The sequence below is a fragment of the Dactylosporangium sp. NPDC049742 genome (assembly GCF_040674675.1).
GTDB lineage: Bacteria > Actinomycetota > Actinomycetes > Mycobacteriales > Micromonosporaceae > Dactylosporangium > Dactylosporangium maewongense.
In genome coordinates, this window is the sequence record NZ_JBFANF010000010.1 from 36,674 (window position 1) to 151,229 (window position 114,556).

Here is a 114,556-nt window from a genome sequence, read left to right on the forward strand (position 1 = left end):
CGCTCATGCCGCCACCTTCCGCTGCGCTCCAGGCGTCGGCCTGAGCCGAACCTGCCATGCTGATGAGCGGCCCGAGCCGCTCCGCTGCCCGCTCATTCAGGCCCCCTAGACGAACGCGTTCACGCCGGTGAGGGCGCGACCGATGATGAGTTTCTGGATCTGGCTCGTCCCCTCGTACACGGTAGTGACCCGTGCGTCGCGCAGGTACTTGCCGACGGGGTATTCGTCGATGTACCCGTAACCGCCGAAGACCTGCAGCGCCGCGTTCGCCGAGCGGACGGCGGCCTCGGAGGCGTACAGCTTCGCGGTGGACGACTCGGTGGCGAAGGGCAGCCCCCGGTCGATCAGGTCGGCGACCCGCCAGGTCAGCAGCCGCGCCGCGTCGGCCTCGACGGAGATGTCGGCGATGAGCTGCTGCACCAGTTGGAACGAGGCGATCGGCCGCCCGAACTGCGAACGCTGCTTCGCGTAGGCGACGGCGGCGTCGAGGCAGCCCTGGATGATGCCGACGCAGCCGGCCGCCAGGGACATCCGGCCTTTCGCCAGGGCCGACATCGCGATCTTGAAGCCCTGGCCCAGCTCGCCGAGCAGCGCGTCCTCGCCGACCGTGACGCCCTCGAAGGTCAGCGCCGCGGTCGCCTGCCCGCGCAGGCCCAGCTTGCCGTGGATCTCGTCGATCCGCAGGCCCGGCGTGTCCGTCGGCACCAGGAAGGCGGACACCCCTTTCGGGCCCGGTCCGCCGGTACGGGCGAAGACCAGCGCGACCTGCGCCCAGGTGCCGTTGGTGATGAACATCTTCGCGCCGTCCAGCCGCCAGCCCCCGTCGACCCGGGTCGCCCGGGTGGACAGCGCGCCCGCGTCGGAGCCCGTGTCGGGCTCGGTCAGCGCGAAGCAGCCCAGGGCGTCGCCGGCGCACAGTCGCGGCAACCAGGCGGCCTTCTGTGCGGGCGTGCCGTAGCCGTTGATGCTCTTGGCGACCAGGCCGAGGGACACCGACACGATGCCGCGCACCGACGAGTCGCCCTTGCCGAGCTCCTCCAGGACCAGGCAGTACGTGGTGTGGTCGCCGCCGCTGCCGCCGTGCTCCTCGGGGATCGTGATGCCGAAGATCCCCAGGTCGGCGAGCTTCTTGACGATCGCGAGGTCGACGTGCTCGGCGCGGTCCCAGGCGGCGGCGTGCGGGGTGATCTCGCGGCTGACGAAGTCGGCGGTGACCTGGCGGATCGCGCGCTGATCGTCGTTGAGCGTGAAGTCCATGCAAGCTCCAAGAAACCCGGTCCGTTAACTAACGCCGTTAGTTTCTAAGATCGTAGCCATGGTCCGCCCCAGAACGCCACTCCTCAGCCGTGACCGCATCGTCGAGGTCGCCACCGCGATCGTCGACGCCGACGGGCTCGACGCGCTGTCCACCCGGCGGCTGGCCCGCGAGCTGGGCGTCCAGGCGCCGTCGCTGTACAACCACTTCGCCACGAAGGAGCAGATCGTCGACGCGATCGGCGACGCCATCGTCGCCGGCGTCGACCTGTCCATGCTCGGCCGCGACCCGTGGCCGGAGGCGCTGAAGGCGTGGGCGCGGGCCTACCGGGCGGCGTTCCGCGCGCACCCCAACGTGGTGCCGTTCCTGGCGCGCGGCCCGGCCCGCCGGCCCGCGTCGCTGCGCCTGGCGGACGCGGTCTACGGCGCGCTCGTGGACGCCGGGTGGTCGCCGGGGCACGCGACCCGGATCGGCGCGACCATGCGGTTCTTCGTCGCCGGTTCGGCGCTGGGCTCGTTCGCGCTCGGCTTCGTCGACGACCCGGACCTGTACGCGCGGGACTACCCGCACCTGCGCGACGCCCACCGCCTGGCGGAGCGGCACACCCACGTCGACGACAGCGCGTTCGAGCTGGGCCTGGAGGCGCTGGTGGACGGCCTGGAGCGCAAGTTCGAACGGCTCCAGGAGCGAGGTTAGGACAGCGGCAAGGCCGCGCCTCCTGCGGCATGACGACCCGTGGCGCGACCCGCAGTGGCGCGATAAACAGTGGCGCGGCAGGCGATGGCGCGACAGGCGGTGGCTCGACAGGCGGTGGCTCGACAGGCGGTGGCGGCGCCGTGCGAGCGCGGCTAGGCCGCGACCTCCTGCGGCATGACCAGCAGCAGCTGGCCGCCGGGGCGGGTGCTCATGCGGACCGGCAGGCTCATCATCCGGCCGGCGCGGATCAGGACCGTGGCGGTCTCCAGGTCGGGGACCCGCAGGCCGGGGGAGCCGGACCGGGACGGCCCCGACACCATCAGCACGCCCCGCCACGCCGACTCGGCGAGCTGGCGGGCGTGGCGGATCTGGCGGGCCGACCGGGGCAGCTCGGGCGTGCCGCACAGGTCCGCGTACCCCTGCTGCCAGGCGCGGTCGAGGAAGCCGGCGGTGCCGGAGGCGGCGGCGCAGAACACGCGGAAGATCTCGTAGCGGTGGCGGGTGCCGGCGGTGTAGCGGTGCACGCTCGCCGAGTGGCCGGCCGCACCCAGCAGCTCGACCAGCCGGTCCGCGGCGACGGAGCGGTTGAACTCGGCGAGCACCCCCGCTGGCACGTGTGTGAACGCGGAACGGACCCGGGCACCCCCCAGCGCCCGGGCTCGTCCTCCTCCGCCACACACCCCTGCACATCGCACCAGCACGGCCGCCTCGAACGCGGCGACGGTCGAGGCCCGATAGCGCTCGCCGGTTGACACGATGTCCACCCGTTCACCGTGGCGGTTCGGACCGTACCGACGGAATCGCGCACGTCGTTCCTTGAGCGAAACTTGACGCTGCGAAACCGGGCGAAAAGGTCAGACCGCCATGAGGACCTGCGTGCAGCGGCTGGCCGCCAGGGTGGTGCCGCCGGCGTCGTACAGCTCCGCGGCGCAGAACACGACCTTCCTGGTCCGGCGCAGGACGGTGCCCACGGCGCGCAGCGTCCCGGGCCGGGTCGGCCGGAAGAACTCGACCCGCAGGTCCGCGGTCAGGAACAGCTCGTCGCGGTCCAGCGTCGTGAAGCAGGCGCCGCCCATCGCCGAGTCCAGGATCGCGGTCACCAGGCCGCCCTGGATCACCGGGCCGCCGGGGGTGGTGAAGCCGTAGTCGGTGGTCGCGTCCCACTCCACCGTCGAGCCGCCGGGCTCCCAGCCGGTGCGCCGGAAGCCCAGCGTCCGCCACAGGTTGGGGCCCGCGCTTCCGTTGACGCCCCGGCTGGAGCCCCAGTCGCCGACGTCGGCGAACCGCTCGCCGGCGGTGATCGGACGGTCCGTCATGATGCGTTCCTTTCGAGGACTTGACAGTACCCAGGTATCGGCATAGTCAGTGTAGAAACATTGCGACTGGAGGTCGTCGATGCCCAACCTCGCCCGCCTCGCGGAGGCGTCCCTCGACCGGCACGGCGACTACCCGGCACTCTGCTTCGAGGGCGCCTGGCACACGTCGGGGGAGGGGCACGAGCGCGCGACCCGCATCGCCGGGGGGCTGCGCGCGGCCGGGGTGCGCCCCGGCGACCGGGTCGCGGTCGTCATGGCCAACTGTCCCGAGGTTTCGCAGGTGTACGAGGCGGTGTGGCGCGCCGGTGCGGTGGTCACGCCGGTGGTCTTCCTCGTCACCGCCGACGAGCTCCGCCACGTCCTGCGCGACTCGGGCGCCGTCGCCGTCGTCACCTCGCCGGAGCTGGTGCCGAAGTTCGGCGACCTGTGCCGCGAGCTCGGCGTGCCCGCCGTCGTCGTCGGCACCCCGTCCTTCGACGCGCTGCTGGCGGCCGACCCGATCCCGGTCGTGGACCGGGACCCCGGTGAGCTCGCGGCACTGCTGTACACCGGCGGCACCACCGGACGGAGCAAGGGTGTCGCGCTCAGTCACGCCAACCTGGCACACGCGGGGCGGGTCTCCCGGGAGGCGGCCCACACGCCCGGTCTCAACACCGGCATCACCGCGCTGCCGCTGTCGCACTCCTACGGCCTGATGGTCACCGTCGGCGCGCTGCAGGCCGCGGAGCCGCCGGTCGCCGTGCTGCAACGGTGGTTCGAGCCGGCCGGCTGGCTGCGGCTCGCCGCGGAGCAGCGGGTGCAGACCGCCGCCGTCGTCCCGTCGATGATCGTCATGCTGCTCGGCCAGCCCCTGGCGGAGCACGACCTGAGCGCGCTGCGGTTCGTGTTCTCCGGCGCCGCCCCGCTGCCGCCCGCCGCGGCCGAGGCGTTCGAGCGGCTGGTGCCGTCCGCGCGGGTCCTCGAAGGGTACGGCTGCACCGAGACCGGCGGGATCGTCAGCGGCAGCCCCCTGGACGCGCCCCGCCGCGGCACGGTCGGCAAGCCCCTCGAAGGCATCGAGGTCCGGCTCGGCGACGACGGCGAGATCCTCGTCCGCGGCCCGAACGTGATGCGTGGCTACTGGGGCGCGCGGGACAGCGGCGTGGCGGGCGGGTGGTTCGCGACCGGCGACATCGGCGCGATCGACGGCGACGGGTACCTCAGCGTCATCGACCGCAAGAAGGACCTCATCATCCGGGGCGGGTTCAACGTGTACCCGCGTGACGTCGAGGACGCGCTGACCGCCCACCCCGCCGTCGCGATGGCCGCCGTGGTCGGCCGGCCCGACGAGCGGCTCGGCGAGGAGGTGGTCGCGTTCGTGTCGCTGACGGCCCCCGGCGCGGCGACCGCCGACGAGCTCGACGCCTACGCCCGCGAGCACCTCGCCCCGACGAAACGGCCGCGGGAGATCCGCGTCCTGGACCAGATCCCGCTGACCAGCGTCGGCAAACTCAACCGGAAGGCGCTGCGGACCCTCATCTGAGCACACGCGCTGTTGCCCTTGCGAATACCATGGCGCACGATGCGAGTGATGCTGGTCGAAGATGACGCCCGGGTGGCGGCCGCGCTGGCCACCGCCCTGCGCAGGCGCGGGCACGACGTCGCGCACTGCCCGACCGCGCAGACGGCCCTCGACACGTTCGCGGGCGAGCCGTTCGACCTGGTGCTGCTCGACCTCAACCTGCCCGACGGCGACGGCATCGAGGTGTGTCGCACCCTGCGCCGCAAGGACGAATCGGTCGCGATCATCGCCGTCACCGCCCGCGGCGAGGAGCGCGACCGGGTCATCGGGCTGCAGACCGGCGCCGACGACTACGTCGTGAAGCCCTACTCGATGGCGGAGCTCAACGCGCGCATCGAGGCCGTGCTGCGCCGCGCGACGCGGGCGCAGCAGAGCGCCGTCGAGGTCCTCGCGGCCGGCCCGGTCCGGGTCGACGTCGCCGCCCGCCAGGTCTCCGTCGCCGGCCGGGACGTCGCGCTCACCCGCAAGGAGTTCGAGATCCTCGCCGTGCTCGTCCGCACGCCGGGCGTCGTCGTCACGTACGACCGGCTGATCCTCGCCGTGTGGCAGACCAGCTTCGTCGGCCGGCACACCCTGGACGTGCACGTCGGCTCGCTGCGGGCGAAGCTCGACGTGCCGGGCCTGGTGCAGACCGTCCGCGGCGTCGGCTACCGCCTCGTGCCGGGACTCTGACCGTGCGGGTCCGCCTCGTCGCCACGTACGTGCTGCTGCTCCTGCTGGTGCTCATCGCGCTCGAGGTGCCGTTCGCGCTCAGCATCGCGAGCCGCGACACCCAGCAGGTCGTCGCCGACCGGCTCGCCGACGCCAGCCGCTTCGCCACGATCGCCGAGCCGGCGCTGCGGGCCCCCCGCGAGACCGACGAGCTCGCCGCCGAGCTGGCCCGCTACGACGCGGTCTACGGCATCGCCGCGATCGTGCTCAACCAGGACGCGGTCAACATCGTGTCGTCCCGCCCCGGTGCCAACCTGGTCGACCTCGCCGACAAGGCGGTGCTGCGGCAGGCCCACCGCGCCCTCGAAGGCCGCGAGGCCAGCGACGACGGCACGATCTGGCCGTGGCGGACCGCACCCTTCGTGGTCGCGGTCCCGGTCGGCCGCGGCGGCGAGGTCATCGGGGCCGTCGTCACCGTCTCGCCCGTCGGCGGGCGCGTCACCGGCGTCCGCACCACCTGGAGCATCCTGGCCGGCGGCGGGCTCGTCGTGCTGTTCGTCGGCATCGTCGCGGCCTGGTCCCTGGCCCGCTGGACGCTGCGCCCGGTCGCCGAGCTCGACGCCGCCGCCCACGAGCTCGCCGCCGGTGACTACGCCGCCCGCGTGCCCGCCGCCGACGGCCCGCCGGAGCTGCGCCGCCTCGGCACCGCGTTCAACGAGATGGCCGCGACCGTCGCCGACTCCCTGGAGCGGCAGCGGGCGTTCGTCTCCCACGCCAGCCACCAGCTGCGCAACCCGCTGACCGCGGTGCGGCTGCGGGTCGAGGACCTCGGCGCCGACCTCACCGACCCGCAGGCCGTCGAGGGCCACCGGCTCGCCGTCGAGGAGGTCGAACGCCTCGGCGAGGTGCTCGACAGCCTCCTCGCGCTCGCCCGCGCCGAGCGGGGCCGGTTCGAGCTCGCCGACATCGACGCCGGCGAGGTCGCGTGGGCGCGGGTCGTCGCGTGGCAGCCGGTCGCCGCGAAGAAGCAGATCACGCTGCGCTACGTCCGGCCGCCGCACGCCCTGAAGGCCCGCGCGCTGACGACCGCGCTGGACCAGGCCCTGGATGCCCTGATCGACAACGCCGTCAAGTTCTCGGCCGAGGGCAGCACCGTCACGGTCCGCCCCACCGCCGACAAGGGCGGCGTCGCCGTGCACGTGATCGACACCGGGCCGGGCCTCACCGAGCAGCAGCGCGAGCTGGCCACCGAACGGTTCTGGCGGGCGCCCGGCACGCAGAACGTCGACGGCAGCGGCCTCGGCCTGCCGATCGTCGCGGTCCTCGTCGAGGCGTCGTCGGGCCGCCTGGACCTGCTCGCCAACGAGCCGAGCGGCCTGCACGCGCGCCTGTGGTTCCCGAGCCCCTGACCCGAGCCCTGACCCGAGCCCCTGACCCGGCGGCGGTGCCGGCCGGGCGGCGGCAACCGCCGGGCGGTGCGGAAGAACTGGCGGATCGGCGGACCGGCGCGGACCGCCGACGCATCGAGCGCTGTGACATCGTTGCTCCGTGAACCCTGAGACACGCATCGTGGTCGGCGACAGCACGGCGGACACCGAGGAGCTGTGGCGGTGGCTGCGGGAGGAGCCCGAGCTGCGCGGCCGGCTGCGGCTCGCCCAGGAGCCGCCGCCCGAGGGCACCATGGGCGGCACGACCGCGCTGGTGGTGCAGGCCGCCGCGACCGTCGCCGGGGCGGGCGCGCTGTGGGTGGCGCTCGCGAAGTCCGTCGGCGTGTGGCTGACCCAGCGGCGCGCCGACATCGCGGTCACGGTGAAGACCCCCGACGGCCGGGAGATCACCCTCGACGCGAAGCGGGTCGCCGACCCGCAGGCGTTCCTCCGCGAGGTCCTGAACCAGCCCGGAGCCCAGCCCGGAGCCCAGCCCGCAGTCCAGCCCGGAGCCCAGGCCGGCGGCCAGCCCGCAGTCCAGCCCGCAGTCCAGGCCGGCGGCCAGCCCGCAGTCGAGCCCGCAGTCGAGCCCGCAGTCGAGGCCGCCGGCCCGCCGGCCGGTCAGGGCTGACGGGGGTGCGGCTCCCCGACCCGGCGCGGTCCCGGGCGGTGCTGATCGGCACCGGCACGTACGCCTCCGCGGCGCTGCCCGACCTGCCCGCCGTCGCCAACAACCTCGACGCGATGCGCCGCGTCCTCACCGACCCCGACCTCGGCGGGCTGCCGCCGGAGCACTGCGTGGTCATCCAGGACCCCGCCGACGACACGTCCGTCCTCGACCAGCTGTGGAACAGCGCCGTCGAGGCCGAGGACACCCTCATCGTCTACGTCGCCGGGCACGGCCTGCCGGGCCCACGGACCGGGGAGCTGTACCTGGCCATCGGCACCACCGACGTCGACCGGCTGCCGTTCCGCACGCTGCGCTACGACGACCTGCGCACCGTCGTCATGGACCGGGGCCGGTTCCCGGCCGCGAACCGGGTCGTCGTGCTGGACTGCTGCTTCTCCGGCCGGGCGATCCCGGCGATGTCGGGGGAGAGCATCGTCGGCCTGACCGGCATCGAGGGCGTCTACATCCTCACCGCCACCGCGGCGAACCATCTCGCGCTCGCCCCGCCCGACGCGGAGCACACCGCGTTCACCGGGGAGCTCGTGTCGCTGCTGCGCTCCGGCGTGCCGGACGGCCCGGAGCTGCTGACCCTCGGCCTCATCTACGAGCGGGTCCTGCACACGATGGTGTCGCGCGGGCTGCCCCGCCCGGAGCAGATCAACCGGGACACCGCGGCCCGGCTCGCGCTGAGCCGCAACGCCGCGTTCGCGGCCGTCCTGCCGGCACCGCGGCCGGCGCCCACCGCCGCCGTCCCGGCGTCGCCGCCCGACATCCGGGTCGTCGGCATCGGCGGCGGCGGGGTCAACGCGGTGAACCGGATGATCGAGGAGCGGATCGACGGCGTCCGGTACATCAGCGTCAACACCGACGCGCAGGCGCTGCTGATGTCCGACAGCGACGTGAAGGTCGACATCGGCGAGGCGGTCCGCGGCCTCGGCTCGCGCGGCAACCCGGAGACCGGCCGGTTCGCGGCCGAGGCGCACGAGGCCGACCTCAAGGCCGTCCTCACCGGGGCGGACCTGGTCTTCGTGGCCTGTGGGGAGGGCGGCGGCACCGGCTCCGGCGGCGCGCCCGTGGTCGCCCGCGTCGCCCGCTCCCTCGGCGCGCTGACGGTCGGCGTGGTGACCCGGCCGTTCGCGTTCGAGGGCCGCAAGCGGCAGGCCGTCGCCGACGAGGGCATCACCGAGCTCCGGAAGCACTGCGACACGCTGATCGTCATCGCCAACGACCGCCTGCTGGGCCTCGGCGACCGGAGCGTCAGCATGATGGACGTGTTCCGGGAGGCCGACCGGGTCCTCGACACCGCGGTCCGCGGCATCGCCGGCCTGCTCACCACGCCCGGCATCATCCGCATCGGCTTCGACACGGTCCGGGCCGCCCTGACCGGCGGCGGCACGGCCCTGATCGGGGTCGGCCAGGCCGGCGGCGCCCAGCGGGTCATGTCCGCGGCCCGGGCGGCGGCCGGCGGGCTGGAGCACCTCCTCGACGACCGCGTCGACGGCGCCCGCACCGTGCTGGTGTCGGTGTCCGGCGACGCCGGCGTCACCTACGACGAGGTCGCCACCGCGATGGAGGAGATCGCCGGCCGCGCCCACCCGGACGCGGAGATCGTGTTCGGCGCCGCGCTCGACGGCGCCCTCGGCCCGCAGGTGCAGGTGGTGGTGGTCGCCGTTCAGGCCTTCTGAGCGCGGTAGTAGCGGACGGCGCCGGGGTGCAGCGGCAGCGGCGGGGTGCTGATCGCGGAGCGGATGTTGAGCCGGGCCGCCGCCTGGTGCGCCTTGGCGAGCTCGTCGCGGCCCTCGAAGAGCAGCCGCGTCACGCCGTAGGCGAGGGGCTCGGGCATCGACCCCCGCACGACCAGATAGTTGGCGATGCCGATCGCGACCGTCGGGTTGATGCCGTGGTACGCCGAGGCGGGCACGACCCGCTCCGCGTAGTAGTTGCCGAACGCCTTGCGCAGCGGCTGGACGAACGTGTCGAGGGCGAGGAGCCGGATCGGGAACTTCTCCGCCAGCTGCTGGATCAGGCCGACGGCCAGCCCGCCGGAGAAGAAGAACGCGTCGATCTGGCGGGCCTGCAGCGCCTTGACCGAGTCGTCGAGGTTGAGCGGGCGCTGGATGAGGCTCGCCTTGAGGCCGGCCCCGGCGACGTCGAGGATGTGGTCCGCGGTGCCGGCGGTGCCGGAGCCGGCGGCGCCGACCGACACCTGCCTGCCGCGCAGGTCCGCGACGGTCTCGATCGGGCTGTCCCGGGCGACGACGAGGTGCACGTAGTCGTCGTAGATGCGGGCGAGCGCGGCGAGCTGCCCCGGCGCGGCCCGGTCGCCCTCGCCGGCGGTGTCGGCCTGGGTGAAGCCGAGCTCGGCCTGGCCGGCGAGGATCGCGCCGACGTTCTCCTTCGACGCGTTCGTGGTGAGGACGCTGGCGTGGACGTCCGGCAGGTACCGCTTCGCGAGGTCCGCGATCGCCTTGCCGTACTGGTAGTAGACGGCGCCCGTGCTGCCGGTCGCGATCCGCAGGTTTCCGGTCGCCCCGGCGCCGTCCGACTCGCACGCCGAGAGCAGCACGGCACCGGCACCGCCGAGCAGGAGCGCCCGGCGGTTCACGCGAGTCTGCCCGCTCATGCCGGGGCGTCGTGCAGGCACGCCGCCAGGATCTCCAGGGTCTCCTCCGGGGTGCGGTGCCGGACCGTCGTCATCCCCAGCGCCCGCGCCGGCTTGAGGTTGCCGGGCAGGTCGTCGACGTAGACGCACTCCTGCGGCGGCACCCCGATCGCCGCCGCGCCCAGCACGTAGATCTGCGGGTCCGGCTTGCGCACCCCGACGTCGCCGGAGATCACGATCCCGTCGAACAGCTCGTCCAGCAGGATCCGGTCGTACCGCTGAGAACCCCACGAGTTGGAGATCAGGCCCGTGCGGATGCCGCGGCCGCGGGCGGCCCGGACGAAGTCGAGCATCGCCACGTCGGCGGTGGTGGCGCCGAGGAGCCGCTCGATGAGGCCCTCCGGCGCAACGCCGAGCAGCGCCGCGAACCCGGCCTCGAACTCGGCGTCGGGCAGCGTGCCGTCCTCCAGGCCGCCGAGCAGCGACCGGGCGGCCGGGTCGTCGCGGAAGAGGTCGCGGACCGTGCCGGGCGGCAGGCCCTCCCGCGCGCAGAACGCGTCGAAGGAGGCGAACACGTCGGTGGTGAGGACCCCGCCGTAGTCGACCAGCAGCCCGCGCAGCGTCATCCGGATCCTGTCCCTTCGGCCGTCTCCTTTGCGAGCGACTGTACGACCTCGCGGTGGTCCTTGAGCGCCCGCTGCCGGGTCGCCGACGTGCCGCGCCCGCGGAGGTCCTCGAGGAGGTCGACGGCGATCTCCCACTCGCCGCGGGCCTCGAGGGCCGGGCGGACGTGCTCCATCAGCGCGTCGACGCGGGCGATCGCCGGCAGCGCGGACCGGGTCGACGGGTCGACGAGGTGGCCGCTGAGCCCGGACCGGGCGGCCCGCCACGTCGCGGCCCGCAGCAGCACCTGCGGCGCCTCCGGCAGGGGCCGGCCGGCGGCGTCGTCCTCGGCGGCGACCGTGACGAGACCGCGGGCGAGCGAGGCGAGCAGCACCGCGTCGTCGACGTTCGGGCACGAGTCGGCGACCCGCACCTCGACCGTCGGGTACCGCGCGGACGGGCGGGCGTCGAAGTAGACCATGCCCGCGTCGCTGATCACGCCGCTCTCCACGAGCGTGTCGACGACCCGCTGGTACTCCGCGGCGGAGCCCAGGTCCGGCGGCGGGCCGACGGTCGGCCAGCGCGACGTGACGACCGTGCGGTAGGACGCGTAGCCGGTGTCGTTGCCGGCGAAGTACGGCGAGCTGACGCTGAGCGCGAGCAGCGCCGGCAGCCACTCCCGGATCCGCCGGGTGATCCGCACCGCGAGGTCCTTGTCGGGCACGCCGACCTGCACCTGGCACGCGGCGACCTGCTGCTCGTCGACGAGCTGCCGGTACTCCTGGGCCATCCGCTCGTAACGCTCGTCCGGGTAGACCCGGCTCGGGGCCGCGCCCGAGCCGGGGACCGTGCCGGCGGCGACGATCGCCAGGCCGTGCCGCCCGGCGGACCCCACCAGGGAGCGGCGCTTCTCGATCAGGTCGGCGCGCAGCGCGGTGAGGTCGGTGTGCACGCCGGTGGCCGTCTCGACCATCGACCGGTGCAGCTCCGGCTCGGCGTCGGCGCCGCGCAGGACCCGCCGGGCGGACGGCGACAGCTCGCCGGTCTCCGCGTCGACGACGTGGAACTCCTCCTCGACACCGATGGTGTCGCCGGTCGCTACCATCTGCTGTGGACCGACTGACGGATGAGGTCGTCGTACACCTCGCGGACCGCCTCATGGGTGGCGGCGGGCAGCGGGTCGGCGCTCGCTACGGCCGCGTTGGCGCGGGCCTGCTCGCCGTTGCGGGCGCCCGGGATGACCACCGACACGGCGGGGTGGTCGACGATCCAGCGCAGCGCGAACTGCGCCATCGTCAGCCCTTCGGGCCTGAGCGGCGCGAGCCGGCGCACGGCGGCGAGGCCGGTGTCGTAGTCGACGCCGGAGAACGTCTCGCCCTGGTCGAACGCCTCGCCGTGCCGGTTGTAGGTGCGGTGGTCGTCGGCGCCGAACGTGGTGTGCTCGTCGTAGCGCCCGGACAGCAGGCCGCTGGCGAGCGGGACCCGGGCGATGATGCCGACGCCCATCTTCTCCGCCGCGGGCAGCACGTCGTCCAGGGGCTTGAGCCGCAGCATGTTGAAGATGATCTGCACGGTGGCGACGCCGGGCCGGGCGATCGCGGTCAGCGCCTCGGCGACCGTCTCGACGCTCACTCCGTAGGCCTTCATACGGCCTTCCTGCACCATCAGGTCCAGGCCGTCGAACACCTCGTCGGTGGAGTACACCTCCGACGGCGGGCAGTGCAGCTGGACCAGGTCGATGGTGTCGACGCCGAGGTTCTCCCGGGACCGGTCGTTCCACGCGCGGAAGTTGTCGAGGTTGTACCGGTCGGCCTCCTGCGGCACCCGGCGGCCCATCTTCGTGGCGACCGTGATGCCGGGCTGGTCCTTGATGAAGGCCCCGACCAGGCGCTCGCTGCGGCCGTCGCCGTACACGTCGGCGGTGTCGATGAACGTCACACCAGCCTCGTGCGCGGCGGCGAGGGTCGCGAGCGCCTGGTCCTCGTCGACCTCGCCCCAGTCGGCGCCGAGCTGCCATGCGCCGAGCCCTACCACGCCGACCGGGGCACCGGTCCGTCCTAAGATCCGTTCCTGCATGCCGCCCAGAGTATGGCGTTACGCGAAGACCGGCACGTTCTCCCGCACGAGCCGCCAGTTCGGGGCGAAGAAGTCGGCCGGATCGATCGAGCCCTTCGCCTGCGCCCAGTCGATCAGCAGCTGCCGGATCTCCTGCTGCGCGTTGTACACCTGCGACTTCACGATGCCGGGGAAGTTGCCGCCGCCGGAGCGCCGGTAGTTGTTCACCGCGACCACGAACTGCTCGGTGTCGCCGACGGGCGTGGTGGTGCCCGGGTGCACGAGCCGCGTGATGCGCTGCCCGACCGGCTTGCTGATGTCGATGTCGTACTCGACGCCGGAGATCACGTCGTAGTTGTAGTCCGGCACGGACGGGTCGTTGATCGTCGCCGGGTCGACGGGCGCGCCGACCGGCAGCGTCACGAAGTACTTCGCCGAGTACTCCAGGTAGGCGCGCACCTCGGCGCCGGTCAGGACGACGGCCTCCAGGGTGTTGTCGTAGATGTACAGCCCCGCCACGTCCTTGATCTTGACGTCGCCGGCGGGGAACACCGCGGTCCGCGAGAACGGGGCGGCGATCGACAGCACCGGCAGCGCCGTGCCGAGCGCGGCGGTGACCGTGTCGGTCTGGACCTTGTTGATGTAGTCCAGGATCGCGGTGTCCTTGTAGCGGGACTCGGCCGCCGACAGCGTCTCGGTGGAGGTCGCGACGACCTGGTTGACGTAGGCGACGGTCTTGTTGTGCTGCGCCCGCACGGCGGCGACGACCTTCGGGTCGGCCTCGACCGTGTTGGTGTTCAGCGACGTCGACGCCTTCGACGTGATCACCCAGCGGCCGCGGTCGCGGCTGAGCTGGAAGTCCATCCGGGTCAGCCGCTGGCCCCACCGCGACGGCTCCGACAGCAGCACCTGCGCGCCGGTCGCCGTGTTGGTCACGAAGCGCTGCGGGATGTCGCTGTGCGCGTGGCCGAAGAGGATCGCGTCGATGCCGGGGACCTGCTCGGCGATGAGCGCCGACGGGTTCTCGTTCGGCAGCTCCGGGCCGTAGCTGGACTTGCCGCTGTCGCCGCCGTGCGCGGAGATGAGCACGATGTCGGCGCCGCGGCGGCGCATCTCGGGCACGTACTTCGCGGCGGTGGCGACGCAGTCGTCGAAGCGGAGCGTGCCCTCGACGTTGGCGCGGTCCCAGATGGCGACACCGGGGTTGGTGAGGCCGAGGATGCCGACCCGGAGGTTCGGCGCGCCGTGGCCCAGGTCGACCTTCTTGATGACGTACGGCACGAACGCGGGCCGGCCGGTCTTCACGTTGACCGCGTTCGCGGCCAGGGCCGGGAAGCCCAGCTGGCGGATCCACAGGGCGAGCAGCGGCAGCCCGTAGTTGAACTCGTGGTTGCCCAGGGTGACGGCGTCGTAGTCGATGACGTTCATCGCCCGCGCCATCGGGTGCTTCTCGCCGGTCGTGGTGATCGGCTCCTGCTTGGCGTAGTACGTCGCCAGGGGCGTGCCCTGGATCGTGTCGCCGGCGTCGAGGACGAGGGTGGCCTTGCCCCGCCGCTCGGCCCGGATCTGGTTGACGAGCGTGGCGACCTTCGCCAGGCCGATGTCGTTGTGGGCGCTGTCGTCGTACTCGGCGTCCTTGTAGTAGTCCCAGTTGTAGACGTTGCCGTGGGTGTCCGAGGTGCCGAGCAGCGTGAGGTCCCAGGTTGTGGGTTTCGCCGCGGGTGCCGCGCCCGCCTCGCCGCCGGCGACGAAGGGTGCCGCCGCCGTTGCCGCCGCGGCGGCCAGGACGGTCCGCCGGGAGGTGCCTGAAGGGTTGCTCATGTCCGGCACCTTATGCGTGTATCAATGCGATGAGCGAATCGAAAGCTTGACGTATTTCGATGTCTCTCGGGACCATGGCAGACGGCCAGGCGGCTGACGGCTGACCCCTCGCGCCGGGCCGTGACCCCCTCGACCCCCGGGAGCTGTCCACGTGAAGAAGGTCCGCACCGTCGCGCTGGCGGTGGCTCTGGCGGCCGCCGCGCTGCCGGCGCCCGCCTCGGCGGCGCCGGCGAAGATCCTGCTCGCCGCCGCGCCCAACATCTCCGTCGCCAACGTCAAGGCGCACCTGAGCCAGCTGCAGAGCATCGCGACCGCCAACGGCGGCAACCGGGCCCACGGCCGGCCCGGCTACCTGGCCTCGGTCAACTACGTGAAGGGGCAGCTCGACGCCGCCGGGTACACCACGGTCGTGCAGTCGTTCACGTACAACGGCGCCACCGGCTACAACCTGATCGCGGACTGGCCGGGCGGCGACCCCGACGACGTGCTGATGGTCGGCGCGCACCTGGACAGCGTCACCGCCGGACCCGGCATCAACGACAACGGCTCCGGCTCCTCGGCCAACCTGGAGGTCGCGCTCGAGGTGTCCCGGCAGGCGCTGAGCACCACCAAGCACCTGCGCTTCGGCTGGTGGGGCGCGGAGGAGCTCGGGCTGCGCGGCTCGACCGCCTACGTCAACAGCCTGTCCGCGGCCGAGAAGGCGAAGATCAAGGCGTACCTGAACTTCGACATGGTCGGCTCGCCGAACGCCGGCTACTTCCTCTACGACGGCGACAACTCCGACGGCGTCGGCTCCGGCCCCGGCCCGGCCGGGTCGGCCGCCCTCGAGCAGACGCTGAAGGACTACTTCACGTCGATCGGCGTGCCGACGGAGGGCACCGACTTCGACGGCCGCTCCGACTACGGCCCGTTCATCGCCAACGGCATCCCCGCCGGCGGCATCTTCACCGGGGCGGATGGCACCAAGACCGCGGCCCAGGCCACGAAGTGGGGCGGCACGTCCGGCACCGCGTTCGACGTCTGCTACCACCGCGCCTGCGACACCACGAGCAACATCAACGACACGGCCCTGGACCGCAACAGCGACGCCATCGCGTACGCGGTGTGGACCATCGCGACCAGCACCCCGGTCCCGCCGGGCACCACCGTCTACAGCGACACGTTCGAGACGGCCACCGGCTGGACCGCCAACCCGTCCGGCACCGACACGGCCACGGCCGGCGCGTTCGAGCGGGGCGACCCGGCCGCCACCAGCTCCGGCGTCGCGCTGCAGCTCGGCACCACCGTCAGCGGCAGCTTCGACCTGGTCACGGGCGCGGCGGCGGGCAGCAGCGCCGGGACCTACGACGTGGACGGTGGAGTGACCAGCATCCGCTCGCCCGCGATCACGCTGCCGTCGAGCGGCACGTTGACGCTGTCCTTCTCCTGGTACCTCGCCCACCTCAACAACGCGACCAGCGCCGACTATCTGTGGGTGCGGATCGTGGGCAGCACCACCACGACGGTGTTCACGCAGGCGGGCGCGGCCTCGAACCGGGCCGGCGCGTGGGCCACCGCCTCGGTGAGCCTGAACGCCTACGCCGGGCAGTCGATCCGGATCCTGATCGAGGCGAACGACTCCGGCACGGCCAGCCTGGTCGAGGCCGGCGTCGACGACGTCAAGATCACTCAGTCGTGACCGTGCGGGGCCGGTCCTCGTGGCCGGCCCCCATCAGGGCCGCGATGCCGCTCATGTACGACTCGCGGTCGACCTCGCCGATGAGCACCCGCTGCAGGATGTACCCCTGGATGAGGCCGAACAGCGCCGAGCCGATCGCGACCGGGTCGGCGCCGGCGGGCAGCTGACCGCTCTCCTGGGCGCGCCGGGCCAGGGCGACCGCGTTGCCCCGGATCCGGCCGTAGATCTCGGTGATCAGCCCGGCGAACTCGGGGTCGTGCACCGCCTCGCCCCACACCTGCACGGCGATGCGGACCGTGCCGTCGTCGGTGAGGTTGATGTCGATCTGGCGCAGCAGGTCGTCGATCACCGCCAGCACGGGCGGCGGCGGGTCCTCCCGCAGCAGGAGGTCGGCGGTCGCCTGCACCACACCGATCTTCTCGCCGGCGATCGCCTTGATCAGCGCGGCCTTGCTGTCGAAGTACCGGTAGAACGCACCGACGGACAGCTCCGCCTCCTTGATGACATCCTGCATGGACGTCTGGTGGAACCCGTTGCGCAGGAAGCAGCGCGTCGCCGCGTCGATGATCTGTTCCCGGCGGGCGGCGAGGTGGGCTTCGGAGACGCGCGGCATCCTCCGATTATAGAGCGAACGCTCGCTTTCCAAATTAGGGGCGTGCGTTTTCCCCGCTCAGGTGCCATGATCCACCGCTGCCCCACGTCGGTGATGCTCACGCTGGGCGGACGCGGGTTGCGCCTCGGACGCGGGTCTCGCCTCGGACGCGGGTGGCGCCTCGGGCGCGGGTGGCGCCTCAGACGCGGGTGGCGCTGAAGATCATGGCGGTCATGACGACGCCGCCGGCGCCGGCGTTGGCCAGCATCAGCCTGGGGGAGAGGCGGGTCACCGGGTTCGTCTTGTCGACCGCGGTCGCCTTGCGGTTGCCGGTCGAGAAGGCGGTCAGCTCGATCCCGCCGTCCGCGGTCGGCTTGCAGGTGACCTGCAGCGGCGTCGAGGCGGTCGGCGGCGGGCCGGCGTTCTTCGGCTTCGCCGACGCGGCGAGCCTCGCCGGCTGCCCGCCGGTCAGCTTGAAGATCTCGATGATGCCCTCGGGGCCGACCTCGAAGGTGTAGCCGTTGCCCAGGTCGGCGCCGTCGAGGCAGGCCGCGCCGATCTTGGCGCCACCGGCCGCCTTGCCGATCGCGGCGAACTCCAGGTCCATCGTGAAGCCGGCGCCCTGCACCGCGAGCCGCTGCTCCGGGCCGGGCGCGACGCAGCGGATGTTGGGCTGCTCCGCGGTGACCCGCAGCGCGTCCGGCACCTCGACCTTGCAGCCGCCCGCGGCGCCCCACGGCACCTTCTGCTGCAGCGCGGCGACCGTCTTCGTGCCCTTGAGCGTCCACGGCCCGACCGACGTGACGGAGCACGCGATGACGGGCCGCTGCGTCCAGCCCGCCGGGAGCATCGGCTTGTCCAGGGGCAGGAACGACTGGCCGTACGGGACGCCGAGGTACGCGCCGTAGGACTGCTCGCAGACCGCCTTCGCGGCCGCGTCGACGGCCTCGCGGCCCGGGTCCTCCAGGAACGGCAGGTGCCCGACGTACGTGACCTCGCCGATGTGCGCGGCGTTGCACGGCGTCACGTAGCGCAGCTGCGACGACCCGCCGATCCAGTCGAAGCACTCGCCGGCCTTGAGCTCGAACTGGTCGCCGACGAACAGCTCGGCGGCCGCCTTCGACGGGTCCGCCAGGGCCCGCGCGATCCGGTCGCCGTCGTCGTTGCCGGTGACCTGCAGCCCCTTGTCGAGCAGCGCCACCAGCGACGGCGCCAGGCCGTCCACGGGCACGGCGGTGTCGTGGACCGCCTGCCGGTGCGACGGGGACAGGCCCGCGACGACGACCACCTTGCCCTGCTCGGTGCGCAGGTAGTACTCGAAGCCGAGCCAGTGCCCGGCGCCCGCGCCGACCAGCGGCACCAGGACCGCGACGGCGAGCACCGAGTAGCCGGCGACGGTGCCCCACGCGCGGCCGACGGACGCGGCGATGACCGCCGCGGCGCCGACGAGGACCCCGCCGAGCAGGCCGATCGCGCCGCCGGTGGACAGGACCAGGCGCAGCGGCTCGGCGAGCAGCCAGCCGGCGAGCCCGCCGGCGCGGGAGGTGCCGCCGTCCAGGAGGCTCGGGTTGCCGCGGACCAGGTGCAGCAGCCCGAGCGTGGCCAGGGCGATGCCGGTGGTGCGGGTGAGGACCCGTTCGCGCAGGTAGTGCCCGGTGGCGACGGCCAGGTCGCGCAGCTCGGCGCCGGTCCACAGCCGCCGGTCGACGATCGGCACCAGGGGCAGCTGCCACGGCCAGGTGGCCCGGGGCAGGCGCGGCAGCGGCCAGAGCAGCAGCAGCGGCAGGACCGGCAGCACGTACGCCGCGTAGCCGAACCCGAACGTGAGGATCGCCGCGGCGACGCCGTGGACCGGCACCTGCGGCACCCACAGCAGCGCGGCGAGCACGACGACGACCGCCGCGATGACCCCGATCCGCGGCCACGACGGCCGCTTCGGCCTCGGTCGCGTGGGCTTCTCCAGCGGCGTTTCCGGATTTTGTACGGGGGCGGGGCCGCGACGTCCCCGGCGGTGCGACCCGGCCTCGGCGGTGGCCGCGCCCTGCCAGTCGGTGAGGGCGGCGCGGACCTGGTCGGTGGCGGCGACGCCCAGCAGCAGGCCCGCGATCAGGGTCAGCACGGCCTGCCAGGCGGGCGGCGCGGGGGCGATGCCGATCAGCGTGGACAGGCCGAGGACGGCCGCGGTTGCCAGGGTCAGCAGCGCGACCGCGGGTAACGCCGCGCGGACGCGCGCACCGACCTCGGACATGGCTCTGGAGCATGGCACCCGCCGTACCCCATCGCAACTGGCCTAAGTCTGGCTTAAAACTCTGGGTCACATCTCGGTGCGGCTGGCGGCGCAGGCGTCGATGACCGGCTTGAACGCGTCACGCTCCGCATCGGTGATCCTCAGCTCTGTGTACAGCGGCGGCCCGCCGTCGAGGCTGAGCCAGGCGGGGAACACGTACGGCTTCTTGATCTCGGCGAGGGCGTGCGGGGTGCAGCGCTCGCCGTCGACCACGATCGGGACCGTGACCTCGGTCTGCCCGGGCTGCAGCACGGCGTACGGCTTCGGCGTCTGCTCCCGCGCCGGCAGCGGCAGCACCTCCAGGAGGATGCTGCCGACGAACTCCTGCAGCGTGACCGTGCCGGTGTACCCCGCCCGCTTCAGCACCACGGTGCCGTTGAGCCAGCCGCTCGGCAGGTGCGTCCACGGGCCGAACGTGAGCGAGACCTGCCGGTCCAGGTACGCCTGCTGGCAGTCGATCGCGAGCAGCTTGTCGAGCATCGGGTCCGGGTCGGGCAGCGGCAGCCGCAGGTCGTGGAGCTTGCCGTCCTCGGTACGGACGGCGAAACCGACATGCGAGGCGGCGCTGCGCGGCTTGAGCTCGTCGCCCTGGCAGATCCCCGTGCCGTAGGAGACGGGCACGTCGACGCGCAGGCCGCCGACGGGCAGCGGGGCGTCGACCGCGACCGGCCCGACCCCCTTGAACGAGGGTGCCTGCAGCTCGACCCGCTCGACGGTGACCTTCGCGGGACCTTCGTTGTGCATCGAGATCTGCACCGTGTGCCGGACCTCGTCGACCCGGCCCTGGGTCAGCTCGATCCGCATCTTGACCGGGCTCTCCTTCTTGCCGGTGCCGCCGTTGCCGCAGCCGGCCAGAAGGGCGAGCACCACCACCAGCGCCACCCGTTTCATAACCGCCTATGTTGGCACGATCCAGTGCAGCAGCGCACGGGCCGCTTCGAGCACGAGGTCGCGGTCGTACGTGAGGGCGTAGGTGAACCGCCGGTCGTCGTCGGGCCCGTCGTCGGCGAGGTCCCGCGCGACGAGGGCGCCGGCGAAGTGCGGTCCGACGACCACCACGTTCCACTCGCCGCGCAGCGGGTCGTCGCCGGCGATCGCGGCGCCACGGACGCCCGGCACCGGCGCGCTCGGGATCTCGGTGCCGAGGGCGCCGACCAGGGCGGCGGTCCGCGCGACGGTCGCGTACCGGCGGGCCGTGGACGGGGTCAGGAACCGGGCCTCCTGGAAGCAGCCGAGCAGGATCGGCGGCTCCGCCGCGTCGAGCGCCTTCTCCTCCAGGTACCGGCTCAGCGGCATGAGCATCCGCTTCGTCGCCTCGGCGGTCGGGCGGCGGCCGGCGACGATCTCGTATGGCGTCCTCGTCCCCGTCCCGGCGGGCGGCGCGACGAACGGCACCGGCAGGGTCGCGCTGCGCTCGGCGACGTCGGCCGGCAGCGGCCCCGGCCGGCCGAACAGCCAGCCCTGGCCGAGCGTCGCGCCCATGCCCAGGGCGGCGGCGACGTGCTCGCGGGTCTCGACCCCCTCGGCGAGGACCGCGGCGCCGGTGCGTTCGGCGTAGGCGACGACCGCGTTGACGACGCGGGCGGCGTAGGCCCCCTCGGGCTGCTGGGTGAGGTGCCGGTCGACCTTGACGACGTCCGGGTGCACGAACGGCATGACCGCCAGCGACGCGGGCTCGGCGCCGACGTCGTCCAGCGCCACGCCCCAGCCGGAGCCGCGGCACGCCTCGGCGGCGGTGAGCAGGGCCGCCGGGTCGTCGGCGATCGCCCGCTCGGTCATCTCGACGACCACCCGCAGCCGCAGCTGGGCGTCGAGGATCGCCGGGGCGAGGTCCGGCGGGCACGGCACGCCGAGCGCGGCGGGCTCGGCGTTGACGAACAGGGTGAGGCCGAGCGGCAGGCCGGCGTCGATCGCGGCACGGTACGCGGCGGCGCGGCAGACCCAGTCCAGCTCGGCGAGGCGCCCGGCCCTGCCGGCGGCGTCGAACAGCTCCATCGGCGCCTCCCACGGCGTGCCGGCCGGGCCGCGGGTCAGCGCCTCGTAGCCGACGACCTCGGGCCGGTGGCGGCGCCACGAGTCGAGCCGCACGATCGGCTGGAACACGGTGGTGACGGCACGGGCATCGATGACGTCGTCGATGCTCTTGATCAGGGTGGTGCCGTCCATGTCTTTCGGTTCGGTCCGGAAGCTCCAGAACTGAGACAAATCGCCGGTTTGGCTCGCGATGGGGCCGCTCCGGTAGGTTGGTTGTGATGCGACGTGTACTGGTGGTGGCGCTGCTGCTCGGTGCCTTGGCGGGATGCACCTCGGCCGCTCCCGGGCAACCGGGGGCGTCATCCGCGTCGGATGCCGTGGTCAAGACCGCCGGGTGCGGCGCGTCGCCGTCCGGGGACCCGGTGGCGGTCGTCTCGGCGATCGACGCGAAGGGCGAGGCCGACTTCGCGGCCATGTTCGCCGGCGCCCGGGTCGGGGACGACGGCGTCGAGGTGTACCGCAAGCCGTCCGCCGACCTGGACAAGTGGATCACAAGCACGTTCGCGGCGTCGTGCGTGCTCGTGCACGACGCGAAATTCTCCGCCGCCGAGCTGGCGAAGCGCTACCAGCAGGTCAACGACGACAACACCTACTGGGCCGAGCAGGGCGTGCACGTCAACAGCGTCTCGTCCGACTTCGTGCGCGGGGTGGTCGTCGTCGGCACGCAGGAGGTCGACAAGGGCAAGCCGCTGTTCGCCGCGCGCTACGCCGACGGGCCGCCCGTGGAGCTCGTGGACGAGGCACCCGCCTAGATGGGTGGGTGGCGGGAGATCATCGACGGGATCGGCGAGCGCACCGAGTTCGGCAACGCCAGGCTGGTGCGCGACCCGCGCCGCAAGGGCGGCTGGACGCTGCTCTTCGAAGAGGTGCAGCAGTCGTACGTCGACGTCGCGGACCCGACGTACCTCAGCTTCGAGTACACCCGCCGGATCGCGGCGATCGTCGACACGATGGCACCGCAGGCGCGCCCCCTCACCGTGCTGCACCTGGGCGGCGGCGCCTTCACGATGCCGCGCTACGTGACCGCCACGCGCCCCGGCTCCACGCAGGTGATCGTCGAGCGGGACCGGCGGCTCGCCGACTTCGTGCAGCGGGTCGTGCCGCTCGCCGACGCCACCGGCGTCACGTTCGTCTTCGGGGACGCCCGGGAGGTCGTGTCCGACATTCCGGATTCGTCCTACGATCTCGTCATCGGCGATGTGTACGACGCCGCGCAGATGCCGGAAAGCGTGTCGGACGTCACGTTCGCGGCGGAGGTGGCCCGGGTCCTGCGCCCCGAGGGGGTCTACGCGGTCAACGTCGCGGACCTCGCGCCCCTGACCTTCTCCCGGGGGCAGGCGGCCACCCTGCGCACCGCCTTCGCCGACGTCTGCCTGCTCGTGCGTCCGGAACTCCTGCGGGGCCGGCGCTTCGGCAACGTTGTTTTTGCGGCGTCCCGCGGCGCGGACCGGCTTCCTGTCACGCGGCTGGCCGCGATCCTCGGGCGGGACCGGCAGCCCGCGCAGGTCGTCAGCGGCGCCGGACTGGACCTGCTGACCGCCGACGCGGACCCGGTCGTGCTGCCGCCCGCGTGAGATCTTGCGTGCCCCGGGTGGGATTCGAACCCACACTGTCGGAGGTTTGAGCTCCGTTCCTCTGCCGATTGGGATACCGGGACGGGTACGCCGCACCAGGGTACCCACTAGTCTGATCGCGGCGGTAATCGCCGTCAGTCGTGTCGGATCGGATCGGGAGTTGCGCGTGGCCGAGGCACAGAGCCGTCGGGTGCTCATCGCGGAAGACGAGGCGCTCATCCGTCTCGACCTCCGGGAGATGCTCGTCGAGGAGGGCTACGACGTGGTCGGCGAGGCCGGCGACGGCGAGACGGCCGTCCGCCTCGCCGAGGAGCTCAAGCCCGACCTGGTCATCATGGACATCAAGATGCCGATCATGGACGGGCTGGCCGCCGCGGAGAAGATCGCCGGCGCGCGCCTCGCGCCGGTCGTCATCCTCACCGCGTTCAGCCAGCGGGACCTGGTCGAGCGCGCCCGCGCCGCCGGCGCGATGGCCTACCTGGTGAAGCCGTTCCAGAAGAGCGACCTGGTGCCGGCGGTGGAGATCGCCGTGTCGCGGTTCGCCGAGCTGACGGTGCTCGAGCAGGAGGTCGCCACGCTGACCGACCGGCTCGAGACCCGCAAGGTCGTCGAGCGCGCCAAGGGTCAGCTCATGGCGACCTACTCGATGAACGAGCCGCAGGCGTTCAAATGGATTCAGCGCACCGCGATGGATCACCGAATGACCATGCGGGAAGTGGCGGATCGGATCATCGCGGAAACCGCCACCGGTAACAGCCCGGTAACCCCTGAGTCCTGACCTTTTACCTGCGCAGGGCGTGTCTGCGCACGTAGCGCTCAGGGTCGAATAACGGCTTGATAACGGACCGCAATCGGCTTCTGGGGCGGGCTATGATCCGCCAGTCCCGAGGGTCGGGACGATTGCTGCCATCTGTTATTCGAGGAGCACCATTGCGTAGAGCCGTGATCATGCTCACGGCCTTCCTGGCCTGCGTGATGCTCTCCTTCGGTCTGGGCGCCACAAGCGCGTGGGCCGAAGGGGAAGCACTGCAGGGGACGTTGACCAACAACGGCGCTCCGGTCGCCGGTGTCAAGATCAAGGCGTCTACCCAGGACGGCGCGCCCGCCGGTGAGGCCACATCCGACGAGCAGGGCAAGTGGAGTATTTCCGTAACCGGTCCGGGCACCTACAAGGTGGAACTCGATGTAGCGTCGCTGCCCTCCGGGGTCGGGCTCACCAACAACCGGCCCATGCTGCCCTCGGTCACCGTGGCGGACGGGCAGCTGCGTAACGTGCTGTTCCCGCTCGGCGCGGCCGGGACGGCCGTCGGCGGTGGCAACAACCAGCCCGGCACCAAGGACTCGGCCCCGTCGTCGTTCGACCGCGTCGCCGACCTGCTGTACTCCGGCCTGCACTTCGCGCTGATCATCGCCCTGGCGGCGCTCGGCATCTCGCTGATCTTCGGCACCACCGGTCTGACCAACTTCGCCCACGGCGAGATGGTCACGCTGGGTGGTCTCATCACGTTCCTGTTCAACGTGACGATCGGGATGCCGCTGGTGCTGTCCGGCATCATCTCGGTGGCCATCGGCGCCGCCCTCGGCTACTTCCAGGACCGCGCGTTCTGGGGCTGGCTGCGCAAGCGCCGCACCAACCTGGTCACCATGATGATCATCTCGATCGGCCTGTCGCTGCTGATCAGGTACGTCTTCCTGTACTTCTTCGGCGGTGAGTCGCGCAACTTCGCCGACTACAACGCCCAGCCGGGTGTGCAGTACGGACCCTTCCTGATCGCGCCGAAGAACCTGATCGCCGACGGCATCGCCCTCGTCGTCCTCGCCGCGGTGTCCTTCGCGCTGGTCGGCACCCGGCTCGGCAAGGCCACCCGCGCCGTCGCCGACAACCCGGCCCTGGCCGCCGCGTCCGGCATCAACGTCGACCGGATCATCCGCCTCGTGTGGACGATCGGCGGCGCCCTCGCCGCGCTCAGCGGCGTGATCCTCGGCGCCTTCCAGGGCGTGGGCTTCCAGATGGGCTTCCAGATCCTCCTGCTCATCTTCGCCGCGGTCACCCTCGGTGGCTTCGGCACGGCCTGGGGCGCGCTGCTCGGCAGCCTCGTCATCGGGTTGTTCATCCAGCTCTCCACGCTGTGGATCCCGACCGAGCTGAAGTCTGTGGGCGCCCTCGGGGTGCTGATCGTGATCCTGCTCTTCCGGCCGCAGGGCATCCTCGGCCGCCGGGCCCGGATCGGCTGAGGGGACGACGATGAACTGGGAAAGCATCTTCAGCGTGTCGCTGGAAGCGATCATCGGGTCCACCGCTATTGCGTACGCCCTCGCGGCCATCGGACTCAACGTCCACTTCGGCTACACTGGCCTGCTCAACTTCGGCCAGTCCGCCTTCCTCGGCGTCGGTGCCTACGGCATCGCGATCACGGTGGCGACCTTCGGGCTGCCGCTGTGGCTCGGCGTCGTCGTCGGCCTGCTCGCGGCGGTGGTCCTCGCGTTGCTGCTCGGTATCCCGACGCTGCGACTGCGCGCCGACTATCTGGCCATCGTCACGATCGCCGCGGCCGAGATCATCCGGCTCTTCTACCGCGCCACCGACCTGCGCAAGTGGACGGGTGCCTCCGACGGCCTGCAGAGCTTCTCGCAGGACTTCTACGAGCTCAACCCGTTCGCCGGCACCAAGGGCATCGACCTCGGGCTCATCACGTTCACCGACCGTGAGCTGTGGATCCTGGTCGTCGGCTGGACCCTGGTGCTGCTCAGCTGCCTCGTGGTCTGGCTGCTCATGAGCAGCCCGTGGGGCCGCGTGCTCAAGGCCATCCGTGAGGACGAGGACGCCGTGCGCAGCCTCGGCAAGAACGTCTTCTCGTACAAGATGCAGTCGCTGGTCCTCGGCGGCGTCATCGGCTGCCTCGGCGGTTTCGTCTTCGCCCTCGACCGGGCGGCGGTCCAGCCGGACACCTACGGCACGGAGTTCACGTTCTTCGCGTACACGATCGTGATCCTCGGCGGCGCGGCCCGGGTCTTCGGCCCGGTCGTCGGCTCGATGATCTTCTGGGTCCTGCTGGTCTTCATCGACTCGGCCCTGAGCGAGGCCTCCAACAACAAGGTCTTCCCGGAGTGGTTCATGACCACCTCGCAGGCCGGCTCCGTCCGGTACATCCTGGTCGGTCTCGGCCTCATCCTGCTGCTGATCTACCGGCCGCAGGGCATCTTCGGCGACAAGAGGGAGGTCATGCTCGATGGACGTTGAGAACAAGCCCGACCGGGCCGCTCGGGCGCGAGCCGTGCAGGCCCTGGCCGGACTGCCGTGCGAGCCCGGCGTCCCGAAACCGGACCCGATCCTCGTCGCCGACAACGTGGTGCGCCGCTTCGGCGGTCTCACCGCCGTCGACGTGAAGCACGTCGAGATCCAGCGCGGCTCGATCACGGCCCTCATCGGCCCCAACGGTGCCGGCAAGACGACCTTCTTCAACCTGCTCACCGGCTTCGACGCGCCCGACGAGGGCTCGTGGACGTTCAACGGCAAGTCGCTGTCCGGCGTGGCGGCGCACAAGGTCGCGCGGGCCGGCATGGTCCGCACCTTCCAGCTCACGAAGGCCCTGTCCAAGCTCAAGGTCATCGACAACATGCGGCTCGGCGCCACCGGGCAGCGCGGCGAGAGCTTCTGGCGCGCGTTGCTGCCCGGCACCTGGAAACAGCAGGAAGCCGAGATCACCGCCCGCGCCGAGGACCTGCTCACCCGGTTCAAGCTCATCGCCAAGAGGGATGACTTCGCCGGCAGCCTCTCCGGCGGCCAGCGCAAGCTCCTGGAGATGGCCCGGGCGCTCATGGTGCAGCCGGAGATGGTCATGCTCGACGAGCCGATGGCCGGGGTCAACCCGGCGCTGACGCAGTCGCTGCTCGGCCACGTCAAGCAGCTGCGTGAGGACGGCATGACCGTGCTCTTCGTCGAGCACGACATGGACATGGTCCACGACATCAGCGACTGGATCATCGTCATGGGGCAGGGCGGCGTCATCGCCGAGGGCACCCCGGACAAGGTCATGGCCGACCCGCGCGTGATCGACGCCTACCTGGGCGCGCACCACGACGGCGCGGTCAAGACCGTCGGCGGCGAGGAGGTGGACGCCTCTACGCTGGACGAATCCGACGGCGAGGTGACCCTGATCGGCGCCGTCGACGAGCTTTCTGTTTCTCCTGAAGAAGACCCGAAGGGGGGACCGGCATGACCGTTCCCATCGAGGACGACGCCCCGGTCGCCAGCAACGAGATCGTCGACCGCGGCGACCACCTGGCGCACGCCGACGGGGCGGTCCTGCGGGCCGACGACGTCGTCGCGGGCTACCTGCCCGGCGTCAACATCCTCAACGGCGCTGACCTGTACGTGCACGACGGCGAGCTGGTGGGCATCATCGGCCCCAACGGCGCCGGCAAGTCGACCCTCCTGAAAGCCATGTTCGGCCTGGTCAACATCCGCTCGGGGGCCGTGACCCTGCGCGGGGAGCACATCACCAACATGAAGGCGCACGCGCTGGTGGAGCGGGGCATCGGCTTCGTTCCCCAGACCAACAACGTCTTCGCGGCCCTCACCATCGAAGAGAACCTGCAGATGGGCACGTTCCTGAAGCCGAAGCGCTTCAAGGAGCGCTTCGACTTCGTGACGCAGCTCTTCCCGACCCTGGCCGAGCGGCGCAAGCAGCGGGCGGGGCTCATGTCCGGCGGTGAGCGGCAGATGGTCGCCATGGCCCGGGCGCTCATGATGGAGCCGACCGTGCTGCTGCTCGACGAGCCCTCAGCGGGCCTCTCGCCGGCGCTGCAGGACGAGGTGTTCTTCCGGACCAAGCAGATCAACTCGACCGGTGTGACGGTCGTGATGGTCGAGCAGAACGCGCGCCGTTGCCTGCAGATCTGCGACCGGGGATACGTCCTCGATCAGGGCCGCAATGCCTACACGGCATCCGGTCAGGATCTGATCAACGACCCGCGGGTGATCGAGTTGTACCTGGGTACGCTCGCCCGCGCCTGAACCATCGTTTTTGGATTCCCGTGCCTGCCGGTTAGTTCTCCGGCAGGCGCGGGATTTCTTTGTTGTGGTGCACATACGGAAAGGGCCCCACCGCTTCCGCGGTGAGACCCTTTCGCTTATTCAGATCAGATCTTGCCGGTCTGGTACTTCACGTCCGACGTGAGCTTGTTGTTCTCGTCGTAGGTGTAGACACCGATGGTGGCCTCGGCCGGGTCGCCGGCGTCGTTGAAGGAGATCGGGCCGCTCAGGCCGTCGAAGTCGATGTCCTTCTTCTGCTTGAGCAGGTCGGCGCAGGACTTGAAGTCCGTGCACTTCTCGCCGCCCTTGGAGACGGTGATCAGGTGCTTCGCGATCTCGGCCGGGTTGTCGCTGCCGGCCTCGATGGCCGCGAGGGCCGCGAGGATGGTGGCGTCGTAGGACTCGACGGCGTAGTTCCAGTCCTTCAGGTCCTTGTTGATCTCAAGGGCGCGCTTCTTGAAGTCGTCCTTGGTCGCGGCGCCGGGCTGGGTGCCCTTGTAGCCCTTCAGCGTGCCGGGGGCGAAGTCCTTCGAGTAGTCGGCGATGTTGCCGTCCACGAAGTACCACTTCTTGGTCTTGAGACCGGCCTCGATCAGCTTGGGGACGATCTTCTTGGTCTCGTCGAAGCCGATGATGGCGATGGCGTCCGGGTTGGCAGCCTTGATCTTCGCGACGTCGGCCGAGAAGTCCGCGGCCTTCGGGTCGTAGGTCACCGACACGGCGACCTTGCCGCCGCCGCTCTCGATCTCCGCCTTGGCGTTCTCGGCGAGGCCGGTGCCGTAGGAGTCGTTGAGGACCAGCATGCCGGTGGTGGCGTTGCCGTCCTGGACGATCAGGTCACCGAGGACGCGGCCCTGCAGCGTGTCCGGCGGGGCGGTCCGGAAGTACAGACCCTTGTCGTTGTAGGTGGTCAGCGCCGTCGACGTGTTGGCCGGCGAGATCTGGACCACGCCCGCGCCGGTGATCTTGTCGATCACGGACAGCGAGACGGACGACGAGGCGGCACCGATGATGACGTCGGTCTTGTCCGTGAGCAGCTTGTTGACCGACTGGGTGGCGATGTCCGTGGAGGTGTCGCCCGAGTCCATGTGCTGGATCGTGACGGGCTTGCCCAGGACGCCACCGTTGGCGTTGATCTCCTTGATCGCGACGTCGACGCCCGCGAACTCCGGGGGGCCGAGGAACGCCAGCGAGCCGGTCTGCGGCAGGATGGTGCCGATCTTCAGAACGCCGTCGCCGGGGGCGGCACCGCCGGTGGTTGCGCCAGTGCTGGGCTTATCTGCATCGTCACCACATGCACTGAGTGCCAGGACGGCAGCGCTCAGCACGGCGACCGAGCGCCATGCGAGGTTGGGGCGGATCATCACCTGTCTCCTTTTTACAGCGCGGTAGGCGTGGTTGCGCCTAGATGCCAAGACGCTGATAGGGGCAGAACCTAATGAAACTCGGGTGCTGGCACTAGGCCTTCGGGGCAACACGCCCCAGGAAGTTGCGCAGTCGTAATCTTCCTGTTCGCAACCGTCGCGGGAATCGGTTTGTCGCGTCACGGCGCGGGGTCTCCGCGGGGAACTGTCATACCCCCCGACTAGGCTCAAGGATGTGACGGGTTCAACAGAGGACACCAGGCTCCTGCTGCTCGACGGGCACTCCCTCGCCTACCGGGCGTTCTTCGCCCTCCCCGCGGAGAACTTCTCCACGAAGACGGGGCAGGTGACCAACGCCGTCTTCGGCTTCACGTCGATGCTGATCAACATGTTGCGGGACGAGAAGCCCACGCACGTGGCGGTCGCCTTCGATGTGTCGCGCCAGACCTTCCGCCTGGAGAAGTATGCGGAATACAAGGCCAACCGCTCGACGACCCGGCCGGAGTTCTCCGGCCAGCTCGACCTGATCAAGGAGGTCCTCAACGCGCTGCGGATCCCCTTCATCGAGAAGCCGGGTTACGAGGCCGACGACGTGATCGCCACCCTCGCCCGGGAGGCCGCCGGGCAGGGCATCCCCACCTCGATCATCACCGGCGACCGCGACGCCTTCCAGCTGGTCACCGACCTCGTGACGGTGCTCTATCTCAAGCGCGGCGTCTCCGAGATGGACCGCATGACGCCGGCCAAGGTCGAGGAGCGCTATGGCATCCCGCCGTCGCTCTACCGGGCGAAGGCGGCGCTCGTCGGCGAGGACAGCGACAACCTCCCCGGCGTCCCCGGCGTCGGCGACAAGACCGCCGCCAAGTGGATCCTGCAGTTCGGCGACCTCGACGGGATCATCGCCCGGGTCGACGAGATCAAGGGCAAGGCCGGCGAGAATGTGCGCGCCCACCTCGCCGACGTCATGCGCAACTATGAGCTCAACGGGCTCGTCGACGACCTCGAGCTGTCGATCACCCCCGACGAGCTGCACTGGCGCGGCTGGGACCGCGAGGCCGTCCACCAGGTCTTCGACGCCCTGGAGTTCCGCATCCTGCGCGACCGGCTCTACCAGTATCTCGACGCCGTGGAGCCCGAGGCGGAGAGCGGCTTCGACCTGTCCGGCACGGTCCTGCGCGAGGGCGTCGGCGCCTGGCTCACCGAGCACGCGCCGGCCGGCACCCGCGTCGGCGTCGCCGTCGCCGGCAAGTTCGGCCGCGGCACCGGCGAGGTCACCGGCATCGGCCTCGCCGTCGCCGGCGGCCCGGCCGCCTGGTTCGACCCGACCGAGCTCGACGCCGCCGACGACGCGGCCGTGGGGGAGTGGCTCGCCGCCGCCGACCGGCTCAAGGTGCTGCACGACGTGAAGCCGGCCCGGCTCGCGTTCGGCGCCCGCGGCTGGGTGCTCGAGGGCGTCGCCAGCGACACCGCGCTCGAGGCCTATCTGGCCCGCCCCGACCAGCGCTCCTACGACCTCAACGACCTGGCGCTGCGCTACCTCAAGCGGGAGCTGCGGGTCGACGCCCCCGACACCGGCCAGCTCGCCCTGGACGGTCTGGGTGGCAACACGGGAGAGGCGGAGGAGAATCTGATGCTCCGCGCCCGCGCCACCCTCGACCTCGCCGACGCGATCGCCGAGGAGCTGCGGCGCGACGGCGACTCCTCCGCCCGCCTGCTCGCCGAGGTCGAGCTGCCGCTGGTCACCGTGCTGGCGGAGATGGAGCGGGTCGGCATCGCCGCCGACACCGACTATCTCAGCGAGCTGGAGTCGAGGTTCGCCAGCAACGTCAAGGCCGCCGCGCAGGGCGCCTATGAGGTGATCGGCCGGGAGTTCAACCTCGGCTCGCCCAAGCAGCTGCAGGAGATCCTGTTCAACGAGCTCGGCCTGCCGAAGACCAAGCGCATCAAGACCGGCTACACCACCGACGCCGAGGCGCTGCAGAATCTGCACAAGCAGACCGAGCACCCGCTGCTGGCGCACCTGCTGAGCCACCGCGACTGGGCCAAGCTCAAGACCACCGTCGACGGCCTGCTCAAGTCGGTCAGCGACGACGGCCGCATCCACACCACCTACTACCAGACCGTCGCGGCCACCGGCCGGCTCTCCAGCACCGACCCCAACCTGCAGAACATCCCCATCCGCACCGAGGACGGCCGGCAGATCCGCCGCGCCTTCATCGTCGGCGAGGGCTTCGAGTCCCTCCTCACCGCCGACTACAGCCAGATCGAGATGCGGATCATGGCCCACCTGTCGAAGGACGAGGCGCTGATCGAGGCCTTCAACTCGGGCTTCGACTTCCACGCCGCGACCGCCTCCTCGGTCTTCTCGATCCCCGCCGACGAGGTCGTCCCCGACCAGCGCCGCAAGATCAAGGCCATGAACTACGGCCTCGCCTACGGCCTGTCCTCCTACGGTCTCGCCTCGCAGCTCGGCATCACCCCCGCCGAGGCCACGGTCCTCATGGAGGAGTATTTCGCCACGTTCGGCGGCGTCCGCGACTATCTGCGCCAGATCGTCGTCCAGGCCCGCCGCGACGGCTACACCGAGACCGTCCTCGGCCGCCGCCGCTACCTGCCCGACCTCAACAGCGACAACCGCCAGCGGCGCGAGATGGCCGAGCGCATGGCCCTCAACGCCCCCATCCAGGGCTCCGCCGCCGACATCATCAAGGTCGCCATGCTCCACGTGGACACGGCCCTGCGCGAGGCCGGCCTGCAATCCCGCATGCTCCTGCAGGTCCACGACGAGCTGGTGTTCGAGGTCGCCCCAGGCGAGCACGACGCCGTCGAGGCCCTCGTCCGCCAGCAGATGGGCGAGGCCTACCCCCTGGACGTCCCGCTGGGCGTCTCGGTCGGCTCAGGCCGCGACTGGAACGCCGCCGACCACTGATCCACTGAGTCGCCTCGCACCGCCGGTGTCGCCCCCGTCCATGGGCCGACACCGGCGCCGAGTCGCCGAGCCGCCGGGGTGCCGGGGTGCCGGGGTGCTCCGGCTGTCGTGCTCACCCGCTCGCGTGCCCAGGGTTCGACGGCTCGGCTCGGCTGCCTGGCTCGGCGGCTCGGCTGGCTGCCCGGTTCGACGGCTCGGCTCGGCTGCCCGGTTCGACGGCCCGGTTCGACGGCTCGGCTCGGCTGCTGGCCTGACGGCTCGGCTGGGCTCGGCTGTTCGTTCGGTCGCCTTAGCGGCTCGGTATTGCCAGGCCGGTCGACGCCCGGCTCCTCCGCGCCCCTTGGACGGCGTGCGTGTGCTCCTGTCGTCGTTCCGCGCGGTCCTTCCTCCCGGGGTTCTCGGGGCACTCCCAACAGCGCTGCCTTCGCGTGGGACCTTTCTTCCGGTTTATCAGGCGCTCCGCGCCCGCTAAACCGGAAATATCAGCATTTTGTGGGGGTTGAACCGACTCGCGGACTGTGGCGCGGTGGCGCTGCCGGGGCGCGCCGTCAGGACGGCTTGGTGGCGATGAAGATGGCGGTGCCGGGGAAGATCTTGCCGCGCAGGGGGCTCCACTGGCCCCAGGTGCCCTTGTGGTCGTCTGGCCACTCGGGCTCGATGAGGTCGTTGAGGACGAAGCCGGCGGTGACGAGCTCGCGGATGCGGTCGCCGAGGGTGCGGTGCTGCTCGACGTACGTCGGGACGTGCGCCTCGTCCTCCTCGACGTAGGCGCGGCGGTCGAAGTAGGAGTGCACCGCGACCAGGCCGCCCTCGCCCGGGTCGTCCAGGAACACCCACCGCATCGGATGGGTGATCGAGAAGGCCCAGCGGCCGCCGGGGCGCAGCACGCGGTACACCTCCCGCATGACGCGACCGGAGTCGGCGACGAACGGCACGGCGCCGAACGCGGTGCACACGATGTCGAATACGCCTTCGGCGAACGGCAGGGCCGTGGCGTCGGCCTGCAGGAGCGGCACTTTTACACCCGATCGGGTGTTTCCGGCGGCGGCGTGCCGCAGCATGCCGGCCGACAGGTCGCTGGCGATGACCCGGGCGTCCTGGGTGTGCAGCCAGCGCGAGCACGACGCCGCGCCGCAGCCGATCTCCAGGACGTCCTTGCCGGTGACGTCGCCGAGCAGCCGGGCGTCGGCCTCACGCAGGCCTTCCGGGCACCAGACGAAGTCGGCGTCACCGAGGAACGCGCCGTGTTCGGCCTGGTAGGCGTCGGCGTCAGCGTCCCACCAGCCCCGGCTCGCGCGGCGACTCTCGGCTGGGTTCACTGCGCGTCGTGTGACGCCTGCGTCTGGTGACGTTTCCATGGACTGCAACGGTAGGCCCCGCAAAAGTCGGCGGATCGGGTCTGGGGGAGGGTTGGACCATGTGGTATTGCGCAGGGTAGGCTGATCGGTGCACTCGTGGGTTGTGCGCCTCGGCATGGAGCAGGCTCACGATCGTCTGGCACATCCTGAGCTTCCAATGCATTGATCCTGCACTGCGACAGGCGGGTTGTGCCCGGACGATGGTCCGCGGGAGCGCAGGTCCACCGAAGTCACCCACCGACCGGAGCAACAACCCACATGACGAGCAGCATCGAGGCCACCTCGAGCGCCAGCAGCAACAAGGTCGTCGACGAACTCGCGTCCGATGAGGCGTTCCTCGCCGCGATCGACGAGACCATCAAGTACTTCAACGACGGCGACATCGTCGAAGGCACCGTCGTCAAGGTCGACCGGGACGAGGTCCTGCTCGACATCGGCTACAAGACCGAGGGTGTCATTCCCTCGCGCGAGTTGTCGATCAAGCATGATGTCGACCCTGCTGAGGTCGTGTCGGTCGGTGACCACATCGAAGCCCTGGTCCTTCAGAAGGAGGACAAGGAAGGGCGTCTGATCCTCTCGAAGAAGCGCGCGCAGTACGAGCGGGCGTGGGGCACGATCGAGAAGATCAAGGAAGACGACGGGATCGTTCGCGGCTCCGTCATCGAGGTGGTCAAGGGTGGTCTCATCCTCGACATCGGGCTTCGTGGCTTCCTGCCGGCGTCCCTGGTCGAGATGCGCCGGGTCCGCGACCTGCAGCCGTACGTGGGGCGCGAGCTCGAGGCGAAGATCATCGAGCTGGACAAGAACCGCAACAACGTGGTCCTGTCCCGCCGGGCCTACCTCGAGCAGACCCAGTCCGAGGTGCGCACCGAGTTCCTGCACAAGCTGCAGAAGGGCCAGGTCCGCAAGGGCGTCGTGTCCTCGATCGTCAACTTCGGTGCGTTCGTCGACCTCGGTGGCGTCGACGGCCTGGTGCACGTGTCCGAGCTGTCCTGGAAGCACATCGACCACCCGTCCGAGGTTGTCGAGGTCGGCCAGGAGGTCGAGGTCGAGGTGCTCGACGTCGACCTGGACCGTGAGCGCGTCTCCCTGTCGCTGAAGGCGACCCAGGAAGACCCGTGGCGCCAGTTCGCCCGCACCCACGCGATCCAGCAGATCGTCCCGGGCAAGGTCACCAAGCTCGTGCCGTTCGGTGCGTTCGTCCGCGTCGACGACGGCATCGAGGGCCTGGTGCACATCTCCGAGCTGGCCGAGCGCCACGTGGAGATCCCGGAGCAGGTCGTGCAGGTCGGCTCCGACGTCATGGTCAAGGTCATCGACATCGACCTTGAGCGTCGCCGGATCTCGCTGTCGCTCAAGCAGGCCAACGAGGGCTTCGTCGAGGGCGAGGAGCACTTCGACCCGACCCTCTACGGCATGTCGGCCACGTACGACGAGCAGGGCAACTACATCTACCCGGAGGGCTTCGACCCGGAGACCGCCGAGTGGATGGCCGGCTTCGAGAAGCAGCGCGAGGCGTGGGAGCAGCAGTACGCTGAGGCCCGCCAGCGCTGGGAGGCCCACACCAAGCAGGTGCAGACGGCCCGCCAGGCCGACGCCGCCGAGCCCGCCGCCACCGCTGCGGCCGGCGCGACGAGCAGCGGCCCGGTCACCTCGTCGACCCCGACGGCGGCTCGCGCCCCGGAGGAGCCGGCAGGCACCCTCGCGACGGACGAGGCCCTCGCGGCCCTGCGCGAGAAGCTGGCCGGCGGCAAGAGCTGACGGCTCGCAGAACATAAGGAGAGGCCCCGCAGCCGGATTCGGCTACGGGGCCTCTCCCGTTTCCACCAGGCACGGCGCTGTCCCCGGACCATGCGGTCGGCTCCGGGATGCCTCTTGTTCGGCCCGCCGCTGGCTTCGCCTCACGTGTGGGAGCCGCTCTTCCGTGTGGTGCAGCTGGGCGCATCCGCCTCGGCCGGTGCTACTTGGTCTGGGGCGCCCCACGGTGGCGTGATTGCCACCCGCGTCGTGGCCGCGGTGATGTTCCCCGGCCACCGTCCTCACCCCGGTCCGGTGCTGTCGAGAGCATCACCCGGTGCCTCCACGCCGTCGCCGGTCTTGCAGCCATCGCCAACCCGCCGAGGGACCCGTTGGCGCGCCGGCTCGCATCGACGCTGCGCGATCCACCCACATTTCAGAGATCGTTTTGTAGGTGGATCGCGCAATCTCGATGGCGCAAAAGGCGCAAATCATGGCATTGATCAACGTCTGTGCGGGATCGCGGGGCGGGTACGGTGGCGCCGCGTCCCAGACGACGATCACCCCGGACGCCTCGGATCGCCAGGGGTTGCCGTTCGGGGGATCGACGGCGGTGTGGCAGCGCTGAACGATGCCCTCGACGACGCCAGATCATGTGAGGACGTAGTCAGAGCGCATCACCGCCGCCTCACCCATGTGCTGCCTGCACGCGGTCGGAGATGGGGCGGGCAGGTCTGCCCCGATGGTTGGAGTGGGAGCGCTGCCCGCGGGCAGCTCATGAAGGCGATGGCAGACGGCGCCTCCGCATGCAGCCGGAGACAGCGGCGGAAAGCTCCCGCGTCGGTCGGCGGCATCGCTGACCAGGCTGTGCGACGGGGCGCGATGGCGGTAGTGGACGGCGCATTCGGCGGGGTGCGGGAGTGCTGCCTGCCGACGACGGTGGGTGGGCGCTGCCGGTGGGCGTGGGCGTTGTCCGCATGCAGCTGGAGGGGTGGTGTGTGGCGGCTCTGGTAGGCGCCGGATGTGCTGCCTGCTGAGGGGGTAAGGCGGTGTCGTCGGCAGGCGTGGAGGGTCGCTCGCCGACGACAGCGGGTGGGTGCCGCCGGTGGGCGTGGGCGTTCTCCGCGCGTAGCCGGAGGCGGTGGCGTGGAAGGGCTCCGATGGGCGTGGACGTGCTGCCTGCCGAGGACACCAAGCGTCGACGGCAGGCGTGGAGCGTTGCCCGCCCCGCCCGTCGCCGCAGTCCCCGTCGCCCGTCGCCGCGGTCCCCGTCGCCCGCCGTCCCGTCGCCGTCGTCGCCGCCCGCCGTCGCCGTCCCCGCTGCCCGCCCGTCCCCGCCGTCCGTTGCCGACGACGGCGGGCGGGGCGGCTGGTTGGCGTGGGCGTTGTCCTCGTGTGGCACGGAGGCGGTGGCGTGCAGCGGCTCCGACAAATGTGGAGCCGCTGCACGCGTGGTGCTGGGGACGGGGTGGGTGGGTGGTTACTTGACGCCGGCTACGTCCATGGCGCGGAGTTCCTTCTTGAGTTCGGAGACCTCGTCGCGGAGGCGGGCGGCGAGCTCGAACTGCAGCTCGCGGGCGGCGCCGAGCATCTGGTCGTTGAGCTCCTGGATGAGGGTGGCGAGCTCGGCGCGGGCCATGCCCGCGCGGGCCGGGGTGGCGGCGCCGGCGGTGCCCTTCGTGCCGCCACCCTTCTGGCGGGCGCGGGTGTTCTCGGGGGACTTGCCGCGGCTCATCTGGCGGCCGCCGCCGACGGTGATGGCGCCGCCCGGGCCGTGGCCGACGACGGCGCCGGCGGTGTCCTCGGCCTCGCGGTAGATGTCGTCGAGGATGTCGCCGAGCTTCTTGCGCAGCGGCTGGGGGTCGATGCCGTTGGCGACGTTGTACGCGATCTGCTTGTCGCGGCGCCGGTTGGTCTCGTCGATGGCGAGGGTCATCGACGGGGTCATCTTGTCGGCATACATGTGGACCTGGCCGGAGACGTTACGCGCGGCGCGGCCGATGGTCTGGATGAGGCTGGTGCCGGAGCGCAGGAAGCCTTCCTTGTCGGCGTCGAGGATCGCGACCAGGCTCACCTCGGGCAGGTCGAGGCCCTCGCGGAGCAGGTTGATGCCGACGAGCACGTCGAACTCGCCGCGCCGCAGCTCGCGCAGCAGCTCGACGCGGCGCAGGGTGTCGACCTCGGAGTGCAGGTAGCGCACGCGGATGCCGTGCTCCAGCAGGTAGTCGGTGAGGTCTTCGGCCATCTTCTTCGTCAGGGTGGTGACGAGGACCCGCTCGTCGAGCTCGACCCGCTGGTTGATCTCGTGCATGAGGTCGTCGATCTGGCCCTTGGTGGGCTTGACGATCACCTGCGGGTCGACGAGGCCGGTCGGGCGGATGACCTGCTCGACGAACTCGCCCTGCGTGCGGCCGAGCTCCCACGGGCCGGGGGTCGCCGACAGGTAGACGGTCTGGCCGACCCGCTCCTCGAACTCGTCGAAGCGCAGCGGCCGGTTGTCCTGGGCGCTGGGCAGCCGGAACCCGTGCTCGACGAGCGTCCGCTTCCGTGAGGCGTCGCCCTCATACATGCCGCCGATCTGCGGCACGGTGGCGTGCGACTCGTCGATGACGGTGAGGAAGTCGTCGGGGAAGTAGTCGAGCAGGCAGTGCGGCGGGCTGCCCGCCTCGCGGCCGTCGATGTGGCGGGAGTAGTTCTCGATGCCGTTGCAGAAGCCGACCTGGCGCATCATCTCGATGTCATACGTGGTGCGCATGCGCAGCCGCTGGGCTTCCAGCAGCTTGCCCTCGCGGTCGAGCTCGGCGAGGCGCTCCTCCAGCTCCACCTCGATCTGCGAGATCGCCCGCTCCATGCGCTCGGGGCCACCGCCGTAGTGCGTCGCGGGGAAGATCATCAGCTGGTCGACCTGGCGGATCTCGTCGCCGGTCAGCGGGTGCAGGTAGGACAGGCGCTCGATCTCGTCGCCGAAGAACTCGATCCGGATCGCGAGCTCCTCGTAGGCGGGGATGATCTCCAGCGTGTCGCCGCGGACCCGGAACGTGCCACGGTTGAACGCGAGGTCGTTGCGCGTGTACTGGATGTCGACCAGCCGCCGCAGCAGCTTGTCGCGCTCGAGCTCCTGCCCGACGGTCACCTTGGCGGCCCGGTCCAGATACTCCTCGGGCGTGCCCAGACCGTAGATCGCGGAGACGGTCGCGACCACGATGACGTCGCGGCGGGTCAGCAGGCTCATCGTCGCGGAGTGGCGCAGGCGCTCGACCTCCTCGTTGACCGACGAGTCCTTCTCGATGTAGGTGTCGGTCTGCGGGATGTACGCCTCAGGCTGGTAGTAGTCGTAGTAGCTGACGAAGTATTCGACCGCGTTGTTGGGCATGAGGCCGCGGAACTCCGTGGCCAGCTGCGCGGCGAGGGTCTTGTTGTGGGCGAGCACGAGCGTCGGGCGCTGCAGCCGCTCGACGAGCCATGCGGTCGTCGCGCTCTTGCCGGTGCCGGTCGCGCCGAGCAGCACCGAGTGCCGCTCGCCGGACCGGACGCGACGCGCCAGCTGCTCGATCGCGGTGGGCTGGTCACCGGACGGAACGTATTCGCTGACCACCTCGAAGCGGTTGTCCAAGCGGGGAATGTCGAGCGCCATGACCCCAACCGTACGCGGGGGGTATGACAACTTTCGGGTTCCTCGCCCTGGGTGGTTGATCGTATTCAACCTGGCGATTGTGTGGGGAAGATCACCGGACTACCGTAGAGCTGTAGGCCGCTCGCGGCGGCCGACCGGAGAGCAGGCCGGCCATTACTCGGTCCGGCCCTCCCGGCGCCAGGTTGCTGCCCCGGCCCGTCACGGTCGGCGAGCGCACCGTGGATGGATCGCGCGACACGCGCGACCGGCCGCCGCGAGCGCCCCTGCGTCAGGGGCCGGCGTCAGGCGGTACCGGCGATCAAAGGCCAAGCCGTCGCAACCGCCGCGTCCAGCTCGGCCGGTGTGCCGTCGTTGACGATCGAGACGTCCGCGACCGCCCGCCGCTGCTCGTCCGTCGCCTGCGCCGCGATCCGGGCCCGGGCCTCCTCGGGCGTCATCCCGCGCAACCGCACCAGCCGGTCCAGCCGCGTGGGGAGCGAGGCGAACACGATGACCACCGTCTCGTACAGGCGCGACATCTGCTTCTCGACGAGGAGCGGCACATCGTTGACGACGACGGCGCCGTCAGGCGCGGCCGCGACCAGCTCGGCCGTCCGTGCCCGGACGAGGGGGTGCACGATGCCCTCCAGCGTCGCGCGCGCCTCGTCGGAGCCGAAGATCCGGCTCGCCATCGCGGCCCGGTCGAGCGCGCCGTCCGCGGTGAGCACGCCGTCGCCGAACGCCTCGACGATCGCGGCCAGACCGGGCGTGCCGGGCTCCACGACCTCACGCGCCAGCCGGTCCGCGTCGATGATCACGGCGCCGAGCGCGGCCAGCCGCTCCGCCACGGCGCTCTTACCGGCGCCGATGCCGCCGGTCAGCCCCACCATCCTCATCCGCCCATCACAGCAGAGCGGACGGACCCGCCGCGCACCGGACAGGTGATCTCCGGCGTGTACGGCGCGGAAAACGGCATTTGCGGAGATAACCTCCGTGCTGAGGAAGACGACATAGCGGGGCGAACATGACACAGGGGCGACACTGCATCGGCCGGCCGGGCCTGGGGCGCCGTGACATCACCATGATCCTTGCGGCCGCCGACGTGGCCGAACAGGGACCACGGCACCGCCGCGGCCGCTCGCTGCGCCGGTTGACGACCGAGGCCGCGGGCATCTTCGCCGCGGCCGCCGTGCTGGCGATACTCGCGGTCAGCGGCTGGTACGCGGCGTCGGGAGCGACCGCGGTCGCGCAGATGCTGGCGCGCTGACGAGGCGACCCGAGCGGGTGCGGGCGGGCACCCGAAAGGTGGGTCATCAACGCCATCAGCCGTGGCGCGAGGCGCGGGCTGTCAGCGATACTCTGCCCGGGCGAGTGCACGAGTGCCGTGCGCAAGTGCACGATCTGCACCGACGCCAGGACCAGAAGGACGCGCTGCATGGAGCCGGGACACCCCCCACGGCAGGATCCGCCGACGGAGCCGAGCCACGACCAGGTCAACGGGTCGCCGCCGCGACCCCGCAGCCGGCGTGGCTGGATGTCGGACTCGCCGCTCGACGGCGGGTCCGGCTGGCCGACCTCGGCCTACGCGATCGTCCCCAGGCAGGCGACTCCACCGAAGGAAGAGCAGCGGGCACCGCGGGAGGAACCGCGGGAAGCGCCGCCGGCCGCGACCGCCGAGCCGCCCCAGCAGGCGCACGGCCGCCGCTGGCGGATCGCCGCCCTGGTCATCGGCCTGATCGTGCTGCTCGCCGCGGCGGTGGGCGGGGTGCTCGCCACCCGGAAGTCGTCCGGCGACACGCAGACGCCGACCGGTGAGAACCGCGCCGTCACCGCGCCGGTGACCGAGGCGACGACGCCGGCCGGGTCCGCGGCCACCGCCGGGGCCACTGCGGGGGGCACAGGGTCCCCGAGCCTCGACGCCAATGGATCGCCCGTGCCCGCGCTCAGCGCCGGCACCCCCGACCCGAGCGCCGTCGTGACCAGCCCCGTGCCGGGGGGCACCGTCACCGACGTGCTGCGCGCCGGCACCGTGCGGATGACCGTCCTTGCGGGGCAGCCCGACGAGACGTTCGACTTCGACAACGGCGCCAAGCAGGCGCCCGGCGCCGACATCGCCGCCGGCGCGCTCGGCCTGACCGCCGTGGGCGGCGCGGCCTTCGCCCCCGTCCTGGCGACGCCGACCCTCGCCGTCTGCTCGGCGGTCCCGGCCGCCCAGTGGGGCGACCGGGTCCTGCTCAGCGCGCTGCTGCCCACCACGAAGGTCTGCGTCCGCACCGGCGACCAGCGGTTCGGCTGGTTCACGCCCCGATCCGGCGAGGCCGTCGTCAGCGGCCAGCTCTACACCACGTACCTCGACTTCACCGTGTGGAAGAAGACCGGCGACTGATCGGTCAGGCGGGCACGTCGACGAAGTGCTCGACGGTCGGCGCGCCGTCGAAGAACGGCCCGAGCAGCCCACGCCACTGCGTGAAGCGGTCGGTGGCGCGGAAGTTGTCCAGGTGCGCGTCCACCGAGTCCCACTCCACCAGCAGCACGAACCGGGTCGGTGACTCGACGCCGCGTGTCATGCGCACGGACCGGCAGCCGGGGGTGGTCGCGAGCAGCGTGTGTGCCTTGCCGTACGCGGCGGCGAACTCGTCCTCGCGACCCGCGAGCACGTCGATGAGTGCAACTTCCAGAACCATTCGGACAGGGTAGGGGACATCGTGCTCGACTGGCTCACATCCACCGCCTTCCACGCTTTCGGCGCTCCCACCACCTGGGCGGAGCTGCTGGGATTCCTGACGGGGCTGGTCACGGTCTGGCTGGTCGTGCGGCAGCACATCGCGAACTGGCCCATCGGCATCGCCAACGTGCTGCTGCTCATGGTCGCGTTCTGGCACGTGGGCCTCTATGGCGATGCCTGGCTTCAGGTGGTCTATGTGGTGCTCGGCGCCTACGGCTGGTGGCGGTGGCGTCCGGGTGCCACGACGGTAGTCCGTCGCACGACCCGCGTCGAATGGGGTGCACTCGCTGTCGCCGGGGTGTCGCTCACCGTGGTGCTGTGGTGGTACCTCGACCGTTTCACCAGCTCGACCGTGCCGTGGCCGGACGCCGCGACCACCGCCCTCTCCCTGCTCGCGACCTACGGCCAGACCCGCCGGCTCGTCGAGAGCTGGTGGCTGTGGATCGCCGTCGACGTCGTCTACGTGCCGCTCTACGGGTACAAGGACCTGTGGCTCACCGCGGTGCTCTACCTCGCCTTCCTCGCCCTGTGCGTCCTGGGGTTGCGCGCCTGGCGGCAGGCCCTCGACCCGCGGCGCGAGGCGGTGCCGGCGTGACCCACGGGCTCGTCGTCGGCAAGTTCTACCCGCCGCACGCCGGACATCACCTGCTCATCGACACCGCTGCCAGTACATGCGACCGAGTCACCGTCGTCGTCGCGCCGTCGAGCACCGAGTCCATCCCGCTCGAGACCCGCCTCGAATGGCTGCGCGAGGTCCATTCAGCCAGCCCGCATGTGCGCTTCGCCGGCGTGTACTGCGACCTGCCGATCGACTACGACGACCCCGACATCTGGCAGGCGCACTACGAGGTCTTCCGCGGGGCCGTCGGTCCGGTGCGGGTCGACCTGGTCTTTTCATCCGAGTTGTACGGCGATGAGCTCGCCCGACGGTTCGGCGCGCGGCACGTCCCGGTCGACCCGCCGAGGCGGGGTGTGCCGGTCTCCGGCACGGCCGTGCGCGCCGATCCGGTGGCCAACTGGGCGTTCCTGGCCCCTCCCGTACGCGGCTGGCTGGCCCGACGGGTGGTCGTCGTCGGCGCCGAGTCGACCGGCACCACCACCCTCGCGCGGGCGCTCGCCGCACAGCTCAGACTGCGCGGCGGAGCGTTCGCCGGCACGCGCTGGGTGCCGGAGTACGGGCGGACCCTCACCGAGCTGAAGATGGCCGGCGGCGTCAAGGTCGAGGACCTCGTATGGGACCGCGAGGACTTCCTGACCGTCGTGCGCGAGCAGAACACCGCGGAGGACGCCGCCGCCCGGGCCGGCGGGCCGCTGCTCATCTGCGACACCGACGCGTTCGCCACCGCCGTCTGGGAGGAGCGCTACCTCGGCTCCGCCTCGCCGGAGGTCCGCGCCGCCGCCCGCGAGCCCGCGCTGTACCTGCTGACCCCCGACGACGGCGTGCCCTTCGAGGACGACGGGATGCGGGACGGCGAGCATCTACGCGGGTGGATGACCGACCGGTTCCGCGCCGAGCTCGCCGCCGGCCGGGTCCCGTGGATCGAGCTGACCGGGACGTACCGGATGCGACTGCGCACGGCGCTCGCGGCCTGCGACGAGCTGCTCACGCAGGGTTGGCGGTTCGCCGCGCCGCAGCTGCCCCGCCGGTCGCCGGGAAATGTCGGGGGGTCCTGTTAGGGTCCCGCGCATGAGGCACATCACGACGTTCGCCGGGCTTCCGGTGATGCAGTTCGGACCCGGCGTCGTCGACAAGCTGGACCGGGCCGGGACCCCGCGCAGCGCCGTCGCGTGGCGGATCGAGACGGACTACGAGGACAGCGAGGAGGTGTTCGGCTCCATCCTCGACCGGTGCCTCGACGTCGTCGGCGGCGAGTCCATCCACGCGTTCGTCATCGGCCAGTGGGGCGAGGCCTATGACACCGCGCCGCCCCTGCACCTGCTCATCGCCGCCCGCGCCCGCCTGCCGCACCTGCGGGCGCTGTTCATCGGCGAGATGACCGGCGAGGAGTGCGAGATCTCCTGGATCAACCACACCGACGTGGCGCCGCTGCTCGCCGCGTTCCCGGGGCTGGAGATCCTGCGCATCCGCGGCGCCGACGGGCTGCAGCTGTCGCCGGTGCGGCACATGCGCCTGCGTGAGCTGGCGGTGGAGAGCGGCGGCCTGCCCGCGGCCTTCCTCCGCGGCGTCGTCGACTCGCACCTGCCGGCGCTGACCGACCTGGAGCTGTGGCTCGGCGTCAGCGAGTATGGCGGCGACATCACCGTCGAGGACCTGACGCCGGTCCTCAGCGGCTCGGGCATGCCCCGGCTGCGCCGGCTCGCGCTGCGCAACGCCGAGATCGCCGACCAGGTCGCGGCCGCGCTCGCCGGCGCTCCCGTCGTGCCCCGCCTGGAGGAGCTCGACCTGTCCCTCGGCATCCTCTCCGACCGGGGCGCCGAGGCGCTCCTGCTCGGCCAGCCGCTGACCCACCTGCGACGGCTCGACCTGTCCCACCACTTCATCTCGGCCGAGCTGGCCGACCGGCTCCGGGCCGAGCTGCCCGGCGTCGACGTCGACCTGTCCGACCAGAAGGAGGAGGACGACGGCGAGCGCTACACGGCAGTGTCGGAATGACCGCCATCACCGTCGTCGGCGTTCCCGGCAACCGGCGGGTCGGGCTGTTCCGCGACGCGGCCGTCGCCGCGGGACTCCCCGAGCCCACGGTCGTGAGCTGGCGCGACGTCTGCGCCGGCGCGCGGGTCGACGGCGGCGGGTCGAGCTGGATCCGGCTGGAGTCACCGGGGGAGGACGCCGAGACCGACCGGCTGCTGCGGGGCGCGGCGAGCGAGGCCGCGCACGGCGAGATCGTCGGGCTCGCCGCCTGGCACCGCGGCCTCGTCGCGGCGGCCCGCCAGGTTGAGGCGTGGGGCGTGCCGCTGCTGACCGCGGTCGACGAGCTCGACGTCATGTTCGACAAGCGGCGGTGCCACGCGCTGCTGCGGTCCAGGGGCGTGGCGGTGCCCGAGGCGTTCGCCGCGGTCGGCTACCAGGAGATCCGTGAGCGCGGCTGGCGGCGGGTGTTCGTCAAGCCGCCGCACGGGTCGTCGGCGTCGGGGGTCGTCGCGCTCGGGTTCGGCGGGGCTCGCGAGCGGGGGCGGGTCGTCGCGTACACCTCCGCGGCCCTCGACGGCGGCAAGCTCTACAACCAGCTGCGTGTGCACAGGTATACCGACGAGCGGACCATCGCGGCGATCGTCGACCGGCTCGCCGTCGACGGCCTGCACGTCGAGCGGTGGCTGCCGAAGGCGTCGCACGACGGGCTCGTGTTCGACCTGCGGGTGCTCGTCGTCGCCGGCCGAGTCAGCCACGTCGTCGTGCGCACCGGCAGGTCCCCGATGACCAACCTGCACCTGGGCAACGCCCGCGGCGACCTGCCCGGCGTCCGGGCCGCCGTGGGCGAGGAGCACTGGGCGGCCGCGATGCGCACCTGCGAGGCGGCGGCGGCCTGCTTCCCCGGCAGCCTGCACGTCGGCGTGGACCTGATGTTCGGCCGCGACCACGGCACCCACGCCGTCGCCGAGGTCAACGCGTTCGGCGACCTGCTGCCCGGGCTGCTCGTCGCCGGCCGCGACACGTATGCCGCCGAGCTCGACGCCCTCCTCTCCGGCCGCTTCACCGCCCCGCTGCCGTCTCCAGCGGCAGGCGTGCAGGCGCAGGCCGTCGCTGACCAGCCGCCGCAGTCGGTCGCCCGTGAGCCGTCGCTGCTGGCTGCCCTGCCGCAGGCGGTTGTCGGCACCGTCCGCGCGCCGATCCGGATCGGTGAACCCGCTGTGGTCACGGCACCGCCCGGGATGTTCGCCCGTGGCACGGTTGCCGCGCGCCCTCCGCATGTCGCGGTCGCCGGGCAGGGTGCTCTGGATGGCGCGGTCGTCGGGCCGGGCGTTCCCCGCGTCGTGGTCGCTGGGTCGGGGGTTCCCCGCGTTGTGGTCGTTGGGCCGGGCGTTCCGCGCGTTGTGGTCGCTGGGTCGGGGGTTTCCCGCGTCGCGGTCGGCGGGCAGGGGGCTCCGGGTGGTGGGTCGGCGGCGGGCGCGGCTGCTCGTGGGGGCGTCGCGGAGAGCTGGGCTGTGCGGTGAAGAGGTTTGTCGGCAGCCATGACCTGCTGTTCGTCACGTTGGACACGCTGCGGCACGACGTCGCGGCCGGGCAGTTGCGGGCCGGGCAGACGCCCAACCTGGCGAAGGTGCTTCCCGGTGGGGAGTGGGAGCGGCGGCACACGCCGGCGTCGTTCACGTATGCGGCGCACCACGCGTTCTTCGGCGGGTTCCTGCCGACACCGGAGACGCCGGGGCCGCACGAGCGGCCGTTCGCGGCGCGCTTCCCGGGCAGCACGACGGTCGGCGAGGACACGTGGGAGTTCGACGAGGGCGATGTCGTCACCGGGTTGCGGGCCGCGGGGTACCACACCATCTGCGTCGGCGGCGTGGGCTTCTTCGCGATGACGTCGGCGCAGGGCGGGGTGCTGCCGGGGCTCTTCGACGAGGCGCACTGGACGCGGGACTTCGGGGTCACCAACCCGGGCTGCTTCGAGGCGCAGCTCGAGCGGCTCAAGACGGTGCTGCCCGACGACGGGCCGCTGTTCACGTTCGTCAACGTCGCCGCCATGCACCAGCCCAACCGGCACTACCTGCCCGGCGCCGCCGAGGACACGGTCGCGTCGCACGGGGCGGCCCTGGCGTACGTCGACCGGCACCTGCCGACGTTGTTCGGGCTCGTCACGTCCCGCGGCCGGCCGTGCCGCGTGATCATGTGCAGCGACCACGGCACGGCGTACGGCGAGGACGGGCACACCGGGCACCGCTTCGCGCACGAGGTGGTGTGGACGGTGCCGTACGCCGAGTTCACGCTCGAGCCGGGGGAGTGGTGATGCTCGGATCTCCGTACCAGGGGTACCTGTACGCGTACCCGCACAAGACCGCGTACCGGCCGCTGCGCCCCCGCCCGGCGCTCGCCGACGTGTGGGCGGCGGAGGCGACGGACGCGCTGTTCCTCTACGTCCACGTGCCGTTCTGTGAGATGCGGTGCGGGTTCTGCAACCTGTTCACCAGGGCGCGGCCGCCCGCCGAGCAGGTCACCGCGTACCTCGACCAGCTGGCCCGGCAGGCCGGCCGGGTCGCCGCCGCCGTGCCGGGCGCGCGCTACGCCCGGGCCGCGATCGGCGGCGGGACCCCGACGTACCTGACGGCGGCCGAGCTGAGCCGGCTGTTCGACACCGTCGAGCGGGCCGCCGGCGCGGACCTGCGCGCGGTGCCGACGTCGGTGGAGACGTCGCCCGCCACGGCGACCGCCGACCGGCTCGCGGTCCTCGTCGAGCGCGGCACGACCAGGGTCAGCATCGGCGTGCAGAGCTTCCTCGACGCCGAGGCGCACGCCGCGGGCCGGCCGCAGCATCGCGCCGAGGTCGACCGGGCCCTCGACACGATCCGTGCGGCCGGGGCGGCCGAGCTGAACATCGACCTCATCTACGGCATCCCCGGCCAGACCGCCGCCACCTGGACCGCGTCGCTGCGGACCGCGCTGACGTGGCGGCCCGAGGAGTTGTACCTGTACCCGCTGTACGTGCGGCCGATGACCGGGCTCGGCCGGCGCGCCCCCGGCACGCCCGACCCCGAATGGGACGCGCAGCGGCTCGGGCTGTACCGGCACGCCGTCGACCTGCTCGCCGACGCGGGTTACGAGCAGCAGTCGATGCGCGCGTTCCGGCGGCGGGACGCCGCGCCGATCGGCGATCCCGCCGGTCCCGGGTACTGCTGCCAGGACGACGGCATGGTCGGACTGGGGTGCGGGGCCAGGTCGTACACGACGGGACTGCACTATTCGTTCGACTATGCGGTGAGTGTCCGGCAGGTCCGGGGCATTCTGGACGACTACCTGGCGCGGCCGGCGGAGGACTTCGACGTGGCCGAGGTCGGGTTCGTGCTCGACGGCACCGAGCAGCGCCGCCGCTGGCTGCTCAAGTCGCTGCTGCGGGCGCCGGGGGTGGACCCGGCGGCGTACCGGGCGCGGTTCGGCACCGGCGTCGACGACGACTTCCCGGCGCTGGGCCTGCTCCGCGACAGCGGCCACCTCGACGGACACCGGCTCACGGCCGAGGGGCTCGCGCACTCCGACGCGATCGGGCCCTGGCTCATCTCCGCCGGCGTCCGCGCCGCCATGGCCGGGCACGTGCCGCGATGAAGATCCTGTACCGCGGCCCGCTCGCGAGCTGCAACTACGACTGCCCGTACTGCCCGTTCGCGAAGCGGCACGACCCACCCGAACTGCTGCGCGAGGACCGGGCCGCGCTCGACCGGTTCGTCGGCTGGGTCGAGTCGCACCCCGCCGAGCCGACCGAGGTGCTGTTCACGCCGTGGGGCGAAGGGCTGACGCGGTCCTGGTACCGGGCCGCGCTCGTCCGGCTGTCGCACCTGCCGCACGTCGGGCGGGCCGCGATCCAGACCAACCTCGCTGGGCGGCTCGGCTGGGTCGCCGACGCCGATCGGGACACGCTCGCGCTGTGGTGCACGTACCACCCCGGGCAGACGAGCCTGGAGCGCTTCCTGCGGCAGGTGGCGACGCTGCGCCGGCACGGCATCCGGCACTCCGTCGGCGTCGTCGGCCTGCCCGCGCACCTTCCCGACGCGGAGGCGCTGCGTGCGTCGCTGCCTCCCGAGGTGTACCTGTGGGTCAACGCCGCCGACGGCCACACGTACACGCCGGCGGAGGAGGCCGCGTGGACCGCGATCGACCCGCTGTTCGGCTACAGCGTCAGGCCGCACCGGTCCCGCGGTCTCGCGTGCCGCACCGGCGACGAGGTGATCTCCGTGCTCGGCGACGGCACGGTCCGCCGGTGCCACTTCGTGCCCGAGCCGCTCGGCAACCTGTACGACGACACCTGGCGCCGCACCGCAGCGCCCTGCCCGAAGGAGGAGTGCGACTGTCACATCGGCTACGTGCACCTGCGGAGCCTGCCCCTGTACACCGTGTTCGCCGGCGGGGTGCTGGAGCGCGTCCCCCACGAGCAGCCACTCTGGTCCGTCCCGCACGCCGCCGCCACGGGCAGCGCCTGAGACGCTGCGGCACCAGCGACGAGGGTTGGGCTCGCCGGGTGCCCCGCCGGTCGGGGGAGCTGCCAAGGCGTGGCGATCGGCTGGGTGTCGCTGCCGCGTGCTCGGGACCGGTGGCGCGATCGGATGGTCGGGGCTGTTCGCGTCCTCGGGCCGGGTGCTGCTGGCACAGCGACGCAGTGGCGCTGCACGGATCGAGGCGCCCGGTCGCGGATCGGCTCGCCGACGGCGGCGGGGGGGACTGCCAGTAGGGTCGCTGGTCGCTGGTCGCTGGTCGCTGGTCGCTGGTCGCTGGTGGCCGGGGCGGCTGGTGGAGACGGTGGTCAATGCCGGTGGTTGTGGGAGGCATGTTCGGCGGGGAGGGTGCTGGTCGCTGGTTGGTGGCCGCGGGGAGCCGGAGCGGCTGGCGAAGACGGTGGTCAATGTCTGCCGACGCGGGAGGGACCCCTCGGCGGCGGCGAGTGGTGCGGCCGGCCGGGTGATGGCTGAGGGCGCCGAAGCAGCGGCCAGTCGGTGGGCGATGTCCCCGGACGAGAAGGTGCTGGCCGCCGGGTGATGGCCGAGGGCCGCCCAAGCGGCGGCCCGGTCGGTGGTCGGTGTCCGGAGACGCTGAAGGGGCCGCCGGAGCGGCCCCTCAAGCGGACAGGTCAGGCGTGGGAACGCTTGCGGGCGACGCGCTCGCGGTCCTTCTGGTCGAGCATGACCTTGCGGATGCGGACGGCGGTCGGGGTGACCTCGACGCACTCGTCCTCGCGGCAGAACTCGAGGGCCTGCTCCAGGGTGAGCTTGCGCGGCGGGATGAGCTTCTCCGTCTCGTCGGAGGCAGAGGAGCGCATGTTGGTGAGCTTCTTCTCCTTGGTGATGTTGACGTCCATGTCGTCGGCGCGGGAGTTCTCGCCGACGATCATGCCCTCGTACACCTCGGTGGTGGGCTCGATGAACATGGAGCCGCGCTCCTGCAGGTTCATCATCGCGAAGGGGGTGGCGACGCCGGCCCGGTCGGCGACGAGGGAACCGGTGGCCCGCATGCGCAGCTCGCCGAACCACGGCTCGTACTTCTCGAAGACGTGGTGCAGGATGCCGGTGCCGCGGGTGTCGGTGAGGAACTCGGTCCGGAAGCCGATGAGGCCGCGCGCCGGGACCAGCCACTCCATCCGGATCCAGCCGGTGCCGTGGTTGACCATCTGCTCCATGCGGCCCTTCCGGGTGGCGAGCAGCTGGGTGATCGCGCCGAGATACTCCTCCGGGGCGTCGATCGTGAGGCGCTCGACCGGCTCGTGGACCTTGCCGTCGACCTCACGGGTGACGACCTGCGGCTTGCCGACGGTCAGCTCGTAGCTCTCGCGGCGCATCTGCTCGACGAGGATGGCCAGGGCGAGCTCGCCACGGCCCTGCACCTCCCACGTGTCGGGGCGCTCGGTCGGCAGGATGCGCAGCGACACGTTGCCGACCATCTCCCGGTCGAGGCGGTCCTTGACCAGGCGGGCGGTGACCTTCGTGCCCTTGACCTTGCCGGCGAGGGGCGAGTTGTTGGTGCCGATGGTCATCGAGATCGCCGGCTCGTCGACGGTGATGAGGGGCAGCGCGACCGGGTTCTCCGCGTCGGCGAGGGTCTCGCCGATCATGATCTCGGGGATGCCGGCGAGCGCGATGATGTCGCCCTGCCCGGCCTCCTCGGCGGGCTTGCGCTCCAGGCCCTGGGTCATCAGCAGCTCGGAGATCCGCACGTTCTGCACGGTGCCGTCGGTGCGGATCCAGGCGACGGTCTGACCCTTGCGGATCCTGCCCTCGCGGACCCGGCACAGCGCGAGACGGCCGAGGAACGGCGACGCGTCGAGGTTGGTGACGTGCGCCTGCAGCGGCGCGCCCTCCGTGTAGGAAGGGGCGGGGATCGTGTTGAGCAGCGTCTGGAACAGCGGCTGCAGGTCGTCGCTGTCGGCCGGGACGGTGCCGTCCTCCGGCTGGCTCAGCGAGGCGACGCCGTCGCGGGCGCACGCGTAGACGATCGGGAACTCGATCTGGTGCTCGTCGGCGTCGAGGTCGAGGAAGAGTTCGTACGTCTCGTCGATGACCTCCTTGATCCGGGCGTCGGGACGGTCCACCTTGTTGATCACCAGGATGATCGGCAGGCGTGCCTTCAGCGCCTTGCGCAGCACGAACCGGGTCTGCGGCAGCGGGCCCTCGGAGGCGTCGACGAGCAGGACCACGCCGTCGACCATCGTCAGGCCGCGCTCGACCTCACCGCCGAAGTCGGCGTGGCCGGGGGTGTCGATGATGTTGATCGTGGTCGGGGCTCCGCCGTCGGCAGGGACGTAGCGCACGGCGGTGTTCTTCGCGAGAATGGTGATGCCCTTCTCGCGCTCCAGGTCCATCGAGTCCATCACCCGGTCGACCTGCTCCGCGCGCGCGTGGAACGCGCCGCTCTGCCGCAGCATCGCGTCGACAAGGGTGGTCTTGCCGTGGTCGACGTGAGCGACGATGGCGACGTTGCGGAGGTCTGCGCGGGTCTGCATGGCATCCATTGTTCCAGGCGGCCCGAGCGTGCCGTCACGCACAGTGCGCGATGTGACGTACCGCGCCCGGACTCATCGAAACCGGCCCCCACCGACGTCATAGGGGACAGCGGGCCGGCGCGGTCCGCGATAGCGTGCCAGGACGGGGAGGCATCGATGAGCTACGGCAGCTTCTATGACGACGACACCGCTGAGCAGCGCTGGGGGATCGAGGAGGACGCGCCGCGCCGGCGGCGCCCGGGGATGATCTTCCTGCTGGGCGCGCTCGCCGTGGTCGTCCTGGTCGCGCTCGGCGGGCTCGCGTTCCTCGTCAAGGGCAAGGATCCGAAGCCCACGTCCGCCGCCGGCTCGCGGCCGTCACAGGTGGAGGCCGCGCCGAGCGTCGAGGCGAGCGACGTGGTCGTGGTGGCGACGTCGGCGCCGCCGCCGCCGCCGAGCCCCACCCCGTCCGCGACGCCCTCGAAGGTCCCGACGAAGAAGTCGATCGCGCCGCCGAAGCAGACCGCGCTGCCGCCCCCGCCGCCGAAGGTCAGCACGAAGCCTGGCTGTCAGCCCACGTACAAGGGCACCCAGCTGCCGAAGTCGAGCGTCCGCGAGTATCTGGACGCGGCGTCCACGAAGCAGTTCTGGGGCAGCAACACCCCCGCCGAGGTGCAGGCCATCAGGGTCCCGAAGCGGCTGCTGTACGGGGTTGCCGACCAGGAGAGCGGCTGGCAGTCCAACATCTACGCCTGTGACGGGGGCGTTGGGGTCATGCAGGTCATGCCCAACACCGAGACCTGGATGAACCAGCGCTTCGGCACCAGCTGGAAGATCGACACCCCGAAGGACAACGTGATGCTCGGCGGGCAGTACCTGGCCTGGGCGATCCGCTACTTCGGCGAGCAGCTCGGCACGTTCGACATCATGGGCACCGACCCGACGCTGCTCAACGCGGTCGTGTCCGCCTACAACAACGGCGCCGGCGCGGTCGACCTCACCAAGGGTGACGCCGGGATCACCAACTGGAACTACGTCAACAACGTCAAGGCGCTCATGGGCCGCTGCTGCAACGACTACTAACGTAGGGCGGCATGAGGCTCGACCCCGTAGGCCGACTGCTGAAGTTACCGCCCGCGCTGACCGGGCGCGTCCGCGTCACCAAGGGCATCCCCGTCCGGATGCGCGACGGTGCGATCCTGCGCGCCGACCACTACGGCCCGGCCCTCGACGCCGCGCTGCCCACGGTGCTGGTGCGCACGCCCTACGGCCGCGGCGCGCCCACCAGCGTGCTGTGCCGGGCCGTCGCCCAGCGCGGCTTCAACGTGCTGATCCAGTCGTGCCGGGGCACGTCGGACTCCGGCGGCACGTTCGAGCCGCTGCTGCAGGAGCGCGAGGACGGCCTCGACACCCTCGACTGGTTGCGGTTGCAGCGTTGGTACGACGGCCGCCTCCTCACCTACGGCCCCAGCTACGTCGGTTTCGTGCAGTGGGCGCTCGCGGCCGAGGCGGGCGACGAGCTCAAGGCGATGGCCACGATCGTCACCGCCTCCGACTTCGGCCCGCCGACCTACGCCGGCGGCGCCTTCTCCCTCGACACCGTGCTCACCTGGTCGGCGATCCTCGACGCGCAGCGCGGCACCCGGCTGGACAACGCCGTCGACCTGCTGCGCGGCCAGCCGAGACTGCAGCGCGGCCTCGCCCGCGTGCCGCTCGCCGAGGCGGACCGCATCACGACCGGCGCCGAGGTCGAGTTCTTCCAGCGGTGGCTCGCCGAGGCCGACCCCACCTCCCCCTACTGGACCCAGCGCGGCCACGCCCACACCCTGCCGAAGGTCACCGCGCCGGTCCTGATGATAGGCGGCTGGTACGACATCTTCCTGCCATGGCAACTGGCCGACTACACCGCGTTACGGGCGGCGGGCCTCCGCCCGCACCTCACCGTCGGCCCGTGGCACCACGGCAGCGCCGGGCTCTTCCAGCACTCCGCGGCCGAGGCCGTCGCCTGGTTCCGCGCGCACACCGGCGGCCCCGAGAGCATCCGCGACCAGCCCGTCCGGGTCCACGTCGGCGGCACCGACACGTGGCGGGAGCTGCCGGAATGGCCACCCGTGGACGGTGCGGCGCGCCGGTTGCACCTGTGCCGCGACGGCGGCCTGAGCGCCACCGCCGCGCCGGACGGCGAGCGGCTGGAAGGGTTCACGTACGACCCGAAGGACCCGACGCCGGCGCTCGGCGGTCCGCGGCTCATCGGCAAGATCTCCGGCCGGCGCGACAACCACCCGCTCGAGGCGCGCCCGGACGTGCTGACGTTCACGTCCGAGCCCCTTGAGGAGCCCCTGGAGGTGGTCGGCCCGATCGCCGCGGAGATCACCGTCCGGGCGGCCTGCGTCCGGCAGGACGGCACGCCGTTCACCGACCGCGACCTCGTGCCGCACTTCGACGTGTTCGTCCGGCTGTGCGAGGTGGACGAGCAGGACCGCTCGTGGAACATCTGTGATGGGCTCGCCCGCGCCGCCGGCGGCGGCGGGGTCGAGGTGCGGGTGGAGCTGTGGCCGACCGCGTACCGGTTCGCGGCGGGGCGCCGCATCCGGGTCCAGGTCAGCGGCGGGGCGCACCCGCGCTTCTCGCGCAACCCGGGCACGGGCGCGCCGCTCGGTCATGAGCTGGAGCTGCGCGCCGTCCGGCAGGAGATCCTGGCCCCGTCGTCGATCATCCTGCCGGTGCCGGGGCCTCAGTCCTGAAACGTGGAGGGGCCGACGTCGGTGTAGGTGCCGGAGTCGGCGTCCCACTCGAACTGCCGCCCCTCGGAACCCGCGCTGACGACCTTGCCGAACGCCGGGTAGCGCTCGACGAGCCACTCCAGGTCGGGCATGAGCAGCTCACCCGCGTCGGCGAGCTGCTCGTCGGTCTCGTCGCCGACCAGCAGGTTCCACCCGCTGGCCTTCCGCCCGTCGGGCGCGGCCGGCAGGGTCGCGTCCTCGGGGTCGTGGTACACGTACCCGGGGAGGAGCGACTCGTCCTCCACCAACCGCCGCGACGCGAACGCGATCAAGTAGCTCATGCGCTCAAGTATCCCCACGCTCCACGGTGACCTCGGCGGTGGGGATGCCCCGCGCGGCCGCCGCCCGCTGCGCCTCCACCTCGATCGCGGCCCGCACCGGCGCCCGCAGCGGCCCCCACGCCGACACCGTCACCGCCAGCCGCTTCCCCGCGGCCTTCGCCCGCCACGACCCCGCGAGGTCCCCGTCGACCAGCAGCGCGCCGGGGTTGCCGAGCACCCGCCAGACCTCCCTCTCCCGTTCCTTCTGCGGCGTCAGCACGCCGCGGTCCCGCGCCTGCAGGAACGGATCGGACGCCGGCAGCAGCCGCACCCCGTGCACCGGCCCGGCGGCCAGCAGGTCCGCCAGGCACTCCTCGGGGATCCACGCCTTGCGCCCGTCGACGCTCACCTCGGCCAGGCCACCCGGCCACGCCGGCTTGATCGCCGTGACGGTCGTGCCGAGGTACTTCGCGACGTCGCTCGGCGTCGCGGGTCCGAGCAGCCGCAGGTACGCGTGGATCAGCCCCGACGGGTTGCCCGCCCCCTCCGGCACGGGCGGCGGGTCGTCGAGCGGCAGCAGCACGCTGTTGGCCGCCGCCTCGTCGAGCTGCACCCCACCCGCGAGCCCCGCCTGCTGGAACACCGATCCGGCGATGTGCGTCGCCTTGCACGGCCCGCAGTAGTACGTCAATTCCGCCGGGACGAGGTCGCTGACGCCCCGGCTCGCGTCACCCTTCGACGTCGGCCCCTTGACCACCGCCGCGAACGCCTCGGCCGTCGCCCGGAACGCCCCGATCCCCAGCTTGCCGCCGTCGGGGATCTGCTTGCCGCCGAACCTGGCCTCCGCGTCGGCGTCGCTCACCGGCCACAGCGCCGCGACCAGCCCCGGCAGGTCCGCCCGCCGGTGCAGGTGCCGCGCGCCCCGGGTCGACCACACCATCGCGAGGTCCCCGTCGAACCTGCTCGTCCGGGCGGCGAGGGCCTGCCGCGCCGTCCCGGCCGGCACGTTGGGCACCCCGAGGTCGAGCACCGCCAGGTCACCCGGGTCGGCGTCGACCCGCTCGTGCAGCTGGTTGGCGACGGTCCGGTACGCGAGCACCTTCGCCCGCCCCACGCTCGGCATCGCCCCATTCTCGTGTCCCACAGCTCACCCCGCATCCCAACCCGAGGGCGCCCGTGCCTGGCGCCCGGCGGCCTTGCGCACGGGCCCGGGCCCGGCGGACGATTGTCGGTATGACCAGCGACACGGCGGACGACGGCGCGGCCAGGATCACGTTCAGCGATCCGGAGCTGGCCTTCCTGCGGCATGCCAGGTTCGGCGAGCTGCCCGCCCGCGTCCGCCCCAGCGACACGGTCGAGCTCGTCGAGACCGACCCGAAGCGCGACTGGCCGGACCTCGGCCCGAGCCGCGCGCAGGTCGAGGCGCACCACGGCGGCGGCTGACCCCGGCCGGCCCGCGCCGATCAGGTCTCGACCAGCGGCTGGTACTCCTGCTCGGTGAGCCCGAACGTCCAGGCCACCCCCTCCCGAGGGGTGCGGGTGGTCGGCGGGACGCGCAGCCAGTAGATGCGGCTGGTGCCGTCGGGCTCGGGGGTGCTGTTGATGACCTCCACCATCGTGAGCGGCTCGTCGTCGGCGAAGCGCAGCTGCCACAGGACGCCGCACGCGTCGGAGCCGAGCCGCCGCGCGCCCGCTTCCCGCAGATAGCGCTCATAGCCGAAGTGCTCGAGCATGACGCGCCGCAGCTCGGCGTTGCGCTCCGCGGCGATCTCGGCGTGGGTCAGGCGGGCGAGCCGGTGCACGAGCTCCGAGGGGATCGGCATGCCGCGCCACGCGTGCAGCGCGAACCCGTCGCCGTAGCGCAGCGCGGGCGTGTCGGCGGCGTGCAACCGGCCCACGTTGTCGCGGTGCAGCTCGACGGGCCGGTCGGTCAGGATGGCGACGTTGGCATACGGCCACCACCACCCGGCGGACCGCGCCACCCCCGCCAGCCCCGCGAGCCGCTGCGCGGCACGCAGCACCGCGGTGTCGGCCCTGCCCCCGTCGGCCCGCGCGCCGTCGACCCGCTGGGCGTCGATCTCGAAGCCCCCGGACGAGTGTGCGGCTCCCGCGCCGTCGGCCTGAGCGCCTCCGGCCCACTCGCCGCCCCGGAGGCCGTCGCCCTGAGCGTTGCCGGCCGCTGGGCCGTCCCGGAGGTCGTCGCCCTGAGCGTCCTCGGCCCATCCGCCGCCCCGGACTTCTCCGGACCGGCCGCCGCCGCGCGGGCTGTCGGCCCGGAGCCCACCGCCCCGCGAACTGCCGGCCCACCCGCCGGGAGCGCCGCCGCGCAGGGAACCACCCTGCCTGGAGCCCCCACCCCGTGAACTGCCGCCCCACCCTCCGCCCCGGGAGCCGTCACCCAAGGACGCGCCGGACGCGGAGCCCTGAGCGCCGTCACCCAACGACGCGCCGGACGCGGAGCCCTGAGCGCCATCGCCCGGGGAAGCGCCGGACGCGGCGTCCCGGCCGTCGGAGCCGGCGCGCACGGAAGCGCCCGCGCCCGAACCGCCGTCGCGCGGCAGAGGCAGGGACAGCGTGTCGGCGCGGGAGGCGGCGGCGTCGAAGGCGGCGAGCCAGCCCGCGTCGTGCTGGCCGGAGACGGCGTCGAGGAGGACGGTGCGGGCGTGGGCGGGAAGCTCGTTGCGCAGGTGGGTGCGCAGCGGGGCGGCGACGCGGTCGTTGACCATGCGCCAAACGTCGGCGCCGCAGGCGGCCCACAGGCGGGCCCAGCCGTCGGGGCCGAGCGACCCGTGGACCTCGGCACGCGCGGCGGCCCACGGGGTGGTGCGGACGGCGGCGCGGACCGAGACGCCGGCCGTGCCCGGGACGGGTGGGCAGCCCTGGGCGCGCAGCTCCTCGGCCACGAGCACGTCGTCGTCGCTGAACGAGGCCGCGGTCCCCACGCCCAGGCGGGTGGTGGGCAGGGCGAGCCCGGCCCGGGCGGCGCGGCGGGCGGCGGTGGTCATGGGTCGCGGGGCGGCGGCCGGGCCCGGCAGGTCGCGGCGGCCGGTGAGCAGGGCGGCCGCCCTGGCGCCCGCGGCCGGTGAGGCGAACCACACGATGTGCGCGGGCTCGGGCAGGCCGGCCGAGCGGTAGGCCAGGCGGACCGCCTCGGCGGCGGCCTCGCGGTCGGCGGGCGCGGTCGACAGGCCCGCGGCGAGCCACTTCGCCGCGTTGGCGCCGAGCGCCGCGGCGCTGGTCTCCGAGGTGAGCGGGGTCGTGGTCATCAGTCGGCCACCGGACGCCACGAGCCGGGCACGTATTCGCGCTGGCGGATGATCCGGTACGCCCCGGCGGGGATCGTGATCGAGCCGTGCTCCTCGTGGACGACCCTCGCCTTGGACACGACCTTGACGAAGAGCCGGTCGATGTCGTCGCGGTCGGCGAGCAGCAGCGTGTCGGGCCCGACGATCACGTGGGCGTGGCCGGTCGCCTCGCCACGGGCCAGGATCATGCGGCCGGAGCGGTCGCGCGGGGCGGGCACCGCGGTCGCGGGCACCTCACCAGCGGCAATGGGCATGAGCAGGACGTCACCTTGTCGATACACGGCCGTACCTCCAAGAAAAAGGCCGAACAAACAGACAGCGCCGAACCAGTCGAACAAGCGCACGATAGCGCCGGGGTACGACACTTTTTCACGCCCGCCGAAGGCCGGGGACCCATGGACCTCGGTCAAGCTCAATACCGGCACTTGTGCGACCAGCGCGCAACTCGACAAAAAGGAATAACGACTTGAAACCCTCGAACAGGGTCGCGTAATCCCTGAAAAGCAGCGACCATGAAGACCTCCTGGGGCAAGAGGGGTGCATCATGCAGTCGACGCTGGCGGTCCTGTGCCCGTTCGCACCGCGCCTCTCGCCGCACGCCGACCTCGTCCAGCGCTGGTCGCTGCACTGGGCCACCCGGCACGGCCTGCTCGACCGCCCGGGCGCCCGGGCCGCGTTCGCCAGGGCGAGGTTCGCCAACCTGATGGCCCGCACCTACCCCGACGCCGCACCCGCCGACCTGCAGCTCGCCACCGCCTGGCTGATCAGCGTCTTCGCCCTCGACGACCGCCTCGAGCGGGCCGGCGACCCGGCGGCGACCAGGCGCCTCGTCGACGAGGTCAAGCAGCTGCTGGACGACGACGGCGAGGACCCGAAGGGCCACCTCAGAGCCGTCGCCGAGGTGTGGCGGCGCACCGGGCAGCGCGTCGGACCGGCCTGGCGGGAGCGGTTCGTCGCCCACGTCGGCGACTATCTGGAGGCCACCGTCTGGGAGGCCGGCAACCGCGCCGCCAACCGTCCGCCGCCCGTCGCCGAGTACCGCACCATGCGCTTCCGCACCGCGGCCATCGACATGTTCTTCGACCTCATCGAGCCCATGCACGGCGTCGAGCTGTCCCCGGGGGTGTTCGAGGACGCGGACTTCGCCGTGATGCGCCGCTCCGCCGGGATGATCACCGCGATCTTCAACGACCTCGTGTCGTGGCCGAAGGAGGAGGCCGCCGGCGACCACCACAACATCGTGCTCGCCCTGCGGCACGAGCGCCGGCTGCCGGTGGAGGCGGCGGTCCGCGTGGCGGTCGCCGAGCACGACGCCCTGGTGGAGGAGTTCGTCGCGGCCCGCGAGCGGTTCCAGGCCGGGCCGCTCGCCGGCGACTTCGCGGTCGCGGCCGTCGCCGGCGACTTCGCGCACTGGATCCGCGGCAACGTCGACTGGTCGATGGAGTCGGGGCGGTACACGCCCTCGGAGAGCACGACCCCGGCGGAGACGCGGGTCCCCGCGCAGCGCCGACCCGTCGAGTAAAGCGCTTCCGGCTGTCGATGCGTCGCTGGTACCGTCGGCGCAACAGCTTCTTGGAGGATGCCATGCCTGCCCGGGACACGGTCCCGGGTCGCCGGTGAACCACGGACCCGTCGCGGTCCGATGGTCTGCCGAGGTGTGCCCGGGCGACGCAGAGACCCCGATCGTGCACATCCAAGAGGAGATCCTCAGTTGTCCCAGCACGTCCAGTCCGCGTGGTACGCGGACTTCTTCACCGAGCTCCCGAACGAGTTCTGGCGCCGCGTCGCCGGACCCGAGATGACCGCCGCCGACGTCGACTTCATCGAGACGAGGATCGAACCCGGGGCACGGGTGCTCGACGTGCCCTGCGGCAGCGGCCGGCACAGCCTCGCCCTCGCCGCCCGCGGCCACCGCGTCACCGGCGTGGACATCTCCGAAGAGGCCATCGCGCATGCCGTACAGGCGAAGAACGGCCTGGAGGTCGAGTTCAGGGTCGCCGAGATGCGGGACATCCCGCGGACCGGCGAGTTCGACGCCGTGCTGTGCCTCGGCAACAGCTTCGGCTACCTGGAGCCGGCCGAGCTGCCCGAGTTCGTGGCGGCGGCGGCCGCGGCGCTGCGCCCCGGCGGCTGGTTCGTCGTCGACTTCAGCGCGGCGGCGGAGTCGGTCCTGCCCGGCTTCACCAGGGCGGACCGGGTGATGCGCACCGGCGACATCACCGTCGGGACGAGCACCGACTACGACGTGGCCGCGAGCCGGATGCTCAGCACGTACACGTTCACGCGCGGCGAGGAGCGGCTCACCGCGACCGCCGTGCACCACGTCTACACCAGCGGGCACCTCGGCGAGCTGCTGCGCGCCGGCGGGTTCGCGGACGTTGAGCTGTTCGGCGGGCCGGACGGCGCACCGTACACCCTGGGCAGCGGCCGGCTGCTCAGCACGGCGCGACGGCGGTAGCCCGGCACACAGCACGCCGGCCGGTCAGCGCGAACGCTGGCCGGCCGGCTTTTCCGGTGCGGTGGAGAGTGGAGCTCAAATGGCGTGCCGGGAGTCGTCGGCGTCCGGCATGCGCGTGACGTCGGTGCTCTGCGTGAGGTCGGGCGCGGCCTGGACCGCGTCACCGTGCAGCCACGAACCGGGTTTCGGCGTGGCGGGAGTCGCGGAGGGGGAGGCCACGTCGCCACGCCAGGCCCCGGTCTCCGTGCCCCGGTGCTCGATGAACTCGCGGAAGTTCGCCATGTCGGACTTGATCACCCGGTCCACGATGCCGACCTTGTCCGCGACGTTCTCGACGAAGCCCTCCGGGTCGATGTCGAGCTGCGCGGTCACCCTGCTGTGCGTGTCGTCGAGCCGGTGGAACGTCACCACACCGGCGTGCCTGGGGCCTTCGGTCGACGTCCAGGCGACCCGTTCGTCCGGGTGCTGCTCGGTGATGCGGGCGTCGAACTCACGCCGTACACCGCCGAACTCCACCACCCAGTGCAGCCTGGTGTCGTCGAGCTGGCGGATCTCCCGCACGCTGTGCATGAACGCCGGGAACTCCTCGAACTGGGTCCACTGGTTGTAAGCGGTCCGGACGGGCACGGCCACGTCGACGCTCTCCACAACCTGACTCATGTGTGCTCCCTTACTCTCGGTGCTCACTCTCAGCTACCCCCGTAGGGTGAGGGCAAACGCGCACAGGTTGTCCGACCGGCCCGCCCATCGCGCTGGCTGAATGGGTGATCGTGGAGCACTTCGCCTACGGCGCCATCACGCCCGCGCTCGCCCTCGTCCTGTCATTCCTCGGATGCCTGCTCGGCACGTTCATCGCCGCCCGGTCCAGGGCGTCCAGCGGCGGCAGCAGGGCCCGGTGGCTGACACTGTCGGCCGTCGGCGTCGGGGGAGCGGGCAGCTGGGTGCCGCACTTCATGGCGCTGCTCGGCACCGACGTGCCCGACTCCGTGGTCCGCTACGACGTGCCGATCACGGCGCTCGGTTTCGGCATCGCGGTGGTGGTGTACTGCCTGGGCCTGTACATCGTCGGCTTCGGCCGGCCGTCGCTGTGGAAGGTGCTGCCGGCCGGGATCGTCACCGGCGCCGGCATCGCCGCGGCGTACAGCACCGCGCCGCTGGCGATGCGCGTCGCCGGGACCGTCGGCTACGACCCGGCGACCGCCATCGCCGCCCTCGTCGCGGCGGTCGTCGGGGCGACGGTGTCCCTGTGGTGCGTGTCGACGGTCCGCGGCAACAGGGCGCTCGGCGTCGCCGCGGCGATCATGGCCGTGGCGGCCTGCAGCACGCACTACGCGGTGATGACCGCGGTCCGGGTCGACGCCGTGCCGTCGAGCGGGTCCGTCAGCGGTGCGAGCCCGCTGGCCCTGCTCACGCCGGTCTGCGTGGCCGCCTGCGTGCTGCTGAGCGTCCTGGCGTACGCGACGGTCGGCTTCTCCGTGCGGCAGAACACCGAGTCCGAGGAGGAGCTGCTGCGGCGGGCCCGCGACATGTACTCGATCGCGACGCTGCACCGCGCGGCGGCGGCCCGGCACGAGGAAAGGGACCGGGGCAAGGCCGCCCCGGTCCCTCAGTGATCTCGTTGCCTACTTGAGCGCGGCCGCCGGGTCCGCGGCCACCTGCGAGAGCCGCTCCGGGGTCACCGCGCCGGCCAGGACCCGGCCGTCGTCGGTGATCAGCACGCTGAACAGCTTGCTGTTGAACGTCCGGCCGCCGTTGCCCAGCGGGAGCTGGTTGATGGCGTCCTGCACCTTCTTCTCCTCGGCGGGGTCCGTCGACGCCTGGCCCGGCTGCGAGGTCCGCACGACGAAGACCGAGGTCCAGCCGGTGCCGATGACGGTGCTCTTGGGCTGCTCACCGTTCTGCTGGCCGTTGTGCTCCGGCTGCTTGCCGGCGCCCTCGGCCTTGCCCGGGTCCGCCTCCTCGACCTTGGTGCCGGCCGGCGGGTTGAACACGAACTGCGCGTCGTCGGGCCGGGCGAAGCTCACCTGCGTGAACGCCACCTCGAACGCCGGGTTGGAATCGCCCTTGGCGAGCACCTGCACCCGCAGCGGCAGCTTCTCCTGCGCGTCGATGGCCAGGCGGACCTGACCGATCATCGACGCCGTGTCACGCGGGCGCAGGATCAGCTCGTACGCGTCCCGGCCGGCGATCTTCGCGGAGTTGCCGATCGAGACCTGCGTGGTCGGGTCGATCGCCTTGAGGGCGAGGTCGGCCGCTTCCTGAGGACTCTTCGGCAGCTCGCTCGGGACCGGAGCCTTCTGCGTCGGGTCCGCCTCGGCGCCGTTCTTCTTGTAGTGCTGCGCCGTCGCGGACTTGCTGTTCCAGGTCCAGGTGTCGGAGCCGTTGTGGATGATGTCGCTCTGCCCCTGCGTGCCGAGCAGCGACAGCCGGGCCTTGTCAGGTCCCGAGTACCACACGCGCAGGGTGTGCTTGCCCGACACGAGCGACGTGAGCTCCGAGCTCTGCGCGCCCAGCAGCGACGGCAGGGCCGGCAGGCCCAGGTCGGCGCGCTCGACGACGGTGCCGGACAGGCCGTCCAGCTGCGCGGTCTGCAGATCGACCAGCAGCTGTGCGGCGGTGCGCGGCGGCAGGTTCGGCTCGGCGGCGACGGCGAGGGTCTTTGCGGCCACGCCGGCACCCACCACGGCGACCGCGGCGACCGCGGGCACCGCCCACCGTAGGACAGGTCGTGACGTGAACTTCGACATTGGGTACACCTCCTGCCGACCATGTTGCGCGGGGTCGGCTGTGACATCGCTGAGACCGCCTGTGCGTTCCCACAGCACAGCGTGCCACGCTGGTGCACGTGAGGCTGCTGGTGGTCGAGGATGAGATCCGCATGGCGGGGGCGCTGCAGCGCGGCCTGCAGGCGGAAGGGTTCGCCGTGGACGTCGCCGGGGACGGGCCGACCGGCCTTGAGCTGGCCAGACACGGCGGCTACGACGCGGTGATCCTGGACATCATGCTGCCCGGCCTGTCCGGGTACCGGGTGGTATCCGCGCTGCGCGCCGAGAAGAACTGGGTGCCGGTGCTCATGCTGTCCGCGAAGGACGGCGAGTACGACCAGGCCGACGGCCTCGACTGCGGCGCCGACGACTACCTGACCAAGCCGTTCTCGTACGTGGTGCTGGTCGCCCGCCTCCGCGCGCTGCTGCGCCGCGGCGCGCCGGAGCGGCCGAGCGTCCTGACGGTCGGCGAGCTGACCCTCGATCCGGCGCGGCGGCGGGTCACCAGCGGCGGCGAGGAGATCGTGCTGACGGCGCGGGAGTATGCGCTGCTGGAGTACCTGATGCGCCGCCCCGGGCAGGTGGTGTCGAAGACCGAGCTGCTCGATCACGTGTGGGACGCCAGCATCGACACCGCGCCCAACGCCGTCGAGGTCTACGTCGGCTACCTGCGGCGCAAGCTGGGTCGCGACGCCCTCGAGACGGTCCGTGGCGCCGGATACCGGCTCAGGTCAGCATGATCTGGTGGTCGCGTCTGTCGCTTCGAGGCCGGCTGGTCCTCCTCGGTACGAGCGGGCTGGTCGTCGGGCTCGCGATCGCCGGCGTGGCGATGGCGACCGCGATGACGTACAGCTTCCGGGGCACGCTGGACCGTTCCGCCGACACCACGATCGCTGAGATCTCCGCCATGCTGGAGGAGGGTTCGACGCTGCCGTCGCCCCTGCCCGCCCCGGCGGGGCAGGTCGTGCAGGTGCTCGACGCCCAGCACCGGGTCGTCGCCGGCGACCGGAACGCGGACCTGCTCGTACCGTTGCTGCATCGCGACGAGATCGACAAGGCCCTGCACGAGCGGATCACCGTGTCCGGCGACCGGGCGCTGCAACCCGACCAGTTGCGGGTCACCGTGCGGCAGGTCGAGGACGGCCGGATCGTCGTGGTCGCGGTGCCGCTGGGCGACTACAACCGCAGCCTCGAACTGCTCAAGACGTCGTTGTGGGTGACGTACCCGGCGCTGGTCACCATCCTCGTCGCGATCGCCTGGAAGGTCGTCGGGCAGGCGCTGGCGCCCGTCGACCGGCTCAGCGCGTCCGCCGAGCGGATCACCGGCGCGGCGACCGACGAGCGGCTGCCGGTGCCGCCGTCCAGCGACGAGATCCAACGCCTCGCGGTGACGCTCAACCACATGCTGGACCGGCTCGCGACGACCCGGGCCAGACAGCGGTCCTTCATCGCGGACGCGGCGCACGAGCTGCGCAGCCCGCTGGCGAGCATGCGCATCCAGGTCGAGGTGGCACAGCAGCTCGGTGACTGGCAGACCGTCGGCGACGACCTGCTGACCGACCTGGACCGCCTGTCCCGGCTGGTCGACGACCTGCTCCTGCTGGCCAGGGCGGACGAGCGCGACGGGCGGCGGGTGGCGCGGGAACCGGTCGAGATGCAGAGCATCCTGAGGACCCTCGCCAAGCGGTACACCGGCGTCGACGTCGAACCGTCGGACGAGTCGCTGTGGGTGGAGGGCGAGCAGGACGCGCTCATCAGGGTGGTGCTCAACCTCGCCGACAACGCGGTCCGGCACGCCCGCAACAAGGTGGTGCTGCAGGCGGAGTCCGACGGCCAGGAGGTCGTTGTCACTGTCACCGACGACGGGGAGGGCATCCCCGGGCCGCTGCGCGAGCGGGTCTTCGACCGCTTCACCCGCCTCGACGACGGCCGGGCCCGCGACGCCGGCGGCACCGGCCTCGGCCTGGCGATCGTCCGTGAGCTGGTCCGGCGGCACGGCGGCACGGTGCGGCTGCTGGACGCGCGGCCGGGGGTGCGGGCCGAGGTCCGGCTGCCCCGGTTTGTTGACAGTGTCATGTGACAGTGTCATGCTTGGTGGGTGACCGCGACAGGATGGACGCTTGACGAGCTGACGGCACGTGTTGCCGCCGCGCTCGAGGGCACCGCCTATGCGGGCGCACCCAACGGTCGGGTGCGCGACGTTCCCGACGCCCGTGCCATCAGGTGGTATGCGACGATCGGCCTCGTCGACCGCCCGACCATGCGGGGCCGCACCGCGCTCTACGGTCCGCGACACCTTGCGCAGCTGGTGGCGATCAAACGCCGCCAGTCGGAAGGCAGGCGGATCGCCGACATTCAGATCGAGCTCGCCGAGGCACCCGACGCTGTCCTGTGGGAGATCGCCGACCTGCCGAAGCACGAACAACCCAGGACACGGTTCTGGGCCGAGCCGCCCGCACCGCACACACCGCCACCGGCGCCGCCGCCCGCACTGCTCAGCGGGGTGCCGCTGGGCGGTGACGTGACGCTGCTGCTGCCCGGCACACCTGGACCCGACGACGTGGCCGCCATCCAGACGGCCGCCAAACCGCTGCTGGAGCTGCTGGCAGCGCTGGGCCTGGCCAACGGACTGACGCGTGATACGAGTGCCGAGCTAGGGAGTGGGCAATGAGAGTCGCCACGATGACCGAGGCGGAGGCCCAGCGGGTCGCCGCCCCGAAGGATGACGCCGGTCTCGGCGCGCTGCGCACCGAGCGGGGCAACCTGCCGCTCGACCGGATCGACGTGCGCACGGCCATCACCGGCCTGGTCGCGCGCATCGACCTCACCCAGGAGTTCGTCAACGTCCACGACGTGCCCCTCGAGGCCACCTATGTCTTCCCGCTGCCCGACCGGGCGGCCGTGACCCGCATGGCGATGACTGCCGACGGGCGGGTCGTCGAGGCGGAGCTGCAGGAGCGCGGCGCCGCCCGCGAGACCTACGACCGCGCCGTCGCCGCAGGCCAGCGCGCCTCGATCGCCGAGGAGGAGCGGCCCGACGTGTTCACCATGCGCGTCGGCAACATCCTGCCCGGCGAGCGGGTCAGCGTGTCACTGTCACTGGCGGGCCCGCTGGCGTTCGAGGACGGCGAGGCCACGTTCCGGTTCCCGCTGGTCGTCGCCCCGCGCTACATCCCTGGCGGCGCCCTCGACGGTGACAGTGTCGGCGCCGGGCACGCCCTGGACACCGACGCCGTGCCCGACGCGTCCCGCATCACGCCGCCGGTCCTGCTGCCCGGCTTCCCCAACCCGCTGCGCCTGAGCATCGACGTCGACATCGACCCGGCCGGGCTGCCGCTCGGCGAGGTCCGTTCCAGCCTGCACGCCGTGCAGCAGACCGAGCGCACCGTGTCGGTGCGCCCCGGCGAGCGGGCCGACCGTGACTTCGTGCTCCGGCTGGCCTATGGCGCCGGCGAGGCCGGGCTCGCGGTGGTCCCCGACGCCGAGGGCGGCGAAGGCACCTACCGGTTGACGGTGCTGCCGCCGGAGTCGCAGGCGCCGCCGAAGGCCAAGGACGTGGTGCTGCTGCTGGACCGCTCCGGCAGCATGGGCGGCTGGAAGATGGTCGCCGCGCGCCGCGCCGCCGCCCGCATCGTCGACACCCTCACCGCCACCGACCGCTTCGCCGTGCTGTCCTTCGACGACCGGGTGGAGACGCCCGACTCGTTGCCGTCCGGCCTGTCCGACGGCACCGACCGGCACCGCTTCCGGGCCGTCGAGCACCTGTCCCGGGTCGACGCCCGCGGCGGCACCGAGCTGCTCCAGCCGCTCATCGACGGGTTGAAGCTGCTCGACGCCGCGACAGGCGACCGTGACCGGGTGCTCGTCCTGGTCACCGACGGCCAGGTCGGCAACGAGGACCAGATCCTGCGGACCGTCGCGGGCGCGCTGCGCGGGGTGCGGGTGCACACCGTCGGCATCGACCAGGCCGTCAACGCCGGGTTCCTCGGCCGCCTCGCGATCGCCGGCGGCGGCCGCTGCGAGCTCGTCGAGAGCGAGGACCGGCTCGACGAGGCCATGGATCGCATCCACCGGCGGATCGGCGCGCCCGTCGTCAGCGGCGTCACCGTCACCGCCGAGGGGCTCGACCTCGTCGACGGCACCCAGACGCCGGCCCGGCTGCCCGACGTGTTCCCCGGCGTGCCGTTCGTGGTCACCGGGCGGTATCGCGGCCCGGCCGGCGGCACCCTCACCGTCGCCGGCACCATGCGCGACGGCACCCCCTGGTCGACCACCGTCACCGCCACCGAGCACGACAACCCGGCGCTCACCGCGATCTGGGCCCGCGCGCTGCTGCGCGACCTGGAGGACGCCTATGTCGCCGGGCCCGGCGCCCGCTGGGCCGCCACCAGCGACGACAACCAGCTCGAGCAGCGGATCACCGCGGTGTCGCTGCGCTTCGGGGTGCTGTGCCGGTTCACCGCGTATGTCGCGGTCGACAAGCGGGTCGTCACCGACGGCGCCGAGCCGCGTCAGGTGGTGCAGCCCGTCGAGTCGCCGGCCGGCTGGGAGCTGCCGACGGCGGTGCCCCCGCCGCCGCTGCACCCGACGTCGATGTCGTATGCCTCGGCCGCGTCGAACCTGACCCGGACCGGCGCGATGCCCGCACCCGCACCGGGCGGGCCGCCGCCGATGCCGCCGATGGCGCCGCCGCCGGCTCCGGGCGGCGCCGTGCAGCGCAAGTCGGCGAGTGGCGGCGGCAGCGTGTTCGCCCGTCCCGCCGGTGGCGTGGCGCGGGCGCTGCGCGGCCGGGGCTCGGTCCGTCCGCAGGCGCCGGCCTCGGCGCAGCCCGCGGCCCAGCCGTCGGTCGAGGCGGAGCGCCAGCGCGCCGACTCGGCGGAGCTGCGCGAGCTCGCCGCCGAGGAGGCCCGCCGCCTGCGCGCCGCCGCCGACCGCCCCGACTTCGAGCGCCGCGAGCTGCTCGAAGACCTGGGCTCCCGCCTGGCGGTGCTGGGCATCGGCGTCCTGCGCCTCCTGGCCGAGCGCCTCACCCCGGCGGCCATCGCCTCCCAGCCTCTCGACGAACTGTGGCAGCAGGTCCTCGAGGAGCTCGACAAGGTCTCGGGCGACCACCCCGACCCGCCCAAGTCCAGGGGCGCCTTCTGGAAGCGCTGACCAACCCCGGCGCCGCGGCCTTGCAGCACCCGCCGCGGCGCCCCGGGTCTCCGTCATCGGTCCCGGCGCCATCGGCTCGCGGTCGCGGCGCCGTTGGGTCTCGGCTGCGGCGCCATCGGCTCGCGGCTGCGGCGCTGACAGGCGTCGGGTGCGGCTCAGGCGGACTTCGGTCTAGGTCGCGGCTGCGGCACGGACGGGCGTCGGATGCGACGTCGTCGGGCTTCGGCGTGGGTCGTCGGCGGCGTCGGGCTTCGGTGCCGGCTACTGCGCCGTCGGGAGCCGTTGCGGCCGGCCGGGTGTCGGTTGCGGCACTGCGAGGCTGTAGCAGTCGTCGCGGCGCTGTCAGGCTCGGCGCCACCGCTCCGGCATGCCACCGAGCTTCGGCGCCGTCGGGGTCGGCGTTGGCTGCGGCGTCGTCGGGCTCCGGTGTCGGTTGCAGCACTGTTGGGGTTCGGCGTGGATGGCGGCGCCGCTCGGGTGGCGCCACCCGGGCTTCGGCGCCGTCGGGGGTCGACGTTGGGTGCGGCGCCCTCGGGCTCCGGTGTCGTTGAGACGTCATTGGGATTCGGTGTCAGTTGCGGCGTCGTCGGGCTCCGATGTCGGTTGCGGCGTCGTTGGGGTTCGGCGTGGATGGCGGCGCTGGCGGGCTCCGGCATCCGTCGCCGCCGCGCCGGACCTCGGGTCTCAGCACCGCCCCTGGGTGCTGGGCTGGCCTCGGTCGGGGTGGGTGGCCTGGGACCTCGGCGGTGTGTGAACCGAGGACGTCGCACCGAGCCCAGAGCCTGACCGGAGGATTCCGGCCTGTGTGACCCCGGGGCAGGGCGGATCAGAGTGAGGCGCTCTGATCGCTGGCAGTTCGAAATCCGGTCGGTTGAACGTCAGCTGGTTGGGCAGTGGCTCGGGGTTCGCCGGGCCGGTGGTCGAGTGCGGACCGGGCGGGCGGTGGCTCAGAGCCGCCAGGCGGGTCGGGCCCGGACCGGCCGGCCAGCGGCTCGGGGTTTGGCAGCCTGGTCGGGCGCGCGGCCGGTTGGGCGGGCTCTGGTTCGACAGGCTCGTCGGGCGCGGGCTGGCCGGGGAGTGGCTCGGCGGGTTGGTCCGCAGCGGGCCAGGTGGGTCGGGCGCGGATCGAGTGTTCGGTCGATCGAGGTGGGCCGGGCATGCGGCGCAGGACGGATCGGGGCGTCGGCGCTGGTCGGGGTGTGCCGGTCGATGTGCTTCAAACGGGGGAGCGCATCGGCCGGCATGGCTCGGGTGTGCGGATCGGGGAGTGCTGCGGGGTTCTGTACGGTACGGCGGTGATCGTGCAGCGGATCGCTCGTGGGGTGACCGAGGTGCTGGCGCCGGCGGTGCTGGTGTCGGTGCTGCTGGTGCTGCTGGCGGTGCACGGGGCGCCGAGCGTCGGGCGCGGGCTGCTGCTGGGGGTCGTCGCGGCGGTGTTCGAGAGTGTGCTGCCGTTCCTGTACATCCTGCGCGGGGTGCGGCGCGGGGAGCTCACGGACCGGCATGTGGGGGATCACCGGCAGCGGCGGGGGCCGTTGCTGGTCGGGCTGGTGTCGGTGGCGGTCGGGTTCGTGGTGCTGGTCGGGCTGGACGCGCAGCAGGAGCTGCTCGCGGCGGTCGTCGCCGGTGGGGTGGGGCTGGTCGTCGCGGCGGTCGTCAACCACTGGTGGAAGATGTCGATCCACACGGCCGTGGCCGCGGGGGCGCTGGTGATCCTGATGCTGGTCTACGGCTGGCTGCTGATCGTGACGGCGCCGCTGGTGGGGCTGGTCGGATGGTCGCGGGTGGCGCTGAAGGACCACACGGTGGCGCAGGTCGTCGTCGGGGCCGTGGTGGGCGCGGTCGTGGCGGGCGGGGTGTTCTCGGCCCTGCGGTGACGCGGCGGATAGAGTTTGCGGGGAATCAGACCTCTTCACGCTTGGGAGCAGACCGTGTCCACAGTGCGCTCGAATACCATCGTGGTCACGGCCGGCACGACCGCCGCCGCCGCGGTCGCGGAGGCCGGGCTGCCGACCAGCGGGCCCAAGGCGATCGTCGTCGTCCGTGAGGCCGACGGCCGGCTCCGCGACCTCGACTGGACGCCGGAGCAGGACACGGAGGTCGAGGCCGTCGACCTGTCGTCGCCGGACGGGCTCAACGTGCTGCGCCACTCGACCGCGCACGTGCTGGCGCAGGCCGTGCAGGACCTGTTCCCGGAGGCGAAGCTCGGCATCGGGCCGCCGATCGAGCACGGCTTCTACTACGACTTCCAGGTCGCCAAGCCGTTCCACCCCGATGACCTGGACAAGCTCGAGAAGCGCATGCAGGAGATCATCAAGTCGGGGCAGAAGTTCCGCCGGCGGCGGTTCGAGTCGGTCGAGCAGGCCAAGGCGGAGCTGAAGGACGAGCCGTTCAAGCTCGAGCTCGTCGACGTGAAGAGCGACGTCGACGACAAGGAGGTCATGGAGGTCGGCGGCGGCGAGCTGACGATCTACGACAACCTCGACGCGCAGTCGGACAAGGTCTGCTGGTCGGACCTGTGCCGGGGGCCGCACCTGCCGAGCACCCGCATGATCCAGGCGTTCAAGCTGACCCGCGTCGCTGCCGCGTACTGGCGCGGCTCGGAGAAGAACCCGCAGCTGCAGCGGATCTACGGCACCGCGTGGCCGACCCGCGACGCGCTCAAGGAGTACCAGAAGCTGCTGGAGGAGGCGGCGCGGCGCGACCACCGGAAGCTCGGCGCGGACCTGGACCTGTTCAGCTTCCCCGACGAGATCGGCTCCGGGCTCGCGGTCTTCCACCCGAAGGGCGGCATCATCCGCCGGGAGATGGAGAGCTACTCGCGGCAGCGGCACGAGGAGTCGGGCTACGAGTTCGTCAACACGCCGCACATCAGCAAGTCGAACCTGTTCCAGACGTCGGGCCACCTGCCGTACTACGCCGACACGATGTTCCCGCCCATGGAGATGGAGGGCGCGGAGTATTACCTGAAGGCGATGAACTGCCCGATGCACAACCTCATCTTCCGGGCCCGCGGCCGGTCCTACCGTGAGCTGCCGCTGCGCATGTTCGAGTTCGGCACGGTGTACCGCTACGAGAAGTCGGGCGTCGTGCACGGCCTGACCCGGGTGCGGGGCCTGACCCAGGACGACTCGCACATCTACTGCACCAAGGAGCAGATGGCCGGCGAGCTGCGCGGCCTGCTGCAGTTCGTGCTCGACCTGCTGCGCGACTACGGCCTGGACGACTTCTACCTGGAGCTGTCCACCCGCGACGACTCGCCGAAGTTCATCGGTGAGGCCGCGGAGTGGGAGGAGGCGACCGAGGCGCTGCGCAACGCGGCGCTCGAGTCGGGGCTGGAGCTCGTGCCGGACCCGGGCGGCGCCGCGTTCTACGGGCCGAAGATCTCCGTGCAGGCGCGCGACGCGATCGGCCGGACCTGGCAGATGTCGACGATCCAGGTCGACTTCAACCAGCCGAAGCGCTTCGAGCTGGAGTACCAGGCGTCCGACGGCAGCCGGCAGCAGCCGGTGATGATCCACCGGGCGCTGTTCGGCTCGATCGAGCGGTTCTTCGGCGTGCTGACCGAGCACTACGCGGGCGCGTTCCCGGCGTGGCTCTCCCCGGTGCAGGTGGTCGGCATCCCGGTCCGCGGCGACCACGGCGACTACCTGGCCGAGTTCGCGGCGCGGCTGCGCAAGGAAGGCATCCGGGTCGAGGTCGACCACTCCGACGAGCGGATGCAGAAGAAGATCCGCACCGCGCAGCAGCAGAAGATCCCCTTCATGGCGATCGCCGGCGACGACGACGTCACCGGTGGCACCGTGTCGTTCCGGTACCGTGACGGCTCCCAGCGCAACGGTGTCGCCCTCGACGAGGCCGTCGCGCACGTGGTGGAGGTCGTCAGGTCCCGCACGAATGTGGGACCCTCGGCGGCATGACGACGGGTACGCCGGACGACATCGAGCGGTTGTGGACCCCGCACCGGATGGCCTACATCAAGGAGGACCGGGCGGGGGACCACGACGAGCCGACCGGGTGCCCGTTCTGCCGGGCGCCCGGCCTGCCCGACGAGGACAGCCTCGTCGTCGCCAGGGGCGGGCTCGTGTTCGCGGTGCTCAACCTGTACCCGTACAACCCCGGCCATCTGATGGTCTGCCCGTACCGGCACGTCGCCGACTACACGGACCTGACCGCGGACGAGACGGTGGAGCTGGCGACCTTCACGCAGGACGCGATGCGCGCCGTCCGCCGGGCCAGCGGCGCGCACGGCTTCAACCTGGGCATGAACCAGGGCTCGGTCGCCGGCGCCGGCATCGCCGCCCACCTGCACCAGCACATCGTGCCCAGGTGGGGCGGCGACACCAACTTCATGCCCGTCGTCGGCCGGACGAAGGTCCTGCCGCAGCTGCTCACCGACACCCGGAAGCTGCTGGCCTCGGTCTGGGAGTAGCGCTCAGGACAGGTGCGCCACGGCCTCGAACGCGGGGTCGTGGCGCAGCTTCACCTTCGCCTTGCCGCCCGGCCAGCCGGCCGCGGCGGCCTTGACCTTCTCACCGGCGGCGGACGTGCCGTCGAGGTAGCAGTGCAGGATGCGCCGGCCCGCGGAGGTCTCCTGCGCGACCATCTCGCCGGCGCCGCCCAGCGCCGCTTCGAGCGGCCCGTCCTCGAACGCCCGCAGCTCCTCCAGGGCGTCTTCGGTGGGCAGGCCGGCCTCCTCGGCCCGGTAGGGCAGGGTCACCGCGGCGTGCGTGTCGAACCGCGGCCAGCGCGCCGACCGCAGCGGCCGCTGCACCATACCGGTCAGCGGGGCGCCGTCGACCACGGCGGAGAAGACGGCCCAGCTCGGCTCCCGGTGCCGCTCGCGCAGGTCGTCGACGGCGGCGGCGAGCTCGAGGGGGTCCCGCGCGCCGTCGGGCTCGTCGGCGCTGAAGCCGACCGACCCGACCCACAGCTCGACGCCCTCCTCGCCGAGCAGCCAGTCGAGGGCGAGGAACGTGATCTGGCCGCGGACCGGCTCCGGCAGCTTGCGGAACAGCGGGTGGTAGCCGACGACGTCGATCGCGGCGGAGTCCTCGTCGGGGGTGAACGCGAACCGCAGCAGGGCGAGGTCCAGCCGGGCGCCGGCGATCTCGATCGTGGCCGTCAGCGTGTCGTGGTCGGGCTGGCGCGCGGTGTGGAACTCCCACTCCGGGTCGGCGGCCGGGGCGAGCGCGCCCCAGCGGGCGACGACCGCGCGTAGCTCAGGGTTGCCGCCGGGGGAGACGACCAGCGCGTGCGTGGCGGTCGTGCCCTTGCTGAACTCCCAGGTCAGATCCTTGTGGATGGCCGCGACCCGCTTGCTGATCTGCGGGGTGAGCGGCTCGAACTCGCCGGTGGAGATGGCGTCGATCACGGCCTGGCGGATCGTGGGCCACCAGGCCCAGAACTCGACGACCGGGTCCTGCTTCCTGCCCCGCGAGAAAATCATGCCGCGCAGTGTAGGCGGACCTGGCATCGTCTGGTGTCGTGCGAGTGGATCTGTACGACGGTGACCGGGCCGGCCTGCGGTGGTCGTTCGAGCTGGCCGAGGACTCCGCCGCCGAGCTCGACGGCTATCTGGGCGAGGGGCGGGTCCTCGTCGCCGTGCAGGACGGGCGGATCGTGGGGCACCTGCAGCTGGTCGGCCTGGAGATCAAGAACATGGCGGTCGTGCCGGAGCGCCGCGGCACCGGCGTCGGGGCGCGGCTCATCGAGGCCGCCGTCTCGCTGGTACGGGCGGAGCACGGCGGGACGATGCTCGTCGCGACCGGCGCCGCCGACGTCGGCAACCTGCGCTTCTACCAGCGGCAGGGCTTCCGCTTCCGGTCGGTGGAGCGGGACGTCTTCACGCCCGCGAACGGGTACCCGGCCGGCATCATGGTCGACGGGATCGAGCTGCGGGACCGGGTCTGGCTGGACCGGGAGATCCTGCCAGACCCGTGAACCACTCGGCGCCGCTCAGCGGGTCGCGGCGTGCTCCTTCTTCACCGCGTCCGCCAGGTGCGTCGGCATCGGGTCGTGCCGGGCGAACGCGCGGGTGAACGTGCCCGAGCCGGACGTCATCGCCCGCAGCTCGACCGCGTACCGGACCAGCTCGGTGGCGGGCACCTCGGCGTGCACGAGGGTCCGCTCCTGCCCGGCCGGGTCCGGTTCGTTGCCCAGCACCCGGCCGCGGCGGCCGGACAGGTCGCTCATGACCGCGCCGACGAACTCGTCGGGGACCCGGATCCAGACCTCGTCGATCGGCTCGAGCAGCGTCGTCTGGCCCTGCTCGGCGGCCTCGCGCAGGGCGAGCGCGCCGGCGGTCTGGAACGCCGCGTCGGACGAGTCGACGGAGTGCGCCTTGCCGTCGAACAGGGTGACCCGCACGTCGACGACGGGGTAGCCGGCGACCATGCCGCGCTCCATCTGGTGGCGGACGCCCTTCTCCACCGACGGGATGTAGTTGTGCGGCACGACCCCGCCGACGATCTTGTCGACGAACTCGAAGCCGGACCCGCGCGGCAGCGGCTCGACCTTGATGTCGCAGACCGCGTACTGCCCGTGCCCGCCCGACTGCTTGACGTGCCGGCCGTGGCCCTGGCTGGGCGCGGCGAACGTCTCGCGCAGCGCGACCCGCACCGGCTCGGTGTCCAGCTCCACGCCGCCGGAGCGCAGCCGGTCGAGCACGACGTCGGCGTGCGCCTCACCCATGCACCACAGCACCAACTGGTGGGTCTCGGAGTTGCGCTCCAGGCGCAGCGTCGGGTCGCCGGCGACGAGCCGGCCGAGGTTCTTCGCGAGGGCGTCCTCGTCGGAGCGGGTCTTCGCGACGATCGCGATCGGCAGCAGCGGCTCCGGCATCACCCACGGCGCCATGAGCATCGGGTCGTCCTTGCCGGAGATCGTGTCGCCGGTCTCCGCCGTCGTCGACTTGGTGATCGCGACGATGTCCCCGGCGACCGCGTACGGCACCTCCCGCAGCGCCGAGCCGAGCGGCGAGAACAGGTGCGCGAACCGCTCGTCGGCGTCGTGGTCGGGGTGGCCGCGCTCGGCCATGCCGTGCCCGGAGATGTGCACCGGGGTGTCGGGGCGCAGCGTGCCGGAGAAGACCCGCACGAGGGAGACGCGGCCGACGTACGGGTCGATCGTCGTCTTCACCACCTCGGCGATGAGCGGGCCGTCCGGGTCGCAGCGCAGCGGCTCGTGCGGTTCGCCCGCGATGTCGGTGACCGGCGGCACGACGTGCTCCAGCGGCGACGGGAACCCGCTGGTCAGCACCTCCAGGAGGGCGTCGAGGCCGAGGCCGGTCTGGGCGCAGACGGGCACGACGGGGTAGAAGGTGCCGCGGGCGACCGCCTTCTCCAGGTCCTCGATGATCACCGACGTCTCGATGACCTCGCCGCTGACGTAGCGCTCCATCAGCGTCTCGTCCTCGCTCTCGGCGATGATGCCTTCGAGCAGGCTGTTGTGCGACTCCTCGATCGCCGGCAGGTGCTGCGGCTCCGGGTCGCGGACCGACGGCGGGTAGCCCGCGGAGTAGTCGAAGACCCGGTGGGTGACCAGCGCGATGAGACCCTCGACCGCGGTGCCGTCGTCGCCGAGCATCGGCAGGTAGAGCGGCAGCACGTTGTCGCCGAACGCGTCCTGGCAGAGCTCCAGGGTGTCCTGGAAGTCGGCGCGAGGGTGGTCGAGGCGGGTGACGGCGACCGCGCGGGGCATCCCGACGGCGGCGCACTCCTCCCACAGCGCGGCGGTGGCGGCGTCGACGCCGTCGACGGACGACACCACGAACAGCGCCGCGTCGGCGGCCCGCAGGCCGGCGCGCAGCTCCCCGACGAAGTCGGCGTACCCCGGGGTGTCGAGCAGGTTGATCTTCGTGCTGCCGTGGACGACGGGGGCGCAGGACAGCGTCACCGACCGCTGCTGCCGCACCGCCGCCGGGTCGTGGTCGGTCACCGTGGTGCCCTCGGACACCGCGCCGGCCCGGCCGATCGTGCCGGTCGCCGCGAGCAGCGCCTCCACGAGGGTCGTCTTCCCGGCGCCGGAGTGCCCGACGACCACCACGTTGCGTACCCTGCCGGGGTCATCAACCGCCGGCACCGGGCCGGCGACACCCTTCTCCTGGACCTTCTGCGCCATCATGCGCCTCCCGTCCTGCCTGCTGTGAGCAGTCTCACAGTCACGACCTGTTCACCGATCCCACACCCGAACCATCACCGACACAAGAGCCCTTCGACCCCACCGGCGGCCTACGGTTTACTCAAGCACCGTGAGCAGGCCCACGCGCAGGTATCCGGCAAGCTCCGCCGCCGTTATCGTGGGAGCGCCATGGCGAAGATCCTCAGCGTAGTCAGCAAGGCCGGACTGGCCCGCATCGTCAACCCCGTCGCGGCGGCGCTGCTGCGCGCCAAGGTGACCCCGAACGCGGTGACCGTCGCCGGCACCGTCGGCGTGCTCGCCGGCAGTCTCGGGTTCGCCACCCGCGGCCATATGGTCATCGCGCTCGTTATCGTCACCGTGAGCTGCCTGACCGACATGCTCGACGGGTCCATGGCCCGGCAGCTCGGCGTCAGCAACAAGTTCGGCGCCCTGCTCGACTCGACCATGGACCGCGTCTCCGACGGCGCCATCTTCGGCTCCGTCGCCTTCTGGTACGCCTCCCAGGGTCAGCTGCGCGAGTGCGCCGCGGCGCTGTTGTGCCTGCTCACCGGGCAGGTGGTGTCCTACGTGAAGGCCCGCGCCGAGGGGCTCGGGATGACCGCCAACGTCGGGCTGGCCGAGCGGACCGAGCGGCTCATCCTGGTCGGGATCGGCGGCCTGCTGTTCGGTTTCGGCGTGCCGCACGGCATGGAGGCGGCCCTGTGGCTGCTCGTCCTGCTGTCGGTGATCACCATCGGGCAGCGGATGTCGCACGTGTACCGGCAGGCGCGCGACATCGCCGCCGCCGAGAGCGCGGCGCAGGGCGCCACCGGGGACGGGGCCGGGCCGGCCGGCGACCGGGTCGCCCGGTGAACCTCACGGAGCTCGGCTACGGGGCCGCCTTCTCACTCATCCCGAAGCTCCCCCGCGCCGCCGTGTGGCCGTTCTTCGCCGCCGCGGCCCGGCACGGCTCCCGCCGGTACAGGAGCGGCAACGGCGGCAAGGGCACGGCGACCCTCGCGTCGAACCTGCGGCGGGTCATCGGTCCCGGGCCGTCGGAGGCCGAGCTCGCCGACCTGGTGGAGCGCGGGCTGCGCTCCTACGCGCGCTACTACCTGGAGGCGTTCCGCCTGCCGGGCCGTCCGAAGGCCGAGCACCTCAGCGGATTCCGGCTGGACCGCGGCGAGCTGCTCGCCGAGAACGTCGCCGACAAGGTCGGCGCGGTCATCGCCCTGCCGCACGCCGGCAACTGGGACGCGGCCGGCGCCTGGGTCGCCGCCAACGGCTGGCCGATCGTGACCGTCGCGGAGCGGCTGAAGCCGGAGAGCGTGTACCGGCGGTATCTGCAATTCCGGCGTTCACTGGGTATGGAGATCCTTCCGACGACCGGCGGCGATCGGCCCGCGTTCGACGTGCTGGAGGAGCGGCTGCGGGCCGGGTACGTGGTGCCGCTGCTCGCCGACCGGGACCTGACCGCCCGCGGCGTCGAGGTCGACTTCTTCGGCGGCCGGACGAAGATGCCGGCCGGCCCGGCGCTGCTGGCCCTGCGCACCGGCGCGCCGCTGTACGTGGTGTCGATGTGGTTCGACCCGGACGCGGCCGCCGGCCGGCTCGAAGGGCCGATCCCGCTGCCGGACGCCTCGGAGGGGGCGCTCGACGTGCGGGTCCGGCTGCTCACCCAGCGGATCGCGGACGTCCTCGCCGTCGGCATCGCCCGCAACCCACAGGACTGGCACATGCTGCAACGACTCTGGATCGACACCCCCGCCGTAGTGAAGGCTTAGGAGGCGTGGGAGGCATGTTGCGCATCGGGATCGTCTGCCCGTACTCGTTCGACGTGCCCGGCGGCGTGCAGAACCACGTCCGCGACCTCGCCGAGACGCTGATCAGCCTCGGTCACGACGTCAGCGTCCTGGCGCCCGGCGACGACGAGAGCGCCGAGCAGCCGTACGTCGTGCCCGCGGGCCGGGCGGTGCCGGTGCCGTACAACGGCTCCGTCGCGCGCGTCTCGTTCGGGCTCATCTCCGCGACCCGGGTCCGGCGCTGGATGGCCGCCGGCCGCTTCGACGTGCTGCACGTGCACGAGCCGCTCACGCCGAGCCTGTCGATGCTGGCGGTGCTGTCGGCGCGCGGGCCGGTCGTCGCCACCTTCCACACCGCGATGACCCGTTCGCGGGCGCTCGCCGCCGCGCAGGGGCTGCTCCAGCTGGTGCTCGAGAAGATCACCGGGCGGATCGCGGTGAGCGAGCTGGCGCGCAAGGTCCAGGTCGAGCACCTGGGCGGCAGCGCGTGGGAGATCCCCAACGGGGTGCAGGTGTCGCGGTACCGCGCTGCCTCGCCGCTGCCCGGCTTCCCCGGCGACGGGGGCACACTGGGCTTCCTGGGGCGGTTCACGGAGCCCCGGAAGGGCTTCCCGCTGCTGCTGACCGCGTTCGCGACGCTCGCCGCCCGCCGTCCGGACCTGCGGCTGCTGGTGGCGGGCCCCGGCGACGCCGACGAGATCTTCACCGACTTCCCGGACATCGCGGCCTTCAAGGACCGGATCGTCTTCCTGGGGAAGGTGTCGGAGGAGGACAAGGCGCGGATGCTGCGCAGTGTCGACCTGTACATCGCCCCCAACACCGGCGGCGAGTCCTTCGGCATGATCCTGACCGAGGCGATGTCCGCGGGCGCGACCGTCGTGGCCAGCGACCTGGACGCGTTCCGGCGGGTCCTGGACGGCGGGCGGGCCGGCGCCCTCTTCCCCGTCGGCGACGCCGCCGCGCTGACCGCCACCATCGCCGGCCTGCTCGACGACCCGGAGCAGCGGGCCGCGCTCGCCGACCGGGCCGCCTCCGTCGTCGCCGCGTACGACTGGCCCGTCGTGGCCGAACGGGTCCTGGAGGTCTACTCGACCGTGATCGAGGTCGCCGGGGCCGTGGTCGAGGAGCCCGTCCCGTAGGCCACCGGCCGGTCCCGGTGACCGCTGCGCTTACCGTAGGCTTCCCGCCGTGTGGTGGGTGATCGCGGTGGTGGCGGTGGTGGTCCTGGTGGCGACCTACCTCACCTGGCTCGCGGCCCGCGTCGACCGGCTCCACGCGCGGGCGGTCGCGGCCTACGCCACCCTCGACGCCCACCTGGTCCGGCGCGCGGTGGCCGCGGTGGCCCTCGCCGAGGCGGCGCAGCTGCCCACCCTCATGTACGCGGCCCGGATCGCCGTCGACGCCCAGCCCGAGGACCGCGAGGTCGCCGAGAACGACCTCACCCGCCACCTGCGCGAGGCGGCCGCCGGCCCGGAGGACGTGGTCGGCCCGCTCGTGCAGGTCAGCCGGCGGGTCGCCCTCGCCAGGCAGGTGCACAACGACGTCGTGCGCGACGCCCTCGCCGTGCGCCGCCGGGCGCTGGTCCGCGTGTTCCGCCTGGCCCGCAAGCACCCCCGCCCGGCGTACTTCGACGTCGACGACCCGTCCCTGCCCTGAGCCGTACATGAGCGGCGAAACGCACACTGTTTCCCCCTGGCTTCCGGTTTATCAGGCGCTGCGCGCCCGCTAAACCGGAAAAATCATCATTTTCGGGGGGTTGGCCGACCCGAGGGGCGCAACGTGGGCCGCGGGGTTCCCATTGGACGTCGGAACCTGTCACCCGGTCGGCGTAAACTCAAGGTGAATCCCGTTCAGCCCTGTGAGGAGTGCTTCGTCGTGTCCGAGTCGCCCACCACCAGCTCGTCAGTCACCGGCACCGCGCGGGTCAAGCGGGGCATGGCAGAGATGCTCAAGGGTGGCGTCATCATGGACGTCGTCACCCCCGAGCAGGCGAAGATCGCCGAGGACGCCGGCGCCGTCGCCGTCATGGCCCTGGAGCGCGTTCCCGCCGACATCCGCGCGCAGGGCGGGGTCTCCCGCATGAGCGACCCCGACATGATCGACGGCATCATCGCCGCCGTCTCGATCCCCGTCATGGCCAAGGCCCGCATCGGCCACTTCGTCGAGGCCCAGGTCCTGCAGGCGCTCGGCGTCGACTATGTCGACGAGTCCGAGGTGCTCACCCCGGCCGACTACAGCAACCACATCGACAAGTGGGCCTTCACCGTGCCGTTCGTCTGCGGCGCCACCAACCTCGGCGAGGCCCTGCGCCGCATCACCGAGGGCGCGGCCATGATCCGCTCCAAGGGTGAGGCCGGCACCGGCGACGTCTCCAACGCCACCACCCACATGCGCAAGATCCGCGGGGAGATCCGCAAGCTGACGTCGCTGCCGGAGGACGAGCTGTTCGTCGCCGCGAAGGAGCTGCAGGCGCCGTTCGAGCTGGTCAAGGAGGTCGCCGAGACCGGCAAGCTCCCGGTCGTGCTGTTCACCGCCGGCGGCATCGCCACCCCCGCCGACGCCGCCATGATGATGCAGCTCGGCGCCGAGGGCGTCTTCGTCGGCTCCGGCATCTTCAAGTCCGGCAACCCCGAGCAGCGCGCCGCCGCCATCGTCAAGGCCGTCACGTTCCACGACGACCCCGACGTCATCGCCAAGGTCTCCCGCGGCCTGGGCGAGGCCATGGTCGGCATCAACGTCGAGGAGATCCCGCAGCCGCACCGCCTCGCCGAGCGCGGCTGGTGACCGCCGGCATGATCATCGGTGTGCTCGCCCTCCAGGGCGATACGCGCGAACACCTGCACGCCCTGGCCGAGCTCGATGTCATCGCCCGTCCGGTGCGCCGCCCCGACGAGCTGGACTCGGTCGACGCGCTGGTCATCCCGGGCGGCGAGTCCACGGCGATGAGCAAGCTGGCGATCGAGTTCGGCATGACCGAGCCGCTGCGCAAGCGGCTGGCCGGCGGCATGCCCGCCTATGGCTCGTGCGCCGGCATGATCATGCTCGCCGGCACGATCCTGGACGGCCGCCCCGACCAGGTGCCCTTCGGCGGCATCGACATGACCGTGCGGCGCAACGCCTTCGGCAGGCAGGTCGACTCGTTCGAAGGTACGGTCGACATTTCGGACATTGAAGGAGGGCCGTTCTCGGCGGTCTTCATCCGCGCCCCGTGGGTCGAGGAGGTCGGTCCGGGCGTGCGGGTGCTGGGTCGGGTCGGCGAGCGGTCCGGGCCTTCGGGCGAAGCCGCAAGGCCCGGACTGCCCGGACGTTCGGCCGCCGGTAGGATTGTCGCGGTTCGGCAGCAGCACCTGCTTGCCACCGCCTTCCACCCCGAGCTCACCGGCGACCTCCGAGTCCATCGGTACTTCGTGGAGATGGCGCGTGAGGCGGGCCAGACGACGGAGGGTTAGGCCATGTCCGGGCACTCAAAATGGGCGACGACCAAGCACAAGAAGGCGGTCATCGACGCCAAGCGAGGCAAGCTCTTCGCCCGCCTGATCAAGAACGTCGAGGTCGCCGCCCGCACCGGTGGCGGCGACCCGTCCGGTAACCCGACGCTCTTCGACGCCATCCAGAAGGCGAAGAAGAACTCGGTGCCCAACGACAACATCAACAACGCCGTCAAGCGCGGCTCCGGCCTCATCGGCGGCGGCGCCGACTGGCAGACCGCCATGTACGAGGGCTACGGCCCCAACGGCGTCGCCATCCTCATCGAGTGCCTCACGGACAACCGCAACCGCGCGGCGACCGAGGTCCGGGTCGCGCTCACCCGCAACGGCGGCAACCTCGCCGACGCCGGCAGCGTCTCGTACATGTTCACCCGGAAGGGTGTCATCATCGTGCCCAAGGCCGGCGAGCTGACCGAGGACGACCTGCTCCTCGCCGTCCTCGACGCCGGCGCCGAGGAGGTCAACGACCTCGGTGAGGCCTTCGAGATCATCAGCGAGGCGACCGACCTCGTGGCCGTCCGCACCGCCCTGCAGGACGCCGGCATCGACTACGAGTCGGCGGACTCGTCGTTCGTGCCGAGCGTGACCGTCCCCCTGGACGAAGAAGGCGCCCGCAAGGTCTTCAAGCTGATCGACGCCCTCGACGACTGCGACGACGTCCAGAACGTCTACGCCAACTTCGACGTCTCCGACGAGGTCATGGCCCTGGTCGAGGCCTGACCGCACCTGCATCCGCACCGGCGCTCCGACCCTTGTGGGCTGGAGCGCCGTACCATTTTCTTGGACAGGCGCGCTCGTGGATTGTGCCTTATGGCCCTACGGTGGCAATGTGAGGAGGTGACCATGACTGAGATCGCTGTGACCAAGCTTTCCGGCTCCGGCCTTGACCGGGAACTGCTGGCCGAGGCGCAACGCCACCTCGGCGGTGCCTCCGAGGTGGCGGCGATGAACGCCGCACTGCTGCAGTACGTCGAGGGTTGGCGAGCGCGTCGGCGAAGCGCACTGGAACGTCTTCAGCAGATGTCGGACGAAGGCTTGTTTGACTTCAGCGCATTGGACGAGATCGACAAGTGAAATACCTCGTCGATACCAGCGCGCTCGTTAGGATTTTGCGTCGCCAGGTCGACCCAATGTGGTTCGACGTTGTCGACCGCGGACTGATCTCCGTCTGTATGCCGGTGCTCCTCGAAACGCTGTGCATCGCGGATGCCAAGGGGTATGCGGAGCTGGAACAGGATGTGCGGAATGCATGTCTCGCGATCGCCATGCCCGACGGCGTCTGGGATTTGGCCGCTGTCATCCATCAGGAATTGGCATCGCACAGTGCGCACCATGGGCTGTCGGTGACCGATCTGCTGGTAGCGGCGACGGCGATCCGGTTGAAGCTCGAGGTCCTGCACCAGGATGCCGACTTCGAGACGATGGCGCGGTTCGTGCCCGAGCTGCGCCAGCAGCGGGTCTGCGGCGAACCGGACTAAGGCGATCCGGAGCGGCCCGCGTCGCTGCCGGGGCGAACGAGGCCTGACTCGTAGGCGTAGACGACGGCCTGGACGCGGTCGCGGAGGGCGAGCTTCATCAGGACGCGGGCGACGTGGGTCTTCACCGTGGCCTCGCCGACCGTGAGGGTGGCGGCGATCTCGCCGTTGGACAGGCCGCGGGCCATGAGGCGCAGGACGTCCGTCTCGCGCGGGGTGAGATCGGCGAGCTCGGGTGGGGGCTGCGGGCCGGGGGTGCCGGCGTACGAGGCGATCACCCGCGTCGTGACCGCCGGGTCGAGGAGGGCCTCGCCGGCGGCGACCACGCGGATCGCGGTGATGAGGTGCTCGGGGGAGGAGACCTTCAGCAGGAAGCCGCTCGCGCCGGCGCGGAGGGCCTCGTACAGGTTGTCGTCGGTGTCGAACGTGGTGAGCACGATGATGCGGGGCGGGTTCGGGGCGGCGAGCAGGGCGCGGGTGGCGGCGAGGCCGTCCTGGCGGGGCATCGCGATGTCCATGAGGACCACGTCGGGGCGTAGCCGGCGGGTGAGGGTGACGGCCTCGACGCCGTCGCCGGCCTCGCCGACGACGTGCATGTCGGACTCGGTCTCGATGACCATGCGCAGGCCGGCGCGGACCATCCGCTGGTCGTCGGCGACGACCACGCTGATCTTCGAGGCGGGTGCGGGGCCGGAGCTCATGACGCCACCAGTCGCGGCAGCCGGGCGTGGACGGCGAAGCCGCCGGAGGGGACCGGGCCGGCTTCGAGGTCGCCGCCGAACAGGGTGACGCGCTCGCGCATGCCGATGAGACCCTGGCCGGAGCCGGGGGCCGCGACGGTGACGGGGCCGCCGTCGTCGACGACGGAGAGGTGGACGCCGTCGTCGGCGTAGCGCAGGGACACGGTGACCGCGGCGGGTCCGGCGTGCTTGAGCACGTTGGTCAGGGCCTCCTGCACGATGCGGTACGCCGAGAGGTCCGCGGCCGGCAGCAGCGTCACCGGCGTGCCCGAGCGGTGCAGGGTGACCGTCAGCCCGGCCTCGCGGACCTGGGTGAGCAGCTCGTCGAGGCGGTCGAGCCCGACCGGTGCCGCGGTGGTGCCGCCGGGGCCGCCGGCGTCGCCCCGGAGCAGGCCGAGCGTGCGGCGCAGCTCGCCGACGGCGTCGCGACCCGAGGACTCGATGTTGCGCAGCAGCTCGGCGTCGACGGTGAGGCCCGCGTCGAGGCGGCGGCGGACCACGCCCGCCTGGATGACCATGACGGTGACGCTGTGCGCGACCATGTCGTGCAGCTCGCGGGCGATCCGGACGCGCTCCTCCATGACCGCCTCGCGGACCCGCTGCTCGCGGATCGCGGCGCGGGCGGTGGCGGCGTCGGCGCTCTGGCGGTGCTGGACGCCGAAGACCGTGCCGAGGATCCACGGCGCGACGGGGAAGAAGAACGCGCCCATCGGGTCGGCCGGGTCGACCTGCCAGAAGACGCTGCCGGTCGCGACGGCGAGCAGCAGGCCGGCGACCCCGCGGGCGCGGGCGAGCCGGCCGGTGGTGCCGAGCAGCGGCACGTGCCGGCCGACCGTGTACGCCGCGATGATCATCGCGGCGAGCTGCCACAGGCGGTAGTTGACGATCTGGTCCGGATACCAGTACTTGAGGCCGCCGACGCAGCTGGCGAGCAGGCCCGTGAGCGGGACGGCCCGGCGCAGGGCCACCAGCGGCGCGAACCCGGCCAGCACGAACGGCCACCAGCCCCCGGGCTGGTGCGCGACCGCCTCCTCGGTCAGGGCGAACACCACGAACGCGCCCGTCAGCGCGAGATCTGCCCGCCTCATCTCCACGAGATGACCGTAAGCGGTCCCCGACCGGGGATTCGCCCGTCCAAGGAATGACGGCCGGTCCCCCGCGCGGGGGAGGACGGCTCCCTCGCCATGGTGGCGACTGGCGAGCCGGCTCATACGTACCTTGCTGGTCCAACATGGATTCGACAGGGGTACGGATATGCGGCTTCTCCTCTTCAGGCTTGTGCTCTTTCTCGCGCCCGCCTTCCTCGCCGTCGCCACGGCGGTCGACCCCGCCCTCGGCGAGGACCAGGGCGTCGGGATCTACCGGGCGCACCCCGGCGCCATCCAGTGGCACTCGGTGCTGCTGCACTGGGCGTGGGTGCTGTTCGTGCCGGTGTTCCTCGGGCTCCTCGCACCGATCCGCCGCAGGGGCGCCGTGCTGGCGCGGATCGCGTGGTGCGCCGCGGTGTTCGGGCTCGTCACGTTCTCGGCGATGATGGCGTACGACCTGGCGATCCTCGCCATGGAGCAGACGCTGCCCGACGCCGACGTCAAACGCGCCGACGAGGCGTTCCAGTCGATGCAGTGGGCGGTGTGGGGCTGGCAGGTGCCGGGCCTGGCCGGCTGGGCGCTGGCGCTGCTGCTGACCCCGGTCGCGGCCGCCTACGCGAAGGTCATCTCCTGGTGGACGGCGGCCGCCGCGCTGCTGGGTTCGGTGCTGTACCTGCAGTTCGCGATCTCGCCGCTGCCGGTGAACCTCGCCGGGCCGGTCGTGATGCTGGTGGCGTACTGCTACGCCGGGTGGGAGATGGGCCGGCGGACCGACCCGTCCCGGGCGGACGAGCCGGCGACGTTCGGCGTGTTCAAGGACCGGGTCGGCCGCTTCGGGCTCGTCGCCGCGCCGGTCGTGTTCGGGGCGGGGCTGCTGACCGTGCCGGGGCTGTCGCCGGAGATCGAGGAGTCGGTGCGGCAGCCGGGCCTGGCGCAGGTGAGCGCGCTGTTGCTGCACTGGGCGTGGGTGCTGTTCGTGCCGGGGATGCTGCTGCTGATGCGCCGCGGCCGGCGGTTCACCGGTGTGGCGGCCGCGGTCACCGCGTTCGCGCTGATGCACTTCAGCGGGCTGATGGTCGGCGACTTCAGCGACCTGGCGGTCCGGCAGACGGTGCCGGCCGAGCTCGCGGCGAAGGTGACGGAGGCCTTCGGCGGGTATGCGCTGTTCGCGTTCGGCTGGGCCATGCCGGCGATGCTGGTGAGCCTGCTCGGCCTGATCGCGGTCCCGATCGGCGCCGCCGCCGACGGCCTGGTCCGCTGGTGGGTGCCGGTGCTGACGGGCCTGGGCGTGGTGGCGTTCCTCGCGGTGGGTGTCGGCCCGCTGTCGGTGCTCAGCCCGCTGCTCCTGCTCGCCGGCTACGGCCTGCTGGCCAAGGCCCTCCCGCCCCGCCCGCTGCAGGCGGCGACCCCCGCCCCCACGGCGGAGCCCCAACCCGCCGCGTGACCGGACGGCCCGCGGCGCCGACGACGGACGACGCCGCGGGCCCGGTCGCTACAAAGAGCGCCCGGTCACTACAACGAGCGCCCGGTCACTGCAACGAGCCCCGGCTCATTGCAGGGCGACGCGGAGGTGGCGGGGGCCGCGCAGGACGGGGCTCGGCCGGTACTCCGGCGGGTCCTCCAGCAGGCGGGCCCGCGCCAGGACCGGGGCCAGCGCGCGCAGGGCCACCTGCGCCTCCAGCCGGGCCATCGGGGCGCCGAAGCAGTAGTGGATGCCGTCGCCGAAGCCGAGATGCTGGACGGGCCGGCGGTCCGGGTCGAAGCGGTCCGGGTCGCTGATGTGGGCGTCGTCCCGGTTGCCGGCGGCGAGGAGCAGCGTGACGGAGGCGCCCCGCGGGATGGTGGTGCCGCCGATGGGGATGTCGTCGAGGGCGGTGCGCCACGGCAGGAACTGCACGGGCGGGTCCCAGCGCAGCACCTCCTCCACGAGGGGGATCGCGAAGGACGGGTCGTCGAGGAGGCGCTCGATCCAGCGGGGTTCGCGGAGCAGGACCAGCGAGGCGTTGGCGATGAGGTTGACCGTCGTCTCGTGGCCGGCGATGAGCAGCAGGAGCGCCGTGCCGACCAGCTCGTCGCGGGTCATCCGGCCGTCGGGGCCGTCGTCGTGGGCGAGGGAGCGCAGCAGGCCCGGCTCGGGGTCGGTGTCGACGAGGTCGCCGAGGTAGTCCCCGAGCTCCCGGAAGGCCGGCGTGTCCCGCGGGTTCTCGGCGGCCAGCGCCTGGTCGATCCACGCCTTGAAGCGCGGCTCGTCGGCGAGGGGCACGCCGAGCAGCTCGCAGATGACGAGGACCGGCAGCGGGTAGGCGAACTGGTCGACCAGGTCCGCGGTGGAGGCGGGCAGGTCGGCGATGAGCCGGTCGACGATGCCCTCGAAGGACTGCTGCAGGTCCGCGACGAAGGTCGGGCGGTGCGGCGGGCCGAACTGCCGGGTGGCGAGGCGGCGCAGGCGGTCGTGCTGGGGCGGGTCGGTCCGCAGGAAGCTCGGCGCCAGCCCGACCGGCTCGCGGTCGGGGTCGACGGCGGAGCTGATCCGCGGGTCGTGCAGCAGGGCGGAGATCTCGCGGAACGTGGTGACCAGCCACGTGCCGTCGGGTTCGCGGCCGACGGGGGTGCGGCGCAGCGACGTGTAGAGCGGGTAGGGGTTGTGGCGGTTCACCGGATCCAGGACCGCGCCGAACACGGAGCCGACGGAAGTGGTCATCGGGAACTCCTCAGGGAAGCGGACCGGGAGCTGGGATCGTGGCCGGTGACCACCACGGTCGCGTCGCGGGCCAGGAACTTGGGGTCGGGGACGTCGGCGGGGACGGGCACCATCGAGTCGGGCTGGTCGACGGTGGTGAAGTGCGGCGGGAACGGTGCCGCCTGCTCGATGAGCCGCGCGTAGAACGGCAGCCACTTGCCGTGGTTGAAGGTGACGGCGCCGGTGAGGCGTCCCTTGTACCCGTAGGCCGCGGCGAAGCGGCGGTCCGCCACGGAGCCCTGGGTGACGACGACCTCGTCGGAGAAGGTGGGCACGCCGACGGCCTTGATGTTGATGCCGAACTGCAGCGACCAGAACGACGGCATGTGCAGGTGCGGCCAGCGGTCGGACTCGTCGCTGACCATGTTGTGGGCGGCGACCTCGGCCTGGGCGACGGCGTTCGCCCAGTGCTCCAGGGCCAGGAACTGGTAGCCGAACATCGCGTTCGGGGCGCGGGCGACGTCGCCGGCGACGAAGATGTCGTCGAGGACGAGGCCGTTGGCGTCGAAGGCGCGGCAGCCCGCGTCGCACGCGACGCCCCACTCGCCGACGGCGAGGCCGGAGTCGCGGAGCCACTCGCTGTTGCGGACCCCGCCGAGCGCGGCGACGACGACGGCGACGTCGGCCACCGTGCCGTCGGAGAAGCGGGCCCGGCGCACCCGGCCGTCGGCGTCGCCCTCGATCGACTCGACGGTGATGCCGCAGCGCAGGTCGACGCCGTGCTCGCGCTGCACCTCGGCGGCGACGGCACCGACGACCCCGCCGAGCGCGCCGGCCAGGGGTGTCGCGGCGGCCTCGGCGACGATGACGTCCAGCCCCATGGACCGGCAGGTGGAGGCGATCTCCGACCCGGTGAAGCCGGCGCCGACGACGAGGACGCGTGGTGTGCGGCCGGCGTCGCGCGGCTCGAGCGGACCCGGGACCGCCTCGCTGAGGCGGGCGGCGGCGCCGTACGGCGCGAGGAAGGCGAGCCGCTCGTGGAGGCGCACCGCGTCGTCGCGGGTGCGGAGCACGAACATGCCGTCCAGGGCCGCCTCGACCGGGTCGTGCCAGGCCCGGGCGCGGACGCCGGTGGTGATCAGCAGCCGGTCGAACGGCACCGACGAGCCGTCGTCGAGCTGGACCCGGCGGTCGGCGAGGTCGAGGCCGATCGCCCTGACGCCGAGCCGCCACGTGGCGTCGAGGTCGGGGCGCGGCAGGGCGGTCGCGTCCGGCGCGACCTGACCGCTGAGGGCCTGCTTCGACAGCGGCGGCCGGTCGTACGGCTCGCCGGACTCGCCGTCGATGAGCGTGAGGGACCCGGTGAACCCCTCCTCGCGCAGCGCCTCGGCGGCCCGCAGCCCGGCGAGTGACGCGCCGACGACGACGATGCGGGACGGGCGGTCCACGACGTGGACGGGGGGCATGTCGTGCACGGAGAGCCGGTCGATCTGGATCGCCTGGACGGGGCACGCGGCCGCTGCTCGCCGGACGCGTTCGCGCTGGTCCTCGGCGGGGGCGGGGTCGTACATGAGGGCCTCGTCGCCCTGCATCCGAAACGAGGAGGGTGCCAGGAAGGCGCACTGGGCGTAGCCCTGACACTTGGTGAGATCAACTACCACGCGCATGTCCCAACGGTCAGCCGGACCCGGCGGCGGTGCCTCACCCTGAGAGGACGGCGGGGGAACTGGGCAGGATCGCGCGGACGACGGTGCCGGCACCCGGCGCGCTCATCACGTCCAGGGTGCCGCCGACCAGCTCGGCCCGCTCCCGCATGGACCGCAGCCCGAGCCGGCCCGGCGACCCCGCGGTGAAGGGCAGGAACCCGACGCCGTCGTCGACGACCTCCAGGACCACGCGGGTGTCGTCGCCGGCGAGCCGGACGGTGACCTGCGAGGCGCCGGCGTGCCGGGCGGCGTTGCCGAGGGCCTCGAGGGCGATGCGGTACAGGGTCTCCTCCACCTGCGGGCTGACCGCCGGCTCGGCGTCCAGCTGCAGCCCCCACCCGGGCGGGACGGCGCCGGTGCCGGGCGCGAAGTGCAGCGCGTCGACGATGCGCCGCAGCGCCGCGGCGAGCCCCGCGCCGACGAGGGTCTCCGGGCGCAGCCGCACGATGATGCCGCGCAGGTCGCTGAGGCCGGCGCTGGCCGTCTCCTGGATCCAGGCGAGGGAGGCGCGGGCGTTGACGGGGTCGCCGTGGACGAGCTCGGCGGCGGTGCCGGCCCCGAGGCTGATGCCGTAGAGGGTCTGCACCACCGAGTCGTGCAGGTCCCTCGCGAGGCGTTCGCGCTCCCGGGTCGCCTGTGTCTCGCCGGTACCGATGGCGAGCGCGGCGACCGCGGCGAAGGCCTCGAGGCGGCGCGGTGGCGGAGGGCGGCGCCGGCCGGCGGCGACGAGCACGCCGGGGACCCCGCCGTGCCCGGGCATCGGCACGCAGCTGACGGCACCCCGCAGCACCACCCGCCCGCCCCGCATCGCGGCGGCGGCGGCGAGCCCGGCGAGCCCGGCGAGGTCCGGCAGCGGCGGGCCGGAGCTCACCCGCACCGCACCCGTGGCGTCGACGACGAGGACCGCCGCCGCCGGAAGGGCGCGCCGGGCGCGGTCGCACACCGAGTGGAGCACCTCGTCGACCGGGACGCCGGCGCGCAGCAGCGCGTGCAGCGCCGCCAGATGCCTCAACTCGGGGCCGCCGCGTGGACCGGCACGAGCCCGACCCGCATGGCGTAGAGGGCGGCCTGGGTGCGGCTCTCGGCGTTGAGCTTCTGCAGGATGTTGCTCACGTGCGTCTTCACGGTCTGCGGCGCGATGTGCAGCTCCCGGGCGATCTGCCCGTTGGCCCGGCCGCGGGCCAGCAGCACCAGGACCTCCTCCTCCCGGCGGGTGAGCTGCGGCGGGGCCGTCGGCACGTGCACGTCCCGGACGAGCCGGGCCGCGACCGCCGGCGACAGCTGCACCTGACCCGCGGCGGCGGCGCGGACCGCGCGGTGCAGCTCCTCGGAGGAGGTGTCCTTCAGCAGGTACCCGACCGCGCCGGCGTGCAGGGCGTCGGCGATGAGCTGCGGCTCCAGGTAGCCGCTGAGGGCGACGACCTCGACCCCGGGCAGCTCACGGCGGATCACGGTGGTCGCGGAGATACCGTCGAGGACCGGCATGAGCAGATCCATGAGGACGAGGTCGGGGCGCAGCTCGTGGGCCAGGCTCACCGCCTCGCGGCCGTCGGCGGCGAACCCGACGGTCTCCAGGTCGCCGCTGAGGGACAGGAAGCCACGCAGGCCCTCGCGGACCATCGCGTGGTCGTCGGCGATCAAGATTTTGATACTCATCGCCGCGCGCTATACCCCGGTGCGGCGTCGAATCACCACGTCCCCGGTCTCGTTCGGCGTACGCCAATTGGGGGAGGACGAAGGTCGCCGCCGCCCACCGACCGTGGCCCGATGTAAGGCGCGCCCGGGGCGAGCATCGTTGCACCGTGACGCCCAACTTGCGCCGGCTGGGCCGGTTTTCGCTGGTGGGAGCCGGCGGTGTGGTGGTCAACAACGGCGCGTTGCTCGTGCTGCACGGGGTGCTCGGACTGGCGCTGCTGCCCGCCACCGTCGCCTCGGTCGAGCTCGCGCTGGTCACCAACTACGTGCTGCACGAGCTCTGGACGTTCCGCCGCCGCCGGTTGTCGCTGCAGCGGTTCGCCTACTTCAGCCTGGCCGGCCTCGCCGCACTGCCGGTCAACGTCGTCGCGGTCCAGCTGCTGGTCGCGCTCGGGATGCACTACCTGCCCGCGAACCTCATCGGCATCGTGGCCGGGTTCGCCGTCAACTTCGCCGTCAGCTCGAAGTGGATTTGGAGTGAACGCACCGATGGAACAGCTGGTGTTGACCATTCTCACCCTGATCTCGCTGGTGCTGACAGTGCAGGCGGCGCACGCGTTGTATCTCATGATCTACACGTGGGACCAGCCCGAGGCGGGCGACCGGGCGCGGGTGCCAGATCAACGTGCTACGCCGGCACTCTCCTTCACCGCCATCCTCCCGGCACGGCACGAGGAGGAGGTCATCCAGCACACCATCGCCCGCGCCGCGTCCGCTGACTATCCGCCGCACCTGGTGCAGATCCTCGTGGTCTGCTCCGCCGACGACGTCGGCACGATCGAGCAGGCACAGGCGCAGGTGAACCGGCTGCGCGCGATGGGCCGCACCAACGTCGAGGTGGTCGTGTTCGACGACGGTCCGATCAACAAGCCGCACGGGCTCAACACCGCGCTGCGGCACGCCACCAACGACGTCGTGGCGATCTTCGACGCCGAGGACGAGGTCGAGCCGCAGCTGTTCGACATCGTCAACACCATCATGATGGGCGAGGACGTCGGCTGCGTGCAGGCCGGCGTGCAGCTGATGAACTTCGACTCCAACTGGTATTCGACGTTCAACGTGCTGGAGTACTTCTTCTGGTTCCGCAGCCGGCTGCACTACCACGCGAAGAACGGCGCGATCCCGCTCGGCGGCAACACCGTGTTCTTCAAGCGGGACCTGATCGAGCGCCTCGGCGGCTGGGACGAGTCGAACCTGACCGAGGACGCCGACATCGGCCTGCGCCTCTCCAGCATGGGCGAGAAGGTCCGGGTCGTCTACGACGACCGCTACGTCACGAAGGAGGAAACGCCACCGACGCTGCAGAGCTTCATCAAGCAGCGGACCCGGTGGTGTCAAGGCTTCATGCAGACCCTCGGCAAGGGCACCTGGAAGCTCATGCCGACCCGCCGGCAGCGGTTCCTCGCCTGGTACACCCTGGCGTTCCCGCACGTGCAGGCGATGCTCGGGGTGTATCTGCCGGTGGCGCTGCTCAGCGCGTTCGTGCTGAGCGTGCCCGTGCCGGTGGCGATGATGTCGTGGCTGCCGGTGCTCCTGCTCGGCGCGCACTTCGTGATGAGCGTCGTCGGCCTGTACGAGTTCACCGGCGCGCACGGGCTGAAAGCCACCCCCGGCACGGTCGTGAAGATGGCGATCACCTGGTTCCCGTACCAGATGGTGCTGTCCTACGCGGCGGCGCGCGCCCTGTGGCGGCAGGTCAAGGGCGAACGCAACTGGGAGAAGACGGCCCACATCGGTGCGCACCGCACCGCGGCGGAGACGGCGGAGCTGACCAATGTCGGCTGACACCCTGCAGCGGCCGGCGAGCCCGGCGGCGCCGACACCGAAGAAGCCGCAGACCCGCGGCTGGCCGCTCATCATCCTGAGCCTGGTGATCGGGCTGGTGACGCACGGCTGGAACATGTTCCGCTACCCGCTGTACCTCACCGACGAGGGCATCTACATGGAGCAGGCGTGGTCCGTGCTCCACATGGGCAAGCTGTCGCCCTACACGTACTTCTACGACCACGCGCCGATGGGCTGGCTCACGATCGCGGGCTGGGTCGCGATCCTGCCCGGCGGCTTCAGCGCCTTCGGCAACGCGATCAACACCGGGCGCGTCCTGATGCTGATCGTGCACCTGGTGTCGGTGTTCCTGCTGTACGAGACGATCCGGCGCTACACCGGCAGCAAGGCCGGCGGGTTCCTCGCGGCGTTCGTGTTCAACGTGTCGCCGCTCGGCGTGTACTACCAGCGCCAGGTGCTGCTGGACAACCTGATGATGTTCTGGATCCTGCTGGGCCTGTACCTGCTGGCCCGCAAGGACGGGCGGATCGTCACCGTGATGGCCGCCGGGACGTGCTTCGGCCTGGCGCTCGTCACGAAGGAGAACGCGCTGTTCATCCTGCCGGGCTGCGCGTACCTACTGCACCGCACGGTGAAGGAGCAGTCGAACCGGCGCTTCGGGCTGTCGTTCTGGTGGTTCGCAGCGCTCGCCCCGGTCATCGGCTACCTGCTCTACGCGCAGATCAAGAACGAGCTGTTCCCGGAGGGGTTCAACTTCAACCTCGCCGCGGCCACCCCCGGTGACCACGTGTCGCTGCTCTACACCGTGTGGTGGCAGCTGCACCGCAACTCCAACAGCAGCAACGGCCTGTCGTTCACCAGCCTGCTCCAGGACAGCTGGCTGTTCAAGGACCGTCACCTGCTCATCGCCGGCACCGCGGCGACGCTGCTCGCCCTCTTCGCCGGCCGCAACAACAAGCGGCTGCGGGGGCCGATGCTGGCGTGCGCGCTGATGGCCGTCGGCTACGGCTTCTACCTGACCCGCAGCGCCCTGCTCGACTTCTACATCGCGCCGATGGTCCCACTGTTCGCGCTCAACATCGGGATGTTCTTCGGCTGGCTGACCCGGCGCACGAAGCCGGCCGGCGCGGCGGTGCTCGTCGCCTGCATCCTGGTGCCGGTGCTCGTCATGCCGGGCGGGTTCCTCGTCAAGTACAACACCAGGGGCCAGCTGGAGTTCAGCGACGCCTACCGGCTGCCGCTGACCCGCCTGCAGGAGCAGCAGGTCGCGTGGATCAAGACGAACGTGTCACCGGACGCGAAGCTCATCATCGACGACGACATCTGGGTCGCGCTGCACGACAACGACCCGCCGTACAAGCACGCCTACCCGCACTACAAGGCCACGTCCGACCCGGACGTGCGGGACAAGGTCTTCGCCTCCAGCTGGCAGAACGTCGACTACGTCGTGATGTCGAACAAGATGCGCGACGCGCTGGAGCGCGGCGGCGAGACCTGGATCCTCGAGGCGATCGACCAGCACGGGCAGACCGTGTGGCAGGCGACCCGCGGCGACGTCTCACTGCAGATCATCAAGATCGGTGCAACCTCGTGAGCGAGTTGGAGTGACGATGCAAACCCTGAAGCGCCGGCTGGCACCGGCGAAACGTCGTCCGTCGGCGGCGAAACGCCGCCGGCGGGTGTCCCGGCCGAAGATCTCCGGCCGCCGGCTGCTGATCGCCGCGGTCGCCGCGTTCCTGCTGATCAGCGTCGGTCGTTCGGTGCTGCCGGCGCTGGGTATCGAAACACCGAAGATGCCGTCGTTCGGCGGTGGCGGCGACACGCCGACGGCGCCGGTGACCAAGGCGCCGAAGGCGCCGACCGTCGACCTCAACGGGGTCATGGTGCACGGTGGCGGCGATCCGATGGTCACGCTGAACCCTGGCCTGGTGCGGCTCGGCGGCTCGGTCACGGCCAGCGGGTCCGGCTTCGACCAGGGGTCCATGGTCGACGTGTTCCTGGGGCCGTCCGCCACCGCGGCGCAGCCGTCCAAGGGCGCCGCCAAGAACGCCAAGGGCAGCAAGCCCGTCCAGGTCGGCACCGCGAAGGCCGGCAAGTACGGCATCTTCACGGTGAACTTCTCGTTCCCCACCAAGATGACCTCGCCCGTGATGGAGGTGACCGCACAGGCGCGCGGCAGCGACAAGGTCGCCAAGGCCGAGGCGGCCGTCGCCCAGGGCGCCGGGCAGGCGACGCTGTCCGCCATCGTCGGCAAGCCCGGCGACGTCGTCAACCTGACGGTGAAGGGCTTCTCCCCGGGCGAGGAGCTGCAGGTCTTCTGGGGGCGGATCAATGGTGACCCCACCCTCACCCTCAAGGCCGACGAGGATGGCTCCGTGGGTAAGACGCCGATCAAAGTTGGGGTCACGGCGGTAGGGACGACCAGTCTTGTGGTCGTGGGCAAGACGAGTGGGGCGGCGGCGAGCGCGCCGTTCCAGGTGCTGCGGCTGTACCCGTCGATCAAGCTCGCGCCCTACGCGGTGAAGGCGACCCAGTCGATCACCTTCTCCGGCGCCGGGTTCGCGCCGGGCGAGCGGGTCCTGGTGCGGCTGAACTCCGCCGGCGGGCAGCCGGTCATGGCGGTCCCGACCGACGGCGCCGGGTCCTTCAAGGGCGCCGGGCTCACCATGCCGTACCAGCTCAAGGGCGCCCAGTCGCTGGTCTTCATCGGCGAGCAGAGCCGGGCGGCGGCGTCCACGGGGTTCACGATCCTGCCCTACATGCCGCAGGCCAGGACCAACGCCTACGGCGGCCTGCCCGGCACGGTCGTCAACTTCTACGCCACGCAGTTCGCGCCGAACGAGGCCGTGCACGTCTACGCGAAGACGTCCAAGGGCGCGAAGGGTGAGCTCGTGTCCGCGTTCCGGGTCAACAAGGCCGGCACCGCCCGCGCCGTCGGGCAGTACACGATCCCCGGCAACACCGAGAACAGTGTCATCTTCGAACTGAGGGGGCAGCTCAGCGGCTCGACCGCGACCGTCAACTTCAAGGTCGACTCGTCCGGCGGGCCGGTCGACATCCCGACGCCGAAGCCGTACGTACTGCCGAAGGACTTGGAGAAGTAGCCCCGGTGTACTGGCAGGCATTCCGGGCCGCCCCGGAGGCGTTGGTAGTGCTCGACGCCGCCGGGGTGGTCCGGCTCGCCAGCAGCGCCGCCGAGGCGCTCTTCCACCGGACCACCGTCGACCTGGTCGGGCGCCGCGTCGGGGAGCTGTTCGTCAGCGACCCGCGCGGCGCGCTCGGCGCGGAGACGGGCGACGAGCCCGTCTACACCGGCTCGGCGATCCGCCTGCCGGGCGGCGCCGAGGTGCCGGTCGACGTGCGACTGGGCACCCTGCCCGGCGACCCGAGCGGGCTCGTCGTGCTCGCCGTCGACGACCAGGGCGCCGGCGGCCTGTCCCGGTCCAGCCTCGAGCACCGCGTGACCCGGCTGCAGCAGGAGGGCGCCGCGCAGGAGCAGGCGCTCGGCGACGTCATCCTCAACCAGGAGCGGGAGCGGGCCCGCATCGCCGCCGGGGTGCACGACGACAGCCTGCAGGTGATCACCGCGGCGATGCTGCGGCTGCAGCACCTGCGCCGCCGGCTGCGCGACCCCCGCAACCTGGAGCTGCTCAGTAAGCTTGAGGAGAGCCTGGCCCTCGCCGCCGACCGGCTGCGGCGGCTGATCTTCGACTTCCGGCCGCCGAAGCTGACCAGCGAGGGGCTCGCCGCGGCGACGAGGGACCTGCTCGACGGGCTCGCCGAGGACCACTCGCTGGCCGTACACCTGGACAACCGGCTGCGGGACGAGCCGGCGCTGCCCACCCGGCTCCTGCTCTTCAGGATGCTGCAGGAGGCCGTCGCCAACGTCTACAAGCACGCTGACGCCGACGAGTGCACGGTGATCCTCGACGAGCAGGACGGCGGCTACCTGATCCGGGTCGTCGACGACGGGGTCGGCGCCGAGGAGTTCGAGACCGACGCGGGGCACCTCGGCCTGGTGCTGATGCGGGAGCGGGCGGCGCTGGCCGGCGGGTGGTTCCGGATCGGCAGCGTGCCCAGGGGCAGCGCCGGCAGTGGCACGACCGTCACGTTCTGGGTGCCGCGCGGCGCCGACCTGCAATCCAAAGGAGCCGCCTGATGCGCTACCGCGTGCTGATCGTCGAGGACCACCAGGTGGTCGCCGAAGGCCTCGCCGCGCTGCTCAACGAGCACGACGAGCTGCGTGTCGTCGCCATCGCCGGCGGCGTCGGGGAGGTCGAGCACCTCGCCGACGTCGAGCGGGTCGACGTGGTGCTGTGTGACTACTGGCTGCCCGACGGCACCGGCCCCGAGGCGGTCGCCGCGCTGCGGCTGCACCAGCCCGACGTCGCGATCGTGTTCCTCAGCGCCGACACCAGCGACGAGGTGATCCTCGCGGCGCTGGAGGCCGGCGCCGCCGGCTACCTGGTGAAGAGCGCCGGCGGGGCCGACGTCGCGGACGCGGTGCGCCGGGCGATCGACGGGGAGATCCTCGTGCCGGCCCGCCAGCTGGCGAAGCTCCTCGCGCGGCGGCGGGAGCGCTCGCACCGCTCCGCGGAGCACGCCCGGCGGCTGGACAGCCTGACCCCGAGGGAGCGGCAGATCCTGACCCTGATGACCTCCGGCATGGACAACCGTGACATCGCCAGGGAGCTGAGCATCAGCTACACCACCGTCCGCAGCCACGTGCGGCATCTGCTGTCGAAGATGGGTGCCCGGTCGAAGCTGGAGGCCGTCGTACGAGCGGCGGACTGGGACGCTCCTACAGTTGCGCCATGAGGGCGCTCCTACAACTGCACTATGAGCATTTCGGACATTGGTACGCTGACCTGAAATTTCCGAATCCGTAATGTTTTGACCTGCCCGACGTCGTCGTACGTGAGGACAGGTCTTGAAGCGTTCCCGTCTTGTGTGGCTCAGCGCCACCCTGGTGCTCGCCGCCGCCGCTGTCACCACCGGTGGTCTTGTCATGCGCAACTCCGAGGAGAAGCACGGTCCGGCCACGGCGGCCGGCCGGCAGCTCCAGCTGCCGTTGCACACCAACGGCAACCGCATCGTCGACGCCGGCGGGCGGACGGTCACCTTCACCGGGGTCAACTGGTTCGGCCTGGAGACCAACACGTTCGCCCCGCACGGGCTGTGGTCCCGCTCCCTGGACGACATGCTCGACCAGATGGCCGCGCAGGGCTTCAACTCGGTGCGCCTGCCCTTCAGCAACGAGCTCTTCGACGCCGCCTCGAAGCCCAACGGCGTCGACTACAAGCTCAACCCGGACCTGCAGGGGCTCACCGGCCCGCAGATCATGGACAAGGTGGTCGAGGGCATCACCAAGCGCGGGATGATGGTCATCCTCGACCGGCACCGGCCGACCTCGCAGGGCCAGAGCAACCTCTGGTACACCGACAAGGTCAGCGAGGAGCGGTGGATCTCCGACTGGAAGATGCTCGCGAAGCACTACCGTGACAACCCGCTCGTCGTCGGCGCCGACCTGCACAACGAGCCGCACGGCGAGGCCACCTGGGGCACCGGCGGCGACAAGACCGACTGGCGGGCCGCCGCGGAGCGGGCCGGCAACGCCATCCTGGCTGAGAACCCCGACTGGCTGATCGTCGTGGAGGGCATCGAGTCCTACGACGGCGACGGGTACTGGTGGGGCGGCAACCTCCAGGGCGCGGCCAAGGACCCGGTCCGGCTCAAGGACCAGTCGAAGCTGGTGTACTCCGCGCACGACTACAGCCCCAAGGTGTGGTCGCAGCGCTGGTTCACCGACCCGGCGTTCCCGGCCAACATGCCGGCGCTGTGGGACAAGCAGTTCGGCCACCTCGTCAAGAACAACGTGGCCCCGGTCCTGATGGGCGAGTTCGGCGGCCGCTCCGTCGCGGAGAAGGACGCCCAGGGCAACAAGGACCTCGAGGGCATCTGGCAGCGGCACCTCATCTCCTACATGAAGGAGAACGGGTTCAGCTACACGTACTGGTCCTGGAACCCCAACTCCGGCGACACCGGCGGGGTCCTGAAGGACGACTGGAAGACGATCGACCAGGCGAAGATGGACCTGCTCAAGTCGTACCAGTCGACGCCGACGGCCAAGAAGCCCTAGGCAGTCGTCGATGGCCCTCCCTGCGCTGTTATGTTCAGCGTGGGGAGGGCCTCATGCCTGAACGGGACCTTACGGTCGGCGACCTGCAAGCGATCCTCACTGTGCCGCCGGACGCGCCCCGGGCCGGTCTGGTGCTGGTCGACGGCTCCGGGCCCGCCACGCGGCACGACTGGGTCGGCATCCCCGGCTGGCTGGCCGGGCGCGGGGTGGCCACGCTGCGGCACGACAAGCCGGCCGGCTGGTGGGCGCAGAGCTTCGCCGACCGGGCCGCCGAGGCCCTCGCCGCCGTCGCCGCCCTGCGCGCCGAGACCGGCGTGGAGCGGGTCGGCCTCATCGGCTACAGCCAGGGCGGCTGGATCTCCTTCCTCGCCGCCACCGGCCGGCCGGAGGCCGTCGACTTCGTGATCACCGTGTCCGGGCCGGCGGTCGGCATCGCCGAGCAGGAGCGCGTCCGGATCGAGCGGGCGCTGCGCCGCGCCGGGCACCCGCCCGCCGTCGTCGACGAGGCGATGCGCTGGGTCGACGAGCGCGCCGCCAGGCTCGCCGTCGGCGACCCGCCCGCCCAGGTCCTCGACGCGCAGCACCGGCACGCCGGCCGCGAGTGGCACGACGTGGCCGCGGCCGCGCCGTACGACACCGTGGAGACCCTCGCGTTCTTCGCCCAGGCGCTGAGCTTCGACCCCGCCGCGGTCGTCCCGCACCTGCGCTGCCCGATCCTCGCCCTGTTCGGCGCCGCCGACGAGCTCGTGCCCGTCGAGCGCAGCGTCGCGGTCCTCGCCGAGCGCCTCTCCGGGCTGCACCGCGGGCGCAACGCCGTCGCCGTCCTCCCCGGCGCCGACCACATGCTCTTCGTCACCGAGGGTGAACATTCCCCGGTGTTTCTGTCGATGTTGGGGGCGTTCCTCGACCTCGTGGCCGTCTCGTAGGGCATCGAACCGGGCAACCCGCCCGACTTGTGTGGTCCGCCCACATAGCTCGGTGCCCTGCGCCACTCCTAGCGTGTGCGAACACCGCCAGCAGGCGCTGGCCTTAACAAGGCGTTCACACGGAGGAAGCGTGATTCGGCAGACGACTGCGCCGCGGCGGGTACTGTTCGCGGCGCTCGGGTTGGGCATCGCGGCGACGTTCACGGCGGCGTGCAGCAGCCCCCAGGAAGCGGCGCAGGAGCCGGCGAAGGACGGCACCCCCATCAAGGTCGGCCTCGTCTACTCGCAGACCGGTGCCCTCGCCGGCTACGGCAAGCAGTACATCGAGGGCTGGAAGGCGGGCCTCGCCTTCGCGACCAAGGGCACCGGCAAGGTCGGCAACCGCCCGGTCGAGGTCAAGGAGGTCGACGACGCGGGTGACCCGGCGAAGGCCGTCTCCGCCGCCAAGGACCTCATCGGCCAGGGCTACAAGATCATCGCCGGCAGCACCGGCTCGGCCGTCGCCGGCCAGGTCGCGCCGCTCGCCGCGCAGAACAAGGTGCTCTTCATCTCCGGGCCGGCCGCGTCCGATGCGGTCACCGGCGTCAACAAGTACACCTTCCGCTCCGGCCGCCAGTCCTACCAGGACGTCCTCGCGGCGAAGTCCTACCTGCCGTCGCCGACGGGCAAGAAGGTCCTCGTGTTCGCGCAGGAGGGCACCTTCGGCAAGTCCAACGCCGACGCGGTCAAGGCCGTCATCGGCGGCGCCGGCGCCACCGTCGACAACCTGTTCGTCCCGGCCAGCGCGACCGAGTTCACCGGCTTCGCCGCCCAGGCGAAGGGCGCCAAGGCCGACATGATCTTCGTGGCGTGGGCCGGCACCACCGCCCCGGCCATGTGGCAGGCGCTCGACCAGCAGGGCGTGCTCGGCTCGACCATGGTCGTCACCGGCATCGACCAGCGCGCCTCCTGGGCCACGTTCGGCGCGGCCGGCAGCAAGCTGTCGCTGCTCGCGCACTACTTCGACGGCGCCAGCGACAACGAGGCCACCACCGCGCTGCGCAAGGGCGTCGAGGGCGGCAAGGTCGACCTGTTCCACCCGGACGGCTTCACCGCCGCGCAGATGGTGGTGCGGGCGGCCGGCGAGGGCGGCGACGACGCCGACAAGATGGTCACCGCGCTCGAGGGCTGGAGCTTCGACGGCGTCAAGGGCAAGCTGACGGTCCGCAAGGAGGACCACGCCCTGCTGCAGCCGATGTTCCAGGGCAAGTTCTCCGGCTCCGGCGCCGACCTGAAGCCGGAGCTCGTCAAGGCGATCGACCCGGCCGACGCGGCCCCGCCGGTCGTCCAGATGAAGGGCTGACGGTTGTTCCCCCGAACCAACACGCCGCATGTTGGGGTCACGGCCGGGGCGGTTGACGCCCCGGCCACCGGCCTGCTGTCGACCAGGCGGCTGACCTGGAAGATCGGCGAGGTCGCGATCGTCGACCACGTCTCGATCGACCTGGCCGAGGGCGAGTTCCTCGCCGTGATCGGCCCCAACGGCGCGGGCAAGACCTCGCTGTTCAACCTGATCTCCGGCCTGCGCCGCCCGACGGACGGCTCGGTCACGCTCGCCGGGCACGACGTCACGCGGCTCGCGCCGCACCGCCGGGCCCGCCGCGGCCTCGGCCGCACCTTCCAGTCGTCGTCGGTGTTCGGGTCGCTGACCGTGGCGCAGAACGTGCGGCTCGCCGTGCAGGCCCGCCGGGGCGGCTCGATCCGGCCCTTCCCGCTGCGCGGGGCGGACAAGGACATCGCCGAGCGCGCCGACCGGGTGCTGTGGCGGGTCGGGCTCGACCACCGCGCCGGCACCCTGGCCGGCACCCTCGCCCACGGCGAGAAGCGCAAGCTGGAGATCGCGCTGCTGCTCGCCGGCGAGCCGAAGGTGCTCCTGCTGGACGAGCCGATGGCCGGCGTCAGCGCCGAGGACGTCCCGGGGCTGGTCGCGCTGATCAAGACGCTGACCCGCGACGAGCGGCGCAGCGTCCTCATGGTGGAGCACCACATGGACGTCGTGCTCGACCTGGCGGACCGGGTGGCCGTCATGCACCACGGCGCCCTGCTCATCTGCGACACGCCGGAGGTCGTCATGGCCGACCGCACCGTCCAGGAGGCGTACCTGGGGGAGAAGCTGTGAGACATCCTCTGAGCACGGTTATGTCGACTCGCTTCGCTCCCCGACATAACCGAAATGTCGGACATGTTCGCGCAGCGGACATGTCCGGGAAGGTGGCACCGTGACCGCCATTCTCGATATTTCGGATTTGTCGGTCAAGGTGGGCGGGTCGCACATCCTGCAGGGCGTCACGTTCTCCGTGCAGCCGCAGGGCGTCACCGCGCTGCTCGGCCGCAACGGCGTCGGCAAGACCACCACGCTCAAGGCCGTCCTCGGCCTCATGCCGCGCGCCGCGGAGATCACCGGCCGGGTCGGCTTCGCCGGCGGCAGCATCCTGCGGCAGCCCACGTTCCGGCTGGTCCGGCAGGGCCTCGGCTACGTGCCCGAGGACCGCGGCGTCTTCGCCGGGCTCACCGTCGCGGAGAACCTGCGGCTCGCCGAGCGCGCCGGCACGGCCCCCGACTACGAGACCGTCCACGGCCTCTTCCCGGAGCTGCGCAAGCGGGCCCGGCAGCGGGCCGGCACCCTGTCCGGCGGCCAGCAGCAGATGCTGGCGATCGGCCGGGTCCTGCTCAACCCCAACCGGCTGCTGCTCATCGACGAGCCGACGAAGGGCCTCGCCCCGAAGGTCGTCACCGAGGTCGCCGCCGCGCTGGAGGCCGTCGCCGCCGTCGTGCCGATGCTGCTCGTCGAGCAGAACCTGGCGGTGGTGCGCCGGATGGCCCGCCACGCCGTCGTCATCGCCAACGGCCGCGTCGCGTACACCGGCGGGGCCGGCGACCTGCTCGACTACACCGAGAAGACCAAGGCGCTGCTCGGCGTCGGCAAGGGAGAGCACGCATGAGCACGTTTGTGCTGTTGACCTTGACCGGGCTGGGTCTCGCCGCCCTGTACTTCCTCGTCGCGTCCGGTCTGGCGCTGGTCTTCGGGCTCGCCGACGTGCTCAACTTCGCGCACGGGCTGTTCCTGTCCGTCGGCGCGTACGGCACCTGGTGGGCCTCCGGCAACCTCCCCGGCGCCGGGGCCTCCGGATGGGGCTTCGTCCTCGCCGTCGCGTTCGGCGTCCTCTGCGGCACGGTCGTCGCCGCGCTCGTCGAGCTGGTGCTGATCCGGCCGCTGTACTCGCGCACCATCGAGCAGGTCCTCGTCACCGTCGGGCTGTCGCTGGCCGGCGTGGCGCTGCTGCAGGCGTCCTGGGGCGCGGACCCGCGGACCTACCCGCGGCCGCAGTGGACGCAGGAGCTGACCGAGATCGCCGGCGCCCGCGTCCCCAACGACCGCTTCCTGCTCATCGGCGCGGCCGCGGTGGTCCTCGCCGGCCTGCTCGCGTTCCTCAAGTACACCCGCATCGGCCTGGTCATCCGCGCCGGTGTCGAGGACCGGTCCATGGTCACCGCGCTCGGCATCGACGTGCGCCGCGCGTTCACGCTCGTCTTCGCGATCGGGGGCGCCGCCGCCGCGCTCGCCGGCGCGCTCGGCGGGGTCTACGCCGGCTCGATCTCCCCGACCGGCGGCAGCTCGCTGCTCATCTTCGGCTTCATCGTCGTCGTCATCGGCGGGATGGGCTCGGTGGTCGGGGCCGCCTACGCCGCCGTCGCCGTCGGGCTGCTGCAGCAGTTCGTCAACTACACCTCACCGGGGCTCGGCGACATCTGCGTCGTCGCGCTCCTGGCGATCGTGCTGCTCGTCCGCCCGCAGGGCATCACCGGAAAGGTCGCCACCTCATGATGACGGACACCGCGGTGACCCCCGGCGGCACCGTGCCGAAGCCGCGCCGGAAGTGGCACCCCGCCCGGTTCGGGCCGCTCGTCTTCCTGGTCGTGCTCATCGCGCTGCCGTACTGGTCGATCTCCATCCCGGGCGTGTTCGACGCGGCGATCAACAAGCCCGGCACGCTGCAGCTGCTCGCGCTGTGCCTGGTGTTCGGCGCCCTCGCCACCGGCTACGACCTGCTCTTCGGGCGCACCGGGCTGCTGTCCTTCGGCCACGCGCTCTACTTCGCCGCCGGCGTCTACGGCACCGACGTCCTCGTCACCAAGGCGGGCTTCCCGCTGTGGCAGGCCGTGCTCCTCGCCGTCGTCGGCACCGCCGCGATCGCCGCGGCGCTCGGGGCGATCGCGCTGCGGACCAACGGCATCGCCTTCGCCATGGTCACCCTTGCCTTCGCGCAGGTCGGCGCGATCACCATCGGGCGCGACCCGGGCGGGCAGACCGGTGGCGAGGAGGGCCTGCCGATGGACACGTCGGGCGTGCCCGACGCGCTCGTCGGCGTCACCAACACCGTGAACCTGTACTGGCTCGCGGTCGGCGTCGCCGTCGTCACTGTCCTGGTCGTGCACGCCATCGCCGACGCGCCCGCCGGGCGGGTGCTCGCCGCGATCCGCGACGACGAGCGCCGCGTCGGCGTGCTCGGCCTCGACCCGTACCGGTACAAGCTGTTCGCGTTCACCGTCGCGGGTGGGCTCGCCGGCCTCGCCGGTGCCATGTACGCGCTGCTGATCGGCGGCGCCACCCCGCACGTGGCGGCGTCCGACCAGACGCTGACGCTGCTCGTCATGGTCGTGCTCGGCGGCCCCGGCACCCGGTGGGGGCCGCTGATCGGCGGGATGCTCTTCACGTACCTCGACTACCGGCTCGTCGCGTTCGGCCGCTCCGACGCCGTCGACAGCCTGCCGGGCGTGCTGAGCGGGCCGCTGTCGCAGCCGCTGTTCGTGCTCGGCACGGTCTTCATCCTCGCCGTGTACTTCTTCCCCGGCGGCCTCGCCGGCCTGCGGACCCGCCTCGGACCCCTTGCGAGGTGGATACCGGACCGCCGATGAGCGGTCCCCCCGGGCACCGGTCGATTCGATCACCATCGAATCGACCGGTGTCTTTTTTGTGTGGGGTACGGGCACACGCTTACACGGGCAAATGTATGGATCGCCTCCATGGCCTGGGTGTGGCGCCGGTCATAGCGTTCGCCGCAACGGCGGGCCACATGTGACCGCCACCCGCCCACCGCCACGAGGAGGTGTGTCCCCCGATGGACGGTCCCGCCCTGACAGCGCGCGGTCTCACCCGTGACTTCCGCGGCTTCCGGGCCGTCGACGCGGTCGACCTCACCGTCGCCGCCGGCAGCGTGCACGCGCTCGTCGGACCCAACGGCGCCGGCAAGACGACGCTGTTCAACCTGCTCACCGGGTTTCTCGCACCGACCGCCGGGCGGATCGAGCTCGGCGGTGACGACATCACCGGGCTCCCGCCGGAGCGGGTCGCCCGCCTCGGCGTCGCCCGCTCCTTCCAGATCACCAGCCTCTTCCCGCAGCAGACCGTGCGGACCCACGTCGAGCTGGCCCTGCAGAGCGCGACGGGGCTCGGCTGGTCGTTCTGGCGCAGCCACCGGCTCCTGGACCGCTTCTCGGCCCGCGCCGGCGAGCTGCTCGACCTGGTCGGCCTCGGCGACGCGGGGGAGACCCTGGCCGGCAGCCTGGCGTACGGGCGCAAACGGGCCCTCGAGCTGGCCATCGCGCTCGCGCTGGACCCGAAGGTGCTGCTGCTGGACGAGCCGACCGCCGGGATGGGCCTGGAGGACGTCGACCGCACCGTCGAGCTCATCGCGGCCGTCCGGGACGGCCGGACGGTGGTGCTGGTCGAGCACAACATGCGCGTCGTCGGCCGGCTCGCCGACACCGTCACGGTCCTGCAGGCCGGCCGGGTCCTCGTCGAGGGCCCCTATGAGCAGGTCCGCACCGATCCGCGGGTGATCGAGGCCTATCTGGGGAGCTCCGATGTTGCACATTGACGGTCTCTCGGCGTGGTACGGCGAGGCGCAGGTCCTGCGCGACGTCGACCTGTTCGTGCAGCGGGGCGAGGTCGTCACCCTCTGCGGGCGCAACGGCGCCGGCAAGACCACGCTGCTGCGCTGCGTCATGGGGCTGCACACCTCGCAGTCCGGCACCGTCCGGCTCGCCGACGAGGACGTCACCGCGCGCAAGGTCCACCAGCGGGCCCGCCGCGGCCTCGGCTGGGTGCCCGACGACCGCGGCGCCTACGCCACGCTGACCGTCGCCGAGCACCTCACCCTCCCGCCCGTCGTCGGGCCGTCCCCGTGGAGCCTGGAGCAGGTCCACGAGGCGTTCCCGGCGCTGTACACCCGGCGCTCCAGCCCGGCCACCAAGCTCTCCGGCGGCGAGCAGCAGATGCTGGCCCTCGCCCGCGTGCTGCGGATGGGCGCCACGGTCCTGCTCTGCGACGAACCCACCGAGGGGCTCTCCCCGCTGCTGGTCCAGCAGGTCGGCGAGATCCTGCGCCGGGCCAAGGAGCACGGCGTCACCGTCCTGCTCGTCGAGCAGAACCTGCACTTCGCCACCACGGTCGCCGACCGCCACTACCTCCTCGCCGAGGGGCGGATCGTCGGCGCGTTCGACAACACCGACATCCAGTCCCGCGAGGCCGAACTCCTCGCACACCTCGGGATCTAGGAGAAATATCATGAGAAAAGCGCTCGCGGCCGGTGCCGCCCTCTGCGTCGCCCTGTCGGGCTGCGGTGGCGGCGGACCCCGCTCCGGCGGGAGCTCGAAGCTCACCGGCGACAAGCTCGTCCTCGGCATCCTCAACGACCAGTCCGGCGTCTACGCGCAGCTGTCGGGCAAGAACTCGGTCGTGGCCGTGAACATGGCGATCGAGGACTTCAAGGCCAAGTACGGCGACAAGGCGATCACGAAGAACATCTCCGTGGAGACCGCCGACCACCAGAACAAGCCCGACGTGGCGAACACCCGCGCCGCGGAGATGTACGACCGGCTCGGCGTCGACGCGATCCTCGACGTGCCGACGTCCTCGGCCGCGCTGAAGGTCGCCGACGTCGCCAAGGCGAGCAAGAAGCTCTACTTCAACATCTCCGGCGCGACCACCGACCTGACCGGGAAGTCCTGCAACAAGTACACCTTCCACTACGCCTACGACACCGCGATGCTGGCCAACGGCACCGGCACCGCGACCACCCAGGCGGGCGCGAAGAACTGGTACATCGTCTACCCCGACTACGCCTTCGGCCAGGACATGGAGAAGTCCTTCAAGGCCGCGATCGCCAAGGGCGGCGGCAGCGTCGTGGCGAGCGACCCGACCCCGTTCCCCAACGACAACTTCTCCACGTTCCTGCTCAAGGCGCCGACGCTCAACCCGAAGCCCGACGTGCTCGGCACCATGCAGGCCGGCGCCGACCTGGTGAACCTGGTCAAGCAGTACAACGAGTTCAAGCTGCGGGACAAGGGCGTCGGGCTCGCCGTCGGGCTCATGTTCCTCACCGACATCCACTCGCTGACCCCCGATGCCCTGGCGGGCACGACGTTCACCGACGCGTGGTACTGGAACTTCGACGCCGAGAACCGCGCCTGGGCCGACAAGTTCTCCGCCCGTGCCGGCGGCCAGCGGCCCACGTTCGCCCACGCCGCCAACTACTCCGCGGCGATGCAGTACCTGGAGGCCGTGCAGGCCGCCGGTACCGACGACGCCGACGCCGTGGTGAAGCAGCTGGAAGGCAAGAAGGCCAACGACTTCTTCCTCCGCAACGGGGAGTTCCGCGCCGCCGACCACCGGGTCGTGCACGACGCCTACCTCGCCAAGGTGAAGCCGGCGAGCGAGGTCAAGGAGCCCTGGGACTACGAGCAGATCGTCAAGACGATCCCCGCCCAGGAGGCGTTCCGCGCCCCGTCGGCCGACTGCAAGCTCTAGTCCGATGGGTTTCCTCACCCACACGTTCAACGGACTGGTCGGGGGCAGCTTCTACGCGTTGCTCGCCCTCGGCCTGTCGGTCATCTTCGGCATGCTGCGGGTGGTGAACTTCGCCCACGGCGCGTTCTACATGCTCGGCGCGTTCGGCGCCTACGTGCTGCTCGCCGAGGCCGGGATCTCCTTCTGGTGGGCGCTGCTCGTGGTGCCGCTGGTGCTCGGCCTGCTCGGGATCCTGCTGGAGCGCGGGCTGATCCGCCGGCTGTCCACACTGGACCCGCTGTACAACTTCCTGCTCACGTTCGGGCTCACGCTCATGCTGCAGGACGTGGTGAAGTCGCGGTACGGCTCGCAGTCCAACCCCTACGGCGCGCCGGCCGGGCTGCGGGGGACCGTCGACTTCGGGCTGTTCGACTTCCCGGCGTACCGGGTGTTCGTGTTCGGCGTGGCCGTGCTGCTGTGCGTCGCCGTGTGGTGGCTGCTGACCCGCACCCGGGTCGGCACCGTCGTGCGGGCCGCCACCGAACGCCCCGAGCTGACCCGCGCCCTCGGCATCGACGTCGGGCGGTGGATTGCGCCCGTCTTCGGCTTCGGCGTCGCCCTCGCGGCCCTCGCCGGGGTGCTCGCCGCGCCGATGCGGGCGGTGAACCCGCTCATGGGCGCCGACCTGATCATCGGCGTCTTCGCGGTCGTCGTCATCGGCGGCCTCGGCTCGGTCTTCGGCAGCGTCGCCGCGGGCTTCGCGATCGGCCTGCTGCAGGCGTGGAGCGAGGCATACGGGCCGGCGCTGCTCGCGCAGACCCTCATCTTCCTGGTCATGGCCCTGGTCCTGCTCTTCCGGCCGGCCGGGCTCTTCGGGCGAGAGGAGCTGCCGACATGACCGGGCAGCGGAGCGGCTCGGCCCGGTCATCATGTGGCAGGTTCGGGGCAGGCCGGCGCCGGAGCGTAGCGGAGGTGACGGCATGACCGGGCTGATGCTGCAACGGGTGAGGACCCCGCGGTGGGTCGGCTGGGGCCTGGTCGCGGTGGGGGCGCTCATCGCGCTCTGGCTGCCCAACGGGCTCTATCCGGCGGTCGCGGTGGACATGCTGTGCTGGGCGCTCTTCGCCGTCGCGATCGATCTGCTGCTGGGGTACGGCGGGCTGCTGTCCTTCGGGCACGCGGCCTTCTGGGGGACCTCGGCGTACACCGCCGGGATCATCGCGGCGCGGGTGGGCGTGCCCTTCCCCGTCGCGGTGCTCGGCGGCGCCCTCGCCGCGGCCGCCCTCGCGGTGCCGATCGGCTACCTCGCCGTGAAGCGCTCCGGGATCTACTTCGCGATGGTGACCCTGGCCTTCGCGCAGATGGTGTACTTCGTGGCCAACGAGTGGTCGTCGGTGACCGGCGGCGAGAACGGGCTGCAGAGCGTGCCGCGGGAGCTGTTCGGGCTCGACCTGTCGGACCCGTACTACTTCTACTACGCGGCGCTGCCCCTCGCCGCGCTCGGGCTGCTGCTCGCGTGGCGGATCGTGCACTCGCCGTTCGGCCGGGTGCTGGTCGCGATCCGGGACAACCCGGCCCGGGCCCGCGCGCTCGGCTACCCGGCCCACCGGTACAAGCTGCTGGTCTTCGTCCTGTCGGCGTTCGTCGCCGGGCTCGGCGGCGGGCTCTTCGCGGTCGCGCACGGCTTCGTCTCCCTCGACGTCGTGCACTGGACGACCTCGGGCAAGGGCGTGGTGCTCGTCGTGCTCGGCGGCATCGGCACGCTGTGGGGCGGGGTGGTCGGCGCGGCCCTGGTGGTGAACCTGGAGGACCAGCTGTCGCAGGCGGGCTTCACGCTGATCGGCCTGGTCACCGGGGGCATCTTCGTGCTCGTCGTGCTGCTCTTCCGGCGCGGCCTGTGGGGGTCCGCCGTGGCACTGGTCCGCCGTTTTGTTCCCTAGTGTGATCGCCCGCACATTCTGATACGAGACGGTTCCGTATCGCTTCGCCTTCCCTTAGGTTGGTGGAGGATACGGAACTGTTCCGTATCGTATCGCGCGTTCGCTCACTGGGGGCTTGAACCACATGGACGCAGCCACACCCAACACCGGACATCCCCGCCGCTGGGCCATCCTCGGCGTGCTCGTCATCAGCCTGCTCGTCGTCGTGCTGGACAACACCGTCCTCAACGTCGCCATGCGCACGATCGCCGACCCCGTGCACGGCCTGGGCGCGACCCAGAGCGAGCTGGAGTGGTCGATCAACTCCTACACCCTGGTCTTCGCCGGTCTGCTCTTCACCGCCGGCATCCTCGCCGACCGGCTCGGCCGGCGGATCACGCTCACCGTCGGGCTCGTGCTCTTCGGCATCGCGTCGCTCGTCTCCGCGTACGCCGACTCGCCCGCCCAGCTGATCTGGGCCCGCGCCCTCATGGGCCTCGGCGCCGCGGCGGTCATGCCCTCGACCCTGTCGATCATCGCCAACGTCTTCGACCCGCGCGAGCGGGCCAAGGCGATCGGCGTCTGGGCCGGCGCCGTCGGTCTCGGCGTCGCGATCGGCCCGATCGTCGGCGGCCTGCTGCTCGAGCACTTCTGGTGGGGCTCGGTCTTCCTGATCAACGTCCCGATCGTCGTCGTCGGCGTGGTCCTCGTCAGCGTGCTCATCCCCGAGTCGCGGGACCCGCGCCCCGGGCGCATCGACATCGTCGGCGTGGTCCTGTCCATCATCGGCCTGACGCTGCTCACGTACGGTGTGATCGAAGGCGGCGAGTCCGGCTTCGGCGAGCTCAAGTCCTGGGGCACCCTGGCCGCCTCGGCCGCCGTCCTCGCCGCGTTCGTGCTCTACGAGCGGAGCATCGAGTTCCCGTCGCTGGACGTGAAGCTCTTCGCCAACCGCCAGTTCTCCGCCTCCACCGCGATGATCGGCCTGGTCTTCTTCGCCGCGATGGGCGCCATGTTCACCAGCGCCTTCTACCTGCAGCTGGTGCGCGGCTACGGCCCGCTCGCCTCCGGCGCGCTCTTCGTGCCCTTCGCGCTCGGCCAGCTCGTCTTCGCCCCGCGCAGCGCCGCGATGGTCAAGCGCTTCGGCCCCAAGGCGGTCAGCACCACCGGCCTGCTCCTCGTCTCGCTCGGCCTGGCCGGCTGGATCTTCATCGGCGCCTCGACGCCGATCTGGGTCGTCGGTGCCCTGTTCTTCATCATGGGCGTCGGCATGGCCAACGTGATGCCGCCCGCCACCGAGGCCATCATGGCCGCGCTGCCCCGTGAGAAGGCCGGCGTCGGATCGGCCGTCAGCAACACCATCCGCCAGGTCGGCGGTGCCCTCGGCGTGGCCGCCCTCGGCGCGGTCATCAGCTCCTACTACCGCAGCGGCGTCGAGTCCTCCACGACCGGCCTGCCGGCCGCGGCGAAGCACGTGGCCGACGAGTCGATCTCCGGTGCGTACGGTGTCGCGCCGCACGTCGGGCCCGCCGGGCCGGCGCTGATCCAGCACGCCAACGACGCCTTCATCACCGCGATGCACTACTCGGCGATCGGCTCCGCGATCTTCGCGGTCCTCGGTGCGGCCGTCGCGTTCGCCTTCCTGCCCGGCAAGCGCCCGGCCTCGGCTCCCGCGCCCACGACCGCGGAAGGCCTCGCCGAGGAGCAGGGTGTCGAGCTGGTGGACGTGTGATGTCCTTCGAGCCGGCTGTTGATGGCTTCCGTGTGAGAACTCGGTAACAATGGAAGCCATGACGACGGCGAGCGTGGATGCGGTGGCCGACCAGGACCGCAAGGGTCCCGGCCGGCCCCGCAGCGCGCGCGCGGACGAGGCCATCATCGAGGCGGTCCTGGACCTGCTCAGCGCGGGCCAGAGCGCCGACGCGCTGTCCATCGAGGCGGTCGCGGCGAAGGCGGGCGTCGGCAAGGCGACGATCTACCGCCGCTGGCCCAACAAGGAAGCCCTCCTCATCGACGCCGTCACCACGATGAAGGGCCCCGTCCCGGAGCCCGCGGGCGTGTCGGTCCGCGACGACCTGGTCGCCCTGATCGCGGGCATGCGCTCCAAGCGCATGCACCACTACGGCAAGGTCACCGCCTGCCTGCTGCCCGAGCTCGTCAAGAGCGAGGAGATGCACAAGGTCTACCAGGCCGGCGTCGTCGAGCCCCGCCGCGAGGTGATGCGGGGCGTCCTGCGCCGCGGCATCGAGAGCGGCGAGCTGCGCGCCGACCTGGACGTGGAGCTGACGCTGCTCATGCTGTCGGGCCCGGCGATCGTGCAGAACATGCTGCACTGGAACCCTGCCGTGCCCGACGAGGGCTTCGCCGAGCACCTGGTCGACGCCATCCTCCGCGGCGCCCGCCCCTGATCCCGTTTCCACCCAGCTTGATCGAATAGCGGATCCGGTCGCCATGGCAGCCGGATCCGCTACTTGATCACGGCTGATCTCTTTGGGGGGTGCCGGTGGGGGCCAAGACGTCGCTGCTCGCCTACACGGACGGCGATGTCGCCGAGCTGCTCCGGGCCGGTGCCGTGGCCCGCCGGGACGCCACGGCCGCACTGATCGCGCGCGTGTTCCCCGGCTGGACGGTCGAGCCGGCGGACGCCACCTCGCTGGACGACGCGGTCCACCCGCCCGCCGGGACCGCGTACGCCGGCGCCTTCCCCGGCGTCGACCTCGTCTGCGACCGTCGGCTGCCGCTGGGCGCGCCCTCGCGGCTGCCGGATCGCCTGATCGAGCCGGGCCGCCACCGCCGCGTCATCTCCCATGCGATGCACAGCGTCTCGGACTGGTTCGCGTTCTCCGTCTGGGACAACGGCGAACTGGTCCGGTCGCTGAGCCTGGACCCCGACAACGGCGTGGTCGAGAACACCGGCGAGCCGTTCGCATTCGAGGCACCGTTCTGGTCCGGCGAACATCCCGTACAGCCCACGCAGGGCTGGCCGGACCGGGGGCCGTACCCGCTGCCGTTCCACCCGCTGGACCTGGGGGAGGCGGCACTGCGGGAACTGTTCGGGTTCATCCTCGAGGGCTCTCCCAGCCCGGCCGACATCGACCCCGACGCTGTGGAACTGCACGGCTTCCGCCTCCACGACCCAGCCGCCCCGGACCCCGCCGTCGCCCACATGCAGCAGTTGATCAGACGAATGCGCCGCCGCTCCTACACCTACGCCGCCGACGGCTCCCTCGTCGAGATCGACCTCGAGAACCGCGAGCAACCGGGCGCCGGCTAGCTCACCTGCCCGCCTGTGCGCCGACCCCGGTTATGTTCGCGGAGCGGGCATATCCGGGGAGAGCGCCGGAGTGCGCTCCTGGCCGATCATGATCCGGTAGAGCTCATGCCGCTACAGCTCCTCGACCCTGACCGGACCACGCAGCGTGCGCCGATCGGGATCAGCCGCGGAGGCGGACTTCCCGCCGGGCAGCGCGGCGGGGTGGGTGCCGGATGCGGCGCCCGCGCGACCTCAGCCGACGCGGCATGCGCGGCTGTGCGCCGCAGAGCGACGCATCGGGGGAATCGCAGCGACCGGTGCCGGCTGGTCGGGTGCCGCCCGGCGAGGCAAGACCCGGCGAGGCAAGACCCCGGCGGGGCGGACCTGGCTGGGTCGACGCCCGCTGGGGCAGGCCGACGCTGGTCGCGGATATGTCCGCCGCGCGTGGCAGCCCCGGTTATGTCGGCTCGCTCCGCTCCCCGACATAACCGAAATTTCGGATATGTTCGCGGAGCGGACATGTCCGGGGGAGTGCCGGCGTGCGCTCCTGGCCAATCACGATCCGGTAGAGCTAATGCAACAGCTCCCCGGCCCTTCCGGACCACGCATGTGCGCCGACTGGAGTCGGACGCATCGGGGAACCTCAGCGGCCAGTGCTGCCCGGTCGGTTGCCGCCCGGTGAGGCAAGGCCCAGCGAAGCAAGACTCGGCTGGGTTGATCCTGCTGGGGCAAGCCGACGCTGGCCCTGGATATGTCCGCTAGCGCGAACATATCCGACTTATCAGCATATGGGGCTGACTTCTCCATGATCCGGAAGACTTTGTGCTGCTATGACGACACAAACTCTTCCGGATCATGGGGAGGGCGCGGCAGCGGTGGGGGGAGTTGCAGCTCAGCGGAGGCGGTGGAGGCGGAGGGCCAGCTGGACCTCCAGGGCGCGTTCCGGTTTCTGCCAGTCGGCGCCCAGGAGCTGGCCGATGCGTTCGAGGCGCTGGGTCACGGTGTTGACGTGGACGTGGAGGAGCTCGGCGGCGCGGGCCAGGCTGCCGCCGACGCCGAAGTACGCCTCCAGCGTCTTGACCAGGGCGGTGCCCCGGCGGACGTCGTAGTCGACGACGGGGCCGATGGTGGAGCCCAGGAAGGCTTCGACGTCGCGGTCGCGGCCGTCGGGGGCGGAGCCCAGCAGGAGGCCGACGAAGCCCAGCTCGGCGGTGCTGGCGCCGGCGCCGGCGCGGCCCAGGGCGGCGAGGGCGATGACGCAGCGGTCGGCGTCGCGGTAGGCGGCGGCGATGCCCGCGGGGCCGGTCGCCGGGCCGCCGGCGCCGGCGGTGACGGGGCGGCCGAGGATCTTGCCGAGGTCGCGGGCGACGGTGCGGGCGAGAGGGCCGGCCGCCTCGCCGGGCAGGAGGAGGACCACGTGGCCGTCGCGGGCGGCGGCGAGGCCCCCGCGGGTCTGCGCGTAGGTCTGGGCCCAGGACATGGCGCGCTGGCGGGCGGTGTTCATGGGACCACCGGCGAGCGCGTCCTCGCCGACGGCGACGACGACGTTGGGGGCGTCCAGGTCGACGCCGAGGCGCTTGGCGCGGGTGCGCAGGGAGTCGGCGTCGCGGACGGGGCGGGTGATGACGTCGTCGAGGAGCTCGCCGCGGACGCGGCCCTCGGCCTCGGCGACGGTGCGGCGGAAGAGCAGCAGGAGCGCGGTGACGACGGCGGCGCGCTCCAGGATGCGCTGGTCGGCGTCGACGAGGGGGCGGTCGGGCCGCAGGACGAGCGCGCCGAGGTTCTCCGCGCCGGCCACGACGGCCGCGAGCCACAGCGGTCCCCGCCGGACGCTGCGCCCCTCGGTACGGGAGGCGGCCAGGGCTTCCGCGATCGCGCTGGCGTCAGGGGCGTCGAGCGCGCCGACGCTGGCCTGGTGCCGGCCGTCGGCGTCCAGGACGAGCAGCGCACCGCCCAGCACCTCGGTGACGACCTCGGCGATGTCCTCGACGCCGGCGCCCCGCAGCACGAGGGCCGTCATGCGGTCGT

The 114,556-nt window shown here is 71.9% G+C and carries 102 protein-coding genes, 1 tRNA gene and 2 pseudogenes (1 of these 105 only partly in view); 71 read left to right on the forward strand and 34 right to left on the reverse strand.

The annotated features are described in order from the left end of the window. Positions 1-105: 105 nt before the first annotated feature. The gene (locus tag AB0J72_RS15360; RefSeq protein WP_363399035.1) at positions 106-1,257 is read right to left on the reverse strand and encodes an acyl-CoA dehydrogenase family protein; all 1,152 of its coding nucleotides are present in this window, start codon (positions 1,255-1,257) and stop codon (positions 106-108) included. A gap of 58 nt (positions 1,258-1,315) precedes the next feature. Between AB0J72_RS15360 and AB0J72_RS15365 the strand changes: the two genes are divergently transcribed. After that, positions 1,316-1,951: a TetR/AcrR family transcriptional regulator gene (locus tag AB0J72_RS15365; RefSeq protein ID WP_363399037.1), complete on the forward strand. Its 636-nt coding sequence runs from the start codon at positions 1,316-1,318 to the stop codon at positions 1,949-1,951. Positions 1,952-2,103: 152 nt separating this feature from the next. On the opposite strand, the gene AB0J72_RS15370 is transcribed toward AB0J72_RS15365, so the two are convergent. Both AB0J72_RS15370 and AB0J72_RS15375 read right to left on the reverse strand, forming a co-directional pair. Next, positions 2,104-2,565: a hypothetical protein gene (locus AB0J72_RS15370; protein ID WP_363399039.1), complete on the reverse strand. Its 462-nt coding sequence runs from the start codon at positions 2,563-2,565 to the stop codon at positions 2,104-2,106. 240 nt (positions 2,566-2,805) lie between these two features. Beyond that, positions 2,806-3,267 carry a PaaI family thioesterase gene (locus AB0J72_RS15375; protein WP_363399041.1) on the reverse strand — a complete coding sequence of 154 codons (462 nt, stop codon included), beginning with the start codon at positions 3,265-3,267 and terminating at the stop codon, positions 2,806-2,808. Between the two features lie 79 nt (positions 3,268-3,346). On the opposite strand from AB0J72_RS15375, the gene AB0J72_RS15380 reads away from it, so the two are divergent. From AB0J72_RS15380 to ftsZ, 5 genes are all read left to right on the forward strand, one after another. Next, positions 3,347-4,789 carry an AMP-binding protein gene (locus AB0J72_RS15380; protein ID WP_363399043.1) on the forward strand — a complete coding sequence of 481 codons (1,443 nt, stop codon included), beginning with the start codon at positions 3,347-3,349 and terminating at the stop codon, positions 4,787-4,789. A gap of 39 nt (positions 4,790-4,828) precedes the next feature. After that, positions 4,829-5,500, forward strand: coding sequence for a response regulator transcription factor (locus tag AB0J72_RS15385; RefSeq protein ID WP_363399045.1), 672 nt, complete (start codon positions 4,829-4,831; stop codon positions 5,498-5,500). 2 nt (positions 5,501-5,502) lie between these two features. Next, positions 5,503-6,888 carry a HAMP domain-containing sensor histidine kinase gene (locus AB0J72_RS15390; RefSeq protein WP_363399047.1) on the forward strand — a complete coding sequence of 462 codons (1,386 nt, stop codon included), beginning with the start codon at positions 5,503-5,505 and terminating at the stop codon, positions 6,886-6,888. 139 nt (positions 6,889-7,027) lie between these two features. Next, positions 7,028-7,537 carry a hypothetical protein gene (locus AB0J72_RS15395; protein ID WP_363399049.1) on the forward strand — a complete coding sequence of 170 codons (510 nt, stop codon included), beginning with the start codon at positions 7,028-7,030 and terminating at the stop codon, positions 7,535-7,537. A 5-nt stretch (positions 7,538-7,542) separates the two neighbouring features. After that, positions 7,543-9,261 carry a cell division protein FtsZ gene (gene ftsZ / locus AB0J72_RS15400; RefSeq protein WP_363399051.1) on the forward strand — a complete coding sequence of 573 codons (1,719 nt, stop codon included), beginning with the start codon at positions 7,543-7,545 and terminating at the stop codon, positions 9,259-9,261. On the opposite strand, the gene AB0J72_RS15405 is transcribed toward ftsZ, so the two are convergent. Genes AB0J72_RS15405 through AB0J72_RS15425 form a run of 5 tightly spaced genes read right to left on the reverse strand, consistent with a single transcriptional unit; the run spans position 9,249 to position 14,657 of the window. Next, positions 9,249-10,199 (reverse strand): TAXI family TRAP transporter solute-binding subunit, encoded by a 951-nt coding sequence (locus tag AB0J72_RS15405; RefSeq protein ID WP_363399053.1) that lies wholly within the window; start codon positions 10,197-10,199, stop codon positions 9,249-9,251. The two genes, ftsZ and AB0J72_RS15405, sit on opposite strands and share 13 nt — an antisense overlap. After that, positions 10,196-10,804 (reverse strand): HAD family phosphatase, encoded by a 609-nt coding sequence (locus AB0J72_RS15410; protein ID WP_363399055.1) that lies wholly within the window; start codon positions 10,802-10,804, stop codon positions 10,196-10,198. The genes AB0J72_RS15405 and AB0J72_RS15410 overlap by 4 nt, the downstream gene beginning before the upstream one ends. Continuing rightward, positions 10,801-11,886, reverse strand: coding sequence for a glutamate--cysteine ligase (locus AB0J72_RS15415; RefSeq protein WP_363399057.1), 1,086 nt, complete (start codon positions 11,884-11,886; stop codon positions 10,801-10,803). Before AB0J72_RS15415 ends, AB0J72_RS15410 begins: the two co-directional genes overlap by 4 nt. Next, on the reverse strand, positions 11,880-12,857 hold the full coding sequence (locus AB0J72_RS15420; RefSeq protein WP_363399059.1) for an aldo/keto reductase: 978 nt from the start codon (positions 12,855-12,857) through the stop codon (positions 11,880-11,882). The genes AB0J72_RS15415 and AB0J72_RS15420 overlap by 7 nt, the downstream gene beginning before the upstream one ends. A gap of 18 nt (positions 12,858-12,875) precedes the next feature. After that, positions 12,876-14,657: a 5'-nucleotidase C-terminal domain-containing protein gene (locus AB0J72_RS15425; RefSeq protein ID WP_363399061.1), complete on the reverse strand. Its 1,782-nt coding sequence runs from the start codon at positions 14,655-14,657 to the stop codon at positions 12,876-12,878. 202 nt (positions 14,658-14,859) lie between these two features. Here AB0J72_RS15425 and AB0J72_RS15430 point away from each other — a divergent pair, with 202 nt between their 5' ends. Then, the gene (locus tag AB0J72_RS15430; protein WP_363399344.1) at positions 14,860-16,335 is read left to right on the forward strand and encodes a M28 family peptidase; all 1,476 of its coding nucleotides are present in this window, start codon (positions 14,860-14,862) and stop codon (positions 16,333-16,335) included. Here the strand turns inward: AB0J72_RS15430 and AB0J72_RS15435 are convergent. The 4 genes from AB0J72_RS15435 to AB0J72_RS15450 form a co-directional block, all read right to left on the reverse strand. After that, entirely contained in the window at positions 16,322-16,948 is a 627-nt protein-coding gene (locus AB0J72_RS15435; RefSeq protein WP_363399063.1) for a TetR/AcrR family transcriptional regulator, read from the reverse strand. The two genes, AB0J72_RS15430 and AB0J72_RS15435, sit on opposite strands and share 14 nt — an antisense overlap. A 178-nt stretch (positions 16,949-17,126) precedes the next feature. After that, a complete protein-coding gene (locus tag AB0J72_RS15440) occupies positions 17,127-19,175 on the reverse strand; it encodes a hypothetical protein (protein ID WP_363399065.1) in 2,049 nt (682 codons plus the stop codon). 66 nt (positions 19,176-19,241) lie between these two features. Then, the gene (locus tag AB0J72_RS15445; protein WP_363399067.1) at positions 19,242-20,105 is read right to left on the reverse strand and encodes a hypothetical protein; all 864 of its coding nucleotides are present in this window, start codon (positions 20,103-20,105) and stop codon (positions 19,242-19,244) included. Positions 20,106-20,111: 6 nt separating this feature from the next. Next, positions 20,112-21,380, reverse strand: a complete 1,269-nt coding sequence (locus tag AB0J72_RS15450; RefSeq protein ID WP_363399069.1) for an EAL domain-containing protein — start codon at positions 21,378-21,380, stop codon at positions 20,112-20,114. Between the two features lie 86 nt (positions 21,381-21,466). Between AB0J72_RS15450 and AB0J72_RS15455 the strand changes: the two genes are divergently transcribed. Further along, positions 21,467-22,000, forward strand: a complete 534-nt coding sequence (locus tag AB0J72_RS15455) for a hypothetical protein (protein ID WP_363399071.1) — start codon at positions 21,467-21,469, stop codon at positions 21,998-22,000. Next, positions 22,001-22,822: a fused MFS/spermidine synthase gene (locus AB0J72_RS15460; RefSeq protein WP_363399073.1), complete on the forward strand. Its 822-nt coding sequence runs from the start codon at positions 22,001-22,003 to the stop codon at positions 22,820-22,822. Between the two features lie 9 nt (positions 22,823-22,831). On the opposite strand, the gene AB0J72_RS15465 is transcribed toward AB0J72_RS15460, so the two are convergent. Next, positions 22,832-22,905, reverse strand: a tRNA-Leu gene (locus AB0J72_RS15465). Between the two features lie 83 nt (positions 22,906-22,988). Here AB0J72_RS15465 and AB0J72_RS15470 point away from each other — a divergent pair. From AB0J72_RS15470 to AB0J72_RS15490, 5 genes are all read left to right on the forward strand, one after another. Next, positions 22,989-23,600, forward strand: a complete 612-nt coding sequence (locus AB0J72_RS15470; protein ID WP_363399075.1) for a response regulator — start codon at positions 22,989-22,991, stop codon at positions 23,598-23,600. A gap of 152 nt (positions 23,601-23,752) precedes the next feature. Next, the gene (locus AB0J72_RS15475) at positions 23,753-25,057 is read left to right on the forward strand and encodes a branched-chain amino acid ABC transporter permease (RefSeq protein ID WP_363399077.1); all 1,305 of its coding nucleotides are present in this window, start codon (positions 23,753-23,755) and stop codon (positions 25,055-25,057) included. A gap of 10 nt (positions 25,058-25,067) precedes the next feature. Further along, complete coding sequence (locus AB0J72_RS15480; RefSeq protein WP_363399079.1) at positions 25,068-26,063, forward strand: branched-chain amino acid ABC transporter permease; 996 nt, start codon at positions 25,068-25,070, stop codon at positions 26,061-26,063. After that, a complete protein-coding gene (locus tag AB0J72_RS15485; protein WP_363399081.1) occupies positions 26,053-27,042 on the forward strand; it encodes an ABC transporter ATP-binding protein in 990 nt (329 codons plus the stop codon). Before AB0J72_RS15480 ends, AB0J72_RS15485 begins: the two co-directional genes overlap by 11 nt. Further along, entirely contained in the window at positions 27,039-27,839 is an 801-nt protein-coding gene (locus AB0J72_RS15490) for an ABC transporter ATP-binding protein (RefSeq protein WP_363399083.1), read from the forward strand. Before AB0J72_RS15485 ends, AB0J72_RS15490 begins: the two co-directional genes overlap by 4 nt. A 125-nt stretch (positions 27,840-27,964) precedes the next feature. Here the strand turns inward: AB0J72_RS15490 and AB0J72_RS15495 are convergent, their stop codons facing one another. Beyond that, positions 27,965-29,221, reverse strand: a complete 1,257-nt coding sequence (locus AB0J72_RS15495; RefSeq protein WP_363399085.1) for an ABC transporter substrate-binding protein — start codon at positions 29,219-29,221, stop codon at positions 27,965-27,967. 235 nt (positions 29,222-29,456) lie between these two features. On the opposite strand from AB0J72_RS15495, the gene polA reads away from it, so the two are divergent. Then, a complete protein-coding gene (polA, locus tag AB0J72_RS15500; RefSeq protein WP_363399087.1) occupies positions 29,457-32,150 on the forward strand; it encodes a DNA polymerase I in 2,694 nt (897 codons plus the stop codon). Positions 32,151-32,698: 548 nt separating this feature from the next. Here polA and AB0J72_RS15505 read toward each other — a convergent pair. After that, the gene (locus tag AB0J72_RS15505) at positions 32,699-33,508 is read right to left on the reverse strand and encodes a class I SAM-dependent methyltransferase (RefSeq protein ID WP_363399089.1); all 810 of its coding nucleotides are present in this window, start codon (positions 33,506-33,508) and stop codon (positions 32,699-32,701) included. Positions 33,509-33,766: 258 nt separating this feature from the next. Here AB0J72_RS15505 and rpsA point away from each other — a divergent pair, with 258 nt between their 5' ends. Together rpsA and AB0J72_RS15515 are read left to right on the forward strand one after the other, a co-directional pair. Beyond that, complete coding sequence (gene rpsA, locus AB0J72_RS15510; protein WP_344503470.1) at positions 33,767-35,269, forward strand: 30S ribosomal protein S1; 1,503 nt, start codon at positions 33,767-33,769, stop codon at positions 35,267-35,269. Positions 35,270-35,699: 430 nt separating this feature from the next. Further along, complete coding sequence (locus tag AB0J72_RS15515; RefSeq protein WP_363399092.1) at positions 35,700-35,873, forward strand: hypothetical protein; 174 nt, start codon at positions 35,700-35,702, stop codon at positions 35,871-35,873. 852 nt (positions 35,874-36,725) lie between these two features. Here the strand turns inward: AB0J72_RS15515 and uvrB are convergent. Next, positions 36,726-38,879 (reverse strand): excinuclease ABC subunit UvrB, encoded by a 2,154-nt coding sequence (gene uvrB / locus AB0J72_RS15520; RefSeq protein WP_363399094.1) that lies wholly within the window; start codon positions 38,877-38,879, stop codon positions 36,726-36,728. Positions 38,880-39,196: 317 nt separating this feature from the next. Continuing rightward, positions 39,197-39,754, reverse strand: a pseudogene (gene coaE, locus AB0J72_RS15525) (dephospho-CoA kinase); the annotation flags it as partial. A gap of 128 nt (positions 39,755-39,882) precedes the next feature. On the opposite strand from coaE, the gene AB0J72_RS15530 reads away from it, so the two are divergent. Together AB0J72_RS15530 and AB0J72_RS15535 are read left to right on the forward strand one after the other, a co-directional pair. Then, entirely contained in the window at positions 39,883-40,125 is a 243-nt protein-coding gene (locus AB0J72_RS15530; RefSeq protein WP_363399096.1) for a hypothetical protein, read from the forward strand. A gap of 267 nt (positions 40,126-40,392) precedes the next feature. Further along, positions 40,393-41,244, forward strand: a complete 852-nt coding sequence (locus AB0J72_RS15535; RefSeq protein ID WP_363399098.1) for a hypothetical protein — start codon at positions 40,393-40,395, stop codon at positions 41,242-41,244. Between the two features lie 4 nt (positions 41,245-41,248). Here the strand turns inward: AB0J72_RS15535 and AB0J72_RS15540 are convergent, their stop codons facing one another. Next, positions 41,249-41,542 (reverse strand): antibiotic biosynthesis monooxygenase family protein, encoded by a 294-nt coding sequence (locus tag AB0J72_RS15540; RefSeq protein WP_363399100.1) that lies wholly within the window; start codon positions 41,540-41,542, stop codon positions 41,249-41,251. 21 nt (positions 41,543-41,563) lie between these two features. On the opposite strand from AB0J72_RS15540, the gene pnuC reads away from it, so the two are divergent. From pnuC to AB0J72_RS15575, 7 genes are read left to right on the forward strand one after another with little or no spacing between them, the layout of a single operon-like run. Beyond that, positions 41,564-42,178, forward strand: a complete 615-nt coding sequence (gene pnuC / locus AB0J72_RS15545) for a nicotinamide riboside transporter PnuC (RefSeq protein WP_363399102.1) — start codon at positions 41,564-41,566, stop codon at positions 42,176-42,178. Continuing rightward, positions 42,175-43,260, forward strand: a complete 1,086-nt coding sequence (locus tag AB0J72_RS15550; protein WP_363399104.1) for an AAA family ATPase — start codon at positions 42,175-42,177, stop codon at positions 43,258-43,260. Before pnuC ends, AB0J72_RS15550 begins: the two co-directional genes overlap by 4 nt. A 10-nt stretch (positions 43,261-43,270) precedes the next feature. Further along, a complete protein-coding gene (locus tag AB0J72_RS15555; protein ID WP_363399106.1) occupies positions 43,271-44,197 on the forward strand; it encodes an STM4015 family protein in 927 nt (308 codons plus the stop codon). Further along, a complete protein-coding gene (locus AB0J72_RS15560) occupies positions 44,194-45,696 on the forward strand; it encodes an STM4014 family protein (protein ID WP_363399108.1) in 1,503 nt (500 codons plus the stop codon). Before AB0J72_RS15555 ends, AB0J72_RS15560 begins: the two co-directional genes overlap by 4 nt. Then, on the forward strand, positions 45,693-46,487 hold the full coding sequence (locus tag AB0J72_RS15565) for an STM4013/SEN3800 family hydrolase (protein ID WP_363399110.1): 795 nt from the start codon (positions 45,693-45,695) through the stop codon (positions 46,485-46,487). Before AB0J72_RS15560 ends, AB0J72_RS15565 begins: the two co-directional genes overlap by 4 nt. Beyond that, entirely contained in the window at positions 46,487-47,797 is a 1,311-nt protein-coding gene (locus tag AB0J72_RS15570; RefSeq protein WP_363399112.1) for an STM4012 family radical SAM protein, read from the forward strand. The genes AB0J72_RS15565 and AB0J72_RS15570 overlap by 1 nt, the downstream gene beginning before the upstream one ends. Further along, positions 47,794-48,669, forward strand: coding sequence for an STM4011 family radical SAM protein (locus tag AB0J72_RS15575; RefSeq protein WP_363399114.1), 876 nt, complete (start codon positions 47,794-47,796; stop codon positions 48,667-48,669). The genes AB0J72_RS15570 and AB0J72_RS15575 overlap by 4 nt, the downstream gene beginning before the upstream one ends. Before the next feature lie 644 nt (positions 48,670-49,313). Here AB0J72_RS15575 and typA read toward each other — a convergent pair. Next, the gene (gene typA, locus AB0J72_RS15580; RefSeq protein WP_363399116.1) at positions 49,314-51,179 is read right to left on the reverse strand and encodes a translational GTPase TypA; all 1,866 of its coding nucleotides are present in this window, start codon (positions 51,177-51,179) and stop codon (positions 49,314-49,316) included. A 156-nt stretch (positions 51,180-51,335) separates the two neighbouring features. Here typA and AB0J72_RS15585 point away from each other — a divergent pair, with 156 nt between their 5' ends. Together AB0J72_RS15585 and AB0J72_RS15590 are read left to right on the forward strand one after the other, a co-directional pair. After that, positions 51,336-52,241, forward strand: coding sequence for a lytic transglycosylase domain-containing protein (locus AB0J72_RS15585; protein WP_363399118.1), 906 nt, complete (start codon positions 51,336-51,338; stop codon positions 52,239-52,241). 11 nt (positions 52,242-52,252) lie between these two features. Beyond that, positions 52,253-53,902: a CocE/NonD family hydrolase gene (locus AB0J72_RS15590; RefSeq protein WP_363399120.1), complete on the forward strand. Its 1,650-nt coding sequence runs from the start codon at positions 52,253-52,255 to the stop codon at positions 53,900-53,902. Here AB0J72_RS15590 and AB0J72_RS15595 read toward each other — a convergent pair. Together AB0J72_RS15595 and AB0J72_RS15600 are read right to left on the reverse strand one after the other, a co-directional pair. Continuing rightward, positions 53,893-54,222: a hypothetical protein gene (locus AB0J72_RS15595; protein WP_344503486.1), complete on the reverse strand. Its 330-nt coding sequence runs from the start codon at positions 54,220-54,222 to the stop codon at positions 53,893-53,895. The genes AB0J72_RS15590 and AB0J72_RS15595 overlap by 10 nt on opposite strands. A 4-nt stretch (positions 54,223-54,226) precedes the next feature. Next, positions 54,227-55,324, reverse strand: coding sequence for a winged helix DNA-binding domain-containing protein (locus AB0J72_RS15600; RefSeq protein ID WP_363399123.1), 1,098 nt, complete (start codon positions 55,322-55,324; stop codon positions 54,227-54,229). Between the two features lie 110 nt (positions 55,325-55,434). Here AB0J72_RS15600 and AB0J72_RS15605 point away from each other — a divergent pair, with 110 nt between their 5' ends. Continuing rightward, complete coding sequence (locus AB0J72_RS15605) at positions 55,435-55,644, forward strand: hypothetical protein (RefSeq protein ID WP_363399125.1); 210 nt, start codon at positions 55,435-55,437, stop codon at positions 55,642-55,644. Positions 55,645-55,664: 20 nt separating this feature from the next. On the opposite strand, the gene AB0J72_RS15610 is transcribed toward AB0J72_RS15605, so the two are convergent. Together AB0J72_RS15610 and AB0J72_RS15615 are read right to left on the reverse strand one after the other, a co-directional pair. Next, positions 55,665-57,467: a DUF6745 domain-containing protein gene (locus AB0J72_RS15610; protein ID WP_363399127.1), complete on the reverse strand. Its 1,803-nt coding sequence runs from the start codon at positions 57,465-57,467 to the stop codon at positions 55,665-55,667. Then, the gene (locus AB0J72_RS15615) at positions 57,467-57,760 is read right to left on the reverse strand and encodes a hypothetical protein (RefSeq protein ID WP_363399129.1); all 294 of its coding nucleotides are present in this window, start codon (positions 57,758-57,760) and stop codon (positions 57,467-57,469) included. Before AB0J72_RS15615 ends, AB0J72_RS15610 begins: the two co-directional genes overlap by 1 nt. Before the next feature lie 290 nt (positions 57,761-58,050). Here AB0J72_RS15615 and AB0J72_RS15620 point away from each other — a divergent pair, with 290 nt between their 5' ends. Together AB0J72_RS15620 and AB0J72_RS15625 are read left to right on the forward strand one after the other, a co-directional pair. Further along, positions 58,051-59,028 (forward strand): hypothetical protein, encoded by a 978-nt coding sequence (locus AB0J72_RS15620; protein ID WP_363399131.1) that lies wholly within the window; start codon positions 58,051-58,053, stop codon positions 59,026-59,028. Positions 59,029-59,217: 189 nt separating this feature from the next. Then, positions 59,218-59,964, forward strand: a complete 747-nt coding sequence (locus AB0J72_RS15625; protein ID WP_363399133.1) for a methyltransferase domain-containing protein — start codon at positions 59,218-59,220, stop codon at positions 59,962-59,964. Positions 59,965-60,180: 216 nt separating this feature from the next. On the opposite strand, the pseudogene AB0J72_RS15630 reads toward AB0J72_RS15625, so the two are convergent. Next, a pseudogene (locus tag AB0J72_RS15630) lies at positions 60,181-60,624 on the reverse strand (SRPBCC family protein); the annotation flags it as partial. Between the two features lie 104 nt (positions 60,625-60,728). Between AB0J72_RS15630 and AB0J72_RS15635 the strand changes: the two are divergent. Beyond that, positions 60,729-61,577 (forward strand): MHYT domain-containing protein, encoded by an 849-nt coding sequence (locus AB0J72_RS15635; protein WP_363399135.1) that lies wholly within the window; start codon positions 60,729-60,731, stop codon positions 61,575-61,577. A 9-nt stretch (positions 61,578-61,586) separates the two neighbouring features. On the opposite strand, the gene AB0J72_RS15640 is transcribed toward AB0J72_RS15635, so the two are convergent. After that, the gene (locus AB0J72_RS15640) at positions 61,587-62,711 is read right to left on the reverse strand and encodes a sigma-E factor regulatory protein RseB domain-containing protein (protein ID WP_363399137.1); all 1,125 of its coding nucleotides are present in this window, start codon (positions 62,709-62,711) and stop codon (positions 61,587-61,589) included. 98 nt (positions 62,712-62,809) lie between these two features. On the opposite strand from AB0J72_RS15640, the gene AB0J72_RS15645 reads away from it, so the two are divergent. From AB0J72_RS15645 to AB0J72_RS15675, 7 genes are all read left to right on the forward strand, one after another. Then, positions 62,810-63,469: a response regulator transcription factor gene (locus AB0J72_RS15645; RefSeq protein WP_203849905.1), complete on the forward strand. Its 660-nt coding sequence runs from the start codon at positions 62,810-62,812 to the stop codon at positions 63,467-63,469. Next, positions 63,466-64,809 (forward strand): ATP-binding protein, encoded by a 1,344-nt coding sequence (locus AB0J72_RS15650; protein WP_363399140.1) that lies wholly within the window; start codon positions 63,466-63,468, stop codon positions 64,807-64,809. Before AB0J72_RS15645 ends, AB0J72_RS15650 begins: the two co-directional genes overlap by 4 nt. An 18-nt stretch (positions 64,810-64,827) precedes the next feature. Beyond that, positions 64,828-65,400: a MerR family transcriptional regulator gene (locus AB0J72_RS15655; RefSeq protein WP_344503496.1), complete on the forward strand. Its 573-nt coding sequence runs from the start codon at positions 64,828-64,830 to the stop codon at positions 65,398-65,400. Next, entirely contained in the window at positions 65,397-67,883 is a 2,487-nt protein-coding gene (locus AB0J72_RS15660; RefSeq protein WP_363399143.1) for a VIT domain-containing protein, read from the forward strand. The genes AB0J72_RS15655 and AB0J72_RS15660 overlap by 4 nt, the downstream gene beginning before the upstream one ends. A 1,295-nt stretch (positions 67,884-69,178) precedes the next feature. Further along, positions 69,179-69,760, forward strand: coding sequence for a phosphoesterase PA-phosphatase (locus AB0J72_RS15665; protein ID WP_363399145.1), 582 nt, complete (start codon positions 69,179-69,181; stop codon positions 69,758-69,760). Positions 69,761-69,823: 63 nt separating this feature from the next. Further along, positions 69,824-71,803, forward strand: coding sequence for a threonine--tRNA ligase (gene thrS / locus AB0J72_RS15670; protein WP_363399147.1), 1,980 nt, complete (start codon positions 69,824-69,826; stop codon positions 71,801-71,803). Continuing rightward, positions 71,800-72,315, forward strand: coding sequence for an HIT domain-containing protein (locus AB0J72_RS15675; protein ID WP_363399149.1), 516 nt, complete (start codon positions 71,800-71,802; stop codon positions 72,313-72,315). The genes thrS and AB0J72_RS15675 overlap by 4 nt, the downstream gene beginning before the upstream one ends. 3 nt (positions 72,316-72,318) lie before the next feature. On the opposite strand, the gene AB0J72_RS15680 is transcribed toward AB0J72_RS15675, so the two are convergent. Then, the gene (locus tag AB0J72_RS15680; protein ID WP_363399151.1) at positions 72,319-73,332 is read right to left on the reverse strand and encodes a DUF695 domain-containing protein; all 1,014 of its coding nucleotides are present in this window, start codon (positions 73,330-73,332) and stop codon (positions 72,319-72,321) included. A 38-nt stretch (positions 73,333-73,370) separates the two neighbouring features. Here AB0J72_RS15680 and AB0J72_RS15685 point away from each other — a divergent pair, with 38 nt between their 5' ends. Further along, positions 73,371-73,826, forward strand: coding sequence for a GNAT family N-acetyltransferase (locus AB0J72_RS15685; RefSeq protein ID WP_363399153.1), 456 nt, complete (start codon positions 73,371-73,373; stop codon positions 73,824-73,826). A 15-nt stretch (positions 73,827-73,841) separates the two neighbouring features. On the opposite strand, the gene AB0J72_RS15690 is transcribed toward AB0J72_RS15685, so the two are convergent. After that, positions 73,842-76,004, reverse strand: a complete 2,163-nt coding sequence (locus AB0J72_RS15690) for an elongation factor G-like protein EF-G2 (RefSeq protein WP_363399346.1) — start codon at positions 76,002-76,004, stop codon at positions 73,842-73,844. Between the two features lie 189 nt (positions 76,005-76,193). Here AB0J72_RS15690 and pgsA point away from each other — a divergent pair, with 189 nt between their 5' ends. The 9 genes from pgsA to AB0J72_RS15735 all read left to right on the forward strand — a co-directional run bounded on the left by pgsA (position 76,194) and on the right by AB0J72_RS15735 (position 82,772). Then, a complete protein-coding gene (gene pgsA, locus AB0J72_RS15695; protein ID WP_363399155.1) occupies positions 76,194-76,877 on the forward strand; it encodes a phosphatidylinositol phosphate synthase in 684 nt (227 codons plus the stop codon). Next, entirely contained in the window at positions 76,874-77,788 is a 915-nt protein-coding gene (locus tag AB0J72_RS15700; RefSeq protein WP_363399157.1) for a phosphatidylinositol mannoside acyltransferase, read from the forward strand. Before pgsA ends, AB0J72_RS15700 begins: the two co-directional genes overlap by 4 nt. Before the next feature lie 17 nt (positions 77,789-77,805). Beyond that, a complete protein-coding gene (locus AB0J72_RS15705; RefSeq protein ID WP_363399348.1) occupies positions 77,806-78,945 on the forward strand; it encodes a glycosyltransferase family 4 protein in 1,140 nt (379 codons plus the stop codon). 49 nt (positions 78,946-78,994) lie between these two features. After that, a complete protein-coding gene (locus tag AB0J72_RS15710; protein ID WP_344503507.1) occupies positions 78,995-79,462 on the forward strand; it encodes a hypothetical protein in 468 nt (155 codons plus the stop codon). A gap of 219 nt (positions 79,463-79,681) precedes the next feature. Further along, entirely contained in the window at positions 79,682-80,590 is a 909-nt protein-coding gene (gene pdxS / locus AB0J72_RS15715) for a pyridoxal 5'-phosphate synthase lyase subunit PdxS (protein ID WP_344503508.1), read from the forward strand. A gap of 8 nt (positions 80,591-80,598) precedes the next feature. Then, positions 80,599-81,255 (forward strand): pyridoxal 5'-phosphate synthase glutaminase subunit PdxT, encoded by a 657-nt coding sequence (gene pdxT / locus AB0J72_RS15720; RefSeq protein ID WP_363399160.1) that lies wholly within the window; start codon positions 80,599-80,601, stop codon positions 81,253-81,255. Between the two features lie 3 nt (positions 81,256-81,258). Further along, positions 81,259-82,014: a YebC/PmpR family DNA-binding transcriptional regulator gene (locus AB0J72_RS15725; RefSeq protein ID WP_363399162.1), complete on the forward strand. Its 756-nt coding sequence runs from the start codon at positions 81,259-81,261 to the stop codon at positions 82,012-82,014. A 123-nt stretch (positions 82,015-82,137) separates the two neighbouring features. Further along, entirely contained in the window at positions 82,138-82,368 is a 231-nt protein-coding gene (locus tag AB0J72_RS15730; RefSeq protein ID WP_363399164.1) for a DUF2191 domain-containing protein, read from the forward strand. Beyond that, positions 82,365-82,772, forward strand: coding sequence for a PIN domain-containing protein (locus AB0J72_RS15735; RefSeq protein WP_363399166.1), 408 nt, complete (start codon positions 82,365-82,367; stop codon positions 82,770-82,772). Before AB0J72_RS15730 ends, AB0J72_RS15735 begins: the two co-directional genes overlap by 4 nt. Here AB0J72_RS15735 and AB0J72_RS15740 read toward each other — a convergent pair. Together AB0J72_RS15740 and AB0J72_RS15745 are read right to left on the reverse strand one after the other, a co-directional pair. Further along, complete coding sequence (locus AB0J72_RS15740) at positions 82,769-83,470, reverse strand: response regulator transcription factor (protein ID WP_363399168.1); 702 nt, start codon at positions 83,468-83,470, stop codon at positions 82,769-82,771. The genes AB0J72_RS15735 and AB0J72_RS15740 overlap by 4 nt on opposite strands. Continuing rightward, entirely contained in the window at positions 83,467-84,597 is a 1,131-nt protein-coding gene (locus tag AB0J72_RS15745) for a sensor histidine kinase (RefSeq protein WP_363399350.1), read from the reverse strand. Before AB0J72_RS15745 ends, AB0J72_RS15740 begins: the two co-directional genes overlap by 4 nt. A 190-nt stretch (positions 84,598-84,787) precedes the next feature. Here AB0J72_RS15745 and AB0J72_RS15750 point away from each other — a divergent pair, with 190 nt between their 5' ends. Continuing rightward, the gene (locus AB0J72_RS15750; protein ID WP_363399170.1) at positions 84,788-86,041 is read left to right on the forward strand and encodes a hypothetical protein; all 1,254 of its coding nucleotides are present in this window, start codon (positions 84,788-84,790) and stop codon (positions 86,039-86,041) included. 105 nt (positions 86,042-86,146) lie between these two features. Here the strand turns inward: AB0J72_RS15750 and AB0J72_RS15755 are convergent, their stop codons facing one another. Genes AB0J72_RS15755 through AB0J72_RS15770 form a run of 4 tightly spaced genes read right to left on the reverse strand, consistent with a single transcriptional unit; the run spans position 86,147 to position 90,639 of the window. Further along, complete coding sequence (locus AB0J72_RS15755; RefSeq protein WP_363399172.1) at positions 86,147-87,298, reverse strand: cytochrome P450; 1,152 nt, start codon at positions 87,296-87,298, stop codon at positions 86,147-86,149. After that, positions 87,295-88,944 (reverse strand): FAD-dependent oxidoreductase, encoded by a 1,650-nt coding sequence (locus AB0J72_RS15760; RefSeq protein WP_363399174.1) that lies wholly within the window; start codon positions 88,942-88,944, stop codon positions 87,295-87,297. The genes AB0J72_RS15755 and AB0J72_RS15760 overlap by 4 nt, the downstream gene beginning before the upstream one ends. 34 nt (positions 88,945-88,978) lie before the next feature. Further along, positions 88,979-89,995 (reverse strand): sensor histidine kinase, encoded by a 1,017-nt coding sequence (locus AB0J72_RS15765; protein WP_363399176.1) that lies wholly within the window; start codon positions 89,993-89,995, stop codon positions 88,979-88,981. Continuing rightward, positions 89,992-90,639, reverse strand: a complete 648-nt coding sequence (locus AB0J72_RS15770; protein WP_363399178.1) for a response regulator transcription factor — start codon at positions 90,637-90,639, stop codon at positions 89,992-89,994. Before AB0J72_RS15770 ends, AB0J72_RS15765 begins: the two co-directional genes overlap by 4 nt. A gap of 146 nt (positions 90,640-90,785) precedes the next feature. Between AB0J72_RS15770 and AB0J72_RS15775 the strand changes: the two genes are divergently transcribed. The 21 genes from AB0J72_RS15775 (at position 90,786) to AB0J72_RS15875 (ending at position 112,549) form a co-directional block, all read left to right on the forward strand. Further along, entirely contained in the window at positions 90,786-91,397 is a 612-nt protein-coding gene (locus AB0J72_RS15775) for a GtrA family protein (RefSeq protein ID WP_363399180.1), read from the forward strand. Beyond that, complete coding sequence (locus AB0J72_RS15780; protein WP_363399182.1) at positions 91,291-92,463, forward strand: glycosyltransferase; 1,173 nt, start codon at positions 91,291-91,293, stop codon at positions 92,461-92,463. Before AB0J72_RS15775 ends, AB0J72_RS15780 begins: the two co-directional genes overlap by 107 nt. Then, positions 92,453-94,057, forward strand: coding sequence for a glycosyltransferase family 39 protein (locus AB0J72_RS15785; protein WP_363399184.1), 1,605 nt, complete (start codon positions 92,453-92,455; stop codon positions 94,055-94,057). The genes AB0J72_RS15780 and AB0J72_RS15785 overlap by 11 nt, the downstream gene beginning before the upstream one ends. 16 nt (positions 94,058-94,073) lie before the next feature. Then, entirely contained in the window at positions 94,074-95,567 is a 1,494-nt protein-coding gene (locus AB0J72_RS15790; protein WP_363399186.1) for a hypothetical protein, read from the forward strand. Positions 95,568-95,572: 5 nt separating this feature from the next. Further along, positions 95,573-96,622: an ATP-binding protein gene (locus tag AB0J72_RS15795; protein WP_363399188.1), complete on the forward strand. Its 1,050-nt coding sequence runs from the start codon at positions 95,573-95,575 to the stop codon at positions 96,620-96,622. Continuing rightward, positions 96,622-97,281, forward strand: coding sequence for a response regulator transcription factor (locus tag AB0J72_RS15800; RefSeq protein ID WP_344503523.1), 660 nt, complete (start codon positions 96,622-96,624; stop codon positions 97,279-97,281). Before AB0J72_RS15795 ends, AB0J72_RS15800 begins: the two co-directional genes overlap by 1 nt. A 112-nt stretch (positions 97,282-97,393) precedes the next feature. Further along, positions 97,394-98,602 carry a glycoside hydrolase family 5 protein gene (locus AB0J72_RS15805; RefSeq protein WP_344503524.1) on the forward strand — a complete coding sequence of 403 codons (1,209 nt, stop codon included), beginning with the start codon at positions 97,394-97,396 and terminating at the stop codon, positions 98,600-98,602. 53 nt (positions 98,603-98,655) lie between these two features. Next, positions 98,656-99,528: an alpha/beta hydrolase gene (locus AB0J72_RS15810; RefSeq protein WP_363399191.1), complete on the forward strand. Its 873-nt coding sequence runs from the start codon at positions 98,656-98,658 to the stop codon at positions 99,526-99,528. Between the two features lie 130 nt (positions 99,529-99,658). After that, positions 99,659-100,870, forward strand: a complete 1,212-nt coding sequence (locus tag AB0J72_RS15815) for a substrate-binding domain-containing protein (protein WP_344503526.1) — start codon at positions 99,659-99,661, stop codon at positions 100,868-100,870. Between the two features lie 72 nt (positions 100,871-100,942). Then, complete coding sequence (locus AB0J72_RS15820; protein WP_363399352.1) at positions 100,943-101,686, forward strand: ABC transporter ATP-binding protein; 744 nt, start codon at positions 100,943-100,945, stop codon at positions 101,684-101,686. A 100-nt stretch (positions 101,687-101,786) separates the two neighbouring features. Beyond that, positions 101,787-102,509, forward strand: coding sequence for an ATP-binding cassette domain-containing protein (locus AB0J72_RS15825; protein ID WP_344503527.1), 723 nt, complete (start codon positions 101,787-101,789; stop codon positions 102,507-102,509). Beyond that, the gene (locus AB0J72_RS15830) at positions 102,506-103,393 is read left to right on the forward strand and encodes a branched-chain amino acid ABC transporter permease (protein WP_363399194.1); all 888 of its coding nucleotides are present in this window, start codon (positions 102,506-102,508) and stop codon (positions 103,391-103,393) included. The genes AB0J72_RS15825 and AB0J72_RS15830 overlap by 4 nt, the downstream gene beginning before the upstream one ends. Next, a complete protein-coding gene (locus AB0J72_RS15835) occupies positions 103,390-104,484 on the forward strand; it encodes a branched-chain amino acid ABC transporter permease (RefSeq protein ID WP_363399196.1) in 1,095 nt (364 codons plus the stop codon). Before AB0J72_RS15830 ends, AB0J72_RS15835 begins: the two co-directional genes overlap by 4 nt. A gap of 203 nt (positions 104,485-104,687) precedes the next feature. Continuing rightward, a complete protein-coding gene (locus tag AB0J72_RS15840; protein WP_363399198.1) occupies positions 104,688-105,446 on the forward strand; it encodes an ABC transporter ATP-binding protein in 759 nt (252 codons plus the stop codon). Then, a complete protein-coding gene (locus tag AB0J72_RS15845; protein WP_344503531.1) occupies positions 105,433-106,125 on the forward strand; it encodes an ABC transporter ATP-binding protein in 693 nt (230 codons plus the stop codon). The genes AB0J72_RS15840 and AB0J72_RS15845 overlap by 14 nt, the downstream gene beginning before the upstream one ends. A gap of 10 nt (positions 106,126-106,135) precedes the next feature. Continuing rightward, positions 106,136-107,377: an ABC transporter substrate-binding protein gene (locus AB0J72_RS15850; protein ID WP_363399201.1), complete on the forward strand. Its 1,242-nt coding sequence runs from the start codon at positions 106,136-106,138 to the stop codon at positions 107,375-107,377. 4 nt (positions 107,378-107,381) lie between these two features. Further along, the gene (locus tag AB0J72_RS15855; protein WP_363399203.1) at positions 107,382-108,254 is read left to right on the forward strand and encodes a branched-chain amino acid ABC transporter permease; all 873 of its coding nucleotides are present in this window, start codon (positions 107,382-107,384) and stop codon (positions 108,252-108,254) included. A gap of 82 nt (positions 108,255-108,336) precedes the next feature. Next, positions 108,337-109,296, forward strand: coding sequence for a branched-chain amino acid ABC transporter permease (locus AB0J72_RS15860; RefSeq protein ID WP_363399205.1), 960 nt, complete (start codon positions 108,337-108,339; stop codon positions 109,294-109,296). A gap of 124 nt (positions 109,297-109,420) precedes the next feature. Then, positions 109,421-111,007, forward strand: coding sequence for an MFS transporter (locus AB0J72_RS15865; RefSeq protein WP_363399207.1), 1,587 nt, complete (start codon positions 109,421-109,423; stop codon positions 111,005-111,007). Between the two features lie 58 nt (positions 111,008-111,065). Beyond that, the gene (locus tag AB0J72_RS15870) at positions 111,066-111,683 is read left to right on the forward strand and encodes a TetR/AcrR family transcriptional regulator (RefSeq protein ID WP_363399209.1); all 618 of its coding nucleotides are present in this window, start codon (positions 111,066-111,068) and stop codon (positions 111,681-111,683) included. 95 nt (positions 111,684-111,778) lie between these two features. After that, positions 111,779-112,549 (forward strand): hypothetical protein, encoded by a 771-nt coding sequence (locus tag AB0J72_RS15875; protein WP_363399211.1) that lies wholly within the window; start codon positions 111,779-111,781, stop codon positions 112,547-112,549. Between the two features lie 871 nt (positions 112,550-113,420). Here AB0J72_RS15875 and AB0J72_RS15880 read toward each other — a convergent pair. Next, positions 113,421-114,556, reverse strand: the 3' portion of a protein-coding gene (locus AB0J72_RS15880) for a helix-turn-helix domain-containing protein (RefSeq protein WP_363399354.1). The gene runs 760 nt beyond the window's last position; 1,136 of the gene's 1,896 nt are visible here — the last part of the coding sequence; its start codon lies off the right edge, out of view; its stop codon occupies positions 113,421-113,423.

Coding starts and splice junctions, on each gene's coding strand:
- AB0J72_RS15360 (WP_363399035.1), bottom strand. CDS start 1,257: ATGGACTTCACGCTCAACGACGATCAGCGCGCGATCCGCCAGGTCACC.
- AB0J72_RS15365 (WP_363399037.1), top strand. CDS start 1,316: ATGGTCCGCCCCAGAACGCCACTCCTCAGCCGTGACCGCATCGTCGAG.
- AB0J72_RS15375 (WP_363399041.1), bottom strand. CDS start 3,267: ATGACGGACCGTCCGATCACCGCCGGCGAGCGGTTCGCCGACGTCGGC.
- AB0J72_RS15380 (WP_363399043.1), top strand. CDS start 3,347: ATGCCCAACCTCGCCCGCCTCGCGGAGGCGTCCCTCGACCGGCACGGC.
- AB0J72_RS15385 (WP_363399045.1), top strand. CDS start 4,829: ATGCGAGTGATGCTGGTCGAAGATGACGCCCGGGTGGCGGCCGCGCTG.
- AB0J72_RS15405 (WP_363399053.1), bottom strand. CDS start 10,199: ATGAGCGGGCAGACTCGCGTGAACCGCCGGGCGCTCCTGCTCGGCGGT.
- AB0J72_RS15410 (WP_363399055.1), bottom strand. CDS start 10,804: ATGACGCTGCGCGGGCTGCTGGTCGACTACGGCGGGGTCCTCACCACC.
- AB0J72_RS15415 (WP_363399057.1), bottom strand. CDS start 11,886: ATGGTAGCGACCGGCGACACCATCGGTGTCGAGGAGGAGTTCCACGTC.
- AB0J72_RS15420 (WP_363399059.1), bottom strand. CDS start 12,857: ATGCAGGAACGGATCTTAGGACGGACCGGTGCCCCGGTCGGCGTGGTA.
- AB0J72_RS15425 (WP_363399061.1), bottom strand. CDS start 14,657: ATGAGCAACCCTTCAGGCACCTCCCGGCGGACCGTCCTGGCCGCCGCG.
- AB0J72_RS15435 (WP_363399063.1), bottom strand. CDS start 16,948: ATGCCGCGCGTCTCCGAAGCCCACCTCGCCGCCCGCCGGGAACAGATC.
- AB0J72_RS15440 (WP_363399065.1), bottom strand. CDS start 19,175: ATGTCCGAGGTCGGTGCGCGCGTCCGCGCGGCGTTACCCGCGGTCGCG.
- AB0J72_RS15445 (WP_363399067.1), bottom strand. CDS start 20,105: ATGAAACGGGTGGCGCTGGTGGTGGTGCTCGCCCTTCTGGCCGGCTGC.
- AB0J72_RS15450 (WP_363399069.1), bottom strand. CDS start 21,380: ATGGACGGCACCACCCTGATCAAGAGCATCGACGACGTCATCGATGCC.
- AB0J72_RS15455 (WP_363399071.1), top strand. CDS start 21,467: ATGCGACGTGTACTGGTGGTGGCGCTGCTGCTCGGTGCCTTGGCGGGA.
- AB0J72_RS15460 (WP_363399073.1), top strand. CDS start 22,001: ATGGGTGGGTGGCGGGAGATCATCGACGGGATCGGCGAGCGCACCGAG.
- AB0J72_RS15480 (WP_363399079.1), top strand. CDS start 25,068: ATGAACTGGGAAAGCATCTTCAGCGTGTCGCTGGAAGCGATCATCGGG.
- AB0J72_RS15485 (WP_363399081.1), top strand. CDS start 26,053: ATGGACGTTGAGAACAAGCCCGACCGGGCCGCTCGGGCGCGAGCCGTG.
- AB0J72_RS15490 (WP_363399083.1), top strand. CDS start 27,039: ATGACCGTTCCCATCGAGGACGACGCCCCGGTCGCCAGCAACGAGATC.
- AB0J72_RS15495 (WP_363399085.1), bottom strand. CDS start 29,221: ATGATCCGCCCCAACCTCGCATGGCGCTCGGTCGCCGTGCTGAGCGCT.
- AB0J72_RS15505 (WP_363399089.1), bottom strand. CDS start 33,508: ATGGAAACGTCACCAGACGCAGGCGTCACACGACGCGCAGTGAACCCA.
- rpsA (WP_344503470.1), top strand. CDS start 33,767: ATGACGAGCAGCATCGAGGCCACCTCGAGCGCCAGCAGCAACAAGGTC.
- uvrB (WP_363399094.1), bottom strand. CDS start 38,879: ATGGCGCTCGACATTCCCCGCTTGGACAACCGCTTCGAGGTGGTCAGC.
- AB0J72_RS15530 (WP_363399096.1), top strand. CDS start 39,883: ATGACACAGGGGCGACACTGCATCGGCCGGCCGGGCCTGGGGCGCCGT.
- AB0J72_RS15535 (WP_363399098.1), top strand. CDS start 40,393: ATGTCGGACTCGCCGCTCGACGGCGGGTCCGGCTGGCCGACCTCGGCC.
- AB0J72_RS15540 (WP_363399100.1), bottom strand. CDS start 41,542: ATGGTTCTGGAAGTTGCACTCATCGACGTGCTCGCGGGTCGCGAGGAC.
- AB0J72_RS15555 (WP_363399106.1), top strand. CDS start 43,271: ATGAGGCACATCACGACGTTCGCCGGGCTTCCGGTGATGCAGTTCGGA.
- AB0J72_RS15560 (WP_363399108.1), top strand. CDS start 44,194: ATGACCGCCATCACCGTCGTCGGCGTTCCCGGCAACCGGCGGGTCGGG.
- AB0J72_RS15570 (WP_363399112.1), top strand. CDS start 46,487: ATGCTCGGATCTCCGTACCAGGGGTACCTGTACGCGTACCCGCACAAG.
- AB0J72_RS15575 (WP_363399114.1), top strand. CDS start 47,794: ATGAAGATCCTGTACCGCGGCCCGCTCGCGAGCTGCAACTACGACTGC.
- typA (WP_363399116.1), bottom strand. CDS start 51,179: ATGCAGACCCGCGCAGACCTCCGCAACGTCGCCATCGTCGCTCACGTC.
- AB0J72_RS15585 (WP_363399118.1), top strand. CDS start 51,336: ATGAGCTACGGCAGCTTCTATGACGACGACACCGCTGAGCAGCGCTGG.
- AB0J72_RS15590 (WP_363399120.1), top strand. CDS start 52,253: ATGAGGCTCGACCCCGTAGGCCGACTGCTGAAGTTACCGCCCGCGCTG.
- AB0J72_RS15595 (WP_344503486.1), bottom strand. CDS start 54,222: ATGAGCTACTTGATCGCGTTCGCGTCGCGGCGGTTGGTGGAGGACGAG.
- AB0J72_RS15600 (WP_363399123.1), bottom strand. CDS start 55,324: ATGCCGAGCGTGGGGCGGGCGAAGGTGCTCGCGTACCGGACCGTCGCC.
- AB0J72_RS15605 (WP_363399125.1), top strand. CDS start 55,435: ATGACCAGCGACACGGCGGACGACGGCGCGGCCAGGATCACGTTCAGC.
- AB0J72_RS15610 (WP_363399127.1), bottom strand. CDS start 57,467: ATGACCACGACCCCGCTCACCTCGGAGACCAGCGCCGCGGCGCTCGGC.
- AB0J72_RS15615 (WP_363399129.1), bottom strand. CDS start 57,760: ATGCCCATTGCCGCTGGTGAGGTGCCCGCGACCGCGGTGCCCGCCCCG.
- AB0J72_RS15620 (WP_363399131.1), top strand. CDS start 58,051: ATGCAGTCGACGCTGGCGGTCCTGTGCCCGTTCGCACCGCGCCTCTCG.
- AB0J72_RS15640 (WP_363399137.1), bottom strand. CDS start 62,711: ATGTCGAAGTTCACGTCACGACCTGTCCTACGGTGGGCGGTGCCCGCG.
- AB0J72_RS15650 (WP_363399140.1), top strand. CDS start 63,466: ATGATCTGGTGGTCGCGTCTGTCGCTTCGAGGCCGGCTGGTCCTCCTC.
- AB0J72_RS15660 (WP_363399143.1), top strand. CDS start 65,397: ATGAGAGTCGCCACGATGACCGAGGCGGAGGCCCAGCGGGTCGCCGCC.
- AB0J72_RS15675 (WP_363399149.1), top strand. CDS start 71,800: ATGACGACGGGTACGCCGGACGACATCGAGCGGTTGTGGACCCCGCAC.
- AB0J72_RS15680 (WP_363399151.1), bottom strand. CDS start 73,332: ATGATTTTCTCGCGGGGCAGGAAGCAGGACCCGGTCGTCGAGTTCTGG.
- AB0J72_RS15690 (WP_363399346.1), bottom strand. CDS start 76,004: ATGGCGCAGAAGGTCCAGGAGAAGGGTGTCGCCGGCCCGGTGCCGGCG.
- pgsA (WP_363399155.1), top strand. CDS start 76,194: ATGGCGAAGATCCTCAGCGTAGTCAGCAAGGCCGGACTGGCCCGCATC.
- pdxT (WP_363399160.1), top strand. CDS start 80,599: ATGATCATCGGTGTGCTCGCCCTCCAGGGCGATACGCGCGAACACCTG.
- AB0J72_RS15725 (WP_363399162.1), top strand. CDS start 81,259: ATGTCCGGGCACTCAAAATGGGCGACGACCAAGCACAAGAAGGCGGTC.
- AB0J72_RS15730 (WP_363399164.1), top strand. CDS start 82,138: ATGACTGAGATCGCTGTGACCAAGCTTTCCGGCTCCGGCCTTGACCGG.
- AB0J72_RS15740 (WP_363399168.1), bottom strand. CDS start 83,470: ATGAGCTCCGGCCCCGCACCCGCCTCGAAGATCAGCGTGGTCGTCGCC.
- AB0J72_RS15745 (WP_363399350.1), bottom strand. CDS start 84,597: ATGAGGCGGGCAGATCTCGCGCTGACGGGCGCGTTCGTGGTGTTCGCC.
- AB0J72_RS15755 (WP_363399172.1), bottom strand. CDS start 87,298: ATGACCACTTCCGTCGGCTCCGTGTTCGGCGCGGTCCTGGATCCGGTG.
- AB0J72_RS15760 (WP_363399174.1), bottom strand. CDS start 88,944: ATGCGCGTGGTAGTTGATCTCACCAAGTGTCAGGGCTACGCCCAGTGC.
- AB0J72_RS15770 (WP_363399178.1), bottom strand. CDS start 90,639: ATGAGTATCAAAATCTTGATCGCCGACGACCACGCGATGGTCCGCGAG.
- AB0J72_RS15785 (WP_363399184.1), top strand. CDS start 92,453: ATGTCGGCTGACACCCTGCAGCGGCCGGCGAGCCCGGCGGCGCCGACA.
- AB0J72_RS15790 (WP_363399186.1), top strand. CDS start 94,074: ATGCAAACCCTGAAGCGCCGGCTGGCACCGGCGAAACGTCGTCCGTCG.
- AB0J72_RS15800 (WP_344503523.1), top strand. CDS start 96,622: ATGCGCTACCGCGTGCTGATCGTCGAGGACCACCAGGTGGTCGCCGAA.
- AB0J72_RS15810 (WP_363399191.1), top strand. CDS start 98,656: ATGCCTGAACGGGACCTTACGGTCGGCGACCTGCAAGCGATCCTCACT.
- AB0J72_RS15830 (WP_363399194.1), top strand. CDS start 102,506: ATGAGCACGTTTGTGCTGTTGACCTTGACCGGGCTGGGTCTCGCCGCC.
- AB0J72_RS15835 (WP_363399196.1), top strand. CDS start 103,390: ATGATGACGGACACCGCGGTGACCCCCGGCGGCACCGTGCCGAAGCCG.
- AB0J72_RS15840 (WP_363399198.1), top strand. CDS start 104,688: ATGGACGGTCCCGCCCTGACAGCGCGCGGTCTCACCCGTGACTTCCGC.
- AB0J72_RS15845 (WP_344503531.1), top strand. CDS start 105,433: ATGTTGCACATTGACGGTCTCTCGGCGTGGTACGGCGAGGCGCAGGTC.
- AB0J72_RS15850 (WP_363399201.1), top strand. CDS start 106,136: ATGAGAAAAGCGCTCGCGGCCGGTGCCGCCCTCTGCGTCGCCCTGTCG.
- AB0J72_RS15855 (WP_363399203.1), top strand. CDS start 107,382: ATGGGTTTCCTCACCCACACGTTCAACGGACTGGTCGGGGGCAGCTTC.
- AB0J72_RS15860 (WP_363399205.1), top strand. CDS start 108,337: ATGACCGGGCTGATGCTGCAACGGGTGAGGACCCCGCGGTGGGTCGGC.
- AB0J72_RS15865 (WP_363399207.1), top strand. CDS start 109,421: ATGGACGCAGCCACACCCAACACCGGACATCCCCGCCGCTGGGCCATC.
- AB0J72_RS15870 (WP_363399209.1), top strand. CDS start 111,066: ATGACGACGGCGAGCGTGGATGCGGTGGCCGACCAGGACCGCAAGGGT.